Annotated in this window: 102 protein-coding genes (2 of these 102 only partly in view); 62 read left to right on the top strand and 40 right to left on the bottom strand. The window is 59.7% G+C overall.

All coding sequences use genetic code 11. The annotated features are described in order from the left end of the window. The 4 genes from fmt to F2P67_RS17885 all read left to right on the top strand — a co-directional run. On the top strand, positions 1-593 hold the 3' portion of the coding sequence (fmt, locus tag F2P67_RS17900; protein WP_166222101.1) for a methionyl-tRNA formyltransferase. The gene continues 367 nt to the left of window position 1, outside the view; 593 of the gene's 960 nt are visible here — the last part of the coding sequence; the start codon falls outside the window, past its left edge; its stop codon occupies positions 591-593. After that, entirely contained in the window at positions 590-1,900 is a 1,311-nt protein-coding gene (rsmB, locus tag F2P67_RS17895) for a 16S rRNA (cytosine(967)-C(5))-methyltransferase RsmB (RefSeq protein WP_166222099.1), read from the top strand. Before fmt ends, rsmB begins: the two co-directional genes overlap by 4 nt. Before the next feature lie 22 nt (positions 1,901-1,922). Further along, positions 1,923-3,299 carry a Trk system potassium transporter TrkA gene (trkA, locus tag F2P67_RS17890; protein ID WP_166222098.1) on the top strand — a complete coding sequence of 459 codons (1,377 nt, stop codon included), beginning with the start codon at positions 1,923-1,925 and terminating at the stop codon, positions 3,297-3,299. A 136-nt stretch (positions 3,300-3,435) separates the two neighbouring features. Beyond that, positions 3,436-3,750, top strand: coding sequence for a tetratricopeptide repeat protein (locus F2P67_RS17885; RefSeq protein WP_166222096.1), 315 nt, complete (start codon positions 3,436-3,438; stop codon positions 3,748-3,750). 1 nt (position 3,751) lies between these two features. On the opposite strand, the gene F2P67_RS17880 is transcribed toward F2P67_RS17885, so the two are convergent. The 3 genes from F2P67_RS17880 to F2P67_RS17870 form a co-directional block, all read right to left on the bottom strand. Next, positions 3,752-3,991, bottom strand: coding sequence for a PilZ domain-containing protein (locus tag F2P67_RS17880; protein WP_166222094.1), 240 nt, complete (start codon positions 3,989-3,991; stop codon positions 3,752-3,754). Positions 3,992-4,073: 82 nt separating this feature from the next. Further along, the gene (locus F2P67_RS17875) at positions 4,074-4,961 is read right to left on the bottom strand and encodes a lysophospholipid acyltransferase (protein ID WP_166222092.1); all 888 of its coding nucleotides are present in this window, start codon (positions 4,959-4,961) and stop codon (positions 4,074-4,076) included. 40 nt (positions 4,962-5,001) lie between these two features. After that, positions 5,002-5,559, bottom strand: a complete 558-nt coding sequence (locus tag F2P67_RS17870; RefSeq protein WP_102902532.1) for a DNA-3-methyladenine glycosylase I — start codon at positions 5,557-5,559, stop codon at positions 5,002-5,004. A gap of 81 nt (positions 5,560-5,640) precedes the next feature. Between F2P67_RS17870 and glyQ the strand changes: the two genes are divergently transcribed. The 4 genes from glyQ (at position 5,641) to F2P67_RS17850 (ending at position 10,052) form a co-directional block, all read left to right on the top strand. After that, the gene (gene glyQ / locus F2P67_RS17865) at positions 5,641-6,594 is read left to right on the top strand and encodes a glycine--tRNA ligase subunit alpha (protein WP_166222090.1); all 954 of its coding nucleotides are present in this window, start codon (positions 5,641-5,643) and stop codon (positions 6,592-6,594) included. Next, entirely contained in the window at positions 6,591-8,645 is a 2,055-nt protein-coding gene (glyS, locus tag F2P67_RS17860; RefSeq protein WP_166222088.1) for a glycine--tRNA ligase subunit beta, read from the top strand. The genes glyQ and glyS overlap by 4 nt, the downstream gene beginning before the upstream one ends. Positions 8,646-8,649: 4 nt before the next feature. Beyond that, positions 8,650-9,189, top strand: coding sequence for a D-glycero-beta-D-manno-heptose 1,7-bisphosphate 7-phosphatase (gene gmhB, locus F2P67_RS17855; RefSeq protein WP_166222086.1), 540 nt, complete (start codon positions 8,650-8,652; stop codon positions 9,187-9,189). Between the two features lie 83 nt (positions 9,190-9,272). Beyond that, the gene (locus F2P67_RS17850; protein WP_166222084.1) at positions 9,273-10,052 is read left to right on the top strand and encodes a lysophospholipid acyltransferase family protein; all 780 of its coding nucleotides are present in this window, start codon (positions 9,273-9,275) and stop codon (positions 10,050-10,052) included. A gap of 168 nt (positions 10,053-10,220) precedes the next feature. On the opposite strand, the gene F2P67_RS17845 is transcribed toward F2P67_RS17850, so the two are convergent. After that, on the bottom strand, positions 10,221-11,753 hold the full coding sequence (locus tag F2P67_RS17845) for a sensor histidine kinase (protein ID WP_166222082.1): 1,533 nt from the start codon (positions 11,751-11,753) through the stop codon (positions 10,221-10,223). A 168-nt stretch (positions 11,754-11,921) separates the two neighbouring features. Here F2P67_RS17845 and F2P67_RS17840 point away from each other — a divergent pair, with 168 nt between their 5' ends. Continuing rightward, a complete protein-coding gene (locus tag F2P67_RS17840) occupies positions 11,922-12,638 on the top strand; it encodes a response regulator transcription factor (protein ID WP_166222080.1) in 717 nt (238 codons plus the stop codon). Positions 12,639-12,700: 62 nt separating this feature from the next. On the opposite strand, the gene gyrB is transcribed toward F2P67_RS17840, so the two are convergent. From gyrB to dnaA, 4 genes are read right to left on the bottom strand one after another with little or no spacing between them, the layout of a single operon-like run. Next, positions 12,701-15,118, bottom strand: coding sequence for a DNA topoisomerase (ATP-hydrolyzing) subunit B (gene gyrB, locus F2P67_RS17835; RefSeq protein WP_166222078.1), 2,418 nt, complete (start codon positions 15,116-15,118; stop codon positions 12,701-12,703). Positions 15,119-15,123: 5 nt separating this feature from the next. Next, on the bottom strand, positions 15,124-16,227 hold the full coding sequence (gene recF, locus F2P67_RS17830) for a DNA replication/repair protein RecF (protein ID WP_007911886.1): 1,104 nt from the start codon (positions 16,225-16,227) through the stop codon (positions 15,124-15,126). A 14-nt stretch (positions 16,228-16,241) separates the two neighbouring features. Next, entirely contained in the window at positions 16,242-17,345 is a 1,104-nt protein-coding gene (dnaN, locus tag F2P67_RS17825; protein ID WP_007911887.1) for a DNA polymerase III subunit beta, read from the bottom strand. A 39-nt stretch (positions 17,346-17,384) separates the two neighbouring features. Next, a complete protein-coding gene (gene dnaA, locus F2P67_RS17820; protein ID WP_166222076.1) occupies positions 17,385-18,908 on the bottom strand; it encodes a chromosomal replication initiator protein DnaA in 1,524 nt (507 codons plus the stop codon). Between the two features lie 566 nt (positions 18,909-19,474). Between dnaA and rpmH the strand changes: the two genes are divergently transcribed. From rpmH to F2P67_RS17700, 24 genes are all read left to right on the top strand, one after another. Beyond that, a complete protein-coding gene (rpmH, locus tag F2P67_RS17815; protein WP_003213577.1) occupies positions 19,475-19,609 on the top strand; it encodes a 50S ribosomal protein L34 in 135 nt (44 codons plus the stop codon). A gap of 16 nt (positions 19,610-19,625) precedes the next feature. Continuing rightward, complete coding sequence (rnpA, locus tag F2P67_RS17810; RefSeq protein ID WP_343045162.1) at positions 19,626-20,027, top strand: ribonuclease P protein component; 402 nt, start codon at positions 19,626-19,628, stop codon at positions 20,025-20,027. Further along, entirely contained in the window at positions 20,020-20,265 is a 246-nt protein-coding gene (yidD, locus tag F2P67_RS17805; RefSeq protein WP_010465488.1) for a membrane protein insertion efficiency factor YidD, read from the top strand. The genes rnpA and yidD overlap by 8 nt, the downstream gene beginning before the upstream one ends. 2 nt (positions 20,266-20,267) lie before the next feature. Continuing rightward, positions 20,268-21,950: a membrane protein insertase YidC gene (gene yidC / locus F2P67_RS17800; RefSeq protein WP_166222072.1), complete on the top strand. Its 1,683-nt coding sequence runs from the start codon at positions 20,268-20,270 to the stop codon at positions 21,948-21,950. A gap of 81 nt (positions 21,951-22,031) precedes the next feature. Next, a complete protein-coding gene (gene mnmE / locus F2P67_RS17795) occupies positions 22,032-23,402 on the top strand; it encodes a tRNA uridine-5-carboxymethylaminomethyl(34) synthesis GTPase MnmE (protein WP_166222070.1) in 1,371 nt (456 codons plus the stop codon). A 552-nt stretch (positions 23,403-23,954) separates the two neighbouring features. After that, positions 23,955-25,853 (top strand): tRNA uridine-5-carboxymethylaminomethyl(34) synthesis enzyme MnmG, encoded by a 1,899-nt coding sequence (gene mnmG / locus F2P67_RS17790; protein ID WP_166222068.1) that lies wholly within the window; start codon positions 23,955-23,957, stop codon positions 25,851-25,853. Then, the gene (gene rsmG / locus F2P67_RS17785) at positions 25,850-26,494 is read left to right on the top strand and encodes a 16S rRNA (guanine(527)-N(7))-methyltransferase RsmG (protein ID WP_007911906.1); all 645 of its coding nucleotides are present in this window, start codon (positions 25,850-25,852) and stop codon (positions 26,492-26,494) included. Before mnmG ends, rsmG begins: the two co-directional genes overlap by 4 nt. An 18-nt stretch (positions 26,495-26,512) precedes the next feature. After that, positions 26,513-27,310: a ParA family protein gene (locus F2P67_RS17780; RefSeq protein WP_003229787.1), complete on the top strand. Its 798-nt coding sequence runs from the start codon at positions 26,513-26,515 to the stop codon at positions 27,308-27,310. Positions 27,311-27,319: 9 nt separating this feature from the next. Next, positions 27,320-28,192 (top strand): ParB/RepB/Spo0J family partition protein, encoded by an 873-nt coding sequence (locus F2P67_RS17775; RefSeq protein WP_145593850.1) that lies wholly within the window; start codon positions 27,320-27,322, stop codon positions 28,190-28,192. A gap of 148 nt (positions 28,193-28,340) precedes the next feature. Beyond that, positions 28,341-28,748, top strand: coding sequence for a F0F1 ATP synthase subunit I (locus tag F2P67_RS17770; RefSeq protein WP_003229783.1), 408 nt, complete (start codon positions 28,341-28,343; stop codon positions 28,746-28,748). Between the two features lie 16 nt (positions 28,749-28,764). Further along, the gene (atpB, locus tag F2P67_RS17765) at positions 28,765-29,634 is read left to right on the top strand and encodes a F0F1 ATP synthase subunit A (RefSeq protein ID WP_007954148.1); all 870 of its coding nucleotides are present in this window, start codon (positions 28,765-28,767) and stop codon (positions 29,632-29,634) included. A 133-nt stretch (positions 29,635-29,767) separates the two neighbouring features. Next, entirely contained in the window at positions 29,768-30,025 is a 258-nt protein-coding gene (gene atpE / locus F2P67_RS17760) for a F0F1 ATP synthase subunit C (RefSeq protein ID WP_003097235.1), read from the top strand. A 59-nt stretch (positions 30,026-30,084) separates the two neighbouring features. Continuing rightward, complete coding sequence (locus F2P67_RS17755; RefSeq protein ID WP_003229781.1) at positions 30,085-30,555, top strand: F0F1 ATP synthase subunit B; 471 nt, start codon at positions 30,085-30,087, stop codon at positions 30,553-30,555. 12 nt (positions 30,556-30,567) lie between these two features. Next, positions 30,568-31,104: a F0F1 ATP synthase subunit delta gene (locus F2P67_RS17750; RefSeq protein WP_007911956.1), complete on the top strand. Its 537-nt coding sequence runs from the start codon at positions 30,568-30,570 to the stop codon at positions 31,102-31,104. Positions 31,105-31,125: 21 nt separating this feature from the next. Continuing rightward, complete coding sequence (gene atpA / locus F2P67_RS17745; protein WP_103302851.1) at positions 31,126-32,670, top strand: F0F1 ATP synthase subunit alpha; 1,545 nt, start codon at positions 31,126-31,128, stop codon at positions 32,668-32,670. Positions 32,671-32,720: 50 nt separating this feature from the next. After that, a complete protein-coding gene (gene atpG / locus F2P67_RS17740) occupies positions 32,721-33,581 on the top strand; it encodes a F0F1 ATP synthase subunit gamma (RefSeq protein WP_007911960.1) in 861 nt (286 codons plus the stop codon). 27 nt (positions 33,582-33,608) lie between these two features. Next, positions 33,609-34,988 carry a F0F1 ATP synthase subunit beta gene (atpD, locus tag F2P67_RS17735; protein ID WP_166222066.1) on the top strand — a complete coding sequence of 460 codons (1,380 nt, stop codon included), beginning with the start codon at positions 33,609-33,611 and terminating at the stop codon, positions 34,986-34,988. Positions 34,989-35,033: 45 nt separating this feature from the next. Beyond that, positions 35,034-35,459, top strand: coding sequence for a F0F1 ATP synthase subunit epsilon (locus F2P67_RS17730; protein WP_007954164.1), 426 nt, complete (start codon positions 35,034-35,036; stop codon positions 35,457-35,459). A 118-nt stretch (positions 35,460-35,577) separates the two neighbouring features. Beyond that, a complete protein-coding gene (gene glmU / locus F2P67_RS17725; RefSeq protein WP_166222064.1) occupies positions 35,578-36,945 on the top strand; it encodes a bifunctional UDP-N-acetylglucosamine diphosphorylase/glucosamine-1-phosphate N-acetyltransferase GlmU in 1,368 nt (455 codons plus the stop codon). 128 nt (positions 36,946-37,073) lie between these two features. Continuing rightward, positions 37,074-37,850, top strand: a complete 777-nt coding sequence (locus tag F2P67_RS17720; protein WP_166222062.1) for a DeoR/GlpR family DNA-binding transcription regulator — start codon at positions 37,074-37,076, stop codon at positions 37,848-37,850. 2 nt (positions 37,851-37,852) lie between these two features. Continuing rightward, the gene (gene glmS / locus F2P67_RS17715) at positions 37,853-39,685 is read left to right on the top strand and encodes a glutamine--fructose-6-phosphate transaminase (isomerizing) (RefSeq protein WP_166222060.1); all 1,833 of its coding nucleotides are present in this window, start codon (positions 37,853-37,855) and stop codon (positions 39,683-39,685) included. 75 nt (positions 39,686-39,760) lie between these two features. Beyond that, entirely contained in the window at positions 39,761-40,687 is a 927-nt protein-coding gene (locus F2P67_RS17710) for a LysR family transcriptional regulator (protein WP_166222058.1), read from the top strand. Between the two features lie 103 nt (positions 40,688-40,790). Next, entirely contained in the window at positions 40,791-41,417 is a 627-nt protein-coding gene (locus F2P67_RS17705) for a glutathione S-transferase family protein (protein ID WP_166222056.1), read from the top strand. 63 nt (positions 41,418-41,480) lie between these two features. After that, positions 41,481-43,511 carry a pyridoxamine 5'-phosphate oxidase family protein gene (locus F2P67_RS17700; RefSeq protein ID WP_166222054.1) on the top strand — a complete coding sequence of 677 codons (2,031 nt, stop codon included), beginning with the start codon at positions 41,481-41,483 and terminating at the stop codon, positions 43,509-43,511. 143 nt (positions 43,512-43,654) lie between these two features. On the opposite strand, the gene F2P67_RS17695 is transcribed toward F2P67_RS17700, so the two are convergent. Genes F2P67_RS17695 through F2P67_RS17660 form a run of 8 tightly spaced genes read right to left on the bottom strand, consistent with a single transcriptional unit; the run spans position 43,655 to position 52,640 of the window. Continuing rightward, positions 43,655-44,785: a glycosyltransferase family 4 protein gene (locus F2P67_RS17695; RefSeq protein WP_166222052.1), complete on the bottom strand. Its 1,131-nt coding sequence runs from the start codon at positions 44,783-44,785 to the stop codon at positions 43,655-43,657. Further along, complete coding sequence (locus tag F2P67_RS17690; RefSeq protein ID WP_166222051.1) at positions 44,786-45,916, bottom strand: glycosyltransferase family 4 protein; 1,131 nt, start codon at positions 45,914-45,916, stop codon at positions 44,786-44,788. After that, positions 45,900-47,267 (bottom strand): glycosyltransferase family 4 protein, encoded by a 1,368-nt coding sequence (locus tag F2P67_RS17685; protein ID WP_166222049.1) that lies wholly within the window; start codon positions 47,265-47,267, stop codon positions 45,900-45,902. Before F2P67_RS17685 ends, F2P67_RS17690 begins: the two co-directional genes overlap by 17 nt. Then, positions 47,264-48,517: an ABC transporter ATP-binding protein gene (locus F2P67_RS17680; RefSeq protein ID WP_166222048.1), complete on the bottom strand. Its 1,254-nt coding sequence runs from the start codon at positions 48,515-48,517 to the stop codon at positions 47,264-47,266. Before F2P67_RS17680 ends, F2P67_RS17685 begins: the two co-directional genes overlap by 4 nt. Beyond that, entirely contained in the window at positions 48,517-49,314 is a 798-nt protein-coding gene (locus F2P67_RS17675; RefSeq protein WP_166222046.1) for an ABC transporter permease, read from the bottom strand. The genes F2P67_RS17680 and F2P67_RS17675 overlap by 1 nt, the downstream gene beginning before the upstream one ends. Beyond that, positions 49,315-50,757: a mannose-1-phosphate guanylyltransferase/mannose-6-phosphate isomerase gene (locus F2P67_RS17670; protein ID WP_166222044.1), complete on the bottom strand. Its 1,443-nt coding sequence runs from the start codon at positions 50,755-50,757 to the stop codon at positions 49,315-49,317. A gap of 3 nt (positions 50,758-50,760) precedes the next feature. Further along, positions 50,761-51,732 carry a GDP-mannose 4,6-dehydratase gene (gene gmd / locus F2P67_RS17665; protein ID WP_011336673.1) on the bottom strand — a complete coding sequence of 324 codons (972 nt, stop codon included), beginning with the start codon at positions 51,730-51,732 and terminating at the stop codon, positions 50,761-50,763. Next, positions 51,729-52,640: a GDP-mannose 4,6-dehydratase gene (locus F2P67_RS17660; protein WP_166222043.1), complete on the bottom strand. Its 912-nt coding sequence runs from the start codon at positions 52,638-52,640 to the stop codon at positions 51,729-51,731. The genes gmd and F2P67_RS17660 overlap by 4 nt, the downstream gene beginning before the upstream one ends. Before the next feature lie 427 nt (positions 52,641-53,067). Here F2P67_RS17660 and F2P67_RS17655 point away from each other — a divergent pair, with 427 nt between their 5' ends. From F2P67_RS17655 to F2P67_RS17635, 5 genes are all read left to right on the top strand, one after another. After that, on the top strand, positions 53,068-54,639 hold the full coding sequence (locus tag F2P67_RS17655) for a glycosyltransferase (RefSeq protein WP_246226518.1): 1,572 nt from the start codon (positions 53,068-53,070) through the stop codon (positions 54,637-54,639). Beyond that, the gene (locus F2P67_RS17650) at positions 54,633-55,946 is read left to right on the top strand and encodes a glycosyltransferase (RefSeq protein WP_166222040.1); all 1,314 of its coding nucleotides are present in this window, start codon (positions 54,633-54,635) and stop codon (positions 55,944-55,946) included. Before F2P67_RS17655 ends, F2P67_RS17650 begins: the two co-directional genes overlap by 7 nt. Next, complete coding sequence (locus F2P67_RS17645; protein WP_166222038.1) at positions 55,940-56,758, top strand: class I SAM-dependent methyltransferase; 819 nt, start codon at positions 55,940-55,942, stop codon at positions 56,756-56,758. Before F2P67_RS17650 ends, F2P67_RS17645 begins: the two co-directional genes overlap by 7 nt. Positions 56,759-56,842: 84 nt before the next feature. Continuing rightward, complete coding sequence (locus tag F2P67_RS17640; RefSeq protein ID WP_166222036.1) at positions 56,843-58,027, top strand: DUF3142 domain-containing protein; 1,185 nt, start codon at positions 56,843-56,845, stop codon at positions 58,025-58,027. Continuing rightward, on the top strand, positions 58,014-60,149 hold the full coding sequence (locus F2P67_RS17635; protein ID WP_166222035.1) for a hypothetical protein: 2,136 nt from the start codon (positions 58,014-58,016) through the stop codon (positions 60,147-60,149). The genes F2P67_RS17640 and F2P67_RS17635 overlap by 14 nt, the downstream gene beginning before the upstream one ends. Here F2P67_RS17635 and F2P67_RS17630 read toward each other — a convergent pair. After that, the gene (locus tag F2P67_RS17630; protein WP_166222033.1) at positions 60,146-60,775 is read right to left on the bottom strand and encodes a LysE family transporter; all 630 of its coding nucleotides are present in this window, start codon (positions 60,773-60,775) and stop codon (positions 60,146-60,148) included. The genes F2P67_RS17635 and F2P67_RS17630 overlap by 4 nt on opposite strands. Before the next feature lie 144 nt (positions 60,776-60,919). Here F2P67_RS17630 and F2P67_RS17625 point away from each other — a divergent pair, with 144 nt between their 5' ends. Continuing rightward, complete coding sequence (locus tag F2P67_RS17625) at positions 60,920-61,393, top strand: Lrp/AsnC family transcriptional regulator (protein ID WP_166222032.1); 474 nt, start codon at positions 60,920-60,922, stop codon at positions 61,391-61,393. A 109-nt stretch (positions 61,394-61,502) separates the two neighbouring features. Here F2P67_RS17625 and lpdA read toward each other — a convergent pair whose 3' ends face one another. Then, positions 61,503-62,903 carry a dihydrolipoyl dehydrogenase gene (gene lpdA / locus F2P67_RS17620; RefSeq protein WP_166222030.1) on the bottom strand — a complete coding sequence of 467 codons (1,401 nt, stop codon included), beginning with the start codon at positions 62,901-62,903 and terminating at the stop codon, positions 61,503-61,505. 211 nt (positions 62,904-63,114) lie between these two features. On the opposite strand from lpdA, the gene hflK (F2P67_RS17615) reads away from it, so the two are divergent. The 8 genes from hflK (F2P67_RS17615) (at position 63,115) to cfaB (ending at position 72,407) form a co-directional block, all read left to right on the top strand. Next, a complete protein-coding gene (gene hflK / locus F2P67_RS17615) occupies positions 63,115-65,076 on the top strand; it encodes a protease modulator HflK (RefSeq protein WP_166222028.1) in 1,962 nt (653 codons plus the stop codon). Next, positions 65,073-66,119, top strand: coding sequence for a protease modulator HflC (hflC, locus tag F2P67_RS17610; protein WP_166222027.1), 1,047 nt, complete (start codon positions 65,073-65,075; stop codon positions 66,117-66,119). Before hflK (F2P67_RS17615) ends, hflC begins: the two co-directional genes overlap by 4 nt. After that, positions 66,116-67,177 (top strand): protease modulator HflK, encoded by a 1,062-nt coding sequence (hflK, locus tag F2P67_RS17605; protein WP_166222026.1) that lies wholly within the window; start codon positions 66,116-66,118, stop codon positions 67,175-67,177. Before hflC ends, hflK (F2P67_RS17605) begins: the two co-directional genes overlap by 4 nt. Then, entirely contained in the window at positions 67,174-69,081 is a 1,908-nt protein-coding gene (locus F2P67_RS17600; protein WP_166222024.1) for a heavy metal translocating P-type ATPase, read from the top strand. Before hflK (F2P67_RS17605) ends, F2P67_RS17600 begins: the two co-directional genes overlap by 4 nt. 110 nt (positions 69,082-69,191) lie before the next feature. After that, positions 69,192-69,443, top strand: coding sequence for a BufA2 family periplasmic bufferin-type metallophore (gene bufA2, locus F2P67_RS17595; RefSeq protein ID WP_123470041.1), 252 nt, complete (start codon positions 69,192-69,194; stop codon positions 69,441-69,443). A 66-nt stretch (positions 69,444-69,509) separates the two neighbouring features. Then, positions 69,510-70,355 (top strand): MNIO family bufferin maturase, encoded by an 846-nt coding sequence (gene bufB / locus F2P67_RS17590; protein ID WP_166222023.1) that lies wholly within the window; start codon positions 69,510-69,512, stop codon positions 70,353-70,355. Continuing rightward, a complete protein-coding gene (locus tag F2P67_RS17585; RefSeq protein ID WP_166222021.1) occupies positions 70,346-71,134 on the top strand; it encodes an HvfC/BufC N-terminal domain-containing protein in 789 nt (262 codons plus the stop codon). The genes bufB and F2P67_RS17585 overlap by 10 nt, the downstream gene beginning before the upstream one ends. Positions 71,135-71,219: 85 nt before the next feature. Next, positions 71,220-72,407 carry a C17 cyclopropane fatty acid synthase CfaB gene (gene cfaB / locus F2P67_RS17580; protein ID WP_166222020.1) on the top strand — a complete coding sequence of 396 codons (1,188 nt, stop codon included), beginning with the start codon at positions 71,220-71,222 and terminating at the stop codon, positions 72,405-72,407. Between the two features lie 3 nt (positions 72,408-72,410). Here cfaB and cls read toward each other — a convergent pair whose 3' ends face one another. Further along, positions 72,411-73,850 carry a cardiolipin synthase gene (gene cls, locus F2P67_RS17575; protein WP_166222019.1) on the bottom strand — a complete coding sequence of 480 codons (1,440 nt, stop codon included), beginning with the start codon at positions 73,848-73,850 and terminating at the stop codon, positions 72,411-72,413. A gap of 131 nt (positions 73,851-73,981) precedes the next feature. Here cls and F2P67_RS17570 point away from each other — a divergent pair, with 131 nt between their 5' ends. Continuing rightward, a complete protein-coding gene (locus tag F2P67_RS17570; RefSeq protein WP_166222017.1) occupies positions 73,982-74,500 on the top strand; it encodes a DUF3617 domain-containing protein in 519 nt (172 codons plus the stop codon). A gap of 82 nt (positions 74,501-74,582) precedes the next feature. Here the strand turns inward: F2P67_RS17570 and F2P67_RS17565 are convergent, their stop codons facing one another. From F2P67_RS17565 to folE2, 6 genes are read right to left on the bottom strand one after another with little or no spacing between them, the layout of a single operon-like run. Next, complete coding sequence (locus F2P67_RS17565) at positions 74,583-75,914, bottom strand: dihydroorotase (RefSeq protein ID WP_166222015.1); 1,332 nt, start codon at positions 75,912-75,914, stop codon at positions 74,583-74,585. 3 nt (positions 75,915-75,917) lie between these two features. Further along, complete coding sequence (locus F2P67_RS17560; RefSeq protein ID WP_166222013.1) at positions 75,918-76,478, bottom strand: gamma carbonic anhydrase family protein; 561 nt, start codon at positions 76,476-76,478, stop codon at positions 75,918-75,920. After that, entirely contained in the window at positions 76,475-77,350 is an 876-nt protein-coding gene (locus tag F2P67_RS17555) for a metal ABC transporter substrate-binding protein (protein ID WP_166222011.1), read from the bottom strand. Before F2P67_RS17555 ends, F2P67_RS17560 begins: the two co-directional genes overlap by 4 nt. Positions 77,351-77,361: 11 nt before the next feature. Continuing rightward, positions 77,362-78,228 (bottom strand): metal ABC transporter permease, encoded by an 867-nt coding sequence (locus tag F2P67_RS17550; protein ID WP_166222009.1) that lies wholly within the window; start codon positions 78,226-78,228, stop codon positions 77,362-77,364. Next, positions 78,228-78,896, bottom strand: coding sequence for a metal ABC transporter ATP-binding protein (locus F2P67_RS17545; protein WP_166222007.1), 669 nt, complete (start codon positions 78,894-78,896; stop codon positions 78,228-78,230). The genes F2P67_RS17550 and F2P67_RS17545 overlap by 1 nt, the downstream gene beginning before the upstream one ends. Further along, positions 78,893-79,789 (bottom strand): GTP cyclohydrolase FolE2, encoded by an 897-nt coding sequence (gene folE2, locus F2P67_RS17540; RefSeq protein WP_166222005.1) that lies wholly within the window; start codon positions 79,787-79,789, stop codon positions 78,893-78,895. Before folE2 ends, F2P67_RS17545 begins: the two co-directional genes overlap by 4 nt. An 84-nt stretch (positions 79,790-79,873) precedes the next feature. Between folE2 and F2P67_RS17535 the strand changes: the two genes are divergently transcribed. Continuing rightward, positions 79,874-81,076 (top strand): N-acetylmuramoyl-L-alanine amidase, encoded by a 1,203-nt coding sequence (locus F2P67_RS17535; protein WP_166222003.1) that lies wholly within the window; start codon positions 79,874-79,876, stop codon positions 81,074-81,076. On the opposite strand, the gene F2P67_RS17530 is transcribed toward F2P67_RS17535, so the two are convergent. Next, positions 81,073-81,450: a glutamine synthetase gene (locus tag F2P67_RS17530; RefSeq protein WP_166222001.1), complete on the bottom strand. Its 378-nt coding sequence runs from the start codon at positions 81,448-81,450 to the stop codon at positions 81,073-81,075. The two genes, F2P67_RS17535 and F2P67_RS17530, sit on opposite strands and share 4 nt — an antisense overlap. Before the next feature lie 221 nt (positions 81,451-81,671). On the opposite strand from F2P67_RS17530, the gene zigA reads away from it, so the two are divergent. Together zigA and F2P67_RS17520 are read left to right on the top strand one after the other, a co-directional pair. Beyond that, a complete protein-coding gene (zigA, locus tag F2P67_RS17525) occupies positions 81,672-82,877 on the top strand; it encodes a zinc metallochaperone GTPase ZigA (protein WP_166221999.1) in 1,206 nt (401 codons plus the stop codon). Next, positions 82,877-83,527: a DUF1826 domain-containing protein gene (locus tag F2P67_RS17520; RefSeq protein ID WP_166221997.1), complete on the top strand. Its 651-nt coding sequence runs from the start codon at positions 82,877-82,879 to the stop codon at positions 83,525-83,527. The genes zigA and F2P67_RS17520 overlap by 1 nt, the downstream gene beginning before the upstream one ends. A 4-nt stretch (positions 83,528-83,531) precedes the next feature. Here the strand turns inward: F2P67_RS17520 and F2P67_RS17515 are convergent, their stop codons facing one another. Continuing rightward, positions 83,532-83,888 carry an NADH:ubiquinone oxidoreductase gene (locus tag F2P67_RS17515; protein WP_166221995.1) on the bottom strand — a complete coding sequence of 119 codons (357 nt, stop codon included), beginning with the start codon at positions 83,886-83,888 and terminating at the stop codon, positions 83,532-83,534. Positions 83,889-83,929: 41 nt separating this feature from the next. Here F2P67_RS17515 and F2P67_RS17510 point away from each other — a divergent pair, with 41 nt between their 5' ends. Next, on the top strand, positions 83,930-84,901 hold the full coding sequence (locus F2P67_RS17510; protein WP_166222271.1) for a CobW family GTP-binding protein: 972 nt from the start codon (positions 83,930-83,932) through the stop codon (positions 84,899-84,901). 1 nt (position 84,902) lies between these two features. Here the strand turns inward: F2P67_RS17510 and F2P67_RS17505 are convergent, their stop codons facing one another. Beyond that, a complete protein-coding gene (locus F2P67_RS17505) occupies positions 84,903-85,316 on the bottom strand; it encodes a DUF3301 domain-containing protein (protein WP_064389782.1) in 414 nt (137 codons plus the stop codon). Between the two features lie 117 nt (positions 85,317-85,433). On the opposite strand from F2P67_RS17505, the gene pdxY reads away from it, so the two are divergent. Next, the gene (gene pdxY, locus F2P67_RS17500; protein ID WP_166221993.1) at positions 85,434-86,306 is read left to right on the top strand and encodes a pyridoxal kinase PdxY; all 873 of its coding nucleotides are present in this window, start codon (positions 85,434-85,436) and stop codon (positions 86,304-86,306) included. A gap of 105 nt (positions 86,307-86,411) precedes the next feature. On the opposite strand, the gene F2P67_RS17495 is transcribed toward pdxY, so the two are convergent. Further along, positions 86,412-86,894 (bottom strand): acyl-CoA thioesterase, encoded by a 483-nt coding sequence (locus F2P67_RS17495; protein WP_003229693.1) that lies wholly within the window; start codon positions 86,892-86,894, stop codon positions 86,412-86,414. A gap of 280 nt (positions 86,895-87,174) precedes the next feature. Here F2P67_RS17495 and F2P67_RS17490 point away from each other — a divergent pair, with 280 nt between their 5' ends. Further along, the gene (locus F2P67_RS17490; RefSeq protein ID WP_166221991.1) at positions 87,175-88,938 is read left to right on the top strand and encodes a cation:proton antiporter; all 1,764 of its coding nucleotides are present in this window, start codon (positions 87,175-87,177) and stop codon (positions 88,936-88,938) included. A 21-nt stretch (positions 88,939-88,959) separates the two neighbouring features. Here F2P67_RS17490 and F2P67_RS17485 read toward each other — a convergent pair whose 3' ends face one another. From F2P67_RS17485 to uvrD, 4 genes are all read right to left on the bottom strand, one after another. Next, the gene (locus F2P67_RS17485; protein WP_024164487.1) at positions 88,960-89,367 is read right to left on the bottom strand and encodes an SMI1/KNR4 family protein; all 408 of its coding nucleotides are present in this window, start codon (positions 89,365-89,367) and stop codon (positions 88,960-88,962) included. 138 nt (positions 89,368-89,505) lie between these two features. Beyond that, positions 89,506-90,381 carry a Tim44 domain-containing protein gene (locus F2P67_RS17480; RefSeq protein WP_166221989.1) on the bottom strand — a complete coding sequence of 292 codons (876 nt, stop codon included), beginning with the start codon at positions 90,379-90,381 and terminating at the stop codon, positions 89,506-89,508. Between the two features lie 176 nt (positions 90,382-90,557). After that, entirely contained in the window at positions 90,558-90,998 is a 441-nt protein-coding gene (locus F2P67_RS17475; protein ID WP_102356657.1) for an EamA family transporter, read from the bottom strand. A 75-nt stretch (positions 90,999-91,073) separates the two neighbouring features. Next, complete coding sequence (uvrD, locus tag F2P67_RS17470) at positions 91,074-93,257, bottom strand: DNA helicase II (RefSeq protein ID WP_166221987.1); 2,184 nt, start codon at positions 93,255-93,257, stop codon at positions 91,074-91,076. 257 nt (positions 93,258-93,514) lie between these two features. Here uvrD and F2P67_RS17465 point away from each other — a divergent pair, with 257 nt between their 5' ends. From F2P67_RS17465 to F2P67_RS17455, 3 genes are all read left to right on the top strand, one after another. Next, on the top strand, positions 93,515-96,388 hold the full coding sequence (locus F2P67_RS17465; RefSeq protein WP_166221985.1) for a putative bifunctional diguanylate cyclase/phosphodiesterase: 2,874 nt from the start codon (positions 93,515-93,517) through the stop codon (positions 96,386-96,388). A 127-nt stretch (positions 96,389-96,515) separates the two neighbouring features. Next, complete coding sequence (gene hexR / locus F2P67_RS17460) at positions 96,516-97,382, top strand: transcriptional regulator HexR (protein WP_007962240.1); 867 nt, start codon at positions 96,516-96,518, stop codon at positions 97,380-97,382. A 221-nt stretch (positions 97,383-97,603) separates the two neighbouring features. Next, on the top strand, positions 97,604-97,816 hold the full coding sequence (locus tag F2P67_RS17455) for a PA3496 family putative envelope integrity protein (RefSeq protein ID WP_166221983.1): 213 nt from the start codon (positions 97,604-97,606) through the stop codon (positions 97,814-97,816). Here the strand turns inward: F2P67_RS17455 and F2P67_RS17450 are convergent. Beyond that, entirely contained in the window at positions 97,758-98,720 is a 963-nt protein-coding gene (locus F2P67_RS17450; RefSeq protein WP_166221981.1) for a LysR family transcriptional regulator, read from the bottom strand. The two genes, F2P67_RS17455 and F2P67_RS17450, sit on opposite strands and share 59 nt — an antisense overlap. Before the next feature lie 190 nt (positions 98,721-98,910). Between F2P67_RS17450 and F2P67_RS17445 the strand changes: the two genes are divergently transcribed. After that, positions 98,911-100,326, top strand: coding sequence for an acetyl-CoA carboxylase biotin carboxylase subunit (locus F2P67_RS17445; RefSeq protein WP_025112637.1), 1,416 nt, complete (start codon positions 98,911-98,913; stop codon positions 100,324-100,326). Between the two features lie 11 nt (positions 100,327-100,337). Further along, positions 100,338-102,146, top strand: coding sequence for a sodium-extruding oxaloacetate decarboxylase subunit alpha (gene oadA / locus F2P67_RS17440; RefSeq protein WP_166221979.1), 1,809 nt, complete (start codon positions 100,338-100,340; stop codon positions 102,144-102,146). A gap of 122 nt (positions 102,147-102,268) precedes the next feature. Here oadA and F2P67_RS17435 read toward each other — a convergent pair whose 3' ends face one another. Both F2P67_RS17435 and F2P67_RS17430 read right to left on the bottom strand, forming a co-directional pair. After that, a complete protein-coding gene (locus F2P67_RS17435; protein WP_166221977.1) occupies positions 102,269-104,419 on the bottom strand; it encodes an autotransporter outer membrane beta-barrel domain-containing protein in 2,151 nt (716 codons plus the stop codon). A gap of 199 nt (positions 104,420-104,618) precedes the next feature. Further along, on the bottom strand, positions 104,619-107,576 hold the full coding sequence (locus F2P67_RS17430) for an autotransporter outer membrane beta-barrel domain-containing protein (RefSeq protein ID WP_166221975.1): 2,958 nt from the start codon (positions 107,574-107,576) through the stop codon (positions 104,619-104,621). A 218-nt stretch (positions 107,577-107,794) separates the two neighbouring features. On the opposite strand from F2P67_RS17430, the gene F2P67_RS17425 reads away from it, so the two are divergent. Next, positions 107,795-109,147: a type II toxin-antitoxin system HipA family toxin gene (locus tag F2P67_RS17425; protein ID WP_166221973.1), complete on the top strand. Its 1,353-nt coding sequence runs from the start codon at positions 107,795-107,797 to the stop codon at positions 109,145-109,147. Then, on the top strand, positions 109,144-109,422 hold the full coding sequence (locus F2P67_RS17420; RefSeq protein WP_166221971.1) for a helix-turn-helix domain-containing protein: 279 nt from the start codon (positions 109,144-109,146) through the stop codon (positions 109,420-109,422). Before F2P67_RS17425 ends, F2P67_RS17420 begins: the two co-directional genes overlap by 4 nt. A gap of 13 nt (positions 109,423-109,435) precedes the next feature. Here the strand turns inward: F2P67_RS17420 and F2P67_RS17415 are convergent, their stop codons facing one another. The 3 genes from F2P67_RS17415 to F2P67_RS17405 are packed head-to-tail and all read right to left on the bottom strand — an operon-like array spanning position 109,436 to position 111,206. Continuing rightward, positions 109,436-110,113: a GNAT family N-acetyltransferase gene (locus F2P67_RS17415; protein ID WP_166221969.1), complete on the bottom strand. Its 678-nt coding sequence runs from the start codon at positions 110,111-110,113 to the stop codon at positions 109,436-109,438. A gap of 12 nt (positions 110,114-110,125) precedes the next feature. After that, on the bottom strand, positions 110,126-110,572 hold the full coding sequence (locus F2P67_RS17410) for a GNAT family N-acetyltransferase (protein ID WP_166221967.1): 447 nt from the start codon (positions 110,570-110,572) through the stop codon (positions 110,126-110,128). Between the two features lie 10 nt (positions 110,573-110,582). Next, on the bottom strand, positions 110,583-111,206 hold the full coding sequence (locus tag F2P67_RS17405; RefSeq protein ID WP_166221965.1) for an FMN-binding negative transcriptional regulator: 624 nt from the start codon (positions 111,204-111,206) through the stop codon (positions 110,583-110,585). A gap of 92 nt (positions 111,207-111,298) precedes the next feature. Here F2P67_RS17405 and pdxR point away from each other — a divergent pair, with 92 nt between their 5' ends. Continuing rightward, entirely contained in the window at positions 111,299-112,852 is a 1,554-nt protein-coding gene (pdxR, locus tag F2P67_RS17400; protein ID WP_166221963.1) for a MocR-like pyridoxine biosynthesis transcription factor PdxR, read from the top strand. 9 nt (positions 112,853-112,861) lie between these two features. Here pdxR and F2P67_RS17395 read toward each other — a convergent pair whose 3' ends face one another. Beyond that, on the bottom strand, positions 112,862-114,346 hold the end of the coding sequence (locus F2P67_RS17395) for a dermonecrotic toxin domain-containing protein (protein ID WP_166221961.1). Its footprint extends 3,087 nt past the window's final position; 1,485 of the gene's 4,572 nt are visible here — the last part of the coding sequence; its start codon lies off the right edge, out of view — the gene reads right to left on this strand; the stop codon is at positions 112,862-112,864.

Genomic DNA, 114,346 nt, shown 5'->3' with positions numbered 1-114,346 from the left:
CGATTCAGCGCGCGGTGGAACACGGCGATGCCGAGAGCGGCGTGACCGTGATGCGCATGGAAGCCGGCCTCGACACCGGGCCGATGCTGCTCAAGGTCGTGACCCCGATCAGCGCTGAAGACACCGGCGGCAGCCTCCACGACCGCCTCGCTGAAATGGGCCCACCGGCCGTGGTGCAAGCGATCGCCGGTCTGGCGGCCGGCACGCTGGAAGGCGAAGTGCAGAACGACGAACTCGCCACCTACGCGCACAAACTGAACAAGGACGAAGCCCGCATCGACTGGAGCCGTCCGGCCGTCGAGCTGGAACGTCTGGTGCGCGCCTTCAACCCATGGCCGATCACCCACAGCACCCTCAACGGTGAAGCACTGAAAGTGATGGCGGCTACCATCGCCGATGTCAGCGGTGCGCCGGGTACCATCCTCAGCGCCAGCAAGGACGGCCTGATCGTCGCTTGTGGCGAACAGGCACTGTGCCTGACCCGCCTGCAATTGCCTGGCGGCAAGGCACTGAACTTCAGCGACCTGTTAAACAGCCGTCGCGAGAAATTCGCTGTCGGCACCGTGCTTGGCACAGTGGTGGGCGCACAATGAATCCGCGTCTGGCCGCCGCCAAGGCACTCGCCGCTGTCCTCAGCGGCAAAGCCTCGTTGAACAGCTCTCTGCCGACACAACTGGACAAGGTCGAGGATCGTGATCGCGGTTTCACCCAGGATCTGGCCTTCGGCACCGCACGCTGGCAGCCACGTCTGTCGGCGCTGGCGGAAAAACTCCTGCAGAAACCATTCAAGACCGCCGACGCCGATGTCGAGGCGTTGCTGCTGGTCGGTCTCTACCAATTGCTCTACACCCGCGTCCCGGCCCACGCCGCCATCGGCGAAACCGTCGGTTGCGCCGACAAGTTGAAAAAGCCCTGGGCCAAAGGTCTGCTTAACGCCGTGTTGCGCAACGCCCAGCGCGAAAGCGAAACGATTTTCGCCGAGCTGGAGCGCGATCCTGTAGTGCGCACCGCCCACCCGCGCTGGCTGCAGAAATCCCTCAAGGCGTTCTGGCCGGAGCAGTGGGAGGCTATCTGCGAAGCGAACAACGCCCACCCGCCGATGATCCTGCGGGTCAATCGCCGTCATCACAGCCGCGACGCCTACCTCGGCCTGCTGACTGAGGCCGGGATTGCCGCGACGCCGTGCGAATTCAGCCGCGACGGCATCATCCTCGAAGCCGCCGCCGACGTGCGCAGCCTGCCGGGTTTCGCCGAAGGCTGGATCAGTGTGCAGGACGAAGCCGCGCAACTGGCCGCCGACCTGCTCGATCTGGCGCCGGGCCAACGCGTGCTCGACGCTTGCTGCGCACCGGGCGGCAAGACCTGCCACATCCTCGAAGCCGAACCGGCACTGGCCGCTGTAGTGGCGGTGGATCTGGAGGCCAAGCGTCTGGTGCGCGTCAAAGAAAATCTTGAGCGCCTCGGCCTCAGCGCCGAACTGATCGCCGCCGACGGCCGGGATACCGAGAAATGGTGGGACGGCAACCCGTTCCAGCGCATTCTGCTCGACGCCCCATGTTCGGCCACCGGCGTGATCCGCCGCCACCCGGACATCAAGCTGACCCGTCAGCCGGACGACATCGTCGCCCTCGCGCAACTGCAAGGCGAACTGCTCGACGCCATGTGGAAAACCCTCGAAGTGGGCGGCATCCTGCTGTACGCCACCTGCTCGACATTGCCGACCGAGAACACCGAGGTGATTGCCGCGTTCCTCGAGCGTACGCCGGGTGCCCGGGAGCTGGATCTGGCCACCGCCGCCGGGATCAAGCAGCCTCACGGTCGCCAATTGCTGGCCCGGCAGGGCGGGCACGACGGGTTCTACTACGCCAAGCTGATCAAGATCGCTGCCGCGCGCGGCTAAACGGATTCAACGGAGTGACTGGATGAAAATCATCATCCTCGGTGCGGGACAGGTCGGCGGTTCGCTGGCGGAACATCTGGCCAGCGAGGCCAACGACATCACTGTGGTCGACACCGACGGCGAACGTCTGCGCGATCTCGGCGACCGTCTCGATATCCGTACGGTACAGGGCCGTGGCTCGCTGCCATCGGTGCTGCGTCAGGCCGGTGCCGACGACGCCGACATGCTGGTGGCGGTGACCAACAGCGACGAAACCAACATGGTCGCCTGCCAGGTCGCCCATACGCTGTTCCACACGCCGACGAAAATCGCCCGGGTGCGCGAAGCCTCGTACCTGACTCGCGAAGAGCAACTGTTCCAGAACGAAGCGATTCCGGTCGACGTGCTGATCAGCCCGGAACAAGTGGTCACCAACTACATCAAGCGCCTGATCCAGTATCCCGGCGCGCTGCAGGTGATCGACTTCGCCGAAGGCCAGGCACAACTGGTGGCGGTGCGCGCCTATTACGGCGGGCCATTGGTGGGCCAGCAACTGCGCCAGTTGCGCGAACACATGCCGAATGTCGAAACCCGCGTCGCCGCGATTTTCCGTCGTGACCGGCCGATCCTGCCGCAGGGCGATACGGTGATCGAGGCCGACGACGAAGTCTTCTTCATCGCCGCCCGTGAGAATATTCGCGCAGTGATGAGCGAAATGCGCCGCCTCGACGAAACCTACAAACGCATCGTCATTGCCGGCGGCGGGCAGATCGGCGAGCGTCTGGCCGAGGCCATCGAAAGCCGCTATCAGGTGAAGATCATCGAGATGAACCCGGCGCGCTGCCGCTACCTCTCCGATACCCTCGACAGCACCGTGGTGCTGCAGGGCAGCGCCTCGGATCGCGACTTGCTGCTGGAAGAGAACATCGCCGACGCCGACATTTTCCTCGCGCTGACCAACGATGACGAAGCCAACATCATGTCGTCGTTGCTGGCCAAACGGCTGGGGGCAAAGAAGGTGATGACGATCATCAACAACCCGGCCTATGTCGATCTGATTCAGGGCGGCGACATCGACATCGCCATCAGCCCGCAACTGGCGACCATCGGCACCTTGCTCGCCCACGTTCGGCGTGGCGATATCGTCAGCGTGCACTCACTGCGACGCGGCGCGGCGGAAGCCATCGAGGCGATTGCCCACGGGGATGCGAAGTCGAGCAAGGTAATCGGCAAGCCGATCGAGAAAATCGGCCTGCCGCCGGGCACCACCATCGGCGCGATCATCCGCAACGAACAAGTGATCATCGCCCACGACGACACCATCATCGAGGCGGGCGACCATGTGATTCTGTTCCTTGTGGATAAAAAGCATATTCGCGATGTGGAGAAGCTGTTCCATGTGGGGTTGAGCTTCTTCTGATCCGGAATTTTCAGTGACGGTGACGGCCTCTTTGCGGGCAAGCCCGCTCCCACAGGGGGATGTGGGAGCGTTGCTCGCGAAGGCGGCCTCACTAAAATCGATCAACAGCTGACACTCCCCCGAAAGGAATCCACCAATGCTCGAATCCCTGGAAAAAATGCTCGCCAAGGGTGTGGATAACTCACTGCTGCGCTTTGGTCTCGGCAAGGGCTATCTGGATCTGGGCGAAAACGCCAAGGCTGCCGAGCATTTCCAGCGTTGTATCGGTTTCGACCCGAAGTACTCGGCGGCGTGGAAACTGTTGGGCAAGGCGCAACTCGCGCTGGGCGATCACGCCGCGGCACGGCAGGCATGGGAACAAGGGCTGGAAGCGGCCCGCGCCCATGGCGACAAGCAGGCCGAAAAGGAAATGACGGTGTTTCTGAAGAAGCTCGAGCGTCAGGCGCAGTAAATCAAAGGTAGCGAAGACCGATTCCGTCGGCATCCACCGTCACCACTTCCATGCGCACCCGTGGCGCGCCTGTGGGTAAATCCTGTACCTGGCCATAAACCACCGCGCCCTTGGGCAACGACGCCAGACGTGGATGCTGCACGTACACCCCGGTGGGCGACAGATTGCGCGTCTGCCCGAGGCATTCGCCGAAGCTGTCGTGGGTGATCTTGATGCGAAACGACTTGCGGTGTTCGGACATCTGCTGCGCCCTTGAATGAACGGTTGTGGATAACCCCGGCGAAGAGGTTATCCACAGATCATGCCAATCACATCGTAACGGCTCAGTACCAGCGCTCTTCGCCCGGCGGGCGTTTCTTGAAGCGCTTCATGCTCCACATGTACTGGCTTGGATACGCGGCGACATAGCGTTCGACGACTTTACTCATCGCCGCGCAGGATTCGGCAGTATCGGTGCTGTACATGGCCTCTGGCGCGGCTTCGAGTATCACTTTGTAACCCGAACCGTCCGGCAGGCGCAGTGCGTGGAGGAATACACCGACCGCTTTGCCACCGGCGAGCATGTTCGGCACGAATTTGCTGGTCAGTGCCTGGGTGGCGAAGAACGGCACGAAGATCCCGGCGGATTCGGCCGGTTCCGGGTCAGCGGGAATACCCACTGCACCACCTTTGCGCACTTCCTTGATGACACTGAGGATGCCTTCCTTGGTGGAGGCGGCGACTTTGTTGCCCAGTTGCACGCGTTGTTTGCGCAGCAACTCATCCACAGCCTTGAGCTTGGGCGGGCGATAGAAAATGATCGGTTTGCACTGGCTGCAATAGAAGTGGTTAAGCACTTCCCAGTTGCCAAGGTGGCTGGTGATACCAACCACGCCTTTGCCCGAGGCCAACGCATCCTTGAGGATGTCGAGGCCTTCGACTTCGCGTACCAGATCGATCGAACGCTGGGCCGGCCAGATCCACGCGCAAGCGCTTTCGGTCAGCGACTTGCCGATGTCTTTCAGGCTCTGCCCGACCAGACGCTCGCGCTCCGCCGGATCCATCTTTGGAAAGCACTTGGCGAGGTTGATCCGCACCACGTCGCGGGAGCGGTTGGGGGTTTTCCACATGATCCAGCCAATCGCCGAACCCACGGCCTGCACAGCCCGCCAAGGCAGCAGGGCAAACAGCCGCAGAGCGCCTACCAGCAAGGCGCCTTTAAACTTTTCCACAGGTCACTCCTGATCTTGTGCGGTGCGCGAGGCGGCCATTCTAACCGCCGTTGACGAGCTGCGCGTAGCGGTCGCAGTCCTGAGTGTGATCCATGACCATGCCCGAGGCCTGCATTAGCGCGTAGCAAATGGTCGGGCCGACGAACGTGAATCCGGCCTTTTTCAGGGCTTTGCTCATCGCCAGCGCTTCTGGGGTGATCGCCGGCACTTCGCTGCGATCCTTGAAGTGATTGATGATCGGTTGGTCATTAACGAACGACCAGAGGAACGCCACCGGATCCTCCAGGGCCAGCCAAGCCTGGGCATTACGCCGGGCGGCATTGAGTTTGAGGCGGTTGCGGATGATCCCCGGATCGAGCATCAATTCGTCGATTTCAGCGTCGCTCATCTGCGCCACGCGCTGTACGTCGAAGCCGAACAACACCTCGCGATAACGCTCGCGTTTACGCAGTACGGTGATCCACGACAGCCCGGCCTGGAACCCTTCGAGCAAAAGCAACTCGAACAAACCCTGCGCATCGCGTAGCGGCGTGCCCCACTCCTGATCGTGATAAGCCATGTACAGCGGATCTTCGGTACACCAAAAGCAGCGTGGCATAAGGCTCCAGGGGGTGGAGGTGCGACTGAATCGGGTATACTCCCGCTCTTTAAATCGCAGCCCAAGAAACAGGTGAATTTCGTGAGCCAGCCTACGCCAGCCGTGCGTACCTTCCAAGACTTGATCCTCGCGCTCCAGCAATACTGGGCCGAGCAAGGTTGTGTGGTACTTCAGCCCTACGATATGGAAGTAGGCGCCGGCACTTTCCACACCGCGACATTCCTGCGTGCCATCGGCCCGGAAACCTGGAACGCCGCTTACGTACAGCCAAGCCGCCGTCCGACTGACGGCCGTTACGGCGAAAACCCGAACCGTCTGCAGCACTACTACCAGTTCCAGGTAGTCCTGAAGCCGAACCCGGACAACTTCCAGGAACTGTACCTGGGCTCCCTCAAGCATGTCGGCCTGAACCCGCTGGTCCATGACATCCGCTTCGTCGAAGACAACTGGGAATCGCCGACCCTCGGCGCCTGGGGTCTGGGCTGGGAAGTCTGGCTCAACGGTATGGAGGTGACGCAGTTCACTTACTTCCAGCAGGCGGGCGGCATCGAGTGCTACCCGGTAACCGGCGAGATCACCTACGGTCTCGAGCGTCTGGCCATGTACCTGCAGGGCGTGGATTCGGTCTACGACCTGGTCTGGGCTGACGGCCCGATGGGCAAAGTCACCTACGGCGACGTGTTCCACCAGAACGAAGTGGAGCAGTCCACTTACAACTTCGAACACGCCAACGTCGACAAGCTGTTCGAACTGTTCGACTTCTATGAAAGCGAAGCCAAGCGCCTGATCGAACTCGACCAGCCGCTGCCGTTGCCGAGCTATGAAATGGTTCTGAAGGCCTCGCACACCTTCAACCTGCTGGATGCACGCCGGGCGATCTCGGTGACCGCGCGTCAGCAATACATTCTGCGCGTTCGCACGCTGGCGCGTTCCGTCGCCCAAGCCTACCTGCTGGCTCGCGCCAAGCTGGGCTTCCCGATGGCGACCCCGGACCTGCGTGACGAAGTACTGGCCAAGCTGGAGGCAGCACAATGAGTGCGCAAGATTTTCTGGTTGAACTGGGCACCGAAGAACTGCCACCCAAAGCCCTGAACACCCTGGCTGAAGCGTTCCTCGCCGGTATCGACAAAGGCCTGCAAGCCGCTGGCCTGAGCTACGAGACCAAAACCGTCTATGCCGCGCCGCGTCGTCTGGCTGTGCTGATCACCGCGCTGGCCACCCAGCAGCCGGATCGCAGCATCAACCTCGACGGGCCGCCACGTCAGGCGGCATTCGACGCTGAAGGCAACCCGACCCAAGCGGCACTGGGCTTTGCCAAGAAGTGCGGCGTCGAGCTGAGCGAAATCGACCAGAGCGGTCCGAAACTGCGCTACAGCCAGAACATCGCCGGCAAGCCGACCGCCAGCCTGCTGCCGACCATCGTTGAAGATTCGCTGAACGACCTGCCGATCCCGAAACGCATGCGTTGGGGTGCGCGCAAGGAAGAGTTCGTGCGTCCGACCCAATGGCTGGTGATGCTGCTCGGCGACCAGGTCATCGACTGCACGATCCTCGCGCAGAAGGCTGGCCGTGATTCCCGTGGTCATCGTTTCCATCACCCGGAAAGCGTGCGCATCGGTTCGCCGTCGAGCTACCTCTCCGACCTGCGTGCCGCTTATGTACTGGCCGATGCCAACGAGCGTCGCGAGATCATCAGCAAGCGCACCGAAGAGCTGGCGACCCGTCAGGAAGGCACCGCGATCGTGCCGCCGGCGCTGCTCGACGAAGTGACCGCGCTGGTCGAATGGCCGGTGCCGCTGGTGTGCTCGTTCGAGGAGCGTTTCCTCGACGTGCCGCAAGAAGCATTGATCACCACCATGCAGGACAACCAGAAGTACTTCTGCCTGCTGGATGCCGACGGCAAGTTGCTGCCACGTTTCATCACCGTGGCCAACATCGAATCCAAAGACCCCCAGCAGATCATCGACGGTAACGAGAAGGTGGTTCGCCCACGTCTGACCGACGCCGAATTCTTCTTCAAGCAGGACAAGAAGCAGAAGCTCGAAGCGTTCAACGATCGCCTGCAGAACGTGGTGTTCCAGGAAAAACTCGGCAGCGTCTACGACAAGGCCGAGCGCGTATCGAAACTGGCCGCGTACATCGCCGCACGCATCGGCGGCAACGCTTCGTGGGCTGCCCGCGCAGGCCTGCTGTCCAAGTGCGACCTGGCCACCGAAATGGTCGGCGAGTTCCCGGAGATGCAAGGTGTCGCCGGTTACTACTACGCCCTCAATGACGGCGAGCCGGAAGACGTCGCTCTGGCGCTGAACGAGCAGTACATGCCGCGCGGTGCCGGCGCTGAACTGCCTGCCACCCTGACCGGTGCGGCCGTGGCCATCGCCGACAAGCTCGACACCCTGGTCGGCATCTTCGGCATCGGCATGCTGCCGACCGGCAGCAAAGACCCGTATGCCCTGCGCCGTGCGGCACTCGGTGTGCTGCGCATCCTGATCGAGAAGAAACTCGATCTGGACCTGAACGACGCCGTTGCGTTCGCCGTGAATGCGTTCGGTGCCAAGGTCAAGGCTGCCGGCCTGAACGACGCGGTGCTGGAGTTCATCTTCGACCGTCTGCGTGCACGTTACGAAGACGAAGGCGTCGATGTCGCCACTTACCTGTCGGTTCGTGCCCTGAAACCAGGTTCGGCGCTGGACTTCGACCAGCGTGTGCAAGCGGTTCAGGCCTTCCGCAAACTGCCGGAGGCGGCAGCGCTGGCGGCGGTGAACAAGCGTGTGTCGAACCTGCTGAGCAAAGTCGAAGGCTCCGTGCCGACCGACGTTCAGGCCAAGTACTTCGACAACGCCAACGAGTTCTCGCTGTACTCGGCGATCCAGCAAGCGGATCAGGCTGTGCAGCCGATGGCGGCAGCGCGTCAGTACAACGAGTCGCTGGCACGCCTGGCGGCTCTGCGCGAGCCGGTCGACGCGTTCTTCGACGCGGTGATGGTCAATGCCGAAGATGCCAATGTGCGGGCCAACCGTTACGCGCTGCTGGCGCGTCTGCGTGGCCTGTTCCTCGGTGTTGCCGACATTTCGCTGCTGGGTTGAGGGATTGCTGTTGAAACTGCTGATTCTCGATCGGGACGGAGTGATCAATTACGACTCCGACGCTTACATCAAGTCGGTGGAAGAGTGGATTCCGCTCCCCGGCTCGATCGAAGCGATTGCGCAGTTGAGCAAGGCCGGCTGGACGGTGGCGGTCGCCACCAACCAGTCGGGCATTGCTCGCGGCTACTACGACCTCGCCACCCTCGAAGCCATGCACGCGCGCCTGCGCGAACTGGTGGCGGAGCAGGGCGGTGAAGTCGGGCTGATCGTGTATTGCCCGCATGGGCCGGACGAGGGTTGTGATTGCCGCAAGCCGAAACCGGGGATGTTGAAAACCATCGCGCAGCATTACAACGTGGCGCTGACGAATGTCTGGTTCGTCGGCGACAGCCTTGGTGACCTGGAGGCCGCCAAAGCCGTCGATTCACAGCCAGTTTTGGTGAAGACCGGGAAAGGCGCAAAGACTCAGGGCAAAACCCTGCCGGTTGGCACTCTGATTTTTGACGATCTGGCGGCGATTGCCGCAGAACTTATCCACAACTAGAGTACTTCTGAAGTTCCTGACCAGGGATTGATCGGGAGTGCGCTTGAACACTCGGGCATTGCCCCGTAACGGTAAACGTCACTATGTCGATACTGCGGGCCATCAGAATTTTTCTCTTTTACCTGCTGCTGGGCACCACTTCCCTGCTGTGGTGCAGCTTGAGTTTTTTTATCGCGCCGTTTCTGCCATTCAAGGCGCGTTATCGTTTTATCAACGTGTACTGGTGCCGTTGCGCCTTGTGGTTGACCAAGGTGTTTCTCGGTATCCGTTACGAAGTAAAAGGTGCGGAAAACGTGCCTGACCGGCCCTGCGTGATTCAGTCGAACCACCAGAGCACTTGGGAGACGTTCTTTCTCTCCGCTTATTTCTCGCCGTTGAGCCAGGTGCTCAAACGCGAATTGCTCTACGTGCCGTTCTTCGGCTGGGCCATGGCCATGCTGCGGCCGATCGCGATTGATCGCGACAACCCGAAAGCTGCGCTCAAGCAAGTCGCCGCGAAAGGCGATGAGCTGCTCAAGGACAACGTCTGGGTGCTGATCTTCCCGGAAGGCACCCGCGTTCCTCACGGCACCATCGGCAAGTTCTCCCGCAGCGGCAGCGCGTTGGCGGTGAATGCGGCGCTTCCGGTACTGCCAATTGCACACAATGCCGGCAAGTTCTGGCCGAAAATCGGGTGGGGCAAGACGTCTGGGGTGATCACTGTAGTCATCGGTGAACCGATGTATGCCGAAGGCACTGGCCCTCGCGCCATCGCTGATCTGAATGACCGGGTGCAGGCCTGGAACGAGCAGGCTCAGCGAGCAATGGGTTCACTGCCACCGGCTCCGCAAGCTCCGGCGGCAAGTGATCAAGTGGCTGTCTGAGATTTTGTGGATAACCTGTGTACGGTTTTGTTGAAAAGGCCTGAATCTTTAGATTAAGTGATTGATTTACTTATATATTTCTCAAGCTCATAAAACCTCGAAAAACGTGCATAAGTTTTTATTGGATGTAAAAAAACCGGCTCATATAGCCGGTTTTTTTGTGCCTGTTCATTCCTCGAGCAAAGGTATTTCGAGGATAAACGTGGTGCCTTGATCAACCACGCTGTGGCATTCGATCCGACCGCCATGGCGATCAACCACGGCTTTGACCATCGACAGTCCCAGGCCTACGCCATCGATGCCCAGGGCCGAAGAGAACCGTCGGTACTGGCTGAACAAATCAGGCAGTTCCTGCGGGGCGATACCCTTGCCCTGATCAAACAACCGGCAACGCAACCAGCCCTCGTGACAACTCACATTCAAGCCAATAGTGGTGCCTTCCGGGCTGTACTTGATCGCGTTTTCCAAGAGGTTGAACAGCGCCCGGGTCAGCAGGCCCTGATCGGCTGATACCAGACGTTCCTGGGATTGTTCATCCATGTCGCTGAGCAATTCGATGCGCTTTTGCTGGGCGATGGGCAAGGCTTGATCCACTACATCCATCACCAGCATTGCGAACAGTGTCGGCTGAAACCGGTAGGCCTCGGATTCGGCTCTGGCCAGCAAAACAAACCCATCAGTGAGATCCAGCGCCCGACGCACCTGCCGTTCGATCTGCTCGAACAAGGGTGAATCAACCCCGGCTTGATTTCGGTGGACGTCGAGCAGGGCGAGGATCGCCGAATGGGGTGCACGCAGGTCATGAGAAAGAAACCGCAGCAAGACCGCACGCTGTTCTTCGGCAGCGCGCTCGGCGCTGAGGTCGGTCAGGCTCAGCAGCCAGCCGATCGGCATGTCGCCATCCACTGGCAGCAACGCCGCGCGCTCCAGGCGCAGGCTGCGTTCCTTGAGGTCGCGAAACTCCAGCAACGGCAGTTCCGACAGCGCTGGCCGAATATCTGTGGACAACTCCGGATAGCCGAGCCCCGCCAGTTGATCGAGAACGTCATCGCCCACCAACGGTTTAGCGAATAACTGGCGAGCCTTGCGATTGCCCAGCAGGATCTGCCCTCGGGGATCACTGATCAGCGTGGCGACTGGCAGATATTCCAAGCCATCGGCAATGAACCGTCGGGTATCGCGGGTGCGGCTCATGGCTTGTTCAAGCGCCATGATTTGCCCCTGCAAACGATCCGCGCCGGTGAACTGTGCACGGCGACGCTCGGGAAAAACCTTCGGCTCGTTATCCAGTCGCGCCAGTTCCCAGCCGAAGTAGGTCAGCACGACGCTGAGGCGCCGCCAGTTCCAGATCAGATAACCGAACAGCATGCCCAGCACGGCTGGCGTCGGCGACCACCAGCGCCGCATCTCCGCGAGGCCGGCACTGGTGAGCAGCACGCAAGCCATGCCGACCAGCGTGACCCAAAGCGCCCATCGCGGGCGCCACAACAACAGGCCAAGTACGCCAGCCACCAGCACCACTGACAGCAGCGAGTCCAGTCCCGGCGACGGGTCATGCAAATTGATCTGCGCGCGATACGACAACAGCGCAGTCAGCGGCAACAGCACTAGACTTATCCACAACCACTCGCGCACCAATCGCCGAAACAATCGCTGCACCTGACTCGGCTCCCGGCTTTCATGCCGTCTGCGGTCAGTCATGGGAAAAGTGGGCAGGGTGGGGTGAATGGTTTCATGAGCCAAAGGTCTGAGGAAAGACCCGAAGAATCATAGCGGACGCCGACCAACGTCGGGCCGCTTACTTTCATCGCTAAGGCCGAGCGACTAAGGTTGTCGGCCAACTGCCCAAGCAACAAGGAATGATCGCGTATGCGCGTTGCGATACTGGACGACGAACCCGCCGAACTGCGCCGGGTCGAGCAAACCCTGCAACAGATGGCCGAAGCCGGTGAACAACCCTGGTCACTGCACAGCTTCGAGCGCGGTGAAGACCTGCTGCGGCAACTGCGCCGGGAAACCTTCGACCTGCTGATCCTCGACTGGCAATTGCCCGACCTCACCGGCCTGGCGTTGCTGCGCTGGACCCGCGAACACATGGACGCACCACCGGCGGCGATCATGCTCACCAGTCGCGATGGCGAGAGCGATATTGTTCAGGCGTTAAATGCGGGGGCCGATGATTATGTGAGCAAGCCGTTTCGACCGAATGAGCTGAAGGCGCGGGTGGCTGCAGTATTGCGTCGACACAGTCAGCCACGAACGGCTGCGACTGAAGTGCTGAGCTTTAATGATCTGACGTTTGATGATGCCGAACTGAGCGTCACGCGCGAGGGCAAGGCGATCATCATGACCGAACGTGAATATCGCCTGGCGCGCTGTCTGTTCAGCAACCTCGGCCGGCCGCTGTCGCGGGAATATCTGTATGAGCGCTTCTGGCCACACGAAGAAGTCGCCTCGTCCAGGCCACTGGATACGCATATCTATCGCCTGCGCAACAAGCTGGGGCTGACGGCGGATCGGGGTTGGCAGTTGCTGACGATTTACGGATATGGTTATCGGTTGGAAAGTGTGGCGGCGGGGGAGTGAAACGCAGGTATTAAAAAAGGCCAACGCTTGTGCGTTGGCCTTTTCGTGGGCGCTGACCGGGATCAGAAATCCAGGTTGGAAACCGCCAGCGCATTGCTCTCGATGAAGTCACGGCGAGGTTCGACCGCATCACCCATAAGGGTGTTGAAGATCTGGTCTGCGCCAATGGCGTCTTCGATGGTGACTTTCAGCATGCGGCGCACGCTTGGGTCCATGGTGGTTTCCCACAGCTGATCCGGGTTCATTTCGCCCAGACCTTTGTATCGCTGGATGGTGTGGCGCTTGGTGCTTTCCGCCATCAGCCAGTCCAGGGCTTCCTTGAACTCGGTGACCGCTTTCTTGCGCTCGCCACGCTGGATGTACGCGCCTTCGTCGAGCAGGGTGCTCAGTTGAGCGCCGAGGGTGACGACGGTTTTGTAGTCGTTGCTGCCGAAGAAGTCGCGGTTGAAGGTGACGTAGTTCGACAGGCCGTGGGAGATCAGTTCGACCTCGGGTAGCCACACGCCACGTTCACGATCTTCACGCAGGCTGGCCTTGTAGACCAGGCCGGACTTCTCGTTGGTGCGCAAGCGGACTTCGTACTGGGCCAGCCAGTCTTGCATCTTGGCATGGTCGCCGAGCATTTCCAGGCTCACGGCCGGCAGGTAGATGAAGTGCTCGGTCAGCTCCTGCGGGTACAGGCGCGACAGACGCTTGAGGGTCTTCATCACCATGCGGAAGTCGTTCACCAGACGTTCCAGCGCTTCACCGGAAATGCCCGGAGCCTCTTCGTTCAGGTGCAGGCTCGCATCTTCCAGAGCCGACTGCGTCATGTACTCTTCCATGGCGTCGTCGTCTTTGATGTATTGCTCTTGCTTGCCTTTCTTGACCTTGTACAGCGGCGGCTGGGCGATGTAGATGTAGCCACGCTCGATCAGCTCCGGCAGCTGACGGAAGAAGAAGGTCAGCAGCAGAGTACGGATGTGCGAACCGTCGACGTCAGCATCGGTCATGATGATGATGTTGTGATAACGCAGTTTGTCGATGTTGTACTCTTCGCGGCCGATGCCGCAGCCCAGCGCGGTAATCAGCGTACCCACTTCCTGGGACGAGATCATCTTGTCGAAACGTGCTTTCTCGACGTTGAGGATCTTGCCCTTCAGCGGCAGGATCGCCTGGGTCTTGCGGTTACGTCCCTGCTTGGCAGAGCCGCCCGCGGAGTCACCTTCCACGAGGTACAGTTCGGACAGTGCCGGGTCTTTTTCCTGGCAGTCAGCGAGCTTGCCCGGCAGGCCGGCGATGTCCAGCGCGCCTTTGCGGCGGGTCATCTCACGGGCTTTACGCGCGGCTTCGCGGGCACGGGCGGCGTCGATCATCTTGCCGACAACCAGCTTGGCTTCGTTCGGGTTTTCCAGCAGGAAGTCGGAGAAGTACTTGCCCATCTCCTGCTCGACCGCAGTCTTCACTTCGGAAGACACCAGCTTGTCTTTGGTCTGCGAGCTGAACTTCGGATCCGGCACTTTCACCGAGATGATCGCGGTCAGGCCTTCACGGGCATCGTCACCGGTGGTGGCGACTTTGTGCTTCTTCGCCAGACCTTCCTGCTCGATGTAGTTGTTCAGGTTACGCGTCAGTGCCGAACGGAAGCCCACCAGGTGGGTACCGCCGTCGCGCTGCGGGATGTTGTTGGTGAAGCACAACAGGTTCTCGTTGAAGCTGTCGTTCCACTGCAGGGCGATTTCCACGCCGATGCCGTCTTCACGCTGGATGTTGAAGTGGAACACCTGGTTGACCGCAGTCTTGTTGGTGTTCAGGTATTCAACGAACGCACGCAGACCGCCTTCGTACTTGAACAGCTCTTCCTTGCCGCTGCGCTCATCCTTGAGGACGATACCGACACCGGAGTTGAGGAAGGACAGTTCACGAATGCGCTTGGCGAGGATGTCCCAGCTGAAGTGAATATTCTTGAAGGTTTCGCTGGAAGCCTTGAAGTGAATCTGGGTACCCGTGGTTTCGCTGTCGCCAACGATTGCCATCGGAGCCTGAGGCACACCGTGGACGTAAGTCTGTTCCCAGATCTTGCCACTGCGGCGAACAGTCAGTACCAGTTCTTCGGACAGCGCGTTCACTACCGAAACACCTACACCGTGCAGACCGCCGGATACCTTGTAGGAGTTATCGTCGAACTTACCGCCAGCGTGGAGGACAGTCATGATGACCTCGGCGGCGGAAACGCCTTCCTCTTTGTGCACGTCTACCGGGATGCCACGGCCGTTGTCTTTGACGGTGATGGACTCATCCGGGTGGATGATGATGCTGATGTCGTCGCAGTGGCCGGCGAGGGCTTCGTCGATCGAGTTGTCGACCACCTCGAACACCATGTGGTGCAGACCGCTGCCATCGTCGGTGTCACCAATGTACATACCGGGACGTTTGCGTACGGCATCCAGGCCTTTCAGCACTTTAATGCTCGTTGAGTCGTACGTATTTTCTTCGCTCAATGCCTTCACTCCCGATGGTCGTGGGTCTGGGTGATACGGCCCTGTTCCACGTGGAACAGAGCGACTGGCGTTTCCGTCTGCCAGCCTTCCCTCAATAATTCGTGATCTACACAGGTGATGAACACCTGGCAGCGTAAGTCTTCCAGCAAGCGGCACAGCGCGCGACGGTGGCTCTCGTCCAGTTCGGACGGCAAGTCATCCACCAGATAAATACACTGACCGCGTCGGGCCTGGCTGACCAGATGCCCCTGGGCAATCCGCAATGCACAGACCACCAACTTCTGCTGACCCCGGGACAAAATGTCCGCGGCATTGTGAGCGCCCAATCTAAGACGCAAATCAGCACGTTGCGGTCCGGCCTGGGTATGGCCCATTTGCTGATCCCGTTGCAGGGACCCGGCAAGTACGGCGCTCAATTCCCGGTCCTTGTCCCAGCCTCGGTAATAGCTGAGCGTCAAACCTTCGAGCTCAACCAGTTCGCTCAAGGTTTGTTCAAAGACTGGTTTCAAGGCTTTGATGTAAGCGCGGCGGTATTCATCGATTTCAGCGCTGGCCTGGCACAGTTCCCTGTCCCAAACCGCTTGCGAAACGGCGTCAAGTGTACCATGCCGCAGCCAGGAGTTTCTCTGGCGCAAGGCCTTCTGCAAACGCTGCCAGGTGGCCATAAATCGTGGCTCGACGTGGAACACGCCCCAATCGAGAAACTGCCGGCGAATCTTCGGTGCACCTTCCAGCAGGCGGAAACTGTCCGGGTTGATCAACTGCAGCGGCAGGATCTCCGCCAGTTGTGCCGCACTACGGGCGTTCTGACCATCGATGCGAATCTGGAACTCGCCCTGACGGTCGCGAGATATCCCCAATGCACTGTGGCCCCCCTCGGCCAACTCGACCTGGCCGAACACGGTACAGGCGAGTTGTTCGTACTGGATGACCGGCAACAGCCGCGTGCTGCGAAACGAACGGGCAAGCCCCAGCAGATGAATGGCTTCCAGAACACTGGTTTTGCCGCTGCCGTTGGCGCCGTAAAGAATGTTGATTCGGGGGGAGGGGGAGAAGGTCACCGGGTGCAGATTACGCACCGCGGTGACCGAAACACGACTTAAGGACATCCAGGGTCAGCTGATTACAGACGCATCGGCATGACAACGTAAGCCGAATCGTCGTTGTCGGACTCCTGCACCAGCGCACTGCTGTTGGAGTCGGACAGGATCAGACGAACCTGCTCGGTGGTCATCACGCCCAGCACATCGAGCAGATAGCTGACGTTGAAGCCGATTTCCAGGGAGCCGCCGTTGTACTCGACGCCCACTTCCTCTTCCGCTTCTTCCTGCTCCGGGTTGTTGGCCTGGATCTTCAACTGACCGCTGGCCAGTTGCAGACGGATACCACGGTACTTCTCGTTGGACAGAATCGCGGTACGGCTGAACGCTTCACGCAGGGCCTGGCGATCGCCGAGAACCAGCTTGTCACCGCCCTTCGGCAGCACGCGCTCGTAGTCCGGGAACTTGCCGTCGACCAGTTTCGAAGTGAAGGTGAACTCGCCGGTGGTGGCACGGATGTGGTGCTGACCCAGTACGATGCTGACATTGCCATCCGGCTCGGTGAGCAAACGCGCCAGTTCGAGAATACCTTTGCGCGGCACGATCACCTGATGGCGATCCGGCTGGCCGATATCGGCTTTCATCGAGCACATCGCCAGACGGTGACCGTCGGTGGCCACAGCGCGGATGATGCCTTCGGAAACTTCCAGCAGCATGCCGTTGAGGTAATAACGCACGTCTTGCTGGGCCATGGCGAAGCTGGTGCGTTCGATCAGGCGACGCAGTTTGCTTTGCTCCAGGCTGCAGGTCAGCGAACCCGGGCCTTCTTCAACGGTCGGGAAATCGTTGGCTGGCAAAGTGGACAGGGTGAAACGGCTACGACCGGCCTTCACCACCAGCTTCTGCTCGTCGACCTTGATGTCGATCAGCGCATCGTTGGGCAGGCTTTTGCAGATGTCCATCAGCTTGCGCGCAGGCACGGTGATGGAGCCTGTTTCAGCCGGCTCTTCGAGTTGCACACGACCGACCAGTTCGACTTCGAGGTCGGTACCGGTCAGCGACAGTTGCTGGCCTTCGACAACCAGTAGCACGTTGGAGAGTACCGGCAAGGTCTGTCGGCGCTCGACGACGCCTGCGACCAGTTGCAGGGGTTTCAACAGGGCTTCGCGTTGAATGGTGAAATGCATGGTCTAGTCCCTTGCCTTAATAAGCTGCGCTGGTGTTCATCAAGTGGTCAGTGTACGCAGCAGGTTCTTGTAGTCCTCGCGGATGTCCGCGTCGGATTCCTTAAGTTCGTTGATCTTGCGGCAGGCGTGCAACACGGTCGTGTGGTCGCGGCCGCCAAACACATCGCCGATTTCCGGCAGGCTGTGGTTGGTCAGTTCCTTGGACAACGCCATGGCCACCTGACGCGGACGGGCCACCGAGCGCGAACGGCGCTTGGACAGCAAATCCGAGATCTTGATCTTGTAGTACTCGGCGACGGTGCGCTGAATGTTATCCACAGAGACCAGTTTGTCCTGCAGCGCCAACAGGTCTTTCAGGGATTCGCGAATCAACTCGATGGTGATGTCGCGGCCCATGAAGTGCGAGTGGGCGATCACGCGTTTCAGCGCGCCTTCCAGCTCACGGACGTTGGAGCGAATACGCTGGGCAATAAAGAATGCCGCGTCGTGTGGCAACTCGACTTTGGCCTGGTCGGCCTTCTTCATCAAGATCGCGACGCGGGTTTCCAGTTCCGGCGGCTCGACGGCAACCGTCAGGCCCCAGCCGAAGCGGGATTTCAGGCGCTCTTCAAGGCCTTCGATTTCTTTCGGGTAGCGGTCACTGGTGAGAATGACCTGCTGACCACCTTCAAGCAGGGCGTTGAAGGTGTGGAAAAACTCTTCCTGCGAACGCTCTTTGCGGGCGAAGAACTGAATATCGTCGATCAGCAAAGCATCCACCGAACGGTAGAAGCGTTTGAACTCGTTGATCGCGTTCAGCTGCAGCGCCTTGACCATGTCGGCCACAAACCGCTCGGAATGCAGGTACACGACCTTGGCATTCGGGTTCTTCTTTAATAGATGGTTACCCACCGCGTGCATCAAGTGAGTTTTACCCAGGCCGACGCCACCATAAAGGAAGAGCGGGTTGTAGCCGTGCTTTGGGTTATCCGCCACTTGCCAGGCAGCCGCGCGGGCGAGCTGGTTGGATTTACCTTCGACGAAGTTTTCAAAGGTGAACGTACGGTTCAGATAACTGGTGTGCTTGAGCGCGCCTTCAACCTGCACGGTGCGTTGTTCAGCACGAACCGGAGCCTGTTGCGAAGCGGCGCCGGCCATCGGGTCAAAGCTGTCGCGCGACGGCTCTTCGCTGACTTCGGCGGTTTTCTGCGTAGAACGCTTGGCCGGAGTGGGCGTCGGAGCCGGTGCCGGCGAGTTGGCCGGAGCAGCGTTTGCCTGAATCTGGGAAGCCTGTGCAGCAGCCAGCGGAGCATTCGGAGCAGCGCGCGGTGCCGAGCTGCGTTTGCTGCCTATTAACAAGGACAGCGAGGGCGCCATGCCGTTGCCATGCTCATCCAGCAGTTCAAGGACGCGTCCCAGGTACTTTTCGTTGACCCAGTCCAGTACAAAACGGTTGGGTGCGTAGACGCGCAACTCGTCGCCTTCGGCTTCGACCTGTAGTGGACGGATCCAGGTGTTGAATTGTTGGGCAGGCAGCTCCTCGCGCAAAAGCTCCACGCACTGCTGCCAAAGTTCCACTGACACGGATATCCCCTAAGTTGAAAGCCGGTGAGGCAAAAACAAGCGGCCATTGTAGCGGCGAGCTGTCCACTTATCCACATGCAGGTTGCCCGGCCTCCATGATTTATCAATGCGTTAAACAGAAAAAAGGCGACCAACGGTGTGTGAATAAGCTCTGTGGATAACCGCCTCTAAGGGCACTGGACAACTGGGGGCGAAACTCGGTGGATAACCCACCTGTGGATAACCACTCTTTCCACACACAGGTTATCCGATAGCGCAGCACAGGCTGATCACGGTTTTCCACTGTAGTTGTCATTCTCTGTACATCAGGTTGAATAAGGCCTCATGGCACTTATCCACAGATGAGGGCATGCCTAGCTTTTATAAGCTTTACAGAAAAGCTTTAAATAATTCCCTTCTTTATTTTTATGTATGGCGAACAGGCTTTCAGCCAAAGAAGCTCTGCAGATCTATTTATAAGGAAACGCTGGTTGGAAATTGACCTGAAGGCTTGCTTTCTCTAGAATCCCCGGTCTCTTAAAACGGGGGCCATTCCGGCCCGTTGTGGACGAACCAGGTAACACGACATGAAACGTACTTTCCAACCAAGCACTATCAAACGCGCTCGTACCCACGGTTTCCGTGCTCGCATGGCTACCAAGAACGGCCGCGCAGTCCTGTCGCGTCGTCGCGCCAAAGGTCGTGCGCGTCTGGCAGTTTGATAATCCGGTACTGGAGGTGAGTCAGGACTTCAGTCGGGACAAGCGTCTGCTTACTCCCCGGCATTTCAAGGCAGTCTTTGACTCCCCTACCGGCAAGGTTCCGGGGAAAAATCTCCTGCTCCTTGCACGCAACAACGATCTCGATCACCCCCGTCTCGGGCTGGTAATCGGGAAAAAGAGCGTCAAGCTCTCCGTTGAGCGCAATCGCCTCAAACGTCTGATGCGCGAATCGTTCCGTCTGCACCAGGATTCACTGGTCGGCTGGGACATCGTTATCGTCGCGCGCAAAGGTTTGGGTGATGTAGAAAACCCCGAATTGATTCAGCATTTCGGCAAACTCTGGAAGCGTCTGGCCCGTAACAAGCCCGTTCCGGCAGTCAAAACCGAAACTGTAGGGGTAGACAGTCCAGATGCGTAAACTGGCACTCGTTCCGATCCAGTTTTATCGCTATGCCATTAGTCCTTTGATGGCCAGTCACTGTCGTTTCTACCCCAGTTGTTCTTGCTACGCGTATGAAGCCATCGAAAATCATGGCCTTCTGCGCGGTGGCTGGCTGACCTTTCGTCGTTTAGGTCGCTGTCATCCGTGGAATCCCGGTGGTTATGACCCGGTTCCACCTATCCCTACCTCCCGTTCTTCTTCGATGGCCGAGTAATCATGGATATCAAACGCACGATCCTGATCGTCGCCCTGGCAATCGTGTCCTACGTTATGGTTCTTAAATGGAACCAGGACTATGGCCAGGCTGCCCTGCCGACTCAGAATGTTGCTTCCAGTACGACTACATCCGGTTTGCCGGACACCGCCACTGGCAATAATGCTGCCGCCAGTGACGATATTCCGCGCGCCGCTAGCGATACCAGTGCACCTGCCGAAACTCCGGTGGCCGCCAGCAAGGATCTGATCCAGATCAAAACCGACGTACTCGATCTCGCGATCGATCCACAAGGTGGCGATGTTGCTCAACTGACCTTGCCTTTGTATCCACGTCGTCAAGATCGTCCTGATGTTCCGTTCCAGCTGTTCGATAACGGCGGCGAACGTGTTTATCTGGCACAAAGCGGTCTGATCGGTACCAATGGCCCGGACGCAAATCCGGCCGGTCGTCCGGTTTACTCTTCGGAGAAGAAGACTTATCAACTGGCTGACGGTCAGGATCAACTCGTCGTTGACCTGAAATTCAGCAGGGACGGCGTCAATTACATCAAGCGTTTCACCCTGAAACGCGGCCTGTATGACGTAGCCGTTTCCTACATTGTGGATAACCAGAGCGCTCAGCCCTGGAATGGCGCGATGTTCGCCCAGTTGAAGCGTGATAACAGCGCCGATCCGTCGTCCACAACCGCTACTGGTACCGCGACTTACCTGGGCGCCGCCCTGTGGACAAGTTCGGAGCCGTACAAGAAAGTGTCCATGAAGGACATGGACAAGGCCCAACTGAAAGAAACCGTCACCGGTGGTTGGGTAGCGTGGCTGCAACACTACTTCGTGACTGCGTGGATTCCGGCGAAGGGCGAAAACAACATCGTCCAGACCCGTAAAGACAGCAAAGGCAACTACATCATCGGTTACACCGGTCCTACTCTGACCGCTGCTCCAGGTGCCAAAGTTGAAACCAGCGCTGTGCTGTACGCCGGTCCGAAAAGCCAGGCTGTGCTGAAAGAGTTGTCCCCAGGTCTGGAATTGACTGTCGACTACGGCATCCTGTGGTTCATTGCCCAGCCAATCTTCTGGTTGTTGCAACACATCCACGCGATTGTGGGTAACTGGGGCTGGTCGATCATCTTCCTGACCATGCTGATCAAAGGGCTTTTCTTCCCTCTGTCGGCCGCCAGCTACAAATCGATGGCGCGCATGCGTGCCGTTGCGCCGAAACTGGCTGCTCTGAAAGAGCAACATGGCGATGACCGGCAGAAAATGTCGCAAGCCATGATGGAGCTGTACAAGAAAGAGAAGATCAATCCGCTGGGCGGCTGCTTGCCGATACTCGTGCAGATGCCGGTTTTCCTGTCGCTGTACTGGGTTCTGCTGGAAAGCGTGGAAATGCGCCAGGCGCCGTTCATGCTGTGGATCACTGACCTGTCGATCAAGGATCCGTTCTTCATTCTGCCGATCATCATGGGCGCAACCATGTTCATCCAGCAGCAGCTGAACCCGACTCCACCGGATCCGATGCAGGCGAAGGTCATGAAAATGATGCCAATCATCTTCACCTTCTTCTTCCTGTGGTTCCCGGCAGGTCTGGTGCTGTACTGGGTTGTGAACAACTGCCTGTCGATTGCACAACAGTGGTACATCACGCGTAAGATCGAAGCGGCGACGAAAAAAGCCGAGGCGTAACTTGCTCTGTGGATAACACCACTCAAAACGCCCCCTAGTGGGGCGTTTTGCTATCTGCCACTTTTGTCTGGATACCGGTTTATGAGCGCACCTCGTGAAACCATCGCAGCTGTCGCCACCGCCCAGGGTCGCGGCGGTGTCGGCATCGTCCGTATTTCCGGGCCGTTGGCCAGTGTTGCAGCCAAAGCCATCAGCGGCCGCGAGCTGAAACCCCGGTTTGCCCACTACGGCCCGTTCTTCAGTGACGATCAGCAGGTGCTGGATGAAGGTCTGGCGCTGTATTTCCCCGGGCCGAACTCGTTCACTGGCGAAGATGTGCTGGAGTTACAGGGCCACGGCGGCCCGATTGTTCTGGATATGTTGCTCAAGCGTTGTCTGGAGCTGGGCTGCCGTCTTGCCCGTCCGGGTGAATTCAGCGAACGCGCCTTCCTCAATGACAAACTCGATCTGGCTCAGGCCGAAGCCATTGCCGACCTGATCGAAGCCAGTTCTGCACAGGCTGCGCGCAATGCCTTGCGCTCTTTGCAGGGGGCGTTTTCCCAGCGTGTGCATAACCTCACCGAACAACTGATCGGCTTGAGGATTTATGTCGAAGCAGCCATCGACTTCCCGGAAGAAGAAATCGACTTCCTCGCCGATGGCCACGTGCTGAGCATGCTCGACAAAGTGCGTGACGAGTTATCCACCGTCTTGCGCGAAGCCGGGCAGGGCGCGTTACTGCGTGACGGCATGACCGTAGTGATTGCTGGTCGTCCGAATGCCGGCAAGTCCAGTTTGCTGAATGCGCTGGCGGGGCGTGAAGCCGCCATCGTAACCGAGATTGCCGGTACCACGCGGGATATCCTGCGCGAACATATCCACATCGACGGCATGCCGCTGCACGTTGTCGATACTGCAGGTTTGCGTGATACAGATGATCATGTGGAAAAAATCGGCGTCGAGCGGGCATTGAAGGCAATCGGTGAAGCTGACCGAGTGTTGCTGGTTGTCGACGCCACCGCTCCGGAAGCGCTGGACCCGTTTGCGTTGTGGCCGGAATTCCTTGAAACCCGCCCGGATCCGGCGAAAGTTACGCTGATTCGCAACAAAGCCGATCTGACCGGTGAAGCGATTGTCCTGGAGACCAGTGAAGATGGCCATGTGACGATCAGTCTAAGCGCAAAGTCGGCCGGTGAAGGACTGGATCTCCTGCGTGACCATCTCAAAGCCTGCATGGGGTACGAGCAAACCTCGGAAAGCAGCTTCAGCGCACGCCGCCGGCATTTGGAGGCCTTGCGCCACGCCAGTGCGGCGCTGGAACACGGCCGTGCGCAACTGACGCTGGCCGGGGCTGGCGAGCTATTGGCTGAAGACCTGCGACAGGCTCAGCAGTCGCTCGGAGAAATCACCGGGGCTTTCAGCTCTGATGATCTGCTGGGGCGGATCTTTTCCAGCTTCTGCATCGGCAAATAATCACCGCGTGATCCAAAGGCAGGTCCATTCGCGACCTGCCATCTCTTCCAGTTTCTGAAAACTTACTCGAGTGCCGGGCAGATTTTTTCTCCCTGAGCGGATTTTCCGTGCCTGCCATTCCTGCATTCGTCAGTTTTCTGTGGATTAAGCCCTGTGAATAACTGCCACTGAGGTCAGTTGATAACAGGGCTTGAAAACTGAATATAACCCAGCCTGTGGATAACCACTCATCTCATCCACAGGCTTACACCGGTTATCCAAAACCCTCATGGGTATATGGCCACAGGGTTTTTAAACGCTGTACATATTGAATTTAAAGGCCTGTAGAGATCTATCCACAGAAATCATGGGCAGTAAGAATAAGCTTTAAAACAAAGGTTTTATAAATTTCTCTCTTTTTTATTCTTTTAACCGCGAGTTCTCCACAGCTGGTTAAATTTTGTGCAAAGGGTTCTTTAGGAAGGGCGAAGTCCCTATACTTGCCGACCAGGTCCAGAAACCTGATCTCAAACTATTCCTGAATTACCTACTTAAGCAGGCACGAGGTGCGTGGTGGATTTCCCTTCCCGTTTTGAAGTGATCGTCATCGGCGGCGGTCATGCCGGTACCGAGGCAGCACTGGCCTCAGCACGCATGGGTGCAAAAACCCTTCTGCTGACGCACAACGTGGAAACCCTTGGTGCCATGAGTTGCAACCCGGCCATCGGCGGCATTGGCAAAAGCCATCTGGTCAAGGAAATCGACGCCCTCGGCGGCGCGATGGCCATGGCGACCGATCTGGGCGGTATCCAGTTTCGCGTGTTGAACAGCCGCAAAGGCCCAGCCGTACGTGCAACCCGTGCGCAAGCCGACCGTATTCTTTACAAGGCCGCTGTCCGCGAAATTCTGGAAAACCAGCCGAACCTGTGGATATTTCAACAAGCTGCTGACGACCTGATCGTCGAGCAGGAACAAGTGCGCGGTGTCGTTACGCAGATGGGTCTGCGTTTCTTCGCCGATTCCGTGGTGTTGACCACTGGTACGTTCCTCGGCGGACTTATCCACATCGGTTTGCAGAATTTTTCCGGCGGTCGTGCCGGCGATCCACCCTCGATTGCCTTGGCACATCGTCTGCGCGAACTACCATTGCGTGTCGGTCGCCTGAAAACCGGTACGCCACCACGTATCGACGGCAAATCTGTGGATTTCTCGGTCATGACCGAGCAGCCAGGCGATACGCCGATCCCGGTGATGTCGTTCATGGGCAACAAAGAACAGCATCCACGCCAGGTCAGTTGCTGGATTACCCACACCAACGCCCGCACCCACGAAATCATCGCCGCGAACCTCGACCGTTCGCCGATGTACTCCGCTGCCGGTGAAATCGAAGGCATCGGCCCGCGTTACTGCCCGTCCATCGAAGACAAGATCCACCGCTTTGCCGACAAGGAAAGCCATCAGGTGTTCATCGAGCCCGAAGGCCTGACCACCCATGAGCTGTACCCGAACGGGATATCCACAAGCCTGCCGTTCGATGTGCAATTGCAGATCGTGCAATCGATTCGCGGCATGGAAAACGCGCACATCGTGCGTCCGGGTTACGCAATCGAGTACGACTACTTCGATCCGCGCGACCTGAAGTACAGCCTCGAGACCAAAGTCATCGGCGGTCTGTTCTTTGCAGGCCAGATCAACGGCACCACCGGTTACGAAGAAGCGGGCGCGCAAGGTTTGCTCGCTGGCACCAACGCCGCACTGCGCGCCAAGGGCAAAGAAGCCTGGTGCCCGCGTCGTGATGAAGCGTACATCGGCGTGTTGGTCGACGATTTGATCACCCTCGGTACCCAAGAGCCGTACCGCATGTTCACTTCCCGTGCCGAGTACCGCCTGATCCTGCGCGAGGACAACGCCGATCTGCGTCTGACCGAAAAAGGTCGCGAACTGGGTCTGGTCGATGACGCGCGTTGGGCGGCCTTCTGCAAGAAACGCGAAAGCATCGAACTTGAAGAGCAGCGCCTGAAAAGCACCTGGGTTCGCCCGGGCACGCCGCAGGGCGATGCGATTGCGGAAAAATTCGGCACACCGCTGACCCACGAATACAACTTGCTCAATCTCTTGAGTCGTCCGGAAATCGACTACGCTGGTCTGGTCGAAGTGACCGGCAACGGCGCCGAAGATCCGCAGGTCGCTGAACAGGTCGAGATCAAGACCAAGTACGCCGGTTACATCGACCGTCAACAGGACGAAATCGCCCGTCTGCGCGCCAGTGAAGACACGAAATTGCCTGTGGATATCGATTACACCAATATTTCCGGTCTCTCCAAGGAGATCCAGAGCAAGCTTGGCGCGACTCGTCCCGAGACGCTGGGCCAGGCTTCGCGGATCCCGGGCGTGACCCCGGCAGCAATTTCGCTGTTGATGATTCATTTGAAAAAACGCGGCGCGGGCCGTCAGTTGGAGCAAAGCGCTTGAGTTCTAAGGTCACTTCGCAACACGCCGAAGAGTTATCCACAGGAGCCCGCGAGCTCGGTGTCAATCTCACGGAAACCCAGCACGAATTGCTGCTGGGTTATCTGGCCCTGTTGATCAAATGGAACCAGGCCTACAACCTCACGGCGGTGCGCGATCCGGATGAGATGGTTTCGCGCCACTTGCTCGATAGTCTGAGTGTGATGTCGTTCATCGAAAACGGCCGCTGGCTGGACGTCGGTAGTGGCGGCGGCATGCCGGGGATCCCTCTGGCGATACTGTATCCGGACTCGCAAGTGACCTGCCTGGACAGCAACGGCAAGAAAACCCGCTTTCTGACCCAGGTCAAACTCGAACTAAAACTGGACAACCTGCAAGTTATCCACAGTCGCGTCGAAGCGTTCCAGCCTGCACAGCCGTTCAACGGGATCATTTCCCGGGCGTTCAGCAGTATGGAGAACTTCACCAACTGGACTCGCCACCTCGGCGATGCCGATACACGCTGGCTGGCAATGAAGGGCGTTCATCCGGCCGATGAGCTGGTAGCATTGCCGGCAGACTTCAAACTCGATAGCGAACACGCCCTGGCCGTACCCGGTTGCCAAGGCCAACGCCATCTGCTGATACTGCGCCGCACGGCATGATTGGGAACACAAGCAAGAATGGCTAAGGTATTCGCGATAGCGAACCAAAAGGGTGGTGTGGGCAAGACCACCACCTGCATCAACCTCGCAGCATCCCTGGTCGCGACCAAGCGCCGGGTGCTGTTGATCGATCTCGATCCACAGGGCAACGCCACCATGGGTAGCGGTGTGGATAAACACGGCCTGGAAAACTCGGTCTATGACCTGTTGATCGGCGAATGCGATCTGGCCCAGGCCATGCACTATTCCGAGCACGGCGGTTATCAACTGCTGCCGGCCAACCGCGACCTGACAGCCGCCGAAGTGGTTCTGCTGGAAATGCAGATGAAGGAAAGCCGTCTGCGCAGCGCGCTGGCGCCGATCCGTGAAAACTACGATTACATTTTGATCGACTGCCCGCCGTCGCTTTCGATGCTCACACTGAACGCACTGGTCGCTGCAGACGGGGTGATTATCCCCATGCAGTGCGAATACTTTGCGCTCGAAGGTTTGAGCGACCTTGTGGATAACATCAAGCGCATCGCCGAACTGCTGAACCCGAACCTGAAAGTCGAAGGTTTGCTGCGGACCATGTACGACCCGCGCCTGAGCCTGATGAACGATGTTTCGGCGCAGCTCAAGGAACACTTCGGCGAGCAGCTGTACGACACGGTGATCCCGCGCAACATCCGTCTGGCTGAAGCCCCGAGCTACGGCATGCCGGCGCTGGCTTACGACAAGCAATCGCGTGGCGCGCTGGCCTATCTGGCCCTGGCGGGCGAGATGGTTCGCCGTCAGCGCAAAAATTCACGCATCGCCGCTGCTCAGCCAACTTAAGGAATCCCCATGGCCGTCAAGAAACGAGGTCTCGGACGAGGACTGGATGCACTGCTGAGCGGTCCGACTGTCAGCTCGCTGGAAGAACAAGCGGCGCAGGCTGACAGCCGTGAGCTGCAGCACCTGCCACTAGACCTGTTGCAGCGCGGTAAGTATCAGCCACGCCGGGACATGGATCCGCAGGCGCTGGAAGAGCTGGCGCAATCGATCAAGGCCCAGGGAGTGATGCAGCCGATCGTGGTGCGCCCGATTGGCGGTGGCCGCTTTGAAATCATTGCCGGCGAGCGCCGCTGGCGCGCGAGTCAGCAAGCCGGGCAGGAAACCATCCCGGCTATGGTTCGCGATGTGCCGGATGAAACCGCGATTGCCATTGCGCTGATCGAGAACATCCAGCGTGAAGACCTCAATCCGATCGAAGAAGCGGTAGCGCTGCAGCGTTTGCAGCAGGAATTCCAGCTGACTCAACAGCAAGTCGCCGAGGCTGTGGGTAAGTCCCGCGTCACTGTGGCTAACCTGTTGCGGCTTATTGCGCTGCCCGAAGTCATCAAGACCATGCTCTCCCACGGTGACCTGGAAATGGGTCATGCCCGTGCATTGCTCGGTCTACCGGACAATCAGCAGGTGGAAGGGGCGCGACATGTTGTCGCACGCGGCCTGACTGTGCGCCAAACTGAGGCACTGGTTCGCCAGTGGTTGAGTGGTAAACCGGAGCCTGTAGAGGCTGCCAAACCCGACCCGGATATCGCCCGGCTCGAACAGCGTCTGGCCGAGCGCCTAGGCTCTGCGGTGCAGATTCGCCACGGGAAGAAGGGAAAAGGGCAGTTGGTGATCGGTTACAACTCCCTCGATGAGCTTCAAGGTGTGCTCGCACACATCCGCTGAAACATTTCCTCATGTAGCGCGCAGTCGGAAATCACTACCTGACAGTTGAATAGGGGCAGAACCGCCCCTATACTCTGCGCGCATTTTGTCGGCACAAATTATGCCAAGTTATTGAATTCTGGCAGCCGACCATTGGAGAGCAATAGTGATGGAAACCCGCAAGCCAAACCGCCTGCCGTTCCATCGCCTGGCGGTTTTTCCGGTGTTGATGGCTCAATTTGTCATTTTGCTCATTGCTGCTTTGGCGCTCTGGCAATGGCACGGAGTCGTTGCCGGATACTCGGGACTTTGCGGAGGCCTGATAGCCTTGCTGCCCAATGTTTATTTCGCTCACAAGGCATTTCGGTTTTCCGGCGCCCGAGCAGCCCAGTCCATCGTCCGGTCTTTTTATGCCGGCGAGGCAGGCAAACTGATTTTGACGGCAGTGCTTTTTGCACTGGTGTTTGCAGGTGTGAAGCCACTGGCGCCGATCGCAGTATTCGGTGCCTTCGTGCTGACTCAGTCAGTCAGCTGGTTCGCTCCCCTGCTGATGAGAACAAGACTTTCGAGACCTTAGGGCGTTTGAGGCAACCATGGCAGAAACAACCGCTTCGGGCTATATCCAGCACCACTTGCAGAACCTGACCTTCGGTCAGCTACCCAACGGCGGCTGGGGCTTTGCCCATACCGCAGCAGAAGCCAAGGAAATGGGCTTCTGGGCTTTCCACGTCGATACTCTCGGCTGGTCGGTCGCACTGGGTCTGATCTTCGTTCTTCTTTTCCGCATGGCGGCAAAAAAGGCAACTTCGGGTCAGCCAGGTGCTTTGCAGAACTTCGTTGAAGTATTGGTCGAATTCGTCGATGGCAGCGTGAAAGACAGCTTCCATGGCCGTAGCCCGGTGATTGCACCGCTGGCACTGACCATCTTCGTCTGGGTGTTCCTGATGAACGCCGTCGACTTGGTACCGGTCGACTGGATTCCTCAGCTGGCCATCCTGATTTCCGGCGACCACCACATCCCGTTCCGCGCCGTGTCGACTACCGACCCGAACGCGACCCTGGGCATGGCGTTCTCGGTTTTCGCACTGATCATTTTCTATAGCATCAAGGTCAAGGGTCTCGGCGGCTTCATCGGCGAGCTGACCCTGCACCCGTTCGGCAGCAAGAACATCTTCGTTCAGGCTCTGCTGATCCCGGTGAACTTCCTGCTGGAATTCGTGACCCTGATCGCCAAGCCGATCTCTCTGGCTCTGCGTCTGTTCGGCAACATGTATGCCGGCGAGCTGGTGTTCATCCTGATCGCTGTGATGTTCGGCAGCGGCCTGCTCTGGCTGAGCGGCCTGGGCGTTGTTCTGCAGTGGGCGTGGGCTGTGTTCCACATTCTGATCATCACGCTGCAGGCGTTCATCTTCATGATGCTGACCATCGTCTACCTGTCGATGGCGCACGAAGAAAACCATTAAGACCAGTCTCGACTAGTCTGATGTCCTTCCCGCTCAAACGGGAGGGGGCTCTTCACAGGGCACCTGAAACGATTTGTTTTACCGCTTTAATCTAAAAAACCTAAACCATACGACGTAAAAGTCGGGAGGAAAGATGGAAACTGTAGTTGGTCTAACCGCTATCGCTGTTGCACTGTTGATCGGCCTGGGCGCACTGGGTACCGCAATTGGTTTCGGCCTGCTGGGCGGCAAGTTCCTGGAAGGCGCAGCGCGTCAGCCAGAAATGGTTCCAATGCTGCAAGTTAAAATGTTCATCGTTGCCGGTCTGCTCGACGCCGTAACCATGATCGGTGTTGGTATCGCTCTGTTCTTCACCTTTGCGAACCCGTTCGTTGGTCAGATCGCTGGCTAATTACCCGGATTCTTCCGAGTAATTTGATGTGATGGACAACGTAACTGCGAGGTGTTGGCGTGAACATTAATGCGACCCTGATTGGCCAGTCCGTTGCGTTCCTGATTTTTGTACTGTTCTGCATGAAGTATGTATGGCCTCCGGTCATCGCTGCTCTGCACGAACGTCAAAAGAAGATCGCTGATGGTCTGGACGCTGCCAGCCGTGCAGCTCGCGACCTGGAGTTGGCCCAAGAAAAAGCGGGTCAGCAACTGCGCGAAGCGAAAGCTCAGGCAGCTGAAATCATCGAGCAAGCCAAGAAACGCGGTAACCAGATTGTCGAAGAGGCCGTTGAAAAGGCCCGTGTCGATGCTGACCGTGTGAAGGTTCAGGCTCAAGCCGAGATCGAACAGGAACTGAACAGTGTCAAAGACAAGCTGCGTGCCCAAGTGGGCTTGCTGGCTGTCGGCGGCGCCGAGAAGATCCTGGGTGCCACAATCGATCAAAACGCGCACGCAGAGCTGGTTAACCAACTGGCTGCTGAAATCTAAGCGAGGGCGATCATGGCAGAACTGACCACGTTGGCCCGACCTTACGCTAAGGCGGCCTTCGAGCACGCTCAGGCCCACCAGCAACTGGCCAATTGGTCAGCCATGCTCGGCCTGGCAGCAGCGGTGTCGCAAGACGACACCATGCAGCGCGTGCTCAAGGCCCCGCGACTGACGAGCGCAGAAAAGGCCGCCACGTTCATTGACGTGTGCGGCGACAAGTTTGATGCCAAGGCACAGAACTTCATCAACGTCGTTGCCGAAAACGACCGTCTCCCGCTTCTGCCGGAGATCGCCGCTCTGTTCGACCTGTACAAGGCCGAACAAGAGAAATCGGTAGACGTTGAAGTAACCAGTGCATTTGCATTGAACCAAGAACAGCAAGACAAACTCGCCAAGGTTCTCAGTGCACGACTCAACCGGGAAGTGCGCCTGCAAGTTGCGGAGGACGCTGCCTTGATTGGTGGTGTCGTGATCCGCGCCGGCGACCTGGTTATCGATGGCTCGATTCGCGGAAAAATCGCGAAACTTGCCGAAGCATTGAAATCTTGAGTTTGAAGGGGCAGCAGAGCAATGCAGCAACTCAATCCTTCCGAAATAAGTGAAATTATCAAGGGCCGCATCGACAAGCTCGATGTGACCTCCCAAGCCCGTAACGAAGGCACTGTCGTCAGCGTATCTGACGGTATCGTGCGGATTCACGGTCTGGCCGACGTCATGTACGGCGAGATGATCGAGTTTCCGGGCGGCGTCTACGGTATGGCTCTCAACCTGGAGCAAGACTCCGTAGGTGCCGTTGTATTGGGCTCCTACCAGTCTCTGGCTGAAGGCATGAGCGCCAAGTGCACCGGCCGCATCCTCGAAGTTCCGGTTGGTAAGGAACTGCTGGGTCGCGTAGTCGACGCACTGGGTAATCCAGTTGACGGCAAAGGTCCACTGGGCAACACCGAGACCGACGCGGTCGAGAAAGTTGCTCCGGGCGTGATCTGGCGTAAGTCGGTAGACCAGCCTGTACAGACTGGCTACAAGGCTGTCGATGCCATGATCCCTGTCGGCCGTGGCCAGCGTGAGCTGATCATCGGTGACCGTCAGATCGGTAAAACCGCTCTGGCGATCGACGCGATCATCAACCAGAAAGACAGCGGCATTTTCTGCGTCTACGTAGCCATCGGTCAGAAACAATCGACCATCGCCAACGTGGTTCGCAAGCTGGAAGAAAACGGCGCCCTGGCCAACACGATCATCGTGGCTGCCAGTGCTTCGGAATCTCCTGCGCTGCAATTCCTGGCACCGTACTCCGGTTGCACCATGGGTGAATTCTTCCGCGACCGCGGTGAAGACGCGCTGATCGTTTATGACGATCTGTCCAAGCAAGCAGTGGCTTACCGCCAGATTTCCCTGCTGCTGCGCCGTCCACCAGGCCGTGAAGCTTACCCAGGCGACGTGTTCTATCTCCACTCCCGTCTGCTGGAGCGCGCATCCCGCGTTTCGGAAGAATACGTAGAGAAGTTCACCAACGGCGCAGTGACCGGCAAAACCGGTTCCCTGACCGCATTGCCGATCATCGAAACCCAGGCGGGCGACGTTTCCGCGTTCGTTCCGACCAACGTGATTTCCATCACCGACGGTCAGATCTTCCTGGAATCGGCCATGTTCAACTCGGGCATCCGCCCTGCAGTGAACGCCGGTGTTTCGGTATCCCGTGTGGGTGGTGCCGCTCAGACCAAGATCATCAAGAAGCTGTCCGGTGGTATCCGTACCGCTCTGGCTCAGTACCGTGAACTGGCGGCATTCGCCCAGTTCGCTTCTGACCTGGACGAAGCGACCCGTAAGCAACTTGAGCATGGTCAGCGCGTTACCGAGCTGATGAAGCAGAAGCAATACGCACCAATGTCGATCGCTGACATGGCGCTGTCGCTGTATGCCGCTGAGCGTGGGTTCCTGACTGACATTGAAATCGCCAAGATCGGCAGCTTCGAACAAGCGCTGATTGCTTTCTTCAACCGCGATCACGCCGATTTGATGGCCAAGATCAACGTTAAAGGTGACTTCAATGACGAAATCGACGCTGGCATGAAAGCCGGTATCGAGAAGTTCAAGGCCACCCAAACCTGGTAAGCCGCAGCGGGAGCCGCGAGGCTCCCGCTTGCTAACCTGATAGGTGTTACATGGCAGGCGCAAAAGAGATTCGCAGTAAGATTGCGAGCATCAAAAGCACGCAAAAGATTACCAGCGCCATGGAAAAAGTGGCGGTCAGCAAAATGCGCAAGGCACAAATGCGCATGGCTGCTAGCCGTCCTTATGCGGAGCGTATCCGCCAGGTAATTGGGCATCTGGCCAACGCCAACCCGGAATACCGCCACCCGTTCATGATCGACCGCGAAATCAAGCGCGTTGGTTATGTCGTCGTGAGCAGTGACCGTGGTTTGTGCGGCGGCTTGAACACCAACCTGTTCAAGGCCCTGGTCAAGGACATGGCGGTAAACCGCGAAAACGGCGTCGAGATTGATCTGTGTGTCGTTGGTAGCAAGGGTGCGGCCTTTTTCCGCAACTTCGGCGGTAACGTCGTTGCAGCTATCAGCCACCTGGGTGAAGAGCCGTCGATCAATGATCTGATCGGCAGCGTCAAGGTGATGCTGGATGCCTACCTGGACGGCCGTATTGACCGCCTGTCCGTGGTGTCCAACAAGTTCATCAACACCATGACGCAACAGCCTACCGTGGAGCAGTTGATTCCACTGGTGGCTACCCCGGATCAGGATCTCAAGCACCACTGGGACTATCTCTACGAACCGGATGCCAAAGAGCTGCTTGACGGCTTGATGGTCCGTTACGTCGAGTCGCAGGTCTACCAGGCGGTGGTCGAGAACAACGCGGCTGAACAAGCTGCGCGGATGATCGCGATGAAGAACGCTACCGACAACGCCGGTGATTTGATCAGCGATTTGCAGCTGATCTACAACAAGGCGCGTCAGGCTGCGATCACCCAAGAGATCTCGGAAATCGTCGGCGGCGCTGCCGCGGTTTAACGGTTCAAATATTCAGAGGATCCAGCTATGAGTAGCGGACGTATCGTTCAAATCATCGGCGCCGTTATCGACGTGGAATTTCCACGCGACAGCGTACCGAGCATCTACAACGCGCTGACTGTACAAAGCGCGGCCGCAACCACTCTGGAAGTTCAGCAACAGCTGGGCGACGGCGTGGTTCGCACCATTGCGATGGGTTCCACCGAGGGCTTGAAGCGCGGTCTGGAAGTTACCGACTCTGGCGCAGCCATCTCCGTACCGGTCGGTAAAGCGACCCTGGGCCGGATCATGGACGTCCTCGGTAACCCGATCGACGAAGCTGGCCCGATCGACACCGACGAGCGTTGGGGCATTCACCGTCCTGCGCCTTCGTTCGCTGAACAGGCAGGCGGCAACGACCTGCTGGAAACCGGCATCAAGGTTATCGACCTGGTTTGCCCGTTTGCCAAAGGCGGTAAAGTCGGTCTGTTCGGTGGTGCCGGTGTAGGCAAAACCGTAAACATGATGGAACTGATCCGTAACATCGCCATCGAGCACAGCGGTTATTCCGTGTTCGCCGGTGTGGGTGAGCGTACTCGTGAGGGTAACGACTTCTACCACGAGATGAAGGACTCCAACGTTCTGGACAAAGTGGCACTGGTTTACGGTCAGATGAACGAGCCGCCGGGTAACCGTCTGCGCGTAGCACTGACCGGCCTGACCATGGCCGAGAAGTTCCGTGACGAAGGTAACGACGTTCTGCTGTTCGTCGACAACATCTATCGTTACACCCTGGCCGGTACTGAAGTATCCGCACTGCTGGGCCGTATGCCTTCGGCAGTAGGTTACCAGCCGACCCTGGCTGAAGAGATGGGCGTTCTGCAAGAACGTATCACTTCGACCAAGGAAGGTTCGATCACCTCGATCCAAGCGGTATACGTACCTGCGGACGACTTGACCGACCCGTCGCCAGCGACCACCTTCGCCCACTTGGACGCCACCGTCGTTCTGTCCCGTGACATCGCTTCCCTGGGTATCTACCCGGCGGTAGATCCACTGGATTCGACTTCGCGCCAGCTGGACCCGAACGTAATCGGCCAGGACCACTACGACACCGCTCGCGGCGTTCAGTACGTTCTGCAACGTTACAAAGAGCTGAAGGACATCATCGCGATCCTGGGTATGGACGAGCTGTCGGAAGCCGACAAGCAGTTGGTAAACCGTGCTCGTAAGATCCAGCGCTTCTTGTCGCAGCCGTTCTTCGTGGCTGAAGTCTTCACCGGTGCATCGGGTAAGTACGTTTCCCTGAAAGACACCATTGCTGGCTTCAAAGGCATCCTCAACGGTGACTACGACCACCTGCCAGAACAAGCGTTCTACATGGTTGGCGGCATCGAAGAAGCGATCGAGAAAGCCAAGAAACTGTAATCCCGGCGCCCGGCAACGGGCGCTAATTTAGGTTGAGGCAATCAGATGGCTATGACAGTCCATTGCGATATCGTCAGCGCGGAAGGGGAAATCTTTTCCGGCCTGGTCGAGATGGTGATTGCGCACGGTGCACTGGGTGATCTTGGTATCGCTCTGGGTCACGCGCCGCTGATCACTAATCTGAAGCCAGGTCCGATCCGCCTGATCAAGCAAGGCGGGGAAGCCGAGGTGTTCTACATCTCCGGTGGTTTCCTCGAGGTTCAGCCGAACATGGTCAAGGTGCTTGCCGATACCGTGCAACGTGCCGCCGACCTGGATGAAGCTCAGGCTCAAGCAGCTCTCAAGGCTGCCGAGGCTGCTCTGCATGAGAAGAGCGCAGATTTCGATTACGGAGCTGCGTCCGCACGTCTGGCCGAGGCTGCAGCTCAGCTGCGCACCGTCCAGCAGATCCGCAAGAAGTTTGGCGGTTAATCCGTCAGCCACTTGTTGTGCGATTGATAAAAAAGGGTAGCCTCGGCTACCCTTTTTTCTTTTCCGACTTTCAAAAACCCGGTCGCAGTTGCTGACCACCCAGGATTGGTAGCCAGTCATGTCTCTCGAAATCGTAATCCTCGCGGCCGGCCAAGGCACTCGCATGCGTTCGGCGCTACCGAAAGTGTTGCATCCGATTGCCGGCAATTCTATGTTGGGCCATGTTATCCACAGCGCGCGGCAACTTGATCCACAGCGCATCCACGTTGTGATTGGTCACGGTGCCGATGTGGTGCGCGAGCGCCTGGCGGCCGATGACCTGAATTTCGTCCTGCAGGACAAGCAACTGGGTACCGGTCACGCCACTGCTCAAGCGGTGCCGTTCATAACCGCCGACACCGTGCTGATTCTCTACGGTGATGTCCCGCTGATCGAAGTCGAAACCCTGCAACGCCTGCTCAAGCACGTCGTTCCGGGCCAGATGGGTCTGCTGACAGTCGAGCTGGATGACCCCACCGGTTATGGCCGAATCGTGCGCGATGCCGACGGCAAGGTCGCGGCCATTGTCGAGCACAAAGACGCCAGCGAAGCCCAGCGCGCAATTACTGAAGGCAACACCGGCATCCTCGCCGTGCCGGCCAATCGTCTGGCCGACTGGATGAGCCGCTTGTCGAACAACAATGCCCAAGGCGAGTACTACCTGACCGACGTGATTGAAATGGCGGTCAGCGACGGTCTGGTCGTGGCCACTGAACAACCGCACGATCCAATGGAAGTGCAGGGCGCCAACGATCGTAAGCAGCTGTCCGAACTGGAGCGTCATTACCAGCTGCGCGCTGGCCGCCGTTTGATGACGCAAGGCGTAACCCTGCGTGACCCGGCGCGTTTCGATGTACGTGGCGAAGTCACCGTTGGTCGCGATGTGCTGATCGACATCAACGTGATCCTCGAAGGCAATGTCGTCATTGAAGACGACGTGGTCATCGGCCCGAATTGCGTGATCAAGGACAGCACTCTGCGCAAAGGTGTGGTGATCAAGGCCAACTCTCACATCGAGGGCGCGGTGCTGGGTGAAGGCAGTGATGCCGGTCCGTTCGCGCGCCTGCGTCCGGGCACCGTGCTTGAAGCGCGTGCGCATGTGGGTAACTTCGTCGAACTGAAAAATGCCCACATGGGCGAAGGAGCAAAGGCCGGCCATCTGACCTATCTGGGCGATGCCGAAATCGGCGCGCGCACCAATATTGGGGCGGGTACCATCACCTGCAACTACGACGGCGCCAACAAGTGGAAGACAGTATTGGGCGCTGACGTGTTCATTGGCTCCAATAACTCGCTGGTTGCGCCTGTGGATATCTCGGCAGGTGCAACCACCGCCGCCGGGTCGACCATCACGCAGAATGTGGATAACGCGCAATTGGCCGTCGGCCGTGCACGGCAGAGGAACATCGATGGCTGGAAGCGACCGGAGAAGATCAAGAAGGACTGAGTTATCCACAACGCTCAAAATAAAAAGGACCGCAGCCAGCGGTCTTTTTTATGTTCGGCGGCTTGACGATTTGCAGCCGATAGGTTTTGATTGCTTCCGTTATCTTTCGAATCGAAACTTAAGCCGTCATGTCGAAACGCAATACGCCCCAGCGTCGCCACAATATCCTCGCTTTGCTCAATGAGCAGGGGGAAGTCAGTGTAGATGAACTGGCCAAACGTTTCGAAACCTCGGAAGTTACGATTCGCAAGGATCTGGCGGCGCTGGAAACCCATGGGCTTTTGCTGCGCCGTTATGGTGGAGCGATCACCATGCCGCAAGAGCTGGTGGCTGAAACGCCGCAGTCTGTTTCCCGATACAAACAGGCCATTGCCCGCGCTGCGGTAAAGCGCATTCGCGAGCACGCCCGCATCATCATCGACAGCGGCAGCACCACCGCCGCAATGATTCCCGAACTCGGCCAGCAGCCGGGGCTGGTGGTGATGACCAATTCCCTGCACGTGGCCAATGCCTTGAGCGAACTCGAGCACGAGCCTGTGTTGTTGATGACTGGCGGCACCTGGGATCCGCATTCGGAATCCTTTCAGGGCCAGGTCGCCGAGCAGGTACTACGCTCTTACGACTTCGACCAGTTGTTCATCGGCGCTGACGGTATCGATCTGATTCGTGGCACCACGACCTTCAATGAACTGCTCGGATTGAGCCGGGTCATGGCCGAGGTGGCGCGGGAAGTCATCGTCATGGTCGAGGCCGACAAGATCGGCCGCAAGATTCCCAACCTGGAGCTGCCATGGAGCAGCGTCCATACCCTAATTACCGATGATCGCCTGTCCGTCGAGGCCCGCGATCAGATTCAGGCTCGCGGTATCAACTTGATTTGCGCGACTGTCAGTCAGGAGAAATAAGCATGTGTGGAATTGTCGGCGCCGTTGCTGAACGAAATATCACCGCCATCCTGCTCGAAGGCCTCAAGCGCCTGGAATACCGCGGCTATGACAGCGCCGGTGTGGCGGTCTTCACCAACGACGGAACTCTCGAGCGCACGCGCCGGGTAGGCAAAGTCAGCGAACTGGATGCTGCACTCGCCGAGCATCCGCTGGTCGGTCGTCTCGGTATTGCCCACACGCGTTGGGCAACCCATGGCGCGCCGAACGAACGTAACGCCCACCCGCATTTCTCCGGCGACATCGCCGTGGTGCACAACGGCATCATCGAAAACCACGAAGCGCTGCGTGAACAACTCAAGGCGCTGGGTTACGTATTCACCTCGGACACCGACACTGAAGTCATCGCTCACCTGCTGACCCACAAGCTCAAGGATCTGCACGACCTGACCGTTGCCCTTAAAGCCACCGTCAAGGAGCTGCACGGTGCTTACGGTCTGGCCGTGATCAATGCCAGGCAGCCTGATCGTCTGGTGGCCGCGCGCAGTGGCAGTCCGCTGGTGATCGGCCTTGGTCTGGGCGAGAACTTCCTCGCCTCCGACCAACTGGCCCTGCGTCAGGTCACCGACCGCTTCATGTATCTGGAAGAAGGCGATATCGCCGAAATTCGTCGCGACAACGTGCAGATCTGGGATGTCTCCGGCAATCCTGTCGAGCGCCAGACCGTGCAGTACAGTGACGGTGCCGAAGCGGCCGACAAGGGCGAATTCCGCCACTACATGCTCAAGGAAATCCACGAGCAGCCAACGGTGGTGCAACGCACCCTCGAAGGTCGCCTGAGTAACGATCAGGTGCTGGTTCAGGCCTTCGGCCCGCAGGCCGCCGAGCTGTTCGCCAAAGTGCGCAACGTGCAGATCGTTGCCTGTGGTACCAGCTACCACGCCGGCATGGTCGCCCGTTACTGGCTCGAAGAACTGGCCGGGATCCCGTGCCAGGTCGAAGTGGCCAGTGAGTTCCGCTACCGCAAGGTCGTGGTGCAGCCGGACACCCTGTTCGTTACCATTTCCCAGTCCGGCGAAACCGCCGACACCCTGGCTGCGCTGCGCAACGCCAAGGAGCTGGGTTTCCTCGCCAGCCTGGCGATCTGTAACGTCGGCATCAGTTCGTTGGTGCGTGAATCTGACCTGACGCTGCTGACCCAGGCCGGTCGCGAGATCGGCGTGGCCTCGACCAAAGCGTTCACCACGCAATTGGTCGGCCTGTTGTTACTGACCCTGTCATTGGGTCAGGTGCGTGGCACGCTGGCCAAAGGCGTTGAAGCCCGTCTGGTGGAAGAACTGCGTCGCCTGCCAACCCGTCTGGGCGAAGCGCTGGCCATGGACAGCACCGTGGAAAAAATCGCCGAGCTGTTCGCCGAGAAGAACCACACCCTGTTCCTCGGTCGTGGCGCGCAATTCCCGGTGGCCATGGAAGGTGCCTTGAAGCTCAAGGAGATCTCCTACATCCACGCTGAAGCCTACCCGGCTGGCGAGTTGAAGCACGGCCCGCTGGCGCTTGTGGATAACGACATGCCGGTGGTCACCGTGGCGCCGAACAACGAATTGCTGGAGAAGCTCAAGTCCAACCTGCAGGAAGTCCGCGCCCGTGGCGGCGAACTGATCGTGTTCGCCGACGAGAAAGCCGGGATGACCAACGGCGAAGGCACCCACGTTGTGCAGATGCCGCACATCCACGACATCCTCTCGCCGATCCTCTACACCATCCCGCTGCAACTGCTGTCGTACTACGTTGCCGTGCTTAAAGGCACAGACGTGGATCAGCCGCGTAACCTGGCGAAGTCGGTGACGGTGGAATAAGTTATCCACAGCTGATCGGCACACAAAACAATCGCAGCTTCGGCTGCGATTTTTGTATCTGACTCGAGGGCCTTCATGGATCGCTTCCAGGAAATGCAAATCTTCACCGCCGTCGCCCAGGAGCAAGGTTTCTCCGCAGCGGCGCGGCGCCTTGGTTTGTCTGCCGCCAGCGTCACGCGGGCAGTGGCGGCGCTTGAGTTGCGGATTGGTACGCAGTTGCTGGTTCGCACCACGCGCAGTGTGCATTTGAGCGAGGCGGGGCAACGGTATCTGGAGGATTGTCGGCGGATTCTGGCCGAGGTGCAGGAGGCCGAGGATTCCGCTGCCGGCAGCCACGCCGAGCCGCGCGGTCAGTTGACCGTGACGGCGCCGGTGTTGTTCGGCGAGTTGTTTGTCACACCGGTGATGGCCGGCTATCTGGCGCAGTACCCGGACGTTTCAATCAACGCGTTGCTGGTTGATCGCATCGTCAGCATGGTCGAGGAAGGCATTGATGTCGCCGTGCGAATCGGTGAGTTGCCGGACAGCAATCAACACGCGATTCGTGTCGGTGAGGTTCGACGAGTGGTCTGCGGCTCGCCGCGCTACCTGGCCGAACATGGGCGGCCCAGCCATCCTCAGGCCTTGGCCGGTTTGCCGGTGGTGGCCACGGCGGCGACTGGTCAGGTGCGCAATTGGCCATTTCTCGAACACGGCGAACCGTTGATCGTGCGCCCGGAGCCGCGTCTGATCGTCACCGCCAATCAGGCAGCGATCTCGGCTGCGTGCCTGGGCCTGGGGTTGACCCGGGTGCTTTCCTACCAAGTGGCGAACAAAGTCGCGGCCGGTGAGCTGGAAATTGTTCTGGCCGACTTCGAACTGCCGCCGCTGCCGATTCATGTGGTGTATCAGGGTGGGCGCAAAGCCCCGGCGCGGGTGCGCAGTTTTGTCGATTTCACGGTGGATGCCTTGCGTGCCCATCCAGCCTTGAAGAATGCAGCGTTATTGCACGAGCTGAAATAATAGATTGCGAATGCTGGTGATTCTGTTGCTGCAGGGATAGGTGGAAGATGGCCTCCCAGCGCTGCCACTCCCGGAGCGGTGCGATCATCCTGCGGAGTCGACCATGCAACCGATCAAGTTCTATAACTTCCCGCGTTCAGGCCATGCCCATCGGGTGGAACTGATGCTGTCCCTGCTGCAGTTGCCGACCGAAACCATCTTGGTCGATCTGGCCAAGGGCGAACACAAACAGCCGCCATTCCTTGCGCTCAACAGTTTCGGCCAGGTGCCGGTGATTGATGACAACGGTGTGGTGCTGGCCGACTCTAACGCAATTCTGGTCTATCTCGCGCAAAAGTATGGCGACGGTCGCTGGCTGCCGGCCGATCCGCTGGGCGCGGCGCGGGTGCAACGCTGGTTGTCGGCGGCAGCGGGGCCGATTGCGTTCGGCCCGGCAGCGGCGCGATTGATCACGGTGTTCGGCGCACAACTGAATGCTGAAGATGCCATCAGCCGTGCTCACAACCTGCTGAAAATCATGGAGCAGGAGCTGGGCAAAACCCCGTATCTGGCCGGCGAAGAACCGAGCATTGCCGATGTTTCCGCCTACAGTTACATCGCCCACGCGCCGGAAGGCAATGTTTCGCTGGACGATTACGCGAACGTGCGTGCCTGGCTGGCGAGGGTTGAGGCGTTGCCGAATTTCGTCGGCATGCCGCGCACTGTGGCGGGTTTGCAGAAAACTGCCTGAGGCCATCGGCCCGGCACAGTCCGGGCCTTGCACACTGCGCCAGCGGCGCAGGGGAGACGCCACATGGAACGTTCACCTTGGCACGCTGGCGAGCAACAGTTGCAAGCGCAGGTTGGCGTTGCTGAACGCATGGAGGAATTCGGTCGTAAGGTGATTCGCACCTGGATGCCGGACCAGCACCGTGAGTTCTATCAGCAATTGCCGTTCATGCTGTACGGCGCGGTCGATGCCGAGGGGCGGCCGTGGGCCAGCGTGCTCGAAGGTGCGCCGGGTTTTGCCCATTCACCGGATCCTCAACACCTGCAATTCACCGGACTTCCTGCTGACGATGATCCGGCGCAATTGCGCAATGGCGAACCGGTTGGATTACTCGGCATTGAGCTGCACACCCGGCGGCGCAATCGCCTCAATGGCCATGTCGGCGGGCTCAATGGCCGCGGCTTTGTCGTGAGCGTTGATCAGGCTTTCGGCAATTGCCCGCAATACATTCAACTGCGCCAATTCCAGCGCGTACCGTTGAGCGATGCGCAAACGCGCCCGGCGCAACAGAGCGATGCCCTTGATGACGCTGCCAGACGTCTCATCGAAGGCGCCGATACGTTTTTTGTCGCGAGCTATGTCGACGTCGATGGCCAGCGTTCGGTGGATGTTTCCCACCGTGGCGGGCAGGCCGGGTTTGTGCGTGTGGAAGGCAACCGTCTGACCATCCCTGATTTCGCCGGCAATCTGCACTTCAATACCCTTGGCAATTTGCTGCTCAATCCCAAGGCCGGCTTGCTGTTCATCGACTTTTCCACAGGCGATCTGCTGCAACTGAGCGGGCGCACCGAGATACTTCTCGATGACCCGCAGATCGAAGCGTTCCAGGGCGCCGAACGCCTGTGGAGATTCGAGGTGGAAAAAATGGTGCGCCGTCCGGCAGCGCTGGCCTTGCGCTGGCGCTTCGACGGCATGTCACCGACCAGTCTGTTGACCGGCAGTTGGGCCGAGGCCGATGCGCGTTTGCAGGCCCAGGCGCTGGGCAATCGCTGGCGTCCGTTGCGGGTGGCGAAGATCAACATGGAAAGTCGCCACATCCGTTCGATCTATCTGGAGCCCGACGATGGCGCCGGTCTGCCGGTGTTTCAGGCGGGTCAGCACTTGCCGCTGCGCTTCACCCTCGACGGTGAAGTGCACATCCGCACCTACAGCCTGTCGAGTGCGCCGTCGGACGGGTTTTATCGCATCAGCGTGAAGCGCGAGGGACGGGTTTCCACGCACTTGCATGAGCAGATTCGTGTCGGCGATGTCCTTGAAGCACGGGCGCCGCAGGGGCATTTCACCGTGGCGCCACTGGAGCACCGGCCGTTGGTGCTGTTGGCAGCCGGGGTCGGGATCACGCCGTTGCTGTCGATGTTGCGCGAGGTGGTCTATCAAGGCCTGCGCACGCGGCGGATTCGTCCGACGTGGTTGATTCAGAGTTCACGCAGCCTCGCCGACCAGCCGTTTCGCAAAGAGCTGGATCGTTTGCTGGAAGAGGCGGGTGATGCCGTACGGGTCTTGCGTCTGCTGAGCCAGCCGGAAGCGGATGTTCATCAAGGTGAAGATTTCGATCGGTTGGGACGCATCGACACTGAGCTGTTGCGCAATCTTCTGGAGGTCGAAGATTACGATCAGATTGATTTCGTCCTCTGCGGCCCCGGCGGTTTCACCCAGGCGCTGTACGACAGCTTGCGCGAACTGGACGTTAGCGATCGGCAGATCCATGCGGAAACCTTTGGCCCGTCGACCCTCAAGCGTCGGCTCGACCCGGATGCCAAGGTGATCGAACAGACGCCGGCTGCGACCACGTCTGTGCCGGTGGTGTTTGAACGTTCGGCCAAAGAGGCGCGTTGGCAACCGGACGGCGGCAGCTTGCTGGAGTTGGCGGAAAGCCGTGGGCTGCAGCCGGAATTCAGTTGCCGCGGTGGTTCGTGCGGTACCTGTAAGACACGGCTGGTCAGCGGTGCGGTGAATTATCCACAGCCTCCGGCTGAAGTGCCGGAAGCCGGGCATGTACTGATCTGTTGCGCGGTGCCGGCGCAGAGTGAACAGCCGCTGGTGCTGGACCTGTAACCGAAATCTTGCAGACACCGCGCGTCCCCTGTGGGAGCGGGCTTGCTCGCGAAAGCGGTGGGTCATTCAACGGTGATGTTGGCTGACCCGGACCCTTCGCGAGCAAGCCCGCTCCCACAAGGTCGACCTGTTTCAACCAAAGGTCAGGCGTACGACAACGCCTTTTCCTCGAGCAATTCCTGATACAGCTGCGTCCACTTGCGGCCCATTTCGTCGGCTGTGAATAACTGCCGATAACGCGCCTCGGCCTTCAGCCCCATTTCTGCCGCACGCACGGGGTTTTCCCACAAGGTGCGCATCGCCTCGCGGAACGCCTGTGGATGACTCGGCGGCACCACCAGACCGGTTTCGTTGTGGATATTGATGTAACTGGTGCCGGTGCCGATCTCGCTGGAGATCATCGGTTTGCCGTACATCGCACCTTCGAGCAAAGAGATGCCGAACGCCTCCGAGCGCAAGTGCGAAGGGAACACAATGGCGTAGCTCAGTTGCAGCAAGGCGACTTTGTCTTCATCGCTCAGGCGGCCGAGGAAATGAATGTTACGCAGCCCCAGCGCCGCTGCCTGGGCGTGCAGTTCCTGCTCCAGCGGGCCGGCGCCGACAATGACCACCGGGTAATCAACGTCCTTCAAGGCGTCGAGGAGGATGTGCAGGCCTTTGTAGTAACGCATCACCCCGACGAAAAGGAAAAACTTATCCCCAAGCTGCTGGCGCCAGCGGTTCATTCGCTCGGTGTCCGGTTGTGGATAACCTGATTTGTTCAAACCGTAGGGAATGACCCGGGTCTTGTCCTGAAACTGCTGCAACACATCGCTGGTGTGCAAATAGTTCGGCGAGGCGGCGACGATGCGGTCTGCGCTGGCGAGGAAGCGATTCATCAACGGCCGGTAGAGTTTGAGCAAATGCTTCTGGCGAATGATGTCCGAATGGTAGGTCACCACGCTTGGCTTGTTGATGCCGCTGGCGAAGTGCACCAGATCCATGAACGGCCACGGGAAGTGGTAATTGACCACGTCGGCTTCGGCGGCCAGTTCGCGGAACTGTTTGAACACGCTCCAGGAAAAACCGGTGGAGGCGAACTGAATGTCGAGTTTCGCCCGGTGGACTTCATGCTGGCCCAGTTGCACCACGGTGGGCGTCGGGTCGGCGCTGAGGGTCAGCACCTGGCCTTCGATGCCGTGCTGGGCGCCGCTTTCACAAAGCTGGAAGATCACTTGCTCGATGCCACCGACCGAGTCAGGCAGGTACGTCTTGAAAAAATGAAGAACTCGCATTCAACCTCCCATGGCCTGGCGGTAGGCGTGGGCCGTGGCCTGCGCGCAACGCTGCCAGGAAAAAAGCCGTGCCTGTTGCAGTCCGGCTTCGCGGCATGCCTGCCAGTGCGCCTGATCGTCGAGCAGCAGGGTCATCGCCTCGCTCAGACCCTGCGCATCGTCTGCCTCAATATAGTTGCCCGCGCCAGCCGCGACTTCCGGCATGGCCGAAGAGCGGGTGATGACCACGGGCGTACCGCTGGCCATCGCTTCGAGCACCGGCAAGCCGAAGCCCTCGTACAGTGATGGGAAAATCAGCGCCCGCGCACCGGCGAGCAGTTGCGCCACCTGCTCATCCGGCAGGTAGCCGAGCAGGCAGACATGCCCGGACGCCAGCGCCCGGCGTAACTCTTCACTGAATTGCTCGCGCTGCCAGCCCGCCATGCCGACGATCAGCAAGGGATAACGCTGACGCACGGCTTCGGGCAGTAATGCGTGGGCGCGCAGGGCCAGACTGAGGTTCTTGCGCGGCTCCAATGTGCCGACGCAAAGGAAATACTCCTCGGCCACCACCGCGTGGGCCTTGAGCACGGCATCGATGCTCTCGGGCTGCCGGGGATGGAAGCGCGGCGCCACGCCGAGCGGCGCGACCACGAAGCGTTCAGCCGGCAAGCCGAAGTACGCTTGTGCTTCGTCGGCGATGGCTTGTGAGTCGGTCAGAATGATTTGCGCCTGTTGCACGCCGGTCGCCAGCCGCCGTTCGATTTCCTTGAGCCGCGCCGGCGGTTGGGTTTCGGGAAAATGCAGGTGCGTCAGGTCGTGCAGGGTGATCACGGTCGGGCCGTCGAAGGCCAGCGGCCACAGGCTCGGTTCGTGATACAGGTCGATGTTTTGCGCGCGGCCCTGATCGAAGCGTTTCTGCTCCAGCCAGCGGCGCGCCTGATAGGCACCGGGAATCTGTCGCAGCAGTGGGGTGAGGCGTGAGTAACCGGGCATGGCGGCTTCCGGCAGCGCCGAGCTCCAGCCCCAGCCGTGGAACAGCGCGACATCGACATCGGGTTCATTGCGCAAGGCGTTCACCAGTTCGGCGACGTATTGCCCGATGCCGGTGCGCGGTGCCTGAAGAATGCGGGCGTTAAGGGCAATGCGCATGTTGCTTCGCCTGTGTAGCCGGCGCCTCCAATACATTGCGGGCTGTCCGTTCGGTCAGTTGCACACTGGCTTCGCGCCAACCGATCCAGCGCCACTCGGTCACGTCGCGGGCGGCAGGAAACTGGCCGCTGCGCTCGAAAGCGTTGATCAGATCGGCGAGGCTTTGTGCATCGTTCAAATCGAAATAGGCCATGAACTCGCCGCCGATCTCACGGAACACCGCGATGTCGCTGCCCATCGCCGGCAAACCGCGCTGCATGGCTTCCACCAGCGGCAGGCCGAAGCCTTCGACGAACGAAGGGAACACCAGCGCGCTGGCGTGGGCATACGCATGTTCCAGGCTGGTGTCGCTGAGATCGTTGAACATGAACAGGCGCCGGTTCAGCTCGGGATGGTTGCGTACCCGGGCGAGCAGGGCGTCGCACTTCCAGCCGATGCGCCCGGCGATGCACAGGCGTGCCGTTGAGCCTGCGGCCCAGGCGCGTTCGAAGGCATCAAGCAGATACGGGTGGTTTTTGCGTGGTTCGATGGTGCTGACCATCAGCAACACCGGTTCCGGCGTTGCGAACAGCCGTTGCAGGCGCGGCTCAACGGTGGCGTCGGCGTTGTGCAGGTCCAGCTCCGAACCAAGATGGAAAAAGTCGAACCAGCGTTGTTCAGTGGTCGCAGCACCGATGCGCCGTTGCAGTTCGTCGCGCACCTGATCGCGCACGGTGGCGGAAATCGCCATGTAGCCGTCGGCCGTTCGGGTGATCCAGTCGAACCATTCGCTGAAGACTTCCACCAGTCGGGTGTCGTAGAAATGCGGGTGCGTCAGCGGGATCAGGTCGTAGATCACCGCGACGATGCCGACGCCGTCACGCTTGAGCTGTTCGGCATGGGCAAAAAAATCCGAATGCCATGACGAGTCGAGCAGCACCAGTTGATCGCCCGGCTGGTGTTGCAGCGGTGTGCAGCGTTGCGGCAACTGATACTGGTTGATTCGTTCGATCAGACGCAGCGGCAGCCCGAATGCGGCGAAGGCGCCGAGGCGATAACCGACGTACAACACGCGCCGGACCAGTTTGCTCCGGTAACGATTGTCGAGGCGCTGATGCAGTTGCCAGAAACGATGGGCAAGGCGTTCGAGGCGCCCGCCGAATTCGACAATCGCGTTGAACAGCGGTGAGTCCAGCGGTGCCAGACGCAACACCCGATAGAGTTTGCCTTTGAGCACCACGACCGGCATGCATTCAACGCCACTGGCGCTGGCGGGCAGTTGGTTGACGACGTTGCGCACCACCCGTTGAATCCCCGAATTGATTTTCGGGTGCTTAAACACGTGGGTGCATTCCACCAGCAGGCGGGTCATGGTGCACGCTCGGTGACCGGCGCCTGGGCGTCACGGGTGATCGAAGTTTTTGCGTGCAGCCAGCTGCAGCCGACGAAATCTTCCTGGCGATTGTTGAGCACCTGGAACACCAGACCGTAATCGCGCCATTCGAAATTACGGTCCAGGTGCGAGTCCAGCCGCGACAGGCTAAGCGACACGGAATAATTGCCTTTACCCAAACCCATGACGAAGGCAAAGCGAAAGGTAAAACGTTCGCCGGCCTGCAGATCGGTCAGTGCCTGTTGCTGACGGTGCGTGTTGATGCCGTACATGATCTGGCCGAGACGATCCTTGATCATGAACCCGAGCACCAGACGTTCGATGTCCTGACGAACTTCCACTTGTACTTCAATGACTACTGGCTGTCCGACCTCGACGGCGTTGATGGCACTTTCCGTGGCGTCGAGCATACGGACACTGACGATACCGGCCTCTCCGGTACCGGAAACGGTCTGCACTTCGCCGCCGGCGAGCATTTCCTGACGCACCGTTTTGCCTTCGCGTTCAGCCATCAGCGCGTTGTAGTAATCGAGCACGGCCTCGGGTTTGTCGCGCATGGCCATGCGGCCATCCTTGAGCAGGATCGCTGTATTGCAGATCGACTGAATCGCCGAGCGGTCGTGGGAAACGATCAGCAACGTGGTGCCGGCCTTGCCGAAACTGCGGATGCGCTCGAAGCTCTTGTGCTGAAAATAGGCGTCGCCCACCGACAATGCTTCGTCGACGATGAGGATATCCGGGCGGCGGGCGGTGGCGACGCTGAATGCCAGGCGCATCTGCATGCCACTGGAATAGGTGCGTACCGGGTGGTCGATGGCTTCGCCGATTTCAGCGAAATGCTCGATCTCCGGCATCAGCGCTTCAATGTCTTCGAGCTGCATGCCCAGCAATTGGCCGGCCATGATTGCGTTCTGGCGGCCGGTGAAGTCCGGGTGGAAACCCATGCCCAGCTCCAGCAGTGCCGCCACGCGTCCTTGCAGTTCGATCTTGCCGCGGGTCGGCTGGGTGGTGCCGGTGATCATTTTCAGCAAGGTGCTTTTGCCTGCACCGTTGGCGCCGACGATGCCGACGGCTTCGCCGGGGGCAATCTCGAAATCGAGGTCTTGCAACACCCAGTGCTGGCGATGCCGGATCGGTGAAAACGGGATCAGCCATTCGGCCAGACGACTCCAGCGACTGGGGTATTGTTTGTAAGCCTTGCCCAGGCCTGTAACGCGAATATGCCCCATCAGAGTTCATCCACCATTTCGCCGACACGCTGGCGGAACAGGCGCAGGCCGATCCCGCACAGGACGACAGCGGCGAGAAAAATCGGCAGCAGCGAACTCCAGACCGGCCACTGGCCGTAGAGAAACAGGTTTTGATAACTGTTGAACAGGCTGGTCAGCGGGTTGAGCTGCAACAGACGCTGCACCCACTCCGGCAAGATGCTGATGGGGTACACGATCGGCGTCAGCCAGAACCAGAATTGCAAGCAGATGCCGAAGAGCTGGCCGACATCGCGGAAGAACACGTTGAGCACGCCGAGCACCATGCCCAGGCCGGCGCAGAACATCATTTGCAGGGCGATCAACGGAATCAGCGCAAACAGCGCCATACCCGGCCAGCGGCCGCTGATCAGCAGAAAACCGAGGAACAGGCCGATGATGATTGCGAAATTGATCCCGGCGTTGATCAACACGATCACCGGCAGGCAGATCCGCGGGAAGCTGATTTTCTTCAGCAGGTTGGCGTTCTCCAGAAACATGTTCTGGCTGCGCAGGGTGATTTCCGAAAACAGCCCCCAGCCCAGCAGGCCGGCACACAGGTAGACGCTGTAGGCCATGCTGTCGTCCACGCCAGGCAGGCGTGCGCGCATGATGTGGGAAAAGATCACCGTGTAGACAATGATCATCGACAGCGGATTGAAGATCGGCCACAACGCGCCCAGAAGCGAATTGCGATAGCGCGATTGAAACTCGCGCTGCACGCTGCCGAGGATAAATCCCCGGTAGCTGTACAGCGTGCGGTACACCGAAAGCAGCATCTATACCGTCCTGCCGTAATGGTCTTCGAAGCGAACGATGTCGTCCTCTCCCAGGTATTCGCCGCTCTGCACTTCGATGATCACCAGATCAATCACGCCGGGGTTTTCCAGGCGATGCCTGTGCCCGGCGGCGATGAACGTCGATTCGTTCTTGGCCACCAGATGCGTGCCGGTGCCGTTGTTGGTGACCTTGGCCATGCCTTCGACCACCACCCAGTGCTCATTGCGATGGTGGTGCATTTGCAGGGAAAGCTTGCCGCCCGGTTTGACCACGATGCGCTTGATCTTGAAGCGCGGGCCTTCTTCCAGAACGGTGTAAGTGCCCCACGGACGGCTGACCGTGCGGTGCAGGCGATAGGCTTCGTGGGATTTGTCCTTGAGCTGTTTGGCCACGCGGCGGACATCCTGCGCACGGTCGGCATGGGCCACCAGCACGGCGTCGGCGGTGTCGACGATGATCAGGTTATCCACGCCGACAGCGGCAACCAAGCGACCTTCGCTCTGTACGAAGTTGTGGTGGCTGTCGATGAAGATCGCTTCGCCGCTGGCGCGGTTGTGGTCGGCATCCGCTGGCACCAGGGCGGCCACCGCGCCCCACGAGCCGATGTCGCTCCAGTCGAAACCGGCTGGCACCACCACGACTTTTTCCGAGCGTTCCATCAGGGCGTAGTCGATGGAAATGTCGGTGATTTCAGCGAACAGCGCCGGTGACAGTTCCTGTTGCAGGCAGCCGACGGTTTCCACCGGAGCGCTGGCGGCCATGCACGCGCGGGTTTGTTCCAGCAGCTCGGGCGCATGCAGTTGCAGCTCGGTGATCACGGCAGCGGTGGTGAAGCAGAACATCCCCGAGTTCCACAGAAAGTTGCCGCTTTCCAGGTAATGCGTGGCGGTCTGCAGGTCGGGTTTCTCGACGAAACGCTGCACCTTGGCCGCCCCTTTGGCGTCCAGCGGGGCGCCGGTTTCGATGTAGCCAAAACCGGTTTCCGGCGCCGTCGGCACCACGCCGAACGTCACCAGATAACCGTCCTTGGCCAGGTTGACCGCGTGCTCGACCGTACTCTTCAGTGCGTCCTGATTGACGATCAAATGGTCGGCGGGCATCACCACCATGATTGCGTCGTCACCGTGCAGCGCTTGCAGCGACAACGCCGCGGCGGCGATGGCCGGGGCAGTGTTGCGCCCGGTCGGTTCGAGCAGGAAGTGCCCGCGATGGCGCGACACGTGGGCGGCGCCATAGTGATCCTTGCTCTGGAAGTAGTACTCGCGGTTGGTCACCGTGACAATGTCACCCCAGCCGTCCAGCAATGCCGCGGCACGCTGGTAGGTCTTGCCCAGCAGCGACTGGCCGTCGGGCAGGGTCATGAACGGCTTGGGGTGGCCCTCACGGGACACCGGCCACAAACGGGTGCCGGCACCGCCGGACAGAATCACGGGGATCAGCATGGCCTACTCCTTGGCGACGCGTTTCATGTCCGCATCCATCATCATGCGGATCAAGGTATCCAGGTCGGTTTTTGGCTTCCAGCCCAGCACACGCTGGGCCTTGGCTGGATTGCCGAGCAGCACTTCGACTTCGGCGGGACGGAAGAACGCCGGGTCAATCTTCACGTAATCGCGGTAGTTGAGGCCGACGTGATCAAAGGCGATGCGGCACATCTCGCGCACCGTGGTGGTCACGCCGGTGGCGACCACAAAGTCGTCAGGCTTGTCCTGTTGCAGCATCAGCCACATGGCTTCGACGTAGTCGCCGGCGAAACCCCAGTCGCGTTTCGCATCGATGTTGCCCAAGGCCAGCTCCTGCTGTTTGCCTTGTTTGATGCGTGCGGCAGCGTCGGTGACCTTGCGGGTCACGAACTCGATGCCGCGCAGTGGCGATTCGTGGTTGAAGAGGATGCCGCTGCTGGCGTGCAGGTTGAAACTTTCGCGGTAGTTGACGGTGATCCAGTGGCCGTACAGCTTGGCCACGCCGTACGGGCTGCGTGGGTAGAACGGCGTGTTTTCGTCCTGCTGCTCAGCCTGGATCAAGCCGAACATTTCACTGGTCGATGCCTGATAGAAGCGCGTGTGCGGGCTGAACTGACGGATCGCTTCGAGCAGGTGCGTGACGCCCAGACCGTCGACGATGCCGGTGGTCACCGGTTGATCCCAGGAGGCTGCGACAAAACTCTGCGCGGCAAGGTTGTAGACCTCGTCCGGCGCCGACTTGATGACAGCGCGCTGCACCGAACAGGCATCGGCCATGTCGCCGTCCAGATAAACGATGTCGGCTTCCACGCCCATTTCGCGCAGGCGCCAGCGCGAGTCGCTGCTGCGCCGTGCGACCAGGCCGTGAACCTTATAGCCCTTGTCCAGCAGCAATTTGGCCAGATAGGCGCCGTCTTGACCGGTGATCCCTGTGATCAGTGCACTTTTTGTCATTCTTGTTGTACTCGCGTCTCCCAGTCGGACAGGATCGCCCGCAGGGATTGTTGTGTTGTGAGTTGTGGCGCCCATCCTGTGGTTTGAGCGAGCTTCTGATGGCTGCCACAAACGCGACGCTGATCCGCGCGACGCAAGCGCGCGGGATCTTGAACCAGTGTTATTTCAACTTCGGCCAGATCGGCCATTTGTTCGATCAGGCTGCGAATGGTCTGCTCGCGCCCCGAGCAGATGTTGTAGACCTGCCCCGGCGTGCCTTTTTCCAGCAGCGCAAAATAAGCCGCGACCACGTCGCCGACATCGAGAAAATCACGGCTGACGTCGATGTCGCCGACTTCCAGTTGCGCGGCTTGCAGGCCCTGCTTGATACGGTTGATCTGGCGCGCGGCGCTGGCGATGACAAAACTGTCTTTCTGCCCGCTGCCAATGTGATTGAACGGGCGCGCGACCAGCATCGGCCAGCCTTCGCTCAGGCCCCATTGCAGGCAGAGAAACTCCGCCGAGAGTTTGCTCACCGCGTACGGATTACGCGGGCAGGGAGGCTGATGCTCGGTAATGGGCAGATCACTTTCGCCGACTTGGCCGTAAACGTCACCGGAACTGACATACAGAAACGTGCCCCGAAAACCGCGGGTCTTCAACGCTTGCAACAGGTTGAGTGTGCCCAGCAGATTGATTTCGAGGGTTCGCGCCGGATCACGAAAGGCTTCAGGCACAAATGTCTGCCCGGCCAGATGAATGACGGCATCGGGCAACTCTGGCCACAGCTCGGCGAGACTCTGCGCATCGCTCAGGTCATAACCTGCCGCCGGCAGCAGCTCCCAGGCAGAATCAGCCTCGCGCAGAGATGACTTGATGTGTTGTCCCACGAATCCGCTGAGACCCGTGACGAACAGACGCTTTTTCAAACAGCGACCCCTTGGTCTTGAACTTCGCTACTTCCTACATGATTTGAGGGAAGGTCTGTCAGCCGGTGGGGATAAATCGGCAGAACGAGCAGGCGAAGCCTTTTGTTGTAGTTGTTTGGTTGCCAATCTGTGCCAATTGCCGGCCAATTTCAACTGTCCAAACCGTGACCGGTCAGTTCTCGTCAGCTTAGCCGGTTTTTTCTCGCCGGGCGGTTCACGAATGCTCGACGGATGTGTTTAGAATGCCCCTCGTCGCCACTTTCCCGACTCACCCGGGAGCGTCGTGCGACAGGGTGAAACCGACCACTAAAACAAGAACAAAGACGTGCGTGAGGACGGAGGACGAGAGCCGGCGATGCCGACCCGATCCGACGCCTGGCCGTCATAGCATGAGGCTGCCGGGATGGCGGTTTCATCGTGGGATGCCATGAATTTCATTCTTTACTCGGACGTCAACGACAGCTCCATCAGCCAGAGTCTCGGGCGTCCCGAATACAGCTATTACTTCGTGCTCAAGGCCTATCGCCCGGTGCTGGAAAGCCTTGGGCGCGTGCACGTCGTAGCGTCCACTGCCGAGGTCGATGCGTTGTATCGGCAATTGCGTGCTGCAGGTGAAGACAGCGTATTCCTGTCGTTTACCCCGCCGCAGAAAACCCCGCTCGATCTGCAATGCCCGACCATTTGCGTGGTTGCCTGGGAATTCGATTCGATCCCCGATGAACAGTGGGACAACGATCCGCGCCAGGACTGGACGCAAATGCTTGCCCGTCAGGGCCGCGTCATCACGCTGTCGAGCCACACCGCCCGGGCGATCCGCCGCGCGATGGGTGAAGATTTCCCGGTGCTTGTATTGCCGACACCGCTTTGGGAGCAATTTGCGACGCTTCGTCAGCAGCACGTCCCAACGCCCGTCAATCCGGGTACGACGCTGGCCATCAAAGGTTGCATCTTCGATACCCGCACCCTGGGCCTGTCGGCCGATGCGCTGATTCCCACGCCATTGACCGCAGAAGAAGAGGCAGCGCTGGCGGCTGAGCTTGAAGCCGCGCGCCCGCCGCCGCTGACCCTCAAGCGCCGCTACGTCATTGCCCGGCATTACCTGCGTCTGTGGACGCTGGATGCGGGGCGCCGGGAGGTTGAGCCGGTGCCGCGGGTCAAGTTTCTGCACAACTGGTATTGGGAGGGCATTCGCGATCTGTTGCCGGATGCGCTGCACGGCTGGCTCGCTCAGCGTCTGCCCGCCATCGCCGGCCCGCAAGCGTTACCCGAACCGCCGCCGCTGGAGTTGCCGGATATTACGGGCGTGGTCGAAACCCATGTCGACGGCGTGATTTACGTCAGCGTGTTCAATCCCATGGATGGCCGCAAGAACTGGCATCGACTGATCTCCGCTTTTTGCTGGGCCTTTCGCGAAACGCCCGATGCGACGCTGGTGCTGAAGATCACCCAGAACGATCTGGCGTCCTATTACGTCGAACTGATGACTTTGCTCGCACAGCTCACGCCGTTCGCTTGCCGGGTGGTGGTGATGCACGGTTATCTGGACGACGCACAGTATGCGCGGCTCTATGCCGCCGCCAGTTTTTACGTCAACGCCTCGCGCTGTGAGGGCTTGTGCCTGCCGTTGATGGAGTTCATGTCTAGCGGCAAACCGGTGATCGCACCGGATCACACGGCCATGGAAGACTACATCGATGATTCGGTGGCCTTCGTGGTCAAGTCCAGCGAAGAGCTGACCATCTGGCCGCAAGACACGCGGATCATTTACCGCACCCTGCGTTACCGGCCGGATTGGGGGTCGTTGAAAAGCGCCTACGAAAACAGCTACCGGGTCGCCAGAAACCAGCCTCAGGATTACCAGCGCCTGTCCGCCGCAGCGGTGCAGCGCATGCATGATTACTGCGCCTTCGCGCCGGTGCAAAAACGCATGGCGGACTTTTTCGGACGGGCGCCCGACGCCACGGACGCCGCGCCAGTGACGGACAATGCCTCATGCTGATCATCATTCATTCGGAAACCAACCAGCACACCATCGCGCAGAATCTCGGCCGCTCGGAGTACAGCTACTACTTCGTGCTCAAGGAGTATCGTCCGGTGCTCGAACGCCTCGGGCGAGTGGTGGAAGTGGCCGATCCGCAGGCTGAAGTCGATGCGCTCTATCGGGAGTGCCTGGCCCGTGGCGAGCCGTGTGTGTTTCTGTCGTTCTCCCCGCCGCACCGCACGCCTCTGCACTTGGCGTGTCCGACACTGCCAGTGTTCGCCTGGGAGTTCAGCACCATTCCCAACGAGCCATTTGCCGGTGAACCGCGCAATGACTGGCGCACTGTGTTGCGTGCCTGTGGCGCGGCGATCACCCATTCCAGCTACACGGTCAACGCGGTGCGCGAAGCGATGGACACTGATTTTCCGATCGTCGCGGTGCCGGCGCCAGTGTGGGATCGCTTCGCGGCCCGGGGCGCTCAGCTACAAGGTAAAGGGCTGGCGGAGCCGCTGAAGCTGAAGATCAAGGGACTGGTGGCCGACAGTCGAACGCTTGATCTGAATGCCTTTGGCCCGAAACACCTGCGCAGCGGCAAGGGCATCGATTTCGCCGCCCCGGCCAGCGAGCAGGAGTTGCTGCTCGACGGCGTGGTTTACACCTCGGTGTTCAATCCGGGCGATGGGCGCAAGAACTGGGAAGACATGCTCAGCGCCTTCTGCGTGAGTTTTCGTGACGTCGAGGACGCCACTCTGGTGCTGAAACTGACTCACCACGATGCCGAAGAAGCGCTCAGCGACATCCTTCACCACCTGTATAAAAACCAGTCGTATCGCTGCCGCATCGTGTTGATTTACGGCTACCTCGCAGACCCGGACTACGAACGTCTGGTACAAGCCACCCGCTACGTGGTGAACACGTCCTACGGCGAAGGACAGTGCCTGCCGCTGATGGAGTTCATGTCCTGTGGCAAGCCTGCAGTCGCGCCGCGCACCACGGCGATGATCGATTATCTGAGCCACGACAACGCGTTCCTCATCGAGTCCACCGACGAGCTGACGTCCTGGCCGCACGACCCGCGCAAGGCCTTCCGCACCTTGCGTTACGTGACCGACTGGGCGTCTTTGTGCGTGGCTTATCAGGCCAGTTACGACGTAGCGAAAAACCAGCCGCAACGTTACGCGCAGATGTCCGCGCAAGCGGTTGCCAGCCTGCAGGGCTTTTGCAGTCAGGCCGTGGCGCAGGAGCGCTTGGGAGCGTTTCTCTCGCAGCGTTTTAAAAGCAGTGCGGTGTCCGTTGTCCCTTCCCCTGGAGCTACCTCATGTTGAGCCTTTTGAAGAAACTCACGGGGGCGAAGCCCACCTCGGCGCCTGCGCAACCGGCCAACGATAAAATCGATCCGTACTGGATCGGCCTGCACGATTCGATGCTCAGCGGCTGGTTCAACAAGGAAACCGGCGAGCTGTTCACCGGTTTCCCGGTGAACGCCGAGGACATCGTGCTCGACGTCGGCTGCGGCGACGGTGGCAACTTGCAGTTCTGCGGAATGCGCGGGGCAAAAGTCATCATTGCCGACATCGACGCAAACAAGGTCGAGACTTCCCGGCAGCGGCTCAGTGAAACCCCGGCGCGGGAAGTCGAGCATCACGTCACCGACGGTAATCCGTTGCCGATTGCCGATGCGACCGCCACCCGTGTGGTGTCCACCGAAGTCATCGAGCATGTCGACGACCCGGCACAGTTTCTCGCCGAACTGGTACGCGTCGGCCAGCCGGGCGCGCTCTATTTGCTGAGCGTGCCGCATCCCAGTTCGGAAAACCTGCAGAAGGGCATCGCCGCGCCTTCGTATTTTCAGAAGCCCAACCACATTCGTGTGATCAGTGAAGAACAGTTCAAGGCGATGGTCAGCGAAGCCGGGTTGGAAGTCATCAGCCACGGTCAGCACGGTTTTTACTGGTCACTTTGGATGCTGTTGTTCTGGGAAGCCAAGGTCGATCTGGTCAATCCCGATCACCCGTTGCTCAACCATTGGGCCAACACCTGGAAAGCGGTGCTGGACTCACCGCGCGGCGGGCAGATCAAGGAGGCGCTGGACAGCGTCGTGGCGAAAAGTCAGATCATCATCGCCCGCAAACCCTGATTCGCCTGTCTGCCAGCGGGGTGCAGGTTCGCCTCGCAGGATTTGTGTAACCTTGCAGCCTTGCGCTGTCAGGGATCGGAAAAAATGCGGTTTATCGTCGGGTTGTTGGTTGCGCTCGTACTCTCGGCTTGCGAGCGGCAGGAGGCACCGCCGCTCGATCAACAACTCTACGTCTGGCAACGCCAGTGGATGCCCGCCCATGAGGCGGCGCTGCGTGACAGTCGTCATGATTTCTCGACGCTGCGCGTGCTGGCCCTGCAGGCGTTTCCCAATGCCGGCTGGAGCCGGGCGCGGATCGACTCGACGTTGCTCAAGGCTGACGGTCGCCCGCTGATCGCGGTGATTCGTCTGGACGGTCAGCTCCAGGCACTCGATCAGGATCAGACCACTCAACAGATTCTTCAGGTGCTCGATGACTGGCGCGCACGCGGGCTGACGCTCGGCGGGGTCGAGATCGATCACGATGCGGGCAGCTCGCGCCTGGCCGACTACACCGCGTTCCTTGTGCATCTGCGAGCGGCTTTGCCGGTTGCGCTGCCCTTGAGCATTACCGCGTTGCCGGCGTGGCTCGACAGCCCGCAACTGCCGGCGCTGTTGGCCAGCGTCGACAGCAGTGTGTTGCAGGTTCACGCCGTCAGCGATCCGCGCCGAGGGTTGTTCGATCCGGATCAGGCCAGCCGTTGGGCCAAGGCCTGGGGTCGGATCAGCGGCAACCCGTTTTATCTGGCGCTGCCGGCCTACGGTGTGGCGCTGTTGCCGGACGACGGCGGTGCACCACGGGTAGAAAGTGAAGTGCCGCTGAACAGTGCCGGCGAGCGCCGCGAACTGCTCGCCGATCCGCTGCAGCTCAGCCATCTGGCGCAGCAACTTCGCGAAGACCGACCAACGCACCTGGCCGGTCTGATCTGGTTCCGCCTGCCGCTGGCCAACGACCGCCGCGCCTGGAGCCTGAGCACCTTGCGTGCAGTTGCCCTGGGAGAGGCATTGAGCAGCCAGCTCACCTTGAGGTTTTCTGAACAGAAAGGGCTGTTCGATATTCAACTGCACAATGCCGGCAATCTCGACAGCGCCTGGCCCGCACGGCTGACCGTGAAGGCGACGGGATGCGAAGGTGCCGACGCCCTCGCCGGTTATTCGTTGCAACAAGACCCGGATCTGCTTACCTTCACCCGCCTGCACGACGGCCGCCTGCCGGCGGACGGGCAGCGCGCCATCGGTTGGGCGCGTTGCGCAACTATTGATCAAGGAGGTTCGCATGTTGACCCGTAACTGGCCCCGCCATCTGCTCTGCCTGAGCCTCAGCCTGCCGCTGGGTTCGGCTGTGGCCTGCGGGCCGGATTTCCCGTTGCGTCTGCTCGACAATCGCGGGCAGACCCTGGCCGATTTGCCCGAGGGCAACTTCAACTTCGAGATCAGCCGCCTCGGTAAAACCATTGCCGGGCTGAAGAATGTCACAGCGGCGACGTACAACCCCAATGACTACTACGGCGAATCGAACGAGCTGGCCAAGGCGCGGGAAAAGGCCGAACAGTCCGGTCTGACTGCCGAGCAACTGGCGCTGGTCAAACAACTGCGTGGCTTGACCGATGCGCGTCAGGTCGATGCGCAGGGCGTCAGTCTGCCGGCGGAAATCCGTTTGTACGTGGCCGGCGCCGTGGCATTTGCCACGGGTGATCATCCGTTGGCCGTCGAGTATTTTGACCAACTGCTGGCGCTGCCGGCCGAGCAGCGGCCATTACGTAGCACCTGGGCGGCTTACTCCCTGGGCCGCACCTGGTTTGCCATGAGCAGCGAAGTCGATGATGCGATCGACGCGCTGGAGCATTCGCGCGAGGCGTTCCGGCAGACTCGTCAGATGAGCATCGACGGCTTCAGCGATCCACTGGAACTGGGTGTCGCCAGCCTCGGCGAAGAGGCGCGGGTTCTGCGCAGTGCCGGTGACTGGAGCGGCGCTATCGAGCTTTACGAAGCGCAAAACCTGCACGGCTCGGCGGTGGGCAATACGTCGCTCAGGCAATTGATGAATGAGCTGGCCGAGTTGCCTGACGCGGAACTGGCGAAGTTGCTCGAACACAAAGCGGTGCAGCAACTGGTCACGGCTTCGCTGGTGAGCCGGGTGGGCTGGTCGTTCGGTGAAGAGCCACCGAACGAGAAAAAACTCACCCGACTCCTGCAGAACAGCACCCGTGGCAGCCTCGACAACGCGGACCGGCTGGCGGCGATGAATTATCAACGGGGCGATTACGCCAGTGCCAAAGCCTTCCTCGAGAACGCCGGTGACGGCGGTCTCGCGTGGTGGATCAGGGCCAAACTGGCAGTGCGTGACGGCGACAGGAATGGCGCCGCTGCCGCCTATGCCAAAGCCGCGCAAGCTTTCCCGCAGAACGAAGACTGGGGCTACCGGCGCACGCCGGACTGGGCCTATGAAACCGTCCAGCCGAAATGCCGCGTCGAGGGTGAGAGTGCGATTCTCGCGTTGCAGCGCGGCGAATACCTGCAAGCTTTCGTGCAGTTGTATCGCAGCAACGACATCTACTGGTTCGACGCCGCGACAGTCGCCGAGCGAGTGCTGACGGTCGAAGAACTCAAACAGTACGTCGACGCTAACGTGCCAGCCCCGCAGGAACCGCTGCAGGAAGGGCTGGAACATTACGAGCAACTGCGCTCGGCGCAAAAACTGCGCAATCTGCTCGGTCGCCGCTTGCTGCGCGAAGGGCATTACGCGGACGCGGTCGGTTATTTCCAGGAAAGTCTGCAGAATCAGGCGAAGCTCTACGGCGAGCAAAGGCTGAAGGCCGACAGCGCCTGGTGGCCGACGAAGCGCGCCAGTGCGCTGTACAACGCGGCGTGGACGGCGCGCGAATGGGGCATGGATATTCTCGGCTACGAGATGGCGCCGGATTACGCGGTGTTCGGCGGTGGTTTCAGTCTGGAAAGCGCCGAACTGCAAGTCGGTCCGCTGGTGGCCGATGCCGAAGTGCAACGCCAGAAAGCCAGTGAAGCGCAGCCCGATCAGCGTTTCCACTACCGCTTTGTGGCCACGGCGCTGGCCAGTCGTGCGGCCGATAATCTGCCGCACAGCAGTCAAGCGTTTGCCGCGGTGTTGTGCAACGCTGCCGGTTGGAACAGCAGCCTGCAAGAACAGAGCGCGCTGTATCAGCGTTACGTCAAAGAAGGCCCGTATGTGCCGTGGGCGGTGGACTTCGGCAACCAGTGCCCGTATCCGGATTTCGAAAACGCCGACAAGCGTTACGTCACTCAGGTCACCGACGCCGTGCGCGGCGCGCTGCGACCGTACAAGTGGCCGGTGCAGATCGGCGCGATGGTGCTGACGGTGGGCGCCGCGTTGCTGCTGATCACTCGGCGCCAGCGCAAGGCCCGCAAAGGCTAGGCCTGCTGGACGAAGGTCAGGCGCACCGCGAAGCCGATCAACAGGCTGCCGAACAGCCATTGCTGAACCCGCTGGGCGGTTGGACTGTGTTGCAGCCAACGGCCCAGCGCGGCGCCGGTCAGGGCGTAGGCGCTGTCGAACAGCAGGCCGACACCGACCAGCAGCAGACCGAGCAGGGCGAATTGGTTGAGCACCGGCGCACCGTCATTGACGATAAACTGCGGCAGCAGCACCGAGCAGAACAGCAGCGCTTTCGGGTTGAGCAGATTGGTCAGCAAACCGCGTCGAATCGCTTCACGCCACTGTCCGCGGGTGTCGGCAATGCCGGCGCTGTTCAGGTTGGGCAGCAACGTGCTGCGCAGGCATTGAATGCCGATCCACAACAGGTACGCCGCCCCCGCGAGCCGCACCACGTCGAATGTCCACGGCGCAGCCTTGAACAGCGCCGCCAGCCCCAACGCCGCCAACGCCACATGACAAGCCCGGGCAATCCCCAGACCCATGGCGGTGGCCAACGCTGCGCCGCGACCCTGACGGGCGCCGGTTTGCAGCAGCAGGATCATGTCCGGGCCGGGCAACAGGTACACCACAGTCAATGCGAGGAAAAACAGCCAGAGAGTTGCCACGCCACACCCCTTTCGTTGTCGATTCGGTCGCGTCAGTCTAGAGCCGAAGGGCAGGGCAGGTGCTTGCGAAGTCAGCTTCAAAAGGGCTATGAATTGGCATAACCTGCTTTCCTTTTACGTCTTTGCAATCAGGATCTGCCAAACATGAAACTCGACGCTTTCGATCGCAAGATTCTCGCCGCGCTGCAACGCAATGGACGGTTGAGCAACGTCGAACTGGCCGACGAGATTGGGTTGTCAGCGTCGCCATGCCTGCGCCGGGTGCGGATGCTGGAGGAGGCCGGGGTGATTCGCGGTTATCAAGCCAATCTGGATCGTGATGAAGTGGGGTTGGGGCTGACCGTGTTTGTCGGGGTCAAGGTTGAGCGCCACAACGACGAGCAGGCCGAAGCCTTTTACCGAGCAGTGACCGCTTTGCCGGAGGTGATTTCGGCGTTTCTGGTGTCCGGTGAATCGGATTTTCTGCTGCAAGTGGTGGTGCCGGATCTACGCGCGTATGACCGGTTTCTTAGCGGCCATCTGCTGAAGCTGCCGGGGGTGAGTGACATTCGCAGCAATTTCGCGATTCATACAGTGAAGACGCCGGGGGCTTTGCCGTTGGGGCATCTTCCGCTCTAGACCGAGTTGCCTCCTTCGCAAGCAAGCCCGCACACACAAGAGCATCGCTGTACCTGTGGGAGCGGGCTTGCTCGCGAAAGTGCCAGTCCAGTCCATGGGTTTCCTGAAATTACATCTGAGTCGCCATCCCCTCCACATTCATTGCCGCCTGGCGCAACGCCTCGGAGCGTGTCGGGTGCGGATGGCAGGTCAGGGCAATGTCTTCGGCCGAAGCACTGAACTCCATTGCCACACAAAACTCACCGATCATTTCGCTGACACTCGGGCCGACCAGATGCACGCCGAGCACTTCGTCCGTGCGCTCGTCGGCAATGACTTTGGCAAAGCCTTCGGTCTCATGGTTGATCTTCGCCCGGCTGTTGGCGGTGAAGGGGAATTTGCCGACCTTGTAGGCGCGGCCTTCTGCCTTGAGCTGTTCTTCGGTCTTGCCGACGCTGGCCAGCTCCGGTTTGGTGTAGATCACGTTGGGGATCAGGTCGTAATTGACCTCGCCGGCCTTGCCGTGAATCTGCTCGACACAGGCCATGGCTTCGTCTTCGGCCTTGTGCGCGAGCATCGGCCCGGACGTCACGTCGCCGATCACCCAGACCCCGGCCGCTTCAGTGCGGTGCTGTTTGTTGGCGAGCATGCCGCGTTTGTCGGTGCTCAGGCCGACGTTTTCCAGGCCCAGGCCTTGGGTGTACGGGCGACGACCGATGGCCACCAGCACGTAATCAGCTTCGAGTAACTCAGCGCTGCCGCCAGCAGCAGGCTCGACGCTCAGTTGTACGCCGCTGGCGGACGACGTGGCACTGGTGACTTTCGAACTCAGTTTGAAAGCGATGCCTTGTTTGCTCAGCGAACGCTGCAAGGTTTTGCCGGCCTCGCCATCGACGCCTGGGCAGATGCGATCAAGGTATTCGACCACGGTGACTTGTGCTCCGAGACGCCGCCAAACCGAGCCCAACTCAAGGCCGATCACACCGGCACCGATCACCACCAGGTGCCTGGGCACTTCACTCAGGGACAGCGCACCGGTCGAGTCGAGGATGCGTCTGTTGTCGATCTCGACGCCCGGCAGGGGAGTGGGCTCGGAACCGGTAGCGATGATGATGTCCTTGGCGGTCAACTCGACCTTGCTGCCCTGATCGCCGGTCACCGTGACCTTGCCCGGGCCGTCGATATGGCCCCAGCCCTTGATCCACTCGACTTTGTTCTTGCGAAACAGAAACTCGATGCCCTTGGTCAGGCCGGCCACGCTCTCGTCTTTCTGCTTCATCATTTGCGCGAGGTTGAGCGTCGGTTTGACTTCGATGCCGAGGTTGGCGAACTCCGCACCCATGGCCGCGTCGTACAGCTCCGAGGCATGCAACAAGGCTTTGGACGGCATGCAACCGACGTTCAGGCAGGTGCCGCCAAGGGTCGCGCGCCCCTCCACGCAAGCGGCCTTGAGGCCCAATTGGCCGGCGCGGATAGCCGCGTTATAGCCACCGGGGCCGCCGCCCAGAATCACTACGTCATAGTTGCTCATGCGCTTACTCCTGGTTGAGGGATGCGGATCGCTAAAAGTAGTCGTCGATTAAAATTACGAACGTAATATGTGCGTTTCCGGACATTTCGGTCAAGGCTTCAGGCAAGAGACAGGTTGGGCGTCTTTGAATAAGCGCAACTGTGTACGAATATTTCACGCTTTTCGTTATATCGTAACGATACGAAGAGTAGGCCAATGAGCTTGGGGTGATATGCAAGTCGATCTGGAGGTTGATGGCACGCAAGTGACCGGACTGCCGCGCTTTCAACAGGCGGCGACGCAGGGCAGACGACTGCGGCGGCTGGCCATCGGACTTGGCGGTTTGACCGGTGCCGGTTGGGTGCTGGCGTTTTTTGTCGGGCTGTTTGCCCCGCAATCGTTATGGTTGCCACTGCTGGTCAACCAGAGCGCGGCGCTGCTGGTTTTACTCGCCGGGCTGCAATCGGCGTGGTGGGTGACACGCTGGCGTGAACGGGCGATCAATCCTCAGGCGTCTATTGCGCCGGGATTGGAGGAGCCGCCGCCTCCGGAGGGCTGGTACGAACGACTGCTCGAGCGCCTGAATCAGCGCAGTCTGCATCTGCTTGGGCTGATTGGCGCGGCGACGTTGTGGCTGGGTGGTTGCGCGTTGCTGGCAGTGCTGAGCATCGAGCAAGTGTGGAACCTCGCGCTCCCGGCGGCAGCCGTCGGACTGTCGGCCACGGTCGGCGCGGCATTGGCCTTGCTGCTGGCGTTCGGTTTGCTGGTGCTGGAGCGGCAATTGGCCCAGGAGAACCCGGCGCAGTGGCCCGAAGCCGCCTCGCTGGCGCAACTCACTCGCGTGGCGATCATCAGCCTGGTACTGGCTGCGCTGTGTTTATTGTTCGCCGGTGAAAGCGCAGTGTGGCCTGTGCGTCTTGCGGTGTTGACTGCCATCTTGCCGGGATTGGTGGCGATTGAGCTGCTATTGCGTGCAGTTCTGTCGGTATTCAGTCCGCGGCGCGAACAACTTGAGCCGACTCTGCTGGCGCGCAGTTTTGTCGCCGACATGCTGCGTTGGCCGCCGCAACCTTTGCTCGCGTTGCAACATGAATTGCACAACCGTTTCGGCATCGATTTACGCCAGATCTGGGCGTTCAGTTACATGCGCCGAGCGTTGTTGCCGGTGCTGGCGCTGGTGGCTGTCATCGGCTGGCTGTTGACCGGCATCCACGAGATTCCCCTGCAAGGTCGCGGTGTGTACGAGCGTTTCGGCAAACCGGTGCAAGTGTTCGGCCCCGGGTTGCACGCGGGGCTGCCTTGGCCGCTGGGTCGCGTGTTGAGCATTGAGAACGGTGTCGTGCACGAGTTGGCGACCAGCGTTGGCGAGAACCCCGCGCCGGTTCAGCCTGATCCCGCCGAAGGCCCCGCGCCATCGACCGCCAACCGCTTGTGGGACGCTAGCCACGTCAACGATAAATCCCAGGTCATCGCCAGCAGCCGGGGCGAGCAACAGAGCTTTCAGATCGTCAACATGGACGTGCGTTTCGTCTATCGCATTGGCCTCAGTGATCAGGCCGCGCTGGCCGCGACGTACAACAGCGCCGATGTACCCACGCTGATTCGCAGTACCGCCAGCCGGATTCTGGTGCACGATTTCGCCTCGCGAACCCTCGACGGTTTGCTCGGCGAAGACCGGGTTGGGCTGGCCGAGGAAATCGGGCGTGCGATGCAAAGCGATCTGCAGAAACTCGACAGCGGCGTGGAAATTCTCGCCACCGTGGTCGAGGCGATTCACCCGCCGGCCGGTGCCGCCAACGCTTATCACAGCGTGCAAGCGGCACAGATTGACGCGCAGGCGTTGATCTCCCGCGAGCGCGGCGCCGCCGCACAAGCGAGCAATCAGGCGCAGTTGCAGGCCAGTCTTGCGCGGGATCAGGCCAGCGCCAATGCGCGTGAAATCAACGCGACGGCGCAGGCGGCGGATCTGAAATTCAGTGCTGAGCAAAAGGCTTTTGCCAGCGCCGGCCAGGCTTTTGTGCTGGAGCAGTACCTCAGTCAACTGAGTCTGGGACTGAGCAAAGCCAGGCTGCTTATTCTCGATCATCGTCTGGGCGGCAGCAGTAATGCGCCGACCATCGACCTGCGTACGTTCACGCTGCCGACTGATCCGTCGCCCGCGCGCACCAACGCTCAACCAGGAGTCACCCATTGAGCCAGTCGCATACCCACGATCAACATGACCATAGCGGCCACGATCACGGCCACGGCGGGCATCACCATCATCACGGCCATCATCACCATCACCACGGTGCACCTGAAGAGGCGGGACCATTCCCGTGGCGGCGCATGGGCTGGGCGGTGTTGTTGGTGGCGTTCGCGATTGCAGCGGCGAGCCTGGTACAGGTTCGCTCCGGTGAAGCCACGGTGATCACCCGTTTTGGCAACCCCGCCAGAGTCTTGCTTGATCCCGGTTTGAACTGGCGCTGGCCGGCGCCATTCGAAGCGGCGATCCCGGTGGATCTGCGTCTGCGCACCACGTCCAGTGGCTTGCAGGATGTCGGCACCCGCGACGGTTTGCGCATCATCGTTCAGGCTTACGTGGCGTGGCAGGTGCAAGGTGATCCGGACAACGTGCAGCGTTTCATGCGCGCGGTACAGAACCAGCCGGATGAAGCGGCGCGGCAGATTCGCACGTTTGTCGGCTCGGCGCTGGAAACCACCGCCAGCAGTTTTGACCTGGCGAATCTGGTGAACACCGATGCCAGTCAGGTGCGCATCGCTGATTTCGAAGCGCAATTGCGCCAGCAGATCGATCAGCAATTACTCGCCACTTACGGTGTGCGAGTGGTGCAGGTGGGCATTGAACGACTGACCTTGCCTTCGGTCACGCTCACGGCCACCGTGGATCGCATGCGCGCCGAGCGTGAAACAATCGCCACCGAGCGCACCGCGATCGGCAAACGCGAAGCTGCACAAATTCGTTCTGCCGCCGAGCGTGATGCGCGGATTGTGCAGGCGGATGCAACCGTGAAAGCCGCCGATATCGAAGCGCAGTCTCGCGTCGAAGCTGCGCAGATTTATGGCCGGGCCTACGCCGGTTCGCCGCAGTTGTATAACTTGCTGCGCTCATTGGACACCCTCGGCACCATCGTGACGCCGGATACCAAGTTGATTCTGCGCACCGATGCCGCGCCATTCCGCGTGCTGGTCGATGGGCCGCCGACGCTCGAAAGCAAAGCCGGGTCGCAGCCATGAATGATGAAGTTCCACGTGGAACACAATCGTTGAACAGCCCGTGGATTCAAGCCGGGCGCTTGGCGTTTTTTGCTCTGTACGCGGTGACAGTGTTGGCGGCGTTGGCCTGGGCATTTTCCAATGTGCGGCAGATTGATCCGCAGAATCGCGCAGTGGTTTTGCACTTTGGTGCACTTGATCGCATTCAGAACGCCGGGCTGTTATTGGCGTGGCCGCAGCCCTTCGAGCAGGTGATTTTGCTGCCGGCAGCGGATCGCGTTATTGAGCGCCGGGTGGAAAATCTGCTGCGCAGCGATGAGGCGCTGAAGGCTGACCGAGTGGCTTCATTCGCCACACCATTGAGCGATGCCTTGGCCGGTTCTGGTTATTTATTGACCGGTGATGCCGGCGTGGTGCAGCTGGAAGTACGAGTGTTTTACAAGGTTACCGATCCGTATGACTTCGTGCTTCAGGGTGATCATGTCTTGCCCGCACTGGATCGTCTGGTGACGCGCAGTGCCGTTGTTCTGACGGCGGCGCGGGATCTGGACACGATTCTGGTCGCTCGTCCGGAACTGATCGGCGCCGACAATCAGGCTGCCGAACGTCGGGAACGGCTGCGGGGTGATCTGGTGCAAGGCATCAATAAACGTCTGGCTGAGCTGAAGGTCGGCGGGCAGGGCATTGGCATCGAGGTGGCGCGAGTCGACGTGCAATCGAGTCTGCCGGATCCCGCTGTCAGCGCGTTCAATGCGGTGTTGACGGCCAGCCAGCAGGCCGACAAAGCCGTGGCCAACGCGCGCACCGAGGCTGAAAAACTGAATCAGACGGCTAACGAACAGGCCGACCGCACGCTGCAGGTGGCTCACGCTCAGGCGGGTGAACGTTTGGCCAAAGCATCGGCCGACACCGCCACGGTGTTGAGTCTGGCCAAGGCTCAGCAACAGGGCACCGACCCGCAATTGCTCCTGCGCCTATACCGCGAACGCATGCCGAAGATTCTCGGTCAGGCCGGGTCAGTGACCACGGTCGATCCGAAAGATGATTCGCGTTTAATCATTCAGGGAGCGAGTCAATGACTGCGTCCACGGCTGCACCGAGCCTGTTGTCCTCGGCGGAACAGCGCCGCGCCGCGCGCCAATTGACCCTGGCAATGCTGGCTCTCGGCTTGCTTGGCCTTGGTTTGCTCTGGCGCTGGATGCTGCCGGAGCAAAGCGGCGTCAGTCAGTTACTGCTCGGTTTTGCCTCTTTACTGGTCGCCGTACCGGTGATGCGCTCGGCGTGGTACAGCCTGCGTTATCCGAGCCTGCACGGCATCACCGATCAACTGATCGCTCTGGCGATGCTCGGCGCGTGGGCGACGGGTGATTTGCTCACGGCGGCGTTGTTGCCAATCATCATGATCTTCGGCCATGTGCTCGAGGAGCGCAGTGTCATCGGTTCGCAGGAAGCGATTCATGCGCTGGGCCAACTCACCCGCAGCCATGCGCGCAAGATTCAGGCTGACGGCGCGATCATCGAAGTCGACAACGGCACGCTCAAGTCCGGTGACCTCGTTGAGGTGCGGGCCGGTGATCGCGTGCCGGCGGATGGTCGGGTTTTGTCCGGGCAGGCCAGTCTCGACACCGCTTCGATCACGGGTGAGTCCGTGCCGGTCGAAGCGGGCCCGGGCATGACGGTGTTCGGCGGGGCCATCAACCTCGACGGCTTGCTGCGCATCGAAGTGACGCGCACCGGCGACGAATCGACCCTGGGCAAAGTCATCGCGCTGATGCAAAACGCTGAGCGCTCGAAACCGCCGATCACTCGTTTGCTTGAGCGTTATGCCGGCAGTTACATGGTGCTGGTGTTGTTGTTGGTTGCGGTGACCTGGTTCATCACCCATGATGCGCAGGCGATGCTCGCGGTGTTGGTCGCCGCGTGTCCGTGTGCGTTGGTGCTGTCGGCGCCGGCCACGGCGATTGCCGGTGTGGCGGTGGCAGCGCGTCACGGCATCCTGATCCGCAGCTCGGCATTTCTCGAAGAGCTGGCCGACCTTACATCCCTGGTGGTGGATAAAACCGGCACGCTGACTTACGGCACTTTACGTCTGCAGTCGATCGACAGCCCGCGCGCGGAGCCTTCGACCGTCATGGCACTGGCCGCCAGTCTTGGCGCGGCGAGCAGTCACCCGGTCAGTCGTGCGCTCGCCGGGCTGGTCAGTCAGGAACACTATCTGTCGCTCAGCGACATCCACGAGCGTCAGGGCCTCGGCGTCGTTGCCGTCACTGCGCAAGGCGAAGCCGCGCTCGGGCGCCCGGAGTTGTTCGCACAACTGGCGATTTCCACCAGAACGGTTCCCGAGCACGACGGGCCGATTGCCGGTCTGGCGCTGAACGGTGAATTTCTCGCCTGGCTATTGTTGGCCGATACGGTCAAACCGGAAGCGCGTTTTGCGCTGGACGAGTTGCGTGAGCTGGGTCTGGGTCGGCAGTTATTGCTGACTGGCGATCGGCACAGTGTCGCTCGATCATTGGCCAAGGATGTCGGCCTGCATGAGGTCGAAGCGCAGGCCTTGCCCGAAGACAAACTCAATCGCGTGCTCAAGGAAATCGACAATGGTTTCCGGCCCATGGTGGTCGGTGATGGCATCAATGATTCGCTCGCTCTCAAAGCCGGTGTGGTGGGTGTGGCGATGGGGGCGGGCGGTGCGGACATTGCGTTGGCGTCGGCGGACATCGTGTTGATCGGCAGCGACCTGCGCCGGCTCGGCACCTGCGTGCGACTGAGCCGTCAGTGCCGCAGGACTTTGCAGGTCAACGTGATCATCGGTCTGGGCTGGACGCTGGCTATCGTCGTGTTCGCCGCGTTCGGTTGGCTGGGCGCCGCCGGGGCGATGATCGCAGCGTTGTTGCACAACCTCAGCACGTTGCTGGTGCTGGGCAATGCCGGGCGATTACTGCGCTTTCAGGAGCCGCTGCTCAAGCTCAAGGAAGAAAATTGAAATTATTTTTTGATCCGCTGTAACGCCGCCGGGGCCGTTCTCTCTAGTGCTATGTCGGGACTGAACAACCTTCCAGCCGACACCCCTGACGATTACCGAGGATAAGAAAAATGACTATCAAGACCGCTGCTGCTGGTGCCGCTCTCGCTTTGGCCGCCGCTACCATGTTTGCCGGTGTCGCAACCAACGCAATGGCTGCCGACGCCAACGTTCACTGTTACGGCGTGAACGCCTGTAAAGGCCAGAACGACTGCAAAACCAAAGATCACGCGTGCAAAGGCATGGGCTCCTGCAAGGGGCAGGGTTTCAAAGCCATGACTCAAGCGGCTTGCGAAAAAGCAGGTGGCAAGGTCGGCGAATAACTGACCGGCAAGTGCCGCCGCAGTGGCTCACACCACTGCGGCCACTTTTTTATCAGGAGTTTGCCCATGTCCGTTTCCGTTCCTTTCCTTGGCTACGGCCTCGGATTGCGCAGCGCTTACTACCAGCAGATCCTCGAACAGTCGCCAGACGTCGACTGGTTTGAAGTGGTCTCGGAAAACTTCATGGTGCAGGGCGGCAAAGCCCTGTATCACCTCGACGCCATCGCCGAGCGCTATCCGCTGGTGATGCATGGCGTTTCCCTGTCCATTGGCGGGCCGCATGCCCTCGATGCGGACTATCTGCAACAACTCAAACAATTGGCCGAGCGGGTCAAACCCGCGTGGATTTCCGACCACCTGTGCTGGAGCCGCGGCAACGCCCACCAACTGCATGACCTGCTGCCATTGCCCTACACCGAAGAAAGTCTCGAATACATCGCTGGCCGGGTGGCTCAGGTTCAGGATGTTCTGCAGCGCCCGTTGGTACTGGAGAACGTCTCCAGTTATGTCCGCGCCGCTTCCGATGATTTCACCGAATGGGAGTTTCTCGCCGCGTTGAGCCGTGAGAGTGGCTGCGAACTGCTGCTGGATGTGAACAACGTGTACGTCAGTTCACGCAACCACGGCTTCGATCCGTGGGCATTCATTGAAAGCTTGCCCGTCGACAAGGTTCGCCAGCTGCATCTTGCCGGGCACAGCGACTACGGCGATTACGTGATCGACACCCACGACCATCCCGTGAGCGATCCGGTGTGGGTGCTTTATCAACGCACGCTGGAGCACTTCGGCCCGGTGGCCACATTGCTGGAGCGGGACGACCATTTCCCGCCCTTCGAAGAACTGCTTGATGAATTGCAAAAGGCTCGTGAACTCGGCACCAAGGCCTTGGCCGGGAGGCAACAATGCGCTTGAGAGAGTGGCAAATAGCGTTCGAATCGTTTCTGCTGGATGAAGCGGCCAGCGCCCATCTGATCCTGGGCGACAGTCTGATTGGCGGGCCGACGCTGGATGTCGGCACCGGGCTGGCGATTTATCACAACGCCTACAAGGCGCGACTGCTCGAGGTATTGCGCAACGACTTCGAAGTGATCTGGCAGTGGATGGGCGATGAAGAGTTCGATCAACTCGCCACGGCTTATATCCGCGAACAACCCTCCGCACACTACAGCCTGCGTTGGCTGGGTAAAGGGTTTGAAGGGTTTATCCGCAGGTATCTGGTGCCGGAGCAGAATGCGCCACTGGCGGAGCTTGCAGCGCTGGAGTGGGCGTTCACCCTGGCGTTCGATGCGCCGGCGGGTGATCCGCTGACGATTGAAGGCATGGCGGCGCTGGCCCCGGAAGAATGGCCGGCACTTCGCGTCAAACCGACGCCCTCGTTGCAGTGGCTGGAATGCCATTTCAACAGCCTGGCAATGTGGCGCTCGGTCAAAGAGCAAAGCGAGTTCCCGGCCAGCGTTGCGCTTGAGGTGCCCAGGGTCTGCCTGATCTGGCGCAACGAGCTGATCTGCAACTACCGCAGCCTTGAAGCACCGGAAGTCGCCGCGCTGAACGGCTTGTTCAACCACGGCTGGAATTTCGCCGAACTGTGCGCGGAGTTAGCAGTCACTTATGGTGAGGGCGCTCCCCTTCAAGCCGTCACCTGGTTGAAACAGTGGGTGCAGGATGGCCTGTTGGAGCGTCTGGAACGATAGATCGGGCTGATCAGATCGATAGCCTGCTATTTTTCAAGGATGGTCTACCCTCAGATCAGACGTCTGAAACAAGGGGGGATTTTCCATGCTCGCGCAACTTCCACCGGCCTTACAGAACCTGCAGCTACCACTTCGCCTGCGACTCTGGGACGGCCATGAGTTCAATCTGGGGCCGACGCCCAGCGTCACCATCGTGGTCAAGGACCCGCAGATGGTCACCCAGTTCACCCATCCGAGCCTTGATGCGCTCGGGGCAGCATTCGTAGAAGGCAAACTCGAACTCGAGGGTTCAATCAGCGAGGTCATTCGGGTCTGCGATGAACTGAGCAACGCGCTGCTCGACGAAGATGACGACAGTCAGCCCGTGCGTTCGGTGCACGACAAGGAAACCGACGCCAAAGCCATTTCCTACCACTACGACCTGTCCAATGCGTTTTACCAGCTGTGGCTGGACAGCGACATGGCGTATTCCTGCGCGTATTTCGAAACGGGCAGCGAGACACTCGAACAGGCACAACAAGCCAAATTCCGTCATTTATGCCGCAAGCTGCGTCTGCAGCCGGGCGAGTATCTGCTGGATGTCGGTTGTGGCTGGGGCGGTTTGGCACGCTTTGCCGCGCTAGAATTCGGCGCCAAGGTATTCGGCATCACTTTGAGCAAGGAGCAACTGCAACTGGCGCGTGAGCGCGTCAAGGCCGAAGGTCTGGAAGATCAGGTCGAGCTGCAACTGCTCGACTATCGTGATCTGCCCCAGGATGGTCGCTTCGATAAAGTGGTCAGCGTCGGCATGTTCGAACACGTCGGCCACGCCAATCTGGCCGAGTACTGCAAAACCCTGTTCGGTGCGGTGAAGGAGGGCGGTCTGGTGATGAACCACGGCATCACCGCCAAGCACACCGATGGCCGTCCGGTCGGGCGCGGCGCCGGGGACTTTATCGAGAAATACGTATTCCCCAACGGCGAGCTACCGCATCTGGCGATGATTTCGGCCGAGATCAGCGAGGCAGGTCTGGAGATTGTCGACGTCGAAAGTCTGCGCCTGCACTACGCGCGCACCCTCGACCACTGGAGCGAACGGCTGGAAGACAATCTGGAAGCTGCCGCCAAACTGGTGCCGGATCAGGCGCTGCGTATCTGGCGGCTGTATCTGGCCGGTTGCGCTTACGCGTTCGCACGCGGCTGGATCAACCTGCACCAGATCCTCGCGGTGAAAGCACATCCTGATGGCAGCCATGAACTGCCCTGGACTCGCGACGACATCTACAACCCTTAACCTTTATAGAATCGGCGAAATCAGCCGGGCGATCCGCATGCCGACCTGTTGCAGGCGGTGGATCTCCCGGCTTTCTTCTTTGGCGATTTCATAGGCCTGGGCGAAGTCATCGTTGAGCATCTGTTCCACGCTGGCGGCAAAGGCACTGTCGACCGTCAGCAACATCACTTCGAAATTCAGCCGGAATGAACGGTTGTCCAGATTGGCGCTGCCGATTGCGCTGATCTCACTGTCGATCAGTACTACCTTCTGATGCAGGAAACCGGGTTCGTAACGAAACACCCGCACGCCCGCGCGCACCGCTTCAAAGGCATAGAGACTGGACGCGGCATAGACGATGCGGTGATCCGGGCGCGAAGGCAGCAGCAGTCGCACATCGACGCCGCGCAGGACGGCCAGGCGCAATGCGGCGAACACCGCCTCGTCGGGAATGAAATAAGGGCTGGTGATCCACACTCGTTCCGTCGCTGCATGGATGGCTTCAACAAAGAACAGCGAACAGGTTTCGTAGGCATCGGCCGGGCCACTGGCGAGTAACTGGCAGAGCACGCCGTCATCCGGGTATTCATCCGGCAGGATCAGCGGCGGCAATGTACGCGCGGCCCAGAACCAGTCTTCAGCGAAGGACTCCTGCATGCACGCCACCACCGGGCCGCGAACCTTGATATGGGTGTCGCGCCACGGCGCCAGTGGCGGCTTCTCGCCCATGTATTCGTCGCCGACGTTATGTCCGCCGACAAAACCGACCACGCCATCGACCACGACGATCTTGCGGTGATTACGAAAATTGACCTGAAAGCGATTGAGCCAGCCGCTGCGGGTGGCGAACGCTTTGACCTCGACACCGCCATCGCGCAGGGCTTGCACGTAACTGTGGGGCAGGGCGTGGCTGCCAATGCGGTCGTAGAGCAAATGAATCGTGACGCCTTCAGCGGCTTTCTTCAGCAGTAGATCGCGCAGGCGCTGGCCGAGTCGATCATCGTGAATGATGAAGAACTGGATCAGCACCGCTTCTTTTGCCTGATCGATGGCGTGGAAAATCGACTCGAAGGTTGCCGTGCCATTCACTAGCAGCTGTACTTCGTTGTTAGCCAGGCACGGCATCCGTCCCAGTTTCGGCATTGCCCGTAATGATGCGTAGGCGTTTGAAGCACGTGCAGTCAGGGCTTCTTCGACCCAAGGGCGCCAGTTCAGCTCTGAGATTGCCTGACGCATTTGCTCGTTGGCCTGGCGCCGCGCTTTGATGTAGCCATCGAAGGTGCTGCGCCCGAACACCAGATACGGAATCAGCGTCAGGTAAGGAATGAAGATCAGCGACAATGCCCAGGCGATCGAGCCTTGAGCCGTGCGCACCGTCAGTACGGCATGAATGGCGGCGATCAAGCCGAGGGTGTGTATCAGGGCGATCAAATAACCGAAAATGTGCGGTCCGAAATAATCCATGGGGCAGCCTTGCTCCGGAAGATTCAATGCTTAACAGACCATGTTCTGTCGCGAATGTCGCTATTTAATTGGTCCATGAACCGAAGCCATTGGCCGACGTCTAACGGCCACTACTGATCAGGAGTTTTTCGATGAACGTTCGTCTGCTGGGTTTGGCGCTGGGCATGGGTTTGGCTTTGCCGGTGATTGCTCAGGCGCAGATGCTGCAGCCGGGGCTGTGGGAAATGACGTCGAGCAATGTAAAGGTCGATGACCAGCCGATGGATGTGCAATCGATCCTCGGCCAGCTTCAAGGCCAGATGACCCCGCAGCAACGCGCGGCGCTGGAGAAGAACGGCATCAATATCGGCGGCAAGGGTATCCGCGCCTGCCTGACGCCAGAGCAAGTGGCGACCAATGATATTCCGCTGGCTGACCCGCAATCGGGCTGCAAACAGCAAATCACCGAGCGCAATGGCAATCAGTGGAAATTCCGCTTCAGTTGCCCGAAAGCGCAAGGCACTGGTGTCGCCACGTTCCTCAGTGATCGTGAATTCACCACCGTGGCCAACGGCACGTTCAACGCCATCGGCATCAATCAGAAAGGCAGCCTGGAAACCCGCGCAGTGTGGCTGGGTCAGGATTGCGGCACTGTGAAACCAAGAGCTTAAAAGCTTCGTGAGCAAGCCCACTCCCACATTGGAAGGCATTCCGAGTGTGAGAGCGAGCTTGCTCGCGAAGGCGTCATAACAGTCAGCGCATAAACCTCAGCGCTCGCCCGCGACACCCCTCATTCACCCGACCCTCCCGCCAGGCAATCTGTCCCGACACAATCGTCGCATTCACCCGATGCCGAAAGCTACGCCCGGCAAACGGCGTCCATCCGCACTGCGACAGAATCGGTTGCCGATCGACCTCCAGCGCCTGCGCTTCAACCAACACCAGATCCGCCCAATACCCTTCACGCAAATAACCCCGATCCGGAATCGCAAACAGATCCGCGACGCGATGGCTGGTCTTCGCCACCAGCGTGGTGATTGGCAGGATATCGTCCGCCACCAGTTCCAGCAGCGCCGGCAATGCGTGTTGCACCAATGGCAATCCCGAAGGCGCCTCGACATAAGGCAGCTGCTTTTCCGACCAGGTGTGCGGCGCATGATCACTGCCAATGACGTCCAGCCGATTGCTGTTCAGTGCTGCGCGCAAAGCATCGCGATCAACTTGAGTCTTGATCGCCGGGTTGCACTTGATCAGGTTGCCAAGCGCTGGGTAGTCGCGATCATCGAATAACAGATGGTGCAGACAGACCTCGGCAGTGACGTGTTTTTGCGTCAGTGGTTTGTCCTCGAACAACGCCAGTTCGCGCGCCGTGGTCAGATGCAAAACATGCAGACGTGTACCGTGCCGTTTCGCCAGATCCACCGCCATCGAGGAAGAGCGAAAACACGCCTCGGCGTTGCGAATCAGCGCATGAGCGGCTGGCGGGAGCTGGGTGCCGAACAACTCGCGCAGGTTGGCGGCATTGGCGTCGATGCTCGGCGTGTGCTCGCAGTGGGCCAGCAGAATCGTCGGCACTTCGGCGAACAGTCGCTCGAGAATCTGCGGATCGTCCACCAGCATGTTGCCGGTCGAAGCGCCCATGAACACTTTGACTCCGGCCACTTCGAAGGGATTGAGCGCGGCGACCGTGTCGAGGTTGTCGTGACTGACCCCGAAGTGAAAGCCGTAATTGGCCACCGAGTTCAGCGCTGCCCGATGTTTTTTATCGGCGAGTGCTTCAAGCGTAAGTGTGGCTGGCCGGGTATTGGGCATGTCCATGAAACTGGTGATGCCACCGGCCACCGCCGCCCGTGACTCGGTGAAGATGCTTCCCTTGGCCGGCGCACCGGGTTCGCGGAAATGCACTTGGTCATCGATCATGCCGGGTAGCAGCCACTGGCCGTTTGCATCGATTTCAACGGCTGCGTTTTCACCTTCGATACTGCGGGCAATCTTGACGATGCGCCCGTTGCTGACCAATAGATCGCTTTCGAATTCTCGCCCTTCATTGACCAGCCTTGCGTTGCGAATCAGCACACTTCTCATGGCTCAGAACTCGTTCTGCAGGGCTTTGTAGCCACGCACCAGATCAACGTTGGTGCGCGCGACGTCTTCGGAAAACTCCGATGCGCTGACACTCACCGGCGGGAATTGTGAAAGGTCAGTGTTCGGGCCGATGCGGGTGGTGGAGGGCACGTAGAACGCGTCGGGCAAATTGCGGCCATCGACCACCGAGTTGTGGCGCACGACGCACCCGTTACCGACCACGCAATTGAACAACACGCTGTTGAAACCGATGAACACGCGATCGCCGACCACGCACGGCCCATGCACGATCGAGCGATGGGCGATGGAACTGAATTCGCCAATGGTCACCGCCGCGCCGGATTTCGAGTGGATGACCACGCCGTCCTGAATGTTCGAATTGGCGCCGATGGTGATCGGTTCCATGTCGCCCGAAGCGTCTACTTCATCCGCGCGGATGACGGCGTAAGGGCCGACGAACACGTTCTCGCCGATGATCACTTTGCCGCAGATGATCGCGGTTTTATCGACGTACGCCGACTCGGCAATTTGCGGTAAATCACCTGATGGGTTTTTACGGATCATGGTTGGCTCAGCGCGTTGTAGAGGGTGTTGAGGTTGTATTCGAACAATCCGGTGAACGTACTGGCCGGGCCGCTGGCGGCGAGGGCATCCGAGTACAGCGTGCCACCGATGTGCGCGCCACTTTCTTCGGCAATCTGTTTGAGCAGGCGCGCATCTTTGATGTTTTCCATGAACACCGCTTTGACCTTGGCCTGACGGATCTGAGTGATCAGCGCCGCGACTTCTGCAGCCGACGGTTCGCGCTCGGTGGACAAACCTTGCGGCGCCATGAAGTCGATGCCGTAGGCCTGACCGAGGTAGCCGAAGGCGTCGTGGCTGGTGACGATCTTGCGGTTGCCGGCTGGCAGCGAGCCGAGCTTGGCCTTGGCTTCGGCGAGCAGGGCGTAGATCTGCTTGAGGTAGGTCTGGCTGTTACGCTCGTAGTCAGCCTTGTTCGCCGGATCGGCAGCGATCAACGCCTTGGTGATGTTGGCGACATACAACTCGGTGTTTGCCAGGTTGTGCCAGGCGTGCGGGTCGGGAATGGTCTCGCCGTCCTCATCCAGCGAGCGAGGGATCACACCGTGACTGGCACTGACGACGGCCGCCTGGGTGTCGGTACTGGTCACCATTCGATCCAGCCATGGTTCGAAGCCAAGACCGTTTTTGATGATCAACTTCGCCTTGAGCAACGCTTTGGCATCGTCCGGTGTCGGCTCGTAGGTGTGCGCGTCGGCATCCGGGCCGACCATGTTGGTGATCTGGATATGCTCGCCGCCGACTTGATGAACCATGTCGGCGAGAATGCTGAAGCTGGTGACCACGGGCAGTTTTTCCGCTGCCGACAATGACATCGACAGCATCAGGCTGAACAACACGAGTAGGGCGCGCATCGGGAAACACCTCATTGGGACGTGAGCAGGGGCGGGCGGCGCAGCAGACCGTGAACCGGCCCGAACACCACGGACAGCAGATAGCCGACGCCGGCGACCAGCACGATGGCCGGCCCGCTGGGAAGCGAGTAGTAGAACGACAACAGCAATCCGAGCCATACCGACAGGCAACCGATGAGCGCCGCCATGGCAATCAGGATCGGCAGGCGTCGGCTCCAGAACCGCGAAGCAGCGGCGGGCAGCATCATCAAACCGACCACCATCAACGCGCCGATGGCTTGAAATCCGATCACCAGATTCAGCACGACCAGCGTCAGAAACACGCCGTGGGCGAGGGGGCCAAGTCTGCTGACGGTGCGCAAAAACAATGGGTCGAGCGTGTCGAGCAGCAACGGTTTGTAGATCAGGGCCATGGCGATCAGACTGAAGCCCGAGACCCATAACATTCCGTTAAGCGTCGGCCCGTCGACCGCCAGTGCCGAGCCGAACAGCAAATGCAAAAGGTCGAGGCGCTTACCGGCGATGCCGAGAATGAGTACGCCGCTGGCCAGTGAGATTGGATAGATCGCGGCGAGACTGGCGTCTTCGCGCAGTCCGGTACGCCGGGTTATCCACGCGGCGAGGCCAGCCATGCTCAGGCCCGCGCCGAGACCGCCGAAGGTCAGCGCCGGCAGACTCAGGCCAGCGAACCAGAAACCCAATGCCGCGCCGGGAAGGATGCCGTGGGCGACCGCATCGCCGATCAGGCTCATGCGTCGCAGGATCAGAAACACACCAAGGGGAGCAATGCTGCAGGCAAGTACCAATCCGCCAAGCAAGGCGCGTTGCATGAACACGAATTCGCTGAACGGTTGCCAGAAGTGGGCGAGTGTGTGCATCAGGCTACTCGCGCCTCGGATGTTTGCTGGATCAGTTCGCTGCTGGCGCCATACACGCAGCTGTGGTTTTTGATCAGCAGTGCCTGCGTAATGTGTTGGCGAACGGCAGCCAGATCGTGACAAACGACTAGCAGTGTCCGGCCTTCGGCATGCCAGGCGTGGATGTGTTGCCACAGCAGTTGTTGACCGAGTTCATCGAGGGCCGCGTGAGGTTCGTCGAGTAGCAGAACGGGGGCGTCGACAAGGCTCAATCGAGCGAGCAGGGCACGTTGCAATTCGCCACCGGAAAGCGCCATTAGTGGGCGATGTTCGAGACCGCTCAACTCCCAGTTTTTCAGCGCGGCTTGCAATCGTTGGGCACGCAATTGCGTCGACAGTCGTCGTCCCCAAAAACCGGCGGCGACCAGATCTTCGAGGCTGATCGGGAACTGCCGATCCAGATGCTGTTGCTGAGGCAGGAAGGACAAGCCGCTCTGGCGCGGGACACTGAGTGCGACCTTGCCGGCTAATGGTTTTTGTAACCCTGCGATGACTTTTAGCAGGCTGCTTTTGCCGCAGCCGTTGGCGCCGATGATTGCGGTCAGGCTGCCGCTTTCCAGCTCGAGGCTTAGGGGCGATGTCAGCGGTTGACCGGGTGCGCCCCAACTCAGGGATTGGCAGCGGATCATGCGGACTCTCGCTGCCAAGTGCTTTCGGCGACGGCATCGTGGGCATGCAGGCTTTCTGCGTGGATGACTCTGATGTGGAATCCACTGATCCCCGGAGAACGGCGCAAGGCGAGGTTAAGTCGGCGGGCGGCGTCTTCGCAGAACATCAGGTTCTGGCCGTTAGCCAAGGCGAAGGCTTGTTCGTCGGCGCGTTTCACTGCGGTTTGTACCGCGGTACCGAGGGCGGCTTCGGCGTCGTTGATGATCGCGGTGAAAGGTAATTCGTCGACGAAGTCTTCGAGGTGCACATGGAGTTCTGCGGTGCTGCGTTGGCTGTGTGGCGTTGCGATGACGCCTTGGGTCGATCCTAGCCACCCCAGAACGTCAGCGTGATGCAGAGCTTTATTGGCAAAGTCGTCGATGAATTGCTGTTGGATCAACTGCCTCGCCAACGCTGCAGAACAGGGGCAAGTCGAAGAGTAGGGCACTTCGATTTTGAGTTCCACGTGGAACACTTGGTTTTCCAAACGGGCAGAAATGGTTACGGGATAGGATTTCCACCCTGACAAAGGGCTGACTAACGCCGGCCGTTTCAGCAGTAGATCACTGTGGATGTTCAGGTAAGCAGCGTTGGACAAGCCGTCGTGACTCTGCAGAAAACGCTGAAGAACTTGATGCATCAGGGTGGGTGAAAGGTTCTCTAGCTCTAGCGCTTCTAACGCCAGGTATAAGCGCGACATGTGAATCCCGCGTGCCTCGCCATCATCCAGGCTCACACCCGCATCAGCCTTTGCACTGAGGCGTTGGCCTTCCAGCAAAATCGGCAAGGCAATGCCGCGCATGCCAACCCATTCCAGTGGAAGAGCCTGGCGAGCGACTTGGGCGGCGATGTCCGGGAGTGTCAGCGAATTCATGTTCAGGCCCATCGTGTTGATTGAATTAGATGTTACATTATAACAATTCAAATCACGATGCCTTTTTCATGAACAGGCTTTCACATGCACAGACGTCATTTGCTCAATCTGATTCTGGCCAGCGCGGCTTTCGTTCTGCCTTTCACTGCTTCAGCGACACAAATCCGCAGCGCGCGCATTTGGCGTTCGGATGAGAAATTGAGATTGGTGTTCGATTTGACTGGGCCAGTGATCTACAAGACTTTCACACTGACTGCGCCGGAACGGTTGATCATTGACCTGACTGGCGCCAATTTCAGCTCAGACTTCAGTCATTTGGATGTCGGCAATACGGTGATCCGCTCGATACGATCTGGTCCCATCGGTCAGGGAAATGCTCGAATAGTGCTCGATCTGAGTCATCCAGTGCTTTTGAACAGTTTCCTTTTAGCGCCCCAGGACGGCCAGGGACATCGCTTGGTGTTGGACTTGGTCAGTGCTCAAAAGGCTTCGGTTGCGCCAAAGGTTCCACGTGAAACACCCCAGAAAGGTCCCCATCCAAAGCGCGACATCATCGTGGTTGTTGATCCCGGGCATGGCGGAAAAGACCCTGGAGCAGTCGGTGCAAAAGGCGAGCGAGAAAAGGATGTCGTGTTATCCATCGCGCAATTGCTCGCGAAACGGCTGAAAAAAGAGAAAGGTTTCGACGTGAAACTCGTACGCAATGACGACTTTTTTGTTCCTCTACGCAAGCGCGTGGAGATTGCTCGTCAGCACAAAGCCGACATGTTCATCTCAGTCCACGCCGACGCCGCCCCTCGGCTGACAGCTTCCGGTGCGTCGGTTTATTGCTTGTCCGAAGGAGGCGCGACATCGGCCACCGCTCGTTTTATGGCGCAGCGTGAAAACGGAGCCGACTTGCTCGGCGCAACCAGTCTGCTCAATTTGAAAGACAAAGATCCAATGCTCGCCGGTGTGATTCTCGACATGTCGATGAATGCCACCATCGCAGCGAGTCTTCAGCTTGGGGGCACGATTCTCAGCAGTCTGGCTGGCATCACTGCGCTGCATCAAAAGCGCGTCGAACAGGCGGGTTTTGCCGTGCTGAAGTCACCTGATGTGCCTTCGATCCTGGTGGAAACCGGCTTCATATCCAATGCACGCGACAGCCAGCGACTGGTCACTGCGAGGCATCAGCAAGCGATCGCCGACGGATTATTCAACGGTTTGCAGCGTTACTTTCAAAAGAACCCGCCGCTCGACAGCTACCTAGCCTGGCAGCAAGAGCAAAAAAACGCGCAGGTTTAACAGCCGGTAATCCGGCTGCAAGTGAATTTAGCGCTACTGCCACCTGAGCTGGAGAAGCGGTTGATGGTCGTCCAGCCTACCCGGCGGGTGTAACCGACCCAGGCCTCCCCGTCCGAAGCGATGCCGGTGAAGAACGTCAGTTGCCCGAAGCGGCTGTTGGTTTGTGCCCAGTAACGCTGGCCGTTCTTTTCGAAGCCACGCAGATAGAGCGTTGAGCCAACGGTATTGACGCTGTATGCGTTGCCTTCGTCATCCACGCAGGCCAACAGAGTTGCACTGCGTGTGCAGGTGGCAGGTTGTGGAATTTGCGCCCATGCATCCTCAGTTGCCAGCAGTACGAGGCTCAACATCAAACATTTCAGCGTTTGGTTCATGAGAATTCCGGGCAGCGGATTGATTGCAGCTTCCTGCGTTTTGTCGACGAGGGCAAGTAAAGGGCTGGCGTGCTTACATTGTTATACTATAACATAAATTCGCACTGAGCCTGAACCGACCGATTTCAAGCGTTTGCCGTCTGCGAACCCATCGTATGAGGCCAAAAACGCCATGCGCACGCAAAAGCGTTGATCGGCGCCTTTTCGATGAGGATTATCCAATGTCAGATAAATTGCCCGTGACCGTTCTTTCAGGATTTTTAGGCGCCGGAAAAAGTACGCTTTTGAATTACGTACTACGTAATCGAAAGGGCTTGCGCGTCGCCGTTATCGTCAACGATATGAGCGAAATCAATATCGATGGCAGCGAAGTTCAGCGTGATGTCAGCCTCAACCGCGCTGAAGAGAAACTCGTGGAAATGAGCAATGGCTGCATCTGCTGTACGTTACGCGAAGACCTGCTCGAAGAAGTCAGCAAGCTCGCCCGCGACGGTCGCTTTGATTACTTATTGATCGAATCCACTGGCATTTCCGAACCGCTGCCCGTAGCGGAGACCTTCACCTTTCGTGATGAACAGGGGCAAAGCATCGCTGACATCGCCCGCCTCGACACTATGGTGACTGTAGTCGACGGCATGAACTTTCTCCCTGACTACCAGGCAGCAGAAAGCCTGGCGTCCCGGGGCGAAATCCTCGGGGAAGAAGACGAGCGCTCGATCACAGACCTGCTGATCGAGCAAATCGAATTCGCCGACGTTTTGTTGATCAGCAAGATCGATCTAATCAGCCAGCATGAGCGAGATGAGTTGATTGCTATCCTCAAGCGTCTCAACGCCCACGCCGAAATCATTCCGATGGTCATGGGCGAAGTGTCGCTGGAGAAGGTTCTCAACACCGGTCGATTCGACTTCGAACGAGCCGCCCAGGCACCAGGCTGGTTGCAGGAATTACGTGGTGAGCATGTCGCGGAGACCGAAGAGTACGGAATCGCCTCCACGGCGTACCGCGCCCGTCGCCCCTTCCACCCGCAACGCTTCTTCAACTTCATCGACCGGCCATGGCTGAACGGCAAATTGCTGCGCTCCAAAGGCTTTTTCTGGCTCGCCAGTAAACCCTCGGATGCCGGTAGCTGGTCCCAGGCCGGAGGTTTGATGCGGCATGGATTCGCCGGGCGCTGGTGGCGCTTCGTGCCGAAAAACCAATGGCCGCAGGATCAGGAAAGTACCCGCGCGATTATGGAAAACTGGACGCCGAGCGTAGGCGATTGTCGTCAAGAGTTGGTGTTCATCGGCCAAAACATCAATTTCGTACAGCTTTCGGAGGAACTCGACGCCTGCTTGCTGACCGATGATGAAATGGCGCTGGGTGCAGAGGGCTGGCGACTGCTGGCGGATCCGTTTGGCCCTTGGCACGACGAGGCAGCTTGATGCTCGCACTGAAACTGCAGCAACACCGCACCCGATATCAGCATCAAGGCCCGACGCCGAACGATCTGACTCGAATCCTCGACGACGAAATCAACCTCGCCGTCTGGCAACGGCAATTGCCGCTGCACATCGCCGATTTCGCCAACCTTTTGCTCTCTCTCGACGAGCCTTTGGCCGAGTCGTTGTGTCTGGAACTGGCCGACGAAGAGGCTGAACCCGATCTCTGCGGATTGGCCTCAGGCTTTCGCGATCTGGAGGGTTATGACGGCTTTATTGCCGATCTGAAATGGATGGTCAGCGCGTTCGCTTGTCTACTCGGGGCACGTCGAATGGGTCTGCGTTTACGGGTGCTGGATAAAGCCATGTGTCCGCGCTTTCATGTAGATCATGTGCCTGTTCGCCTGATCACCACTTACGCCGGAGCTGGCAGTCAGTGGCTCAAGGAAGGCGCGATGGATCGTCAGCAACTGGGCCAGGCAAACGCCGAACCGCAGGATGCCGCCCAGATCCAGCAACTGAACAGCGGCGAAGTGGCGTTGTTGAAGGGCGAAAAATGGCGTGGCAATGAAGGCTTCGGTTTGATCCATCGCTCGCCGCAACTCGCTCAGGGTGAACGACGCCTGATGCTGACGCTCGACTGGCTCGGCTAGCGCTTCAAGGCTTGAGCCATGCGCCTTGGCTCTGACCTTCGCAATACGGCTTCAAGTAGGCCGCATCGGTGGCGACGCCGTAATAGTGGATATCCTGGCGATAGGGCATATTGGCGACTTGTGCGTTGCTGCACACGCCGAATGCCCCGCTCGGGCATTGATCGACGTACTGCACGTCGACTTTCTGGCCGGCCAGCGTTGGCTGACAGAAGCCGTCGTTAAACAGTTTTTCCGGGATGTTGCGGTTCTGCTGACAGACTTTGACGTCGAGCCGCTCGCCCTGACTGTGCACCACGCAGGCCTGGGCCAACACTTCGCTCGACATCAGCAGCAACAGCAACGACCATCCGTTCCAACGCATCTTCGCCCTCCTCAGGAACTCTCCCCAGAAAAATGCCCGCCATGTTGCAGAACATTCCTACTCATGTCATTGCCGGCCCCTTGGGTGCGGGTAAGACCAGCCTGATTCGTCAGCTCATGGCGCAGCGGCCGGAAGGGGAGCGCTGGGCGGTGCTGATCAACGAGTTTGGCCAGATCGGCCTCGATGCTGCGCTACTGACCCGCGACGGCGATGGTATCGCACTGGGTGAGGTGGCCGGGGGGTGTTTGTGTTGCGTGAATGGTGCGCCGTTCCAGATCGGCCTCGGACGTCTGTTGCGCAAGGCCCGGCCCCATCGACTGTTTATAGAACCGTCCGGATTGGGCCATCCCGCCCAGTTGCTCAAGCAGTTGAGCGAGGCGCCATGGCTGGGGGTGCTGGCGGTGCAGCCGTGTGTTTTGGTGCTGGATGCCCAGGCGCTTCAGGCAGGAAAGCCGCTGCCCGCCGCTCAGCAGGAGGCACTGGCCGGCGCCGGTTTATTGCTGCTGAACAAGGCTGAAAACCTTGATGACGTTGCCCGACAGGCAATATCCCGTTGGCTACCTCCAGTCAGGCAGATCTGGACGCAAGAGGCGCAACTATCAATGAGTGAACTGCCGGGATTGGGAGTTGAAGCGGTGGCGGCGGTGGATAACTTGATGGTGCCCAATGGCGCGGCGCCAATGCCGGCCATCTGGAGCGATCCGACGGTGCCGATTTGCCTGTGTCAGGCTCAAGAGGGTGGCTGGAGCATCGGCTGGCGCTGGCATCCGGGCCAGACCTTTGATCGGCAACGTCTCGACGATTGGCTGAGCCGCCTCATCTGGAAAAGAGCAAAAATGATTATCCGCAGCAGCGGTGGCTGGATATCGGCCAACGCACTTGATAACGCTGCGCTGAATTGGCAAACCAGCGAGTGGCGCAAGGACTCACGGATCGAGCTGATCTTCGCCGACCCACAGAATATCGCTGAATTACAGGCCGGATTGGCGCAGTGCCGGATTCAGGCAGACTGACTCACGGTTTCCACTTGGTGTGTTCCTGGCGCCACTGGCTTAGCTCGATCACCTCGGCCCGCGGTTTGTGCACCTCGACCACCGGCGGCGTATCGTCGAACGGTGCCGGGTAGGGCGCCAGTTCGATCTGCGCACTGTGCGCGCCAAACTGGGTGATGGTGCCGTTGTGGCGGGTTTCGCCGGTCACGGTGAACTCGAAGTTGTAAACCCGCGCCAGTCGTCGGCGTCCGTTGGCGTCCTTGATGAAACCGATCTTCTTCAGTGCCACGTTGCCGTCGAGTAGCTCGACACGCACGTTCAGGCAATGCTGCTTGACCCGCTCCAGCGCCCGCTCGCGCAAGCCGTGGTTGTGCCACAGCCAGGCGCCGGCAGCGGCGAACAGCATCAGCACGAAGATGTTTTCGAGGGTCAGCATCAACAAGGAACTCCAAAAGATAGCGTCAGCTTAACTGCGTCGCCGGTCTGTCGTACAGGCTGCGTTTCGTCGCATACTGCGCGGCTTGAATTTCAATCGTTTTACGGAAAAACCCGAATGAAACGTACGCCTCATCTGCTCGCCATCCAGTCCCATGTGGTGTTCGGCCACGCCGGCAACAGCGCTGCGGTTTTTCCGATGCAGCGCGTCGGGGTGAATGTCTGGCCGCTCAACACCGTGCAGTTTTCCAACCACACGCAGTACGGCCAATGGGCGGGCGAAGTGCTGCCGCCGCAGCAAATTCCCGAACTGATCGAAGGCATCGCGGCCATCGGCGAACTGGGCAACTGCGACGCAGTGCTGTCCGGTTATCTCGGCAGCGCGGCACAGGGTCGGGCGATCCTCAGCGGCGTGGCGCGCATCAAAGCGGTCAATCCAAAGGCTTTGTATCTGTGCGACCCGGTCATGGGCCACCCGGAGAAGGGTTGCAGCGTGCCGGCTGAAGTCAGTGACTTTCTGCTGGACGAGGCGGCTGCGGTGGCGGACTTCATGTGCCCGAATCAGCTGGAGCTGGACAGTTTTTCCGGGCGCAAGCCGCAGTCGCTGTTTGATTGCCTGGCGATGGCTCGAGCATTGCTGGCGCGTGGGCCGAAAGCCGTATTGGTCAAGCATCTGGATTACCCAGGCAAGCCGGCGGATGGCTTCGAGATGTTGTTGGTGACCGCCGAGGGCAGTTGGCATCTGCGCCGTCCGTTGCTGGCGTTTCCGCGTCAGCCGGTGGGTGTGGGCGATCTGACGTCCGGTCTGTTTCTGGCGCGTGTGCTGCTGGGCGACAGCCTGGTCGCGGCGTTCGAGTTTACGGCGGCAGCGGTGCATGAAGTGCTGCTGGAAACTCAGGCGTGTGCCAGTTACGAGCTGCAACTGGTGCGGGCGCAGGATCGGATTGCGCATCCGCGGGTGAAGTTCGAGGCGACGGCGATCAGTTTGTAAGACCGCGTTGCCCCCATTCGCGAGCAAGCCCGCTCCCACATTTGGAATGCGTTCCCCCTGTGAGAGAGGGCTTGCTCGCGAAGCGTCTTGAAATCGAAGGGCTGATCAGGCGTCGCCCTTGATCTCCTGATAGCGCTTTTCCAGCTCCTGGCGAATCTGCCGGCGCTGCTGGGCCTGCATGTAGCGGCGTTTGTCTTCGCTGTTCTGCGGCTGCAGTGGCGGGACGGCGGCAGGTTTGCGCTGATCGTCAACCGCGACCATGGTGAAGAAACAACTATTGGTGTGGCGCACCGAGCGTTCGCGGATGTTTTCGGTCACCACTTTGATACCGACTTCCATCGAGGTGTTGCCGGTGTAGTTGACCGACGCGAGGAAAGTCACCAGTTCACCGACATGGATCGGCTCGCGAAAAATCACCTGATCCACCGATAGGGTCACCACATAGCGGCCGGCATAACGGCTCGCGCAGGCGTAGGCCACTTCGTCGAGGTATTTGAGCAGGGTGCCGCCGTGGACATTGCCAGAGAAGTTGGCCATGTCGGGGGTCATCAGTACCGTCATCGACAGTTGGGCGTTTCCGGGTTCCATAACGTTCTCACGGATCAAGGCTGGTTTGCTGGAAGCGCCTCTGCGGGCGCCTGGTCGCTTTTCAAAAGCACCGTTATCGGGACGCCGGGCGACTGGCCGCCGTCACGCCGGGATCGATCTGTTTCCATATATTGCACCGCCTTCCCGGCGGAAGTCGCGGTGTTACCCTGCAAAAGCCCTCCCCGAGGGCAATTCCCACAAGAAAAGCGGATTTTTACCTGGCTCGCGCAGATTTTTCTGACGTCTGTTCGCGAGCCTCTTCATTCAAGGAGCCCACGCCATGCATGCCATCAGTTTCATTCAGGATCTGGCAGTGATCATGTTGGTCGCAGGTGTGGTGACCGTGCTGTTTCACCGTTTCAAACAGCCAGTGGTGCTTGGCTATATCGTCGCGGGATTCATTATCGGCCCGCACACGCCGCCATTCGGCCTCATTCATGATGAAGAAACCATCAAGACCCTCGCCGAGCTGGGCGTGATCTTCCTGATGTTCTGCCTCGGGCTGGAGTTCAGCCTACGCAAATTGTTCAAGGTTGGCGCCACAGCGTTTATCGCGGCGTTCCTCGAAATCGTCCTGATGATCTGGATTGGCTATGAGATTGGGCGCTGGTTCGACTGGAACACCATGGATTCGCTGTTCCTGGGTGCGATTCTGGCGATTTCCTCGACCACCATCATCGTCAAGGCGCTGAACGATCTGAAGATGAAGAACGAGCGTTTCGCCCAGTTGATCTTCGGTGTGCTGATCGTCGAAGACATCCTCGGCATCGGCATCATCGCCTTGCTCTCGAGCATCGCGGTCAGCGGCACGGTCAGTTCCGGCGAGGTATTTTCCACGGTCGGCAAGTTGTCGCTGTTCATGATCGTCGCGCTGGTCATCGGCATTCTGCTGGTGCCGCGTTTGCTCGCTTATGTCGCCAAATTCGAAAGTAACGAGATGCTGCTGATCACCGTGTTGGGCCTGTGTTTCGGCTTCTGCCTGCTGGTGGTCAAGCTCGAATACAGTATGGTGCTGGGGGCGTTCCTGATCGGCGCGATCATGGCCGAGTCGCGGCAACTGCTGAAGATCGAGCGCCTGATCGAGCCGGTACGCGACTTGTTCAGCGCGATCTTCTTCGTCGCCATCGGCCTGATGCTCGATCCGATGATTCTTCTGGAATATGCGTGGCCGATCGCGGTGATCACCGTCGCCGTGGTGCTGGGCAAGATGTTGTCCTGCGGCCTCGGTGCGTTTATCGCCGGCAATGACGGACGCACCTCTCTGCGGGTGGGGATGGGGCTTTCGCAAATTGGCGAATTTTCCTTCATCATCGCCGCGCTGGGCATGACCCTGCAGGTCACCAGCAACTTCCTCTATCCGGTGGCTGTGGCCGTGTCGGTGATTACCACGTTGCTGACGCCCTACTTGATTCGTGCGGCTGATCCGCTGTCGATCAAGCTGTCTTCCGCCATGCCCAAGCGGCTCGGACGAGTATTCGGAATGTACGGCGAGTGGCTGCGCAGTATTCAGCCACAAGGCGAGGGCGCGATGCTGGCGTCGATGATCCGGCGAATTTTGTTGCAGGTCGGGGTCAACCTGGCGCTGGTGATTGCGATCTTTTTCGCCGGTGCGTATTTCGCCGGGCGCATCTCGATATGGCTGCAGGACTGGATCAGCGACCCGAGCTGGCAGAAGGCGTTGATCTGGGGCGGGGCGTTGTTGGTGTCGTTGCCGTTTCTGATCGCCGCCTATCGCAAGCTCAAGGCGCTTTCAATGCTGCTGGCGGAGATGGGCGTCAAGCCAGAGATGGCCGGACGGCACACGCAGCGAGTACGCCGGGTGATCTCCGAAGTGATCCCGATCCTCTCGCTGTTGGTGATTTTCCTGCTGCTGGCAGCCTTGTCGGCCAGTATTTTGCCGACCAACAAGTTGCTGGTACTGATCGCCGTGGTTGCGGCCGCCGTGGCGGCGCTGCTCTGGCGCTGGTTCATCCGGGTGCACACGCGGATGCAGGTGGCCTTGCTGGAAACCCTCGACAACCACAAGGAGTCGTCGGGGCACTGACCACCCGGGGCGTCTGACAGATCAGCTTTCCAGCCAGACGTCCCGCGCCCAGTGCCACACCGACTCCCAAGACTCTTCAGTGATCAGCTCTTCTTCGCCGGACCACAGCACTACCGTGCCGTCTTCTTCGACGCAGTAGTAGTTGTCCCCGTCCTGGCAGATCGGGATCAGGTCGCGAGGCACACCGGCGTCCCAGGCGTTGGCCGCCACATCCGGTAGATAAGTGTGCGATTGCGGGTCGGTGACGGTCACCGGCTCAAGGCTGCCGTAAACTACGTCGCTGACGGTCAGCAGAAACTCTTTGAAGACAAACGGAATGTTGATGAAGAGTTCTTCTTCGATCTCTACCAGTTGGTCTTCGTCAGGCAACTCCAAAGGAACCGGTACGGGTTCGTTGGCTTCGCGCAGTTGTTCGATGATTTCTTCCACGTCCGGGATCCTCTTGCTTGTATGGCGCGGTTTATATGGGCCGGTTTATACAGTAGCTCGCTATAGATGCAACCGCGAAATAGAAAACCCCGGCCGAAGCCGGGGTTTTTATAACAGCAAGTGAAACGCTGGCGGGGATCAGCCGTTCTGGCGGATACCGGCGACTAGCCAAGGCTGGTTGTCGCCCTGCGGACGTTCCATGTTCCAGCTTTCGCTGAATACTTCGCCCTGGTCGAAACGCGAGGTCTTCGACACACCGCTGAAGGTCAGGGTGGCGATGGTCTTGTCGGCACGGTCATCCACGCCATCCAGTTGCACCTGCAGGTTGTCGATGTAGGTCGACTGGAACGCGTCGCCCAGATCCGCACGCTCACGCTTGAGGAACTCGAACATTTGCGGGGTCACGAACTCGGCAATCTTGTCCATTTCGTTGGCGTCCCAATGCTGCTGCAGCGCCTGGAAGTGGCTGCGGGCGGCTTCAAGGAAGCGCTCTTCGTTGAACCAGGCCGGAGCGTTGATCACCGGACGGGCGGCAGCGGGAGCAGCCGAGCCACCAAAGATCGAACCCATGGCAGCAGGCTTCTGCTCGAACACTTCACGCTGCATCGGCGCGCCGGCCGGAGCGAACTGCTCCTGCTGCTTGCGTCGACGGGCGGCGATGAAGCGGAAGATCACGAACGCGATCACGGCCATGATCAGGATGTCGAAGATCTGCATGCCCTGGAAGCCGCCGCCCATGAACATGGACGCCAGCAGGCCACCGGCGGCGATGCCGGCCAGAGGGCCGAGCCATTTCGAAGCACCGCCGGCCTTGGCGGCGGCGCCAGCGGCACCGGCAGCACCCGCGGTCGCCGCAGCGCCGCCCATGCCTGGAGAAGAAGGAGCCATCTGGCTGGTCTGGTGCGTCGGCGCAGCGCCGGCGCTTTTGCCACCACCAAAGCGCTTGGCGTTGGCGTCGAGGCTCATCGTCAGGCCGATGCACAACGCCATGGCGATGCTAAGAAAACGTTTCATAAAGGGAATTCCCGTTTGTGGAGACACGCGCGCCATGTTGCACAGCTGAAGTGTTACTGGCTAGCGAGAGAGTGTTTCGGGCTTTTGCCTGACAGGTTACGTTCAGCTCGGTCGGGGCAATAAGGACATGTACTTTTGGCTGTAGGAAAGTGAGACAGGTTCAGTAAGAAAACTGCTTAGCGACGAAACGCCAGCATCACCACTCCCGCCGTGATCAGGCCGATGCCGCCCCACTGACGCAGGTCGAGCTTTTCATCGAGCAGGATCACACCAAGCACTGCCACCAGCACCACGCTGAGTTTGTCCACCGGCGCGACCAGCGAAGCCGGCCCGACTTTCAGCGCACGGAAGTAGCACAGCCACGACGCACCTGTGCCCAGACCGGACAACAGCAGGAACAGATAGCTTTTGGCGGAAATCGATCCCAGTGACTGATATTGGCCCGTGGCGTACAAAATCAAGGCCAGGCTGACGAGTACCACGATGGTGCGCAGCAGGGTGGCGAAATCGGAATTGACGTTTTCGATGCCGACTTTGGCGAAGATCGCTGTCAATGCGGCGAAAGTCGCCGAGAGCAGAGCCCAGAATGTCCAGGAAGAGAAGAAACCTGAGCCCATGGATGTTGCCTCCAGTGTTCGTGTCCGATCGTTCCCACGCAGAGCGTGGGAACGATGAGCAACGACGGGCTGCCCTTAAATAGCTTCCAGCTTCGCGTACCCCAGCATCAGCCACTTGCTGCCTTCGCTGAAGTTCACCTGCACCCGGGCTTGAGCACCCGCGCCCTCGAAGTTGAGGATCACGCCGTCGCCAAAGATCGAATGCCGCACAGCCTGACCGAGGCTGAGTCCGGTTTCCGGAATCTCGGCGCCACTGAACAGGTTGCTGCCGCTCATCGACTGATTGCCGCCGAACGGTCGGCTGACGCTGTTCGACAAGCGCACTTCCTGGATCAGGCCTTTCGGCACTTCGCGTACGAATCGCGAGACCTTGTTGTAGGTTTCGCTGCCGTACAGGCGTCGGGTTTCAGCATAGGTCATCACCAAATTCTGCATGGCGCGGGTGATGCCGACGTAGGCCAGGCGACGTTCTTCCTCCAGACGCCCCGGTTCTTCCAGGCTCATCTTGTGCGGGAACAGTCCTTCTTCCATGCCCACCAGAAACACGTACGGGAATTCCAGACCTTTGGCGCTGTGCAGGGTCATCAGCTGAATGCTGTCTTCGTGCTCGTCGGCCTGAGTGTCGCCGGCTTCCAGCGACGCGTGGCCGAGGAACGCCGCTAGTGGCGTCAGCTCTTCGTCGTCTTCGGTGTTCTCGAAGTTGCGCGCGGCGCTGACCAGTTCCTCAAGGTTTTCTACCCGGGCCTGGCCTTTTTCGCCTTTTTCCGCTTCGTGATAAGCGATCAGACCGGATTGCTCGATGACGGTTTGCGTCATCAAGTGCAGCGGCATTTCCATGCACTTGGCGGCGAGGTTTTCGATCAGCTCGATAAACGCGCCGAGAGCGCCAGCCGCACGACCGGTCAGGCCTTTGTTGGCGACCAGTTGGCGCATCGCTTCCCACATCGACACATCGCTGTGGCGGGCGTGGTCGCGGATCGCTTCGACGGTTTTCTCGCCGATACCACGGGCCGGAACGTTGATCACCCGTTCCAGTGCCGCATCGTTGCCGCGACCTTCCAGCAAACGCAGGTAAGCCATGGCGTTCTTGATTTCTGCGCGCTCGAAGAAGCGCTGACCGCCATAGATGCGGTACGGAATGCGCTCACGCAGCAAGGCTTCTTCCAAAACGCGCGATTGGGCGTTGGAGCGGTACAGAATCGCGATATCGCTACGAGCCAGGCCGGTTTTCAGCGCGCTTTCGATGGTTTCGACAACGTAGCGTGCTTCATCGTGTTCGTTGAACGCGGCGTACAGGTTGATCGCTTCGCCGTCGCCACCATCCGTCCACAACTCTTTGCCGAGACGCCCGGTGTTGTTGGCGATCAAGGCGTTGGCGGCTTTGAGGATGCCGGCCGTGGAGCGGTAGTTCTGCTCCAGGCGAATGGTTTCCGAGTCCGGGAAGTCAGACGAGTACTGATGAATGTTTTCGATTTTCGCGCCGCGCCAGCCGTAGATTGACTGGTCGTCGTCGCCGACCACCATCAGGCTGTCGCCGCCCTTGCCGAGCAGACGCAGCCAGGCGTACTGCACGGCGTTGGTGTCCTGGAACTCGTCCACCAGAATGTGCCGGAAGCGCTTCTGATAATGCGCCAACAGGCCCGGGTGGTCGCGCCACAGGTCGAGGGCACGCAGCAGCAGTTCGGAGAAGTCGATGACGCCGGCGCGCTGGCACGCAGCCTCGTAGGCCTCGTAAATGCCGCGCATGGTCGCCAGGTACAAATCGCCGCTGGCCTGAATGTGTTGCGGACGCAGACCTTCGTCTTTCTGCCCGTTGATGAACCACTGCGCCTGACGCGCCGGCCAGCGCTGTTCGTCCAGACCCAGCTCGCGGATCACTCGCTTGACCAGGCGTTGCTGGTCGTCGCTGTCGAGAATCTGGAAGGTCTGGCTCAAGCCTGCTTCCTGCCAGTGCGCCCGCAGCAAGCGGTGCGCCAGGCCGTGGAAGGTGCCGACCCACATGCCGGCCGGGTTGATGCCCAGCAACTGCTCGATGCGGTGACGCATCTCGGCAGCGGCCTTGTTGGTGAAGGTCACCGATAAAATGGAGTGGGGCGAGGCGTTTTCGACCTGGATCAACCAGGCGATACGGTGCACCAGCACTCGGGTTTTACCGGAACCGGCGCCGGCCAGGACCAACTGACGGCCAACGGGGGCTGCTACGGCCTGGCGTTGGGCATCGTTGAGGGAGTTCAGCAGAAGGGAGAGATCATCGCGCATCGGGGCATTCTAGGGTGCGCCGCAGGCCCGGGCAAACCGAGCTTTGCATTAGCCGATGAAAGTGTTGCTGATGACGACCGGTCGGTCATTGTCTGTAGGCGTCAGCCCGTCTCGCTCTGCGGGTTTTATCAGTGGCCCGGCGGCGAAAAGTTTCCATGAAATTATGATCTGGAGCAGTTTGGCAACGGGATGGGCTTGTGTATGCTCCGTCCACGTTTCGGGCGCACGCCCTCCTTATAAGAACAAGAACGTTGCCCATGACCCTCAGCTCCGAACTGTCGGGCCCCTCTGTGGAACCCCGGGTTATCCGCAAGCACTATGCCGTCGAAATGGCGGTCGAGCGCACGCGTCTGCTGTATCAGGGCTCGTTGTTGCCCACACTCTTCATGTTGATCAATGGTCTGGTCTGCGCCGGTTTGCTCTGGAGCCCGCAGCGCTACTTCGTGGTCAGCGTCTGGCTGGTGTGGTTGCTGTCGCTGGTGGCGTTGCGGGTGATTCAGGTCGCGGCGTTCGATTCGGCGATTCCCGACCGTCAGGCCCAACCGATCTGGTTCAGGATGTTTTTGCTCGGTTCGACCATGACCGGCCTGACCCTCGCCGGCGCCGGCATTGCGCTTGTGCCCGCCGACAATTTCATGCAGCAGGCCTGGGTGTTCGGCCTGATCGGCGCGGCGACACTCTCGGCCAGCGTCGCCTACGCCGTGAGCCTGCCAGCGTTTCTCTCCTTCACCTTGCCCTGTCTGCTGCCGGCGATCAGCTACCTGTTCTGGGGTGGCGACGAGCAGGCGCGCGGGTGGGGCTGGCTCGGCTTGATCCTGCTGGGGTCGTTGAGTGTGGTGGCGTGGCAGGTCAATCGGTTGATTGATCGCGGCCTGCTGCGGCGCTTTCAGAATCAACACCTGATCGAGCACCTGCAACAGACGCAACTGCGCAGCGAACAGCTCAATCAGGAACTGGCCAAGGAAATCGAGCATCGGCGTTGTGCCGAGGGCAAGTTGCGCGAAGCGCAGGTTGAACTGGAAGACCGCGTCGCCCAGCGCAGCCGTGAACTGGACATCGCCAATCAGGCCTTGAGCAAAAGCGAGGCGCGTCTGGCGCTGGCCTTGAAGGCCAGCGAATTGGGATTGTGGGACTGGAACCTGCAAACCGATGAAGTTCATCACACGCAGATTCAGGAACTGTTCGGCATTGATCCGGAGTACGTCACCGGGCTGTTGCGGCATTTGCGCCCGCGTCTGCACCCGGAGGATGTGCCACCGCTCAAGCACGCGCTGATCGAGCATCTGAAGGGCCGCACCGAGGATTATCAGATCGAGTACCGCGTGCGCCACGGCGATGGCCATTGGGTGTGGATCGAAGACCGTGGTCGTGCCGTGGAGCGCAGCGACAGCGGGCGAGTGATTCGCATGGTTGGCACCCGCCGCGACATCAGCGCCAGCAAAAGCCTCGAAGAGCAGCAGCGGCTGGCGGCGACGGTGTTTGAAGCTGCCAGCGAGGGCATCGTGATTCTCGATCCGAATTACGCGCTGATCGCGATCAATCAGGCATTCAGCCGCGTCACCGGTTATGACATCGACGACATGCTCGGGCGCAACGTGGTCGAGCTACCGTGCAGTCGCGATGCCCGCCGCCACTACGTGGCGATCCGTCACGCGCTGGAACAGCACGGCAGCTGGCAGGGCGAATTGGTGGAAACGCGCAAGAACGGAGAGCTGTACCCGCAGTGGCTGCAGCTCAATGCGGTGCGCGATGATCGGGGAAATGTCAGCCATATCGTCGGCTTCTTCGCCGATCTGTCGGCGCGGCGCGAGTCCGAAGAGCGCATGCGCTATCTGACGCACTACGACGAGCTCACTGGGCTGGCCAACCGCTCGCTGTTCCGTGAGCGCCTGCACGAAGCCCATCAACGAGTGCGGCAGGGCGGTCGACGCAGTCTGGCGCTGCTGCACGTCAATCTCGATCGTTTCAAATTGCTCAATGACAGCCTCGGGCATGAAGTTGCCGACCAACTGCTGCAGAAAATGGCGCGGCGGCTGGTCAATGCGTTGCCGGAGGCCGACACCATCGCTCGGCTGTCAGGTGACGAGTTTGCGGTGCTGTTCGATGCCTACGGCAACTTGTCGAGCCTCGCACGCGTCGCAACGCGCTTGTCGACCAAGCTGCGCTTGCCGCTGACCATCGAAGGGCACGAGCTGGTGGTCAGCGCCTCGATGGGCATCAGCATGCTGCCGGACAACGCCCGAGAGATTTCTGCACTGGTCAGCCAGTCGAACATGGCCATGCAACACGCCAAGCATTTGGGCGGCAATAATTTCCAGTTCTACACCGAGAGCCTGCAGGCCAGCACGCTGGAACGTTTGCAGCTGGAAAACCAGTTGCGCAAAGCCATCGAAGAGCGGCAGTTGAAAGTGTTTTACCAGCCCAAGCTGTGTCTGGAAACCGGGCGGTTGAACGCGGCCGAAGCACTGGTGCGTTGGGATCATCCGACCATGGGCCGGGTGCCGCCGGGGGATTTCATCGGTCTGGCCGAAGAGACCGGGCTGATCGGGCCTATTGGAGAGTTCGTCCTGCGCCAGGCCTGCTGGCAGGCGTGCGAGTGGCAGCGTCAAGGGCTGGAGCCGATCCGCGTTTCGGTAAATCTGTCGGTGCATCAATTGCGTCAGGGCAAACTGGTCAGTCTGGTGCGCCAGGTGTTGGAGGAAACCGGGCTGGCGCCGCACTACCTCGAGCTGGAACTCACCGAGAGCCAGTTGCTCGACAGCGTCGAACACATCATCGCGACCTTCCAGCAACTGCGTGATCTGGGGGTGAAACTGGCGATTGATGATTTTGGTACCGGCTATTCGTCGCTGAGTTACCTCAAGCGCATTCCGGTGGATTACGTGAAGATCGATCAGGCCTTCATTCGCGGGCTGGGGGAGGGCAGCGAGGACGCGGCGATCACGCGCGCGATCATTGCCATGGCCCACGGCTTGTCGCTGAAGGTGGTGGCGGAAGGGGTAGAGCGTCAGGAGCAGCTGCAATTCTTGCGCGAGGAACGTTGCGATGAAGTGCAGGGGTATCTGATCAGTCGGCCGGTAGAGGCGACTGCTCTGGCCGGGCTTTTGCGCGAACAGGACAAACCGCTTTAAGGGCTACATGTACGCCATCGTGCCTGATACGGGGACATGGAGTTACGCATTGAGCAGGCAAAAAGACAATTCATGTAGTATAACTACAAGCGTGCTACATCCCCGCCCATAAGAAGAGTCCAGCCCCTTGAATCTGCTGCAACACATCGCCCAGTCACGTCACCTGTTACGCAAGTCGGAGCTCAAGGTCGCCGACCACGTGCTGCTTGACCCTGCGGCCGTGATGCACAGTTCCATGGCTGACCTGGCCCACAGCGTCGGCATCAGTGAGCCGACCATCGTGCGCTTCTGCCGGGCCATCGGTTGTTCCGGTTTCCAGGATCTGAAACTCAAGCTCGCGCAAAGCCTCGCGGCCGGCGCCAGCTTCGGTCAGTTCGCGATCCATGAAGACGACTCCGTCGCCGATTACAGCCTGAAGATTTTCGACACCACGCTGCACACGTTGATGGAGGTTCGCGAGAAACTCGATCCGGTGGAACTGCAGCGCGCCGTGACGTTGATGTCCCAGGCCCAGCGTGTCGAATTCTATGGTTTCGGTGCGTCGGGCGCGGTGGCAGCGGATGCGCAGCACAAATTCTTTCGCTTGCTGCTCACGGCGGCCGCGTATTCCGACCCCCACATGCAGGCGATGTCGGCGGTGACGCTGAAGCCGACCGATGTGGCGATTTGCATTTCCCAATCGGGGCGTTCGAAAGACCTGCTGATTACCGCCAACCTCGTTCGCGAGAGTGGCGCTTCGTTGATTACCTTGTGCCCGAGTCAGACACCGTTGGCGGAATTGTCGACGGTCAACCTGGCGATCGACGTGCACGAAGACACCGAAATCTATACGCCGCTGACCTCACGGATCGCCCATCTGGTAGTGATTGATGTGTTGGCGATGGGCGTGGCCATGGCGCGCGGGCCAAGCCTGGTCAATCACTTGAAGAGTGTGAAGCGCAGTTTGCGCAGCTTGCGCCTCTCACCTAAAGCCGTAAAAGCCCTCGACGACTGATAGCTGTTGTGGCGAGGGGATTTATCCCCGTTCGGCTGCGATGCAGTCGCAAGATCTTCGCAAGCGACATCGTACTTCCGGGCTTGCGGGCCGCTCCGCAGCCCAACGGGGATAAATCCCATCGCCACAGTAAGATTCATCGCACTGTCATCCCGAAGCAGCCAAACCGTCATCCCTCCCGCCTATCGTGAAACTCCCGTACTCGCCTTGGGAGACTCGAAATGGCTCAGCCCTACGAAGAACGCAACAGCGCCGCGAAAACCCGTCGTCAGCAGGAAGACCAGCGCCGCATGGAATTTCGCCGCGCCATCGAAGATCGCTTCGAACTTCGCCAGCTTCAGGCCGAAATCGGCGATTTTCCCGAGGATATGCAAATTAACCACTGGCAGGCAGCACCGGCAGCTTCCCGTCGAAACGCTCAACCAGCGCGCTGATCTGCACGCGCTCGCTGCGAATAAACGCCAGGAAGGCGTGCGCCACTGGTGACAGCCGTTTTGCTTTGGCTTGCACCAGGCACCAGCTACGGAACAGCGGCAACTCTTCGACCGGTAGCTCGACCAGGCCGCCGGTTGCCAGCTCCAGGTTCAGGGCGTGGCGCGTCAACAGCGCCAGGCCCAGACCCGCCGCCACGCATTCGCGTTGCGCTTCGGCTGAAGCGACCTCTTGGGTCTGGGTGAAGTGCACGCGTTTCTCTTTGAAATACTCTTCGCAGGCCAGTCGCGTACCCGAGCCGGGTTCACGGATCAGCAGCGTGTACGGTTCAAGATCCTGCAGGCGCAGCGGGCCCATGTGCGCCAACGGATGATCCGGCCGCGCCACGGCAACAATCGGGTTATTGAGGAACGGCAAGAACTCAAGGCCCATGTCCTGCGGCACCATCGACATGATCACCAAATCGTCGCGGTTGTCCGAGAGCCGGCGAATTACCTGGCCGCGGTTAACCACGGTCAGTTGCAGATTCACTTCCGGGTGCTGACGCTTGAACGCTGCGAACAGGTGCGGCACGAAATATTTGGCGCTGGATTCCACCGCCAGTTTCAGTTGGCCCTGCAGCGAACCCTGCATGTCGGACAGCTGCATATCGAGGTTTTCCAGTCGGCCGAAAATGTCTCGACTGGCTCGCTGAAGTGCTTCTGCGGCTTCGGTCATGTAGAGTTTTTTGCCGACGTAATCGAACAACGGCTGGCCGATCAGCTCTTCGAGCTGGCGAATCTGCAGGCTGACGGCTGGTTGGGTGAGGGACATTTCGTCGGCTGCGCGGCTGTAGGAGCGCAAATCGCACACTTCATTGAAGATCTGCAATTGACGCAATGTCATACGCATCAAGGACTTACGCATTTTATTAGGGCTCTTGGCGTAGGTGAGTGTCTCAACTATAAGTCTTTACTTATGCATGACCCAATTTTTATTCATTTTTGTTAATCCCTTGTGAGCGCTAGTGTGGACCTGCGACTAAATTGAAACATTTGGTCACGCGTCGACCTGGGTCTAGCAGGTCGTGGTGCCACCGGCTCAAGGGAACCTCCAAGTGATAACAAAGATCCTGATCGCCAACCGTGGTGAGATTGCCGTACGAATCGTGCGAGCCTGCGCCGAAATGGGGATTCGCTCGGTTGCGATTTTTTCTGACGCCGACCGTCATGCCTTGCATGTGAAACGTGCGGACGAGGCCCACAGCATTGGTGCCGAGCCACTGGCCGGTTACCTCAACCCGCGCAAGCTGGTGAATCTCGCCGTGGAAACCGGTTGCGATGCACTGCATCCCGGTTACGGTTTTCTTTCGGAAAACGCTGAGCTCGCCGACATCTGCGCCGAACGCGGGATCAAATTCATTGGCCCGTCGGCCGAAGTCATTCGCCGCATGGGCGACAAGACCGAAGCGCGCCGCAGCATGATCAAGGCAGGCGTACCGGTCACGCCGGGCACTGAAGGCAACGTCGCTGACATCGAAGAAGCGTTGGCCGAGGGTGATCGCATCGGTTATCCGGTGATGCTCAAAGCCACTTCCGGTGGCGGCGGTCGCGGTATCCGCCGCTGCAACAGCCGCGAAGAACTTGAACAGAATTTCCCCCGCGTCATTTCCGAAGCGACCAAGGCCTTCGGTTCGGCGGAAGTGTTCCTGGAAAAATGCATCGTCAATCCCAAGCACATCGAAGCGCAAATCCTCGGCGACAGCTTCGGCAACGTCGTGCACCTGTTCGAGCGCGACTGCTCGATCCAGCGGCGCAACCAGAAGCTCATCGAAATCGCTCCGAGCCCGCAACTGACTCCGGAACAGCGCGCCTACATCGGCGACCTGTCGGTGCGTGCGGCCAAGGCTGTCGGCTACGAGAACGCCGGCACCGTGGAGTTCCTGCTCGCCGAGGGCGAGGTGTACTTCATGGAGATGAACACCCGGGTGCAGGTAGAACACACCATCACTGAAGAAATCACCGGGATCGACATCGTCCGCGAACAGATCCGCATCGCCTCCGGCCTGCCGCTGTCGGTGAAGCAGGAAGACATCCAGCATCGCGGTTTTGCCCTGCAATTCCGCATCAACGCCGAAGACCCCAAGAACAACTTCCTGCCGAGCTTCGGCAAAATCACCCGTTACTACGCCCCCGGCGGCCCGGGCGTGCGCACCGACACAGCGATCTACACCGGCTACACCATCCCGCCGTTCTACGACTCGATGTGCCTGAAACTGGTGGTCTGGGCGCTGACCTGGGAAGAGGCGATGGATCGCGGTCTGCGCGCCCTCGACGACATGCGCCTGCAGGGCGTGAAAACCACCGCCGCGTATTACCAGGAAATCCTGCGCAACCCGGAATTCCGTAGCGGCCAGTTCAATACCAGCTTCGTTGAAAGTCATCCTGAACTGACCAACTACTCGATCAAGCGCAAACCCGAAGAGCTGGCCCTGGCCATCGCCGCCGCCATCGCCGCCCACGCAGGCCTGTGAGGAATACAACAATGTCCAAGAAGATCTTTGTCACCGATACCATCCTGCGCGACGCTCACCAATCGCTGCTCGCCACCCGCATGCGCACCGAAGACATGCTGCCGATCTGCGACAAGCTCGACAAAGTCGGCTACTGGTCGCTGGAATGCTGGGGCGGCGCGACGTTCGATGCCTGCGTACGTTTTCTGAAAGAAGACCCGTGGGAGCGTCTGCGTCAACTGCGCGCCGCGTTGCCTAACACTCGCCTGCAAATGCTCCTGCGCGGGCAGAACCTGCTGGGCTACCGCCACTACAGCGATGACGTGGTCAAAGCCTTCGTCGCCAAAGCTGCAGTGAATGGCATCGACGTGTTTCGTATTTTCGATGCGATGAACGACGTGCGTAACCTGCGCGTCGCCATCGAAGCGGTGAAAGCGGCGGGCAAACATGCCCAGGGCACCATCGCTTATACCACCAGCCCCGTGCACACCATCGATGCTTTTGTGGCGCAAGCCAAGCAGATGGAAGCCATGGGTTGCGACTCGGTGGCGATCAAGGACATGGCTGGTCTGCTGACCCCGTACGCCACCGGCGAGCTGGTTCGCGCATTGAAAGCCGAGCAGTCGTTGCCAGTGTTCATCCACTCCCACGACACCGCCGGCCTAGCGACCATGTGCCAACTGAAGGCCATCGAAAACGGTGCCGACCACATCGACACCGCGATCTCCAGTTTCGCCTCGGGTACCAGCCACCCGGGCACCGAGTCGATGGTCGCGGCGCTCAAGGGCACCGAGTACGACACTGGCCTGAATCTGGAATTGCTGCAGGAAATCGGTCTGTACTTCTATGCCGTGCGCAAGAAGTACCACCAGTTCGAAAGCGAGTTCACCGCCGTCGACACCCGCGTGCAAGTCAATCAGGTGCCGGGCGGGATGATCTCCAACCTCGCCAACCAGTTGAAAGAGCAGGGCGCACTGAACCGCATGGGCGAAGTGCTGGCGGAAATCCCGCGTGTGCGTGAAGACCTCGGTTTTCCGCCGCTGGTGACCCCGACTTCGCAGATCGTTGGCACCCAGGCGTTCTTCAACGTGCTGGCCGGCGAGCGCTACAAGACCATCACCAACGAAGTGAAGCTGTATCTGCAGGGCGGCTACGGCAAGGCGCCGGGCGTGGTCAACGAGAAACTGCGTCGTCAGGCGATTGGCAGCGAAGACGTCATCGACGTGCGTCCAGCCGATCTGCTCAAGCCGGAAATGACCAAGCTGCGTGCCGACATCGGTGCATTGGCCAAGTCCGAAGAAGACGTACTGACCTTCGCCATGTTCCCGGACATCGGCCGCAAGTTCCTCGAAGAGCGTGCCGCCGGCACCCTGACGCCGGAAGTGCTGCTGCCGATTCCCGAGGCGGGCAAAGTCGCGTCGGCCGGTGGTGAAGGTGTGCCGACCGAGTTCGTCATTGACGTCCACGGCGAAACCTACCGCGTCGACATCACCGGTGTTGGTGTGAAGGCCGAAGGCAAGCGTCACTTCTACCTGTCCATCGACGGCATGCCGGAAGAAGTGGTGTTCGAACCGCTCAACGAATTCGTCGGCGGTGGCAGCAGCAAGCGCAAACAAGCTTCGGCACCGGGCCACGTCAGCACCACCATGCCGGGCAACATCGTTGATGTGCTGGTCAAGGAGGGCGACACCGTCAAGGCTGGCCAGGCTGTGCTGATTACCGAAGCGATGAAGATGGAAACCGAAGTCCAGGCCGCCATTGCCGGCAAGGTCACGGCCATCCACGTCGCAAAAGGCGACCGGGTCAATCCGGGCGAAATCCTGATCGAAATCGAAGGCTGAAATAACGGCCGCGATCCAACGCTTTAAACCTCGGGGGGGCATGTGCCCCCCTTTTTTTGTCTGCGATTTGCCTGAGTGGATTGATAGAGGGAGCGAGCCTGCTCGCCCCCGCATGCGTTGAATCAGAACGCCATTCGCCACTGCCCCATCACGCCGTGATTGCGGCTGTCAGTGCCCATCTCGCCAGTCAGACCGACGCCAAGGGTGTGATTGGCCGACAGGCCAAGATCGAGCCCTGCATCCACGGTCAGGCTGTTTCGATCCAGTGCGGCACCCGCCACTTCGAAACGCTTCCCACCCTTGACCAGTTGCTGGCGCGTGTCGCTGTCGAGTTCGCCGAAGGTATGTTTCCAGCCGGCACTGAAGCGAGGCGTCAGGCTCATACCGTTGTTCAGGCGATTGATTTTCGCGGTGCGTACACCAAAGGTGCTGCTGAGGTTGTCGCGGGTCTGGCCATGGACTTTCAATGCGGCGTCGCCACCTTTCTCCTTGTAGCTGTCGCGTTGATAACGCTGATAGCCGAGGCTGGCGAACGGTTCGAGGGTCGCGTTGTGGCGGCCGAGATTGAAGCCGACTTCGGCGAACGCCTGCTGGGTGCTGGCGTTGTAATCGCCTTCGAGACGATCCTTGAAGCCATTGAACGCCACCCGCCGTTTGCTGCTGCCGTCATGGCTGGAATATGTCGCGCCGAGACGCCAGGCCAACGGCCCTTCCTGCCTGACGGCATAAGCACCGAGGTGCCAGCTGTCGAGGTCACCGTCGTATTGACGAGCGTCGAGGCTGGTCTGGGATTTACCCGCCAGCAAACCGAGGTGCCACTGCTCATCAAGACGCCAATCGGCGCCCAAGACCAGACCTTGGGTCGCGTGCTTCAGCGTGCTGTCGAAATCGCGGTCGACCTTGCCTCCATGGCCGAGTCCCTGAACCCAGACCCGGCCGGACTTGTGATCGCCGGCAGCCTGACGGGGAGAGTTGCCTGAGTGGTACGCAGCGCCCGGCTGCTTATCCAGCTGCCGCATGGCCGAGAGCATGCTGGCGCTGACAGGAGCACTGCTGCTCAGCGTGGCTTTGGCGAGGTTGGCATTGCTGCCAGCGGCAAGTTGTTCGATGGCGACAGGGGCGGTGTTTTTGTCACTTGTCAGCAAGGCGACGACGGCGGCGTTTGCCGGTTTTGAAGACTGAGGCGCCGCCATCGCCGGGCTTGCGGTGGGTGATGGTCTATTGGCGGTTACCGGTGTTGGCTGTGGAATCAGTGGCTCTTCGATGCTCTCGGCAACTGCACGACCATTGTCGGTGATGGCAACGCTTTCCAGTTCCACCCCGTTGCGCGAATAGGTCAGCCCGACTTTCTGTTCATCGTATTGCAACTCGGGCGTCATGAAGGCCAGATTGTTTTCAACTGTGGCGAATCGGCCTTCAACTTTCCCGGCTGTGAGGAGCGTGTGCTGACTGCTTTGTGGGTAGTCGCCGGCAGTCACCAGTTTGAGGGTCGCATCGCCCAGGCGAGCGACGCCATCCACCTGAATGGTCGGGCTCTTGCCCTCATGATCAAGCGCGTAAGCCAATACGGCTGTTTGAGACAGATTCAGATCGCCTTTGACGGCTGGCGCTCCGTGTACCTGATTAATTGAAAGCAGCCCGTGGACGTTCAGGTCTGTCATGGCCCCGGAACCCGCAAACTGGCCGTTCTTGTGGACGGTAACGTTGCCGCCGATCAGTCCGTTGTTAGTGAGAACTCCGCCAGCCAGCGCAGTGGCATCACCAACGATTGCTCCGTTATTGACGAGCGTTCCCTCGGTCAATGCCTGCCCGGTGATATTCCCTTCATTGGTTAGCGAGGCCTTCGGCCGAACCAGTACTCCAATATTGAAATCACCGTCGCCACTGCGCACCCATGCACCTTGCTTGACCTCCAGACCATCGAAGTTGCTGGTCTTTCCCAGCGTGCCTCCTTTCGCCGCGTCGAGTTGCATGACATTGGTGCCGCCCCCGCCATCCACCAGTCCGGCAAAGCTTCCGCGACTCTGCAGGGAGACCAGATCATTTCGGTCATCAAGGTGCAGTGAAACGCCGTCAGTTGCACTGATCCTGGATTTGTAAGGGTGTTTGATCGTTGTGGGGTCATTGATGAAGGTGTCGAGTATTTCGATCAATCCTTGAGTATTCAGTGTCGGGGCAGGCGTCTGGTCAGCGTATGCGTAAGGTGTACAACCCAGCGTCAGCGCAATCGATAGCGCCAGTTTTTTTGCTTGATAGGTGTGTTGAGTGCGCATCAATTCAAGTCTCTTCAGGAGGAAGACTTAACTCTATTGATGCACCCCAACATCCGATGTCGGCCGCTTCCCGCAGCCTTGCAGGCGGCGTCGGATCATTGTGTAGAAAAAGTCGGCCAGAGCGGAATCCCGTGATTTTGCTCGACGTCAGGGCATCCTTTTCCTACAGCCGAACAAGACCGCACTGGCTGTTCAATCCTCAAAAACTCATCTGCCATTGCCCGATCAAACCGTGGTTGCGACTGTTGCTTCCGACCTCGCCGCTGTATCCCACGCCCAGCGTATGCCGCGCAGAGAGGCCCACGTCCAGCCCGGCTTCCACAACCAGACTGTCACGATCCAGCGAACTGCCATCGACACTGAAGGCTGTGCCACCGACCACAAAAGCCTGGCGCGTCGAGCTGCTGACGTCGCCGTAGGTGTGTTTCCAGCCGGCCGCCACACGCGGGGTGATGCTCATGCCGTTGTCGAGGCTACTCAGGTGCGCGAGGCGCAAGCCGAAGGTGCTGCTGAAATTGTCCTGGGTCTGGCTGTCGACTTGCAGCGCAGCGGCGCCGCCCTTTTCCCGATAACTGTCGCGGTGGTAACGCTGGTAGCCGAGGCTGGCGAACGGTTCGGCACTGAGGCGGCCGCTGCCCATGGCGTAACCGAGTTCGGCGAAGGCTTGTTGGCTGTCGGCGTCGTAATCGCCTTTCGGGCGATCGCTGAAGCCATTGAACGCAATCGTGCGTTTGCTCTCGCCCTGATGGCCGCTGTACGCGGCGCCGAGGCGCAAGGAGAGCGGGCCGTTCTGGTGTAGCGCGTAGACGCCCGCATGCCAGCTCTCGACGTTGCCGTCGACGCCGGTGGCGTCCAGTTCGGTCTTCGAATAACCGCCGAGGACACCGAGTCTCCACGCTGAATTCAGCGACCAGTCGGCGCCGAGAACGCTGCCCTTGGTGCGTTGTTCGAGACTGCTGCCGCCGTGTTCGCCGTCGAGTTTGCCGTAGCCGCCAATGGCCTGTAGCCAAAGGCGTCCGCGTGCATTCGGGTCATTGAGGTTGCGCGCTTCGGGCGGCACACCGTTGGCTGCCAGCACCGGCGTTTCACGCGAATCGAGGCCGACCTTCAAGCTCGGGCTGCCACCCATTTGCTGCATCGCCGAGAGCATGCTGCTGCCGACCTGGTTGCTGGCGCCGAGGGTGGCGCTGGTCAGGTTGGCGTTACTCGCGCCGGCGAGTTGCTCGATGGCCGCGCCGGCACTGCTTTGGGTGGTGTTGAGCAGGGCGTTGTACAGCGTGTTATGGGAGCCCATCGAAGCGAGGCTGTTGGCGGCGTTGCTGCCGTTGCCGGAGGCGGCGAATTGATTGAAGGCCACGTCGTTGCGGGTGTAAGTCAGATCGACCTGGGTCGGTGTGTAGGCGAGGGTCGGCGTCAGGAACGCGTAGTCGCTGGTGACTTTGTCGAAAGTACCTTTGACCTGCCCGGCTTGCAACACGGTGTAATGGCTTTGCCACGGGTAATTGCCCGTGCCGGGATTCACCGCCAGGGTCGCGCCGTTGAGGCTGGCCGTGCCGCCGACCTGGACCGGGGCGCTGCTGCCGTCCGCGTTGACGCCGTAGGCGAGGGTCGCGGCGCTGCTCATGTTCAGGTCGTGAACAATATTCGCGCGGCCGAGCGACGTGTTGGTTCGAAGCGTGCCGTTGACGTTGAGATTGCCCACCGAGCCGCCACCGGTATACACACCGCCGGCATCCACCGTGAGACTGCCGGCAATGCCACCCTGGTTGATCAACGCCGCACCTTTGCGCACCGCGCCGCCGTCGCTGAAGTCGCCGCTGCCGGTCAGGGTCCACGCGCCTTGCTTGACCTCAAGCCATTCGAAATTGCGACTGGCGCCGAAGCTGCCGCCCGCCGCGTCATCCATCACTACACGGTCGTAACCGCTGCCGCCATCGACCACGCCGACAAAGCGGCTGCCACTGCGCAAGGTCAGGCTGTCGTTGCCGCCACCCAGATCCAGCGCCAGACCATTGCTGCCGCTGAGGGTGCCGCCGTTGATGACGTTGTCGGCGAACTCGCCGACGAACTTCACGCCGAAGCCGTCGAGCCCTTGAATGGTGCCGAAGTTCTCCAGCGTGGTGGCGGCCAACCCCGAGCCGCCGCTGCCGTCGTCGACCAGAATTGCGCTGTTGGCGCCGCTGATCAGTGCGCCGCTGGCGTTGAGGATGTAACCGCCGCCGAGGGCGATGCCTTCACTGCCATTGGCGAAACCACCCTTGTCGACGCCACCGGCGCCCACGCCCTGAATCACGCCGTAGTTTTCAATGTGAGCGATCTTGTCGATGTCTACGCCATCGCCGTCACCGTTCGGTTGCAGCCCGGAGTAGGCGCCGGTGATAGTGCCGTGGTTGATCACTGTGCCGTCGCCATCGGAACCGAAGCCCGAGCCGTTGCGCCCGGTAATCTGCCCGTAGTTGACCAGCGTGGCGCCGAGGTCGGTGGTGATGCCGTGGCGGCCGCCGGAAATCACTCCACGGTTGGTGATCGAGACACCGGTTGCCGTATCGATATCAATGCCGTCGAACTTCTCGTCGGCATTGTGCGAGTCTCCCGTGGAGATCTCCCCATCGTTGGTAATCGTCGCGTTGGCGCCGGTCTTCATGCCGTCGCTGGCATCGCCGCGAATCAGCGCGCCCGCGCGATTGATGATCGTGGTTTTTACTCCGTCACTGCGCAGCGCATCGAGATCCAGCCCTTGGCCGGTGGCCGAGCGAATGAGCCCGCTGTTGTCGATCAACAGGCTGCCACTGATGAAGTTGCTGTCGATTCGCAGCGCATCGTTTGCACCGAGAATCTGCCCACCGCTGCGGTTGTAGATCGTGTAGTTGCGAGCCTGAGTCAGGTCGCCGCTGCTGTCGATCGCCCGGCCACCGGAAGAGACGATTTTGCCCGCGTTGTCGATCACCACACCGGCGCCGCTGGTGCTGTCCTTGAGGCTGATGGTCTTGCCGCTGTTGGTGATACTGCCCGGCGCCGAAATCGTCAACGTGTCGCTGCCACCCAAGGTTTGTGCGGCGGTGGTTGCGGTGTCGATCTGTACGGTCTTACCGTGGGCCGCTGTGGCGCAAATCAGCAGACCGATGGCGAAGGACAGACGCTGGGGCGGGAAGGGCATGGGCAGAAGGCCTTTTTGTTATAAACGGGCCGTCCTGTATAGCGATGAGTTTTTACAGAATGATGTCTGCATTATTTTGCGTTCACGTGGCAATTTATTGCGAATTTATGCATTTTATTGCACATATAACTTTCCCTTTAGCTCCGCGAATGCACTATATTGCATTTCAAATACCGTAATAGGTGTTCCAAGTGCATTTAAATGCAGATGGGAAGAGTATGTACAACCTGACACTCCAAATATTCACCGCAGGTCAGTGGCACGATGCGATGGTGTTGACCTTCGACGAGCCGGAAAAAGGCTTCGAAAGCCGCTGCAGTTTTGGCTACGAGGCGTCTTATCTTGTCGACAATATTGAAGCCATCGGATCTCCCTTCTCGAGGGCTGTGAGTGCGTTGTATCCGTTGGATTGGGAAGGTCGTCGATCCGGCACCCCGGCATTTGTGCATGACATTGCACCGGCAGGCGCTGCCAAAAGATTTCTTCTTGCCCGCCTGGGGAAAGACCGGCCGGAAAACATCGCGGCGGATCTGTACCTGCTTGGTCGGAGTACTCCAGCGCCAATCGGCAACATGCGCGTAAAAGAATCGGTAGAGCTGGTTGATGAGCGCGAACCGATAGGATTCCAGCGTCAGGATGTGGTTAACCGTGACAACCGCTTTCTTGAATACGCCTATGAGTTGGGCGCTGCGATTGGCGGGGCGACCGGAGCAGGAGGTGAGGCCCCGAAACTTCTGCTGGCGGAGAACCGTGCCGGCCTCTTGTACCCGGATGCGGTATTGAGAGATGAGGACGTCCGCCAGCATTGGTTTGTGAAATTCGCCCGGAACAGGGGAGGCCTGACCGATCAGGATATTTTGCGAAGCGAATTTCACTACTACAAAGCTTTGCAGGCGTTGGGTATCGAGACCGTATCTGCCGAAGGTCTGGCGTTAGAGGAGGCGAACAAGCCCAGTCTGTGGATGCAGCGCTTTGATCGAAAAGTTTCGCACGGCGACGTGCAACGCTTTGCCGTCGAGTCGGTTTATTCGTTGGCCGGAGTCACCACGCCGGGGAGCGCCATGAACCACATGGATGTCATCCGCATGCTCGCCCGGCTGTGGCGCGATGCCGGGCAAACGAGTCAGATTCCGGCGCTTGTGGCGGATTACCTGCGGCGGGATCTGATCAACAAGATCCTTGGCAACTCGGACAACCATGGTCGAAATACCGCCATCATCCGGCAGGCAAATACGTTTCGACTGGCGCCGATTTATGACTTGGCCCCCATGGTCATGGATGACGAAGGCGTGACTCGTACAACCAAATGGCCCAGAGAGCTGGAGGTCGCCGGCGATGTCGACTGGCGTGGCGTCTGCCGCGCCTTGGCAGACATCGCCGATCCAGATGATCCGTTGGCGGGCTTATCCGACGCGACTGATTGTTTCGAACGGTTGCGCGCTGATGCGCAACGATTGGCAGCGCTGCCGGATATTTTGTCGGCCAGTGGTTTACCTGCACGGACAATGAACCATCCGGGCATTCATCTGAGAAACCTGGAGCAACGCTTGAAAGAGTGGGATTTGAAATGAGCATGACTGTGGCTGAGCGCACTGTGCTCATCGAAAGTATTCAAGAGGCGCTGGCTCAGGGGACGCTTGAGATCGGCGAAGCCGTGCGCCGATTGCGCGTGGAAGTGACGGGGTTACATCAGGCGCAGTTCGCGAAGATGTGCAAAATTTCCGTGCGCACGCTGGTGCATATCGAGCACGGCGAGGGCAATCAGACGCTGAAATCCTTGAATGCTGTGTTCCGACCGTTCGGGCTGAAAATGGGGGTAGTGCGGGTTCGCCGTGAAAACGGCTGAACCCGCTGCTTGTTCAGCGTTCGGCACGGCACTCGACCAGGCCTTTCACTTGCCCTGTGGGCGTCTGATTGTCATCTGCCAACCAGCGTTCGAACCCTGCCGCAATCGCCGGCCATTCCGAATCCAGAATCGAGTACCACGCCGTATCGCGGTTCTGGCCCTTGACCACCATGTGCTGGCGGAACACGCCCTCAAAACTGAAGCCCAGACGTTCGGCGGCGTACTTGGAGCGGGCGTTGCCGTTATTGCATTTCCATTCGAGGCGACGGTAGCCCAGGTCGAAGGAGTGTTTCGCCAGCAAGTAAACCGCCTCGGTGCTTTTCGGCGAGCGCTGCATCGGCGCGCCGAAGGTGACGTGGCCGATTTCGATGCGGCCCTGGGCCGCAACGATCGACATCAGGCTGAGGATGCCTTGCACCTGACCGCTGGCGCGGTCGATGACGCTGAAGAAATACGGATCGCTGCTGGCGGCGTGGTTGTTCAGCCAGTCGTTGAAGACGCTGCGTTCCGGGAACGGGCCGTAGGGCAAATAATCCCAGAGTTTCGGGTCGCCGCCGGGGCCTTCGAGGGCGCTGAACAGGTCATCGCCATGGCGCGCCGGGTCGAGTTTTTCCAGACGGATAAAGCGGCCTTCGAGCAGTTGGGTGGTGGGCGCTGGAACGCCTTTCCAGTCGGCAAGTGACGTGGTCATGGGCGCGGCTCCTTAAATGGCTTTGCGAAACTGGATGAAACCCGGGCGTTCGGCGATGCGCTCATAGAGCTGGATCGCGGTGCCGTTGGTTTCATGGGTCAGCCAATGCACTTTGCAGCATCCGTCGGCTTTGGCCGTGACGTAAACGTGTTCGATCAACCGGCGGCCGACACCGGTGCCGCGGGTTTGCGGCACCACCAGCAAGTCCTGCAGGTAGCAGGAGTTTTCGATGCTCCAGTTCGAGCGGTGATAGATGTAATGCACCATGCCGACTGCTTTGCCATTGACCCAGGCCAATGCCGCGTGGGTCGGTTCGCCCGGGTCGAGAAAGCGTTGCCAGGAACTCTCGGTCACCGCGTCCGGCAATTCAGTGTTGTAGAAGCGCAGATAGGCCTGCCAGAGCGGCAGCCAGGCGCTGTGGTCGTCGACGCTGACGGGGCGGATTTCGATTTGACTCATGCTGACTTCCTTAACGCATCAAGTGGGCGAGGGTTTGGTCGTTGACGTCGGGGCTGGCGGCCAGCCCTTCACGAACGCCGGCGATGTCTTCGGCGCTGCGGTTCTGGCTGAGCTTGCGTTTGCCTTCGAGCCGGTCGATCGGAATGGCAAAACCGACGATGGCCTTGAGCATGCCGTCGATGTAATCGGCAGGCGCATCCTCGACTGACCAAGGGTTTGCGCGGCCAACCTCGTGGCGGTTGGTGAGGGTGCTGACGATGTCGAGCAGGCGCCCGCCATCGCTGAAGGTTTCGGCGCGGCCATAGGCGTGCACGGCGACGTAATTCCAGGTTGGTACGACTTTGCCGTGCTCGGCCTTGCTCGGGTAAAAGCCCGGGCTGACGTAAGCGTCCGGGCCGGCGAAGATCAACAGAGCCTCAGCGCCGTCGCGCAGGTCTTTCCACTGTGGATTGGCCTTGGCCAGATGCCCGTACAGCGTGCCGTACTCACCTTGCTCGCAATGCAGCAGCACGGGTACGTGACTGGCCTGCAGGCCGTTTTCGCCGTGGGTCACCAGAATGGCGAGACGGGTGGCGAGCATCAGTTCGTGCAGTTGGGACAGGTCTTCAATGGCGAAAGCGCGCGGCGTGTACATGGAGAAATTTTCCTTGGCGAATGCCTGCATCCTAGGCAGGCTATTGGTCTGTTGTAAGAGCCATTGATGACCAATTTCATAGGTCCATTGTCATGTCTGATGCGTCCACGCTGTCTCTCTCGTTCAATCCCGCCGGTATCGAACTGGATCGCCGCCAGGGTCTGAGCCGTCAGCTCTACCAGGCGCTGCGCCTGCGCGTGCTCGATGGCCGATTGGCCAGTGGCACACGCCTGCCGGCGAGTCGCGACCTGGCGGCGGCATTGGGGATTTCCCGCAACAGCGTGGTGCGGGCCTACGATCAGCTGTACGCCGAAGGGTTCATAGAAGGGCGGGTCGGCGACGGCACTTATGTCGCGCAACTGGCACAGGTGCTTACCCCTGAGAAAAAACTATCCACAAAAGTATCCACAGGCTTTTCAACAGGCTTACCCACAGCCTTATCCACAAATTGGCTGGATTTACCTGTGGTTCCATCCAGTAAAGTTATCCACAGCGGTACGTTTACGCGCCTTGAAAAGAACCATTTGCCGACGCCGCCGAGTGGCCCACCACGGGCATTTCGCGTGGGTGTGCCGGCGTTTGACCTGTTCCCGTTCGAGGTATGGGCCAAGCTGAATGCGGCTTTCTGGCGCAAACCCGATCTTCAGCAGCTGTGTTACGGCGATCCGGCGGGCGATGCACGTCTGCGTGGAATGATCGCCGCCTATTTGCGCAGCTCTCGTGGCATGCAGTGCACGGCTGAACAAATTGTGATCACCAGTGGCGCGCAGCAGGGAATCAGCCTTTGTGCACAGTTGCTGGTGGAACCGGGCGATGGCGTGGCCATCGAGAATCCGGGCTACCGCGCCGCCGGTCACGCGTTCGCTGTGGCCGGGGCGCGCTTGCATGGCGTTGCGGTGGACAGTGATGGCATCGATTGCAGCGCGATGGCCGGCCTCGGCGATTGTCGGGTGGCGTACGTCACGCCGTCCCATCAGTACCCGACCGGTGTGGTCATGAGCCTTGCCCGGCGTCTGGAGTTGCTGGCCTGGGCCGAGCGCACCCAAGGCTGGATCGTCGAGGACGACTACGACGGCGAGTACCGCTACACCGGCGCGCCACTGGCACCTCTGGCGGCGCTCGATCGTCAGGGCCGCGTGCTCTATGTAGGCACTTTCGGCAAGGTTGCATTCCCGGCATTGCGCCTGGGTTATCTGGTGTTGCCGCCCGCGTTGGTGCAGGCGTTCTCGCAGCGCCGTGCGGTAGACGTTCGTCATTCTGAGGTCAGCACTCAGGCAGTCATGGCCGAGTTCATGGCTGCCGGACATTTTCAACGACACATCCGCCGTATGCGTCGTGCGGCGTTGAGCCGGCGCAATACGTTGCTGGCCGGTTGGCCGATGAACATAGACGGGGTGGGCAGCCTGCCGAACGTGGCGGCAGGGCTGCATTTGACGGTGCCGGTCGATACGGTTTCCCGTGAGCAGGAACTGATCGCCGAAGCCGCCAGCGTCGGGGTCGAGATCAACGGATTAAGCAGTTACTGGTTGCCCGACTCGACAATCTCTGATGATCGGCGCGCCGGGCTGGTAATGGGTTTCGCGGCGGTGCCAGAGCCAGCGATCACCGCAGCGCTGGCTCGATTGCGTAAAGTCTGGGGCGTTTGAGCAACGTCATCACGTGCTGGATGACGCTGCTTTTGGCTCCAGGTCAAAAAACAACTGGCGCAGTTCCGGGGCGTTGATTTTGCGTAATACGCCATCAATCGGGGCGAAGCTCGTCAGCGATGAGCGTAGCGCTGGCGTGAGGTCTTTCAGATAGGCATCAGCGATTTTCAGGTGAGCGGTTGCGGGCTGGTCAACGGGTGTCTGTTCGTTTGGGTAGTGAAAGTGCGCAACCCATAAAAGTTGGTTCTTTTGGCTCTTTGGGTCTTTGTAGAAAATCCGGTACTCCTGAAAGTAATCGCCCATTTGCCGGGTCTTGATTCGGCCCTTCGGGTTTCGATCGATCTGCAACTGCCTGTTTGTATTCATCCATTCAAGACTTTCGCTGGTGGGCTTCCTGTTCTTGTACAGATCGGCACGCACGGCGACGCCCTTGGTTCTGACGTCGGTAGCCCGCCCTCGCAACTCTGCACCCAGTGTGGCCGTTGGTAGAGGTTCGTGCCCGCTGGCTGTCATCCGTGCCAGAGCCTCGTCGACGCTGGTAGCGGTTTGCTCCAGCCTGCGTGCGTACTGTTCGAAGATGTCCTGCATATCCGCTGGAATACGACTGGGGCGCTGCGCATCTTTTTCAGTCCGTTCAAGGAAGAACGGCACATCCAGATTCAAGATCAGGGCATCGGCAATCAGGGTGTAGTCGTTGGGTTGTACGCTTGGTGGCGTGACCGCCTTTGGCAAGATGTTTTCAATGGGCGCCGGTCTGGAAGACGCCTGCGAGGTACTGCTCGATGGCTCCGAACCCGTTCTGGGGCGACTCTTGCTGACTTTTATCGCGAGACGGGACGGGCCCGGGCGTGGAAGCGGCGTCACTTCAGGGGTGACCAGTTGCGGATTGTTGAGCAGCACCGAATCGACTTCGCCCTGAGCCAGTTGGGAAAACTCCTCGATCAGTGTGCGCAGGCGCATCAGCGGGTTGGGCAGGGTCAGTCCGGGATGTTGCTCCGGCAGATCCTGAATACGCTGATCGGCGTCTGCAAAGACGTCGATCAACCGATTCAACCGTTGCAGCGTCGCTTCTGGATTGACAGGCGGCGTGATGCCTTTCATGAGCACGGAAAATTCTCGTGCAGCCCCGGCAGCATTGACGAGAATCTGCGCCAGCGCGTCTCGCGCCTGTTTCATGAGCGGGCCGGTCTGATCTTGCAGGCACAACTCCTGGGCCATGCCTATCTCATTGACCTTGAAATCCAGTGGCGTCGATTCCGCAAGCAAGCTTTCCAGTTCGATGGCTCTGGTGATACCGGCCCTGCCCAGAGCCTTGAGCTCTACCAGCGAGGTACGCGCGAAGGTCAGCCTTTCGACGAATTGCTGCCCCAGTTCGGTCGCCTTGCCGATGATGTCGACGAAGGTCTGGCGCGGTAGCGGCGGGTCAGCGGTTTCGCCCTCAATCAACTGGCGTGCCAATTTGTTGTACTGATGCCCCTTGATGTTGTACCAGAG

This window comes from Pseudomonas atagonensis, assembly GCF_011369485.1.
Lineage (GTDB): Bacteria > Pseudomonadota > Gammaproteobacteria > Pseudomonadales > Pseudomonadaceae > Aquipseudomonas > Aquipseudomonas atagonensis.
The sequence above is the reverse complement of the archived record's forward strand: the minus strand, read 5'-3'. Positions and strand labels throughout refer to the sequence as shown.

What these genes read in the sequence shown, in the direction of transcription:
- rsmB (WP_166222099.1), top strand. Translation starts at nt 590, where the DNA reads ATGAATCCGCGTCTGGCCGCCGCCAAGGCACTCGCCGCTGTCCTCAGC.
- trkA (WP_166222098.1), top strand. Translation starts at nt 1,923, where the DNA reads ATGAAAATCATCATCCTCGGTGCGGGACAGGTCGGCGGTTCGCTGGCG.
- F2P67_RS17885 (WP_166222096.1), top strand. Translation starts at nt 3,436, where the DNA reads ATGCTCGAATCCCTGGAAAAAATGCTCGCCAAGGGTGTGGATAACTCA.
- F2P67_RS17880 (WP_166222094.1), bottom strand. Translation starts at nt 3,991, where the DNA reads ATGTCCGAACACCGCAAGTCGTTTCGCATCAAGATCACCCACGACAGC.
- F2P67_RS17870 (WP_102902532.1), bottom strand. Translation starts at nt 5,559, where the DNA reads ATGCCACGCTGCTTTTGGTGTACCGAAGATCCGCTGTACATGGCTTAT.
- glyS (WP_166222088.1), top strand. Translation starts at nt 6,591, where the DNA reads ATGAGTGCGCAAGATTTTCTGGTTGAACTGGGCACCGAAGAACTGCCA.
- F2P67_RS17850 (WP_166222084.1), top strand. Translation starts at nt 9,273, where the DNA reads ATGTCGATACTGCGGGCCATCAGAATTTTTCTCTTTTACCTGCTGCTG.
- F2P67_RS17845 (WP_166222082.1), bottom strand. Translation starts at nt 11,753, where the DNA reads ATGACTGACCGCAGACGGCATGAAAGCCGGGAGCCGAGTCAGGTGCAG.
- F2P67_RS17840 (WP_166222080.1), top strand. Translation starts at nt 11,922, where the DNA reads ATGCGCGTTGCGATACTGGACGACGAACCCGCCGAACTGCGCCGGGTC.
- recF (WP_007911886.1), bottom strand. Translation starts at nt 16,227, where the DNA reads ATGTCCTTAAGTCGTGTTTCGGTCACCGCGGTGCGTAATCTGCACCCG.
- dnaN (WP_007911887.1), bottom strand. Translation starts at nt 17,345, where the DNA reads ATGCATTTCACCATTCAACGCGAAGCCCTGTTGAAACCCCTGCAACTG.
- rpmH (WP_003213577.1), top strand. Translation starts at nt 19,475, where the DNA reads ATGAAACGTACTTTCCAACCAAGCACTATCAAACGCGCTCGTACCCAC.
- yidD (WP_010465488.1), top strand. Translation starts at nt 20,020, where the DNA reads ATGCGTAAACTGGCACTCGTTCCGATCCAGTTTTATCGCTATGCCATT.
- yidC (WP_166222072.1), top strand. Translation starts at nt 20,268, where the DNA reads ATGGATATCAAACGCACGATCCTGATCGTCGCCCTGGCAATCGTGTCC.
- mnmE (WP_166222070.1), top strand. Translation starts at nt 22,032, where the DNA reads ATGAGCGCACCTCGTGAAACCATCGCAGCTGTCGCCACCGCCCAGGGT.
- F2P67_RS17780 (WP_003229787.1), top strand. Translation starts at nt 26,513, where the DNA reads ATGGCTAAGGTATTCGCGATAGCGAACCAAAAGGGTGGTGTGGGCAAG.
- F2P67_RS17775 (WP_145593850.1), top strand. Translation starts at nt 27,320, where the DNA reads ATGGCCGTCAAGAAACGAGGTCTCGGACGAGGACTGGATGCACTGCTG.
- F2P67_RS17770 (WP_003229783.1), top strand. Translation starts at nt 28,341, where the DNA reads ATGGAAACCCGCAAGCCAAACCGCCTGCCGTTCCATCGCCTGGCGGTT.
- atpB (WP_007954148.1), top strand. Translation starts at nt 28,765, where the DNA reads ATGGCAGAAACAACCGCTTCGGGCTATATCCAGCACCACTTGCAGAAC.
- atpE (WP_003097235.1), top strand. Translation starts at nt 29,768, where the DNA reads ATGGAAACTGTAGTTGGTCTAACCGCTATCGCTGTTGCACTGTTGATC.
- F2P67_RS17750 (WP_007911956.1), top strand. Translation starts at nt 30,568, where the DNA reads ATGGCAGAACTGACCACGTTGGCCCGACCTTACGCTAAGGCGGCCTTC.
- atpA (WP_103302851.1), top strand. Translation starts at nt 31,126, where the DNA reads ATGCAGCAACTCAATCCTTCCGAAATAAGTGAAATTATCAAGGGCCGC.
- atpG (WP_007911960.1), top strand. Translation starts at nt 32,721, where the DNA reads ATGGCAGGCGCAAAAGAGATTCGCAGTAAGATTGCGAGCATCAAAAGC.
- atpD (WP_166222066.1), top strand. Translation starts at nt 33,609, where the DNA reads ATGAGTAGCGGACGTATCGTTCAAATCATCGGCGCCGTTATCGACGTG.
- F2P67_RS17730 (WP_007954164.1), top strand. Translation starts at nt 35,034, where the DNA reads ATGGCTATGACAGTCCATTGCGATATCGTCAGCGCGGAAGGGGAAATC.
- glmU (WP_166222064.1), top strand. Translation starts at nt 35,578, where the DNA reads ATGTCTCTCGAAATCGTAATCCTCGCGGCCGGCCAAGGCACTCGCATG.
- F2P67_RS17720 (WP_166222062.1), top strand. Translation starts at nt 37,074, where the DNA reads ATGTCGAAACGCAATACGCCCCAGCGTCGCCACAATATCCTCGCTTTG.
- glmS (WP_166222060.1), top strand. Translation starts at nt 37,853, where the DNA reads ATGTGTGGAATTGTCGGCGCCGTTGCTGAACGAAATATCACCGCCATC.
- F2P67_RS17710 (WP_166222058.1), top strand. Translation starts at nt 39,761, where the DNA reads ATGGATCGCTTCCAGGAAATGCAAATCTTCACCGCCGTCGCCCAGGAG.
- F2P67_RS17705 (WP_166222056.1), top strand. Translation starts at nt 40,791, where the DNA reads ATGCAACCGATCAAGTTCTATAACTTCCCGCGTTCAGGCCATGCCCAT.
- F2P67_RS17700 (WP_166222054.1), top strand. Translation starts at nt 41,481, where the DNA reads ATGGAACGTTCACCTTGGCACGCTGGCGAGCAACAGTTGCAAGCGCAG.
- F2P67_RS17695 (WP_166222052.1), bottom strand. Translation starts at nt 44,785, where the DNA reads ATGCGAGTTCTTCATTTTTTCAAGACGTACCTGCCTGACTCGGTCGGT.
- F2P67_RS17690 (WP_166222051.1), bottom strand. Translation starts at nt 45,916, where the DNA reads ATGCGCATTGCCCTTAACGCCCGCATTCTTCAGGCACCGCGCACCGGC.
- F2P67_RS17685 (WP_166222049.1), bottom strand. Translation starts at nt 47,267, where the DNA reads ATGACCCGCCTGCTGGTGGAATGCACCCACGTGTTTAAGCACCCGAAA.
- F2P67_RS17680 (WP_166222048.1), bottom strand. Translation starts at nt 48,517, where the DNA reads ATGGGGCATATTCGCGTTACAGGCCTGGGCAAGGCTTACAAACAATAC.
- F2P67_RS17675 (WP_166222046.1), bottom strand. Translation starts at nt 49,314, where the DNA reads ATGCTGCTTTCGGTGTACCGCACGCTGTACAGCTACCGGGGATTTATC.
- F2P67_RS17670 (WP_166222044.1), bottom strand. Translation starts at nt 50,757, where the DNA reads ATGCTGATCCCCGTGATTCTGTCCGGCGGTGCCGGCACCCGTTTGTGG.
- gmd (WP_011336673.1), bottom strand. Translation starts at nt 51,732, where the DNA reads ATGACAAAAAGTGCACTGATCACAGGGATCACCGGTCAAGACGGCGCC.
- F2P67_RS17655 (WP_246226518.1), top strand. Translation starts at nt 53,068, where the DNA reads ATGAATTTCATTCTTTACTCGGACGTCAACGACAGCTCCATCAGCCAG.
- F2P67_RS17650 (WP_166222040.1), top strand. Translation starts at nt 54,633, where the DNA reads ATGCTGATCATCATTCATTCGGAAACCAACCAGCACACCATCGCGCAG.
- F2P67_RS17645 (WP_166222038.1), top strand. Translation starts at nt 55,940, where the DNA reads ATGTTGAGCCTTTTGAAGAAACTCACGGGGGCGAAGCCCACCTCGGCG.
- F2P67_RS17640 (WP_166222036.1), top strand. Translation starts at nt 56,843, where the DNA reads ATGCGGTTTATCGTCGGGTTGTTGGTTGCGCTCGTACTCTCGGCTTGC.
- F2P67_RS17635 (WP_166222035.1), top strand. Translation starts at nt 58,014, where the DNA reads ATGTTGACCCGTAACTGGCCCCGCCATCTGCTCTGCCTGAGCCTCAGC.
- F2P67_RS17625 (WP_166222032.1), top strand. Translation starts at nt 60,920, where the DNA reads ATGAAACTCGACGCTTTCGATCGCAAGATTCTCGCCGCGCTGCAACGC.
- lpdA (WP_166222030.1), bottom strand. Translation starts at nt 62,903, where the DNA reads ATGAGCAACTATGACGTAGTGATTCTGGGCGGCGGCCCCGGTGGCTAT.
- hflK (WP_166222028.1), top strand. Translation starts at nt 63,115, where the DNA reads ATGCAAGTCGATCTGGAGGTTGATGGCACGCAAGTGACCGGACTGCCG.
- hflK (WP_166222026.1), top strand. Translation starts at nt 66,116, where the DNA reads ATGAATGATGAAGTTCCACGTGGAACACAATCGTTGAACAGCCCGTGG.
- F2P67_RS17600 (WP_166222024.1), top strand. Translation starts at nt 67,174, where the DNA reads ATGACTGCGTCCACGGCTGCACCGAGCCTGTTGTCCTCGGCGGAACAG.
- bufA2 (WP_123470041.1), top strand. Translation starts at nt 69,192, where the DNA reads ATGACTATCAAGACCGCTGCTGCTGGTGCCGCTCTCGCTTTGGCCGCC.
- bufB (WP_166222023.1), top strand. Translation starts at nt 69,510, where the DNA reads ATGTCCGTTTCCGTTCCTTTCCTTGGCTACGGCCTCGGATTGCGCAGC.
- F2P67_RS17585 (WP_166222021.1), top strand. Translation starts at nt 70,346, where the DNA reads ATGCGCTTGAGAGAGTGGCAAATAGCGTTCGAATCGTTTCTGCTGGAT.
- cfaB (WP_166222020.1), top strand. Translation starts at nt 71,220, where the DNA reads ATGCTCGCGCAACTTCCACCGGCCTTACAGAACCTGCAGCTACCACTT.
- cls (WP_166222019.1), bottom strand. Translation starts at nt 73,850, where the DNA reads ATGGATTATTTCGGACCGCACATTTTCGGTTATTTGATCGCCCTGATA.
- F2P67_RS17570 (WP_166222017.1), top strand. Translation starts at nt 73,982, where the DNA reads ATGAACGTTCGTCTGCTGGGTTTGGCGCTGGGCATGGGTTTGGCTTTG.
- F2P67_RS17565 (WP_166222015.1), bottom strand. Translation starts at nt 75,914, where the DNA reads ATGAGAAGTGTGCTGATTCGCAACGCAAGGCTGGTCAATGAAGGGCGA.
- F2P67_RS17560 (WP_166222013.1), bottom strand. Translation starts at nt 76,478, where the DNA reads ATGATCCGTAAAAACCCATCAGGTGATTTACCGCAAATTGCCGAGTCG.
- F2P67_RS17555 (WP_166222011.1), bottom strand. Translation starts at nt 77,350, where the DNA reads ATGCGCGCCCTACTCGTGTTGTTCAGCCTGATGCTGTCGATGTCATTG.
- F2P67_RS17550 (WP_166222009.1), bottom strand. Translation starts at nt 78,228, where the DNA reads ATGCACACACTCGCCCACTTCTGGCAACCGTTCAGCGAATTCGTGTTC.
- F2P67_RS17545 (WP_166222007.1), bottom strand. Translation starts at nt 78,896, where the DNA reads ATGATCCGCTGCCAATCCCTGAGTTGGGGCGCACCCGGTCAACCGCTG.
- folE2 (WP_166222005.1), bottom strand. Translation starts at nt 79,789, where the DNA reads ATGAATTCGCTGACACTCCCGGACATCGCCGCCCAAGTCGCTCGCCAG.
- F2P67_RS17535 (WP_166222003.1), top strand. Translation starts at nt 79,874, where the DNA reads ATGCACAGACGTCATTTGCTCAATCTGATTCTGGCCAGCGCGGCTTTC.
- F2P67_RS17530 (WP_166222001.1), bottom strand. Translation starts at nt 81,450, where the DNA reads ATGAACCAAACGCTGAAATGTTTGATGTTGAGCCTCGTACTGCTGGCA.
- zigA (WP_166221999.1), top strand. Translation starts at nt 81,672, where the DNA reads ATGTCAGATAAATTGCCCGTGACCGTTCTTTCAGGATTTTTAGGCGCC.
- F2P67_RS17520 (WP_166221997.1), top strand. Translation starts at nt 82,877, where the DNA reads ATGCTCGCACTGAAACTGCAGCAACACCGCACCCGATATCAGCATCAA.
- F2P67_RS17515 (WP_166221995.1), bottom strand. Translation starts at nt 83,888, where the DNA reads ATGCGTTGGAACGGATGGTCGTTGCTGTTGCTGCTGATGTCGAGCGAA.
- F2P67_RS17510 (WP_166222271.1), top strand. Translation starts at nt 83,930, where the DNA reads ATGTTGCAGAACATTCCTACTCATGTCATTGCCGGCCCCTTGGGTGCG.
- F2P67_RS17505 (WP_064389782.1), bottom strand. Translation starts at nt 85,316, where the DNA reads ATGCTGACCCTCGAAAACATCTTCGTGCTGATGCTGTTCGCCGCTGCC.
- pdxY (WP_166221993.1), top strand. Translation starts at nt 85,434, where the DNA reads ATGAAACGTACGCCTCATCTGCTCGCCATCCAGTCCCATGTGGTGTTC.
- F2P67_RS17495 (WP_003229693.1), bottom strand. Translation starts at nt 86,894, where the DNA reads ATGGAACCCGGAAACGCCCAACTGTCGATGACGGTACTGATGACCCCC.
- F2P67_RS17490 (WP_166221991.1), top strand. Translation starts at nt 87,175, where the DNA reads ATGCATGCCATCAGTTTCATTCAGGATCTGGCAGTGATCATGTTGGTC.
- F2P67_RS17480 (WP_166221989.1), bottom strand. Translation starts at nt 90,381, where the DNA reads ATGAAACGTTTTCTTAGCATCGCCATGGCGTTGTGCATCGGCCTGACG.
- F2P67_RS17475 (WP_102356657.1), bottom strand. Translation starts at nt 90,998, where the DNA reads ATGGGCTCAGGTTTCTTCTCTTCCTGGACATTCTGGGCTCTGCTCTCG.
- uvrD (WP_166221987.1), bottom strand. Translation starts at nt 93,257, where the DNA reads ATGCGCGATGATCTCTCCCTTCTGCTGAACTCCCTCAACGATGCCCAA.
- F2P67_RS17465 (WP_166221985.1), top strand. Translation starts at nt 93,515, where the DNA reads ATGACCCTCAGCTCCGAACTGTCGGGCCCCTCTGTGGAACCCCGGGTT.
- F2P67_RS17455 (WP_166221983.1), top strand. Translation starts at nt 97,604, where the DNA reads ATGGCTCAGCCCTACGAAGAACGCAACAGCGCCGCGAAAACCCGTCGT.
- F2P67_RS17450 (WP_166221981.1), bottom strand. Translation starts at nt 98,720, where the DNA reads ATGCGTAAGTCCTTGATGCGTATGACATTGCGTCAATTGCAGATCTTC.
- oadA (WP_166221979.1), top strand. Translation starts at nt 100,338, where the DNA reads ATGTCCAAGAAGATCTTTGTCACCGATACCATCCTGCGCGACGCTCAC.
- F2P67_RS17435 (WP_166221977.1), bottom strand. Translation starts at nt 104,419, where the DNA reads ATGCGCACTCAACACACCTATCAAGCAAAAAAACTGGCGCTATCGATT.
- F2P67_RS17430 (WP_166221975.1), bottom strand. Translation starts at nt 107,576, where the DNA reads ATGCCCTTCCCGCCCCAGCGTCTGTCCTTCGCCATCGGTCTGCTGATT.
- F2P67_RS17425 (WP_166221973.1), top strand. Translation starts at nt 107,795, where the DNA reads ATGTACAACCTGACACTCCAAATATTCACCGCAGGTCAGTGGCACGAT.
- F2P67_RS17420 (WP_166221971.1), top strand. Translation starts at nt 109,144, where the DNA reads ATGAGCATGACTGTGGCTGAGCGCACTGTGCTCATCGAAAGTATTCAA.
- F2P67_RS17415 (WP_166221969.1), bottom strand. Translation starts at nt 110,113, where the DNA reads ATGACCACGTCACTTGCCGACTGGAAAGGCGTTCCAGCGCCCACCACC.
- F2P67_RS17410 (WP_166221967.1), bottom strand. Translation starts at nt 110,572, where the DNA reads ATGAGTCAAATCGAAATCCGCCCCGTCAGCGTCGACGACCACAGCGCC.
- F2P67_RS17405 (WP_166221965.1), bottom strand. Translation starts at nt 111,206, where the DNA reads ATGTACACGCCGCGCGCTTTCGCCATTGAAGACCTGTCCCAACTGCAC.
- pdxR (WP_166221963.1), top strand. Translation starts at nt 111,299, where the DNA reads ATGTCTGATGCGTCCACGCTGTCTCTCTCGTTCAATCCCGCCGGTATC.